The organism is Rhodococcus baikonurensis (genome assembly GCF_040489275.1).
Lineage (GTDB): Bacteria > Actinomycetota > Actinomycetes > Mycobacteriales > Mycobacteriaceae > Rhodococcus_F > Rhodococcus_F baikonurensis.
Genome location: NZ_JBEUOQ010000007.1, coordinates 230,687 through 340,632, shown reverse-complemented (window position 1 = coordinate 340,632; position 109,946 = coordinate 230,687). Strand labels below are relative to the sequence as shown.

Sequence of the window (109,946 nt, the reverse complement as noted above, 5' to 3'; positions counted from 1 at the left end):
AGGAGTCCTTGTAACAGCGATCGCAGCGGCAACCATCGTGTTCCGCAGGTGCTATCCGTTCTCGGCGCTGGCGGTGGCAGTACTCCTCGGCGTGTTGATGATTGCACTGTCAGCGCCGCCGAATGCCGGGACAGGTTCCGCAGCGATGGTGTGCCTCTATTACGTTGCCAGCACGAGTGACCGCCGGAGGACCTTTTTCGCAGCGGCGAGCACCGTCAGCTCGCTGATGCTCGTCACGATCTTCCTGGGAGTCGGGAACAATCTCCTGCAGGAGGCCCTGGGGCTGTTGGCTTGGTTGCTGATGGCGAGTTTTGCCGGCGCCGAGGTCCGTTCTCGCCGCGCCTATCTGGAGTCCGTCGAGGCGCGCGCCGTGCAAGCGGAAAGAATGCGCGAGGACGAGGCCCGACATCGTGTCGTGGAAGAAAGGATGCGGATTGCGCGGGACCTGCACGATGTTGTCGCGCACCACATTGCCTTGGTCAACCTGCAAGTCGGGGTCGCGTCGCACTTGATCGGGAAAGACCAGGAGAAGGCGACGACTGCACTACGCGGCGTGGAGGAAACGTCCAAGGCGGCACTCGATGAAATTCGGGCCACGGTTGGAGTTCTCCGTGATGCTCAGGACAGCGATCGCTCGATGAAGCCGGCCCCAGGGCTGTCGGATCTACCGGCGCTGGTGGATCAATTCGTCAGTGCAGGAATGGAAATCGACGTGCGCGCTGTGGGTTCGCTGCGCCCTCTCGGGCCTGCGGTAGACCTCACGGCGTACCGAATCATCCAGGAAGCACTCGTGAATGCGAGCAAGCACGCGCTGCCCGGTGCCGTCACCGTGACGTTGTCGTACGAAGCCGAGGTTCTGGTCCTGACGGTCGAAAACGCCGGAACGGCAGTGCCTTCGACTTCGCCACCCGGGTACGGACTGCTGGGAATGAAGGAGAGAGCGCAAGCGATGGGAGGCGAGGTTTCGGCAGGATTCCGCGCGGACGGGGGATTTCGTGTGGACGCCCAGCTACCGCTTGTCTCGGTGTCAAGCGGTTCGGAGCGTGAGGAGTCGTGAGTATTCGGGTGGTGGTGGCAGACGATCAGGCACTCTTCCGTCAAACGCTTGCGCTGCTGATCGGTTCGGAAGACGACATGGAGGTGGTCGCCGAGGCAGCAGACGGAGAGCAGGCATTCCAGGCGGCGCTCGCGCACCGACCCGACGTCGTACTGATGGACATTCGCATGCCGGGCACCAGCGGCGTCGAAGCAACGGCAATGATTGCCGATCATCCGGATCTCTCCGACGTACATGTGTTGATCCTGACGACCTTCGAAGTGGACGAGCATGTGGCACAGGCGATTCGGGCGGGAGCCAGCGGGTTCATCGGCAAAGGAATCCGGGCTGAAGACCTGCTCGATGCCGTGCGGACGGTCGCGAGTGGGAACTCCTTGTTGTCGCCGATTGCGACCAGTGCGTTGATTTCTCGATTCCTTTCCACCCCGTCGCGGGCCGACTCGACGTCTGGGATTTTCGGTCAATTGACCCCACGTGAACTCGAAGTGGTAACTCTCGTTGCCCTGGGGATGTCCAACGACGAAATCGCCGCGGAGTTGGTGATCAGCGCTGTCACCGCAAAAACGCACGTGAACCGGGCGATGACAAAACTGGATGTCCGTGACCGCGCGCAACTGGTGGTTCTGGCCTATCAATGCGGTTTGGTCGTTCCGGGACGTTCGGTGGATTGACTCGAGAAACTCTTGACTCGAACGGGTGTTCGAGTACCCTGTGTTTCAGGGGATCGGGGGGTTCAATGAGTGTTTTGTTGTCGGATGTGGTGTCTGGTTCTGCGGTGGGGTTGCGTGGACGTCTGTGGCGGTTGTCGGCTGCTGAGTTGCGGGCTGCTGCGATCGAGGCGAGTGGGGAGATTCTGCGTCTGGAAGCCGTGCGGGTGGCGGTGGTGGACGAGTTGTCGTTGCGTCCGGATGATCAGGTGATCGCGAGCCGCGGGGTGGGTGCGTGGTTGGCGTCGAACACGATGCTGCAGGTGCGGGACGGGAAGAAGATCGCCGCGTTGGGTGCGGCGCTGCGGCCGTTTCCGGCGGTGGCGGCAGGTTTCGATTGCGGGGATTGTTCGTTCGATCATGCCGTTCTGATCGTCTCGTTTTGTGAGTCGCCGCCGAAGGGGATGCCGGAGGAGGCGCTGCCTCGCTGTATCGATTTGTTGTTGGCTGCCGCGTCGGGAGTGGAGGCCACGACGACGAAGGTCCGATATGTGATCGCGACGTTGGAGCGCGTTTTCGAATCCGATGAGATTCCGCCCGCCGAAGACGTCGACCGCAACGAACTCCGCATCGCGTCGACGTTGAATGGTCGGGTGGTGGTGCGTGGGGATTTCGATGCCCTCACCGGCGAAATGTTGTTGTCGGCGTTGTCGAATTTGACGATGCCGACCCCGGCACCGGATGGGACGCCGGATGCTCGGTCGGCGGCGAAGCGGACCGCGGATGGGTTCACGGAACTGATCCGCCGGTATCTGGACTGCGCCAAGACCGGAATGGATGGTGGTCAGCGGCCGCACGTGAACGTTCACATCAGTGCCCGGGATCTCGCTGAGCACCGGGACTGCGCAGCGTCGGCTGCTGCTGCCGCTGATGCCGACGAAGGCTCGCTCGATCTGAATCTGTCGGATCTCGATGTGGGGCACATGCCCTGGCTCGGACCACTGTCGGTGTCGCAGACCGGGCTTCTCGGGTGTGATTGTTTCCTGTCCACCGTCTTGCTCGATGATCACGGCGCGCCGCTCGATGCGAAACCCGGAAAGCGGTTGGTCACCGCCGAACAGAGAGTGGCATTGATCGCCCGAGACAAAGGCTGCGCGTTCCTCGGCTGTACGTGTGTGCCGGCGTGGACGGATGCGCACCATATCCGGCACTGGGCCAACGGTGGCCCGACGGTGATGAACAACCTTGTCTTGCTGTGCCGTTCGCATCATCGGTTGATGCATCGCAAATCCGGGTTCGTCGGAAAGTGGGAGATCCGGATCGGCGTCGACAACAAGCCGTGGTTCATTCCGCCGCCGTCGATCGATCCGCAGCGGCACCCGCGGCCGGCGAACACCACCTTCACAACCTGAGGACGAACCTCAGGCACAACAGAACACGGCCAGGCTCCGCGTCCGACTTATCTGTTGGAGGCGGAGCCCAGGGAGCGTGCCTTCGTTGGGGATTGCTTTCAGTAGGGCTGTGCTTTCCGGGGTGCCGTGCTTTCAGAGGTGCCGTGCCTTCGGGGAGAGACAGTGCCGTTGTCCCACTCAGTGGGTCGTTATTTTCGTGCTCGCCGCGCCGATTGTGCCAGGTCATTTGGACGTCTGACCTGCAGTGCAAAATCTTTCGTTAGAACACGTTCCAATTTCGCGGATTTGTGGCTATGGTCACAGAGATAGATGCGGGTGTGCGAATGAAAGGGTGAAGTGACGTGAAGACCAAGGGTGCAATCCTGTGGGGCCTCAACGAAAAGTGGTCCGTCGAGGAGATCGAGATCGGCGAACCGGTAGCCGGCGAAGTTCAAATTCGCATGGAAGCGGCCGGAATGTGCCACTCCGATCACCACATCGTCACCGGCGCGACTCCGATGCCGTCGTTCCCCGTCATGGGCGGGCACGAGGGTTCGGGCGTCATCACCAAGCTCGGCCCGGAGGTCAAGGGCCTGGAGGTCGGCGACCACGTCGTTCTGTCCTTCATTCCGGCTTGTGGAACCTGTCCGGCGTGTTCGGCCGGACATCAGAATCTGTGTGACCTCGGGATGGGCCTCCTCAGCGGCCAGGCCATCAGCGACGGCACGTACCGGATCCAGGCTCGCGGCGAAAACGTGATCCCGATGTGCCTGCTAGGGACGTTCTCGCCCTACATGGTCGTGAACCAGTCGTCGGTGGTGAAGATCGACAAGGACATCCCGTTCGAGGTTGCCGCACTCGTCGGTTGCGGTGTTCCCACCGGTTGGGGATCGGCAACCCACATCGCCGATGTGAAGCCGGGCGAAGACGTGGTGATCATGGGTGTCGGCGGCGTCGGTATCAGTGCCCTGCAGGGTGCAGTTGCCTCGGGTGCTCGGTACATCTTTGCCATCGACCCGGTGCCGTGGAAGCGTGAGCAGGCTCTGAAGTTCGGTGCAACGCATGCTTTCGAAAGCGCCGCCGCGGCCATTCAGCCGATCATCGACGCTACGTATGGACGCATGGCGCAGAAGACGATCATCACCGTCGGCGAAATGAAGGGTGAGTACGTCGAAGAAGCGATGATTCTGACGGCCAAGGCTGGTCGTTGTGTTGTCACCGCAATGGGGCATCTGACGGACATGGATGTGAAGCTGAACCTGTTCCTGATGTCGATGCTTCAGAAGGATCTTCAGGGCAACATCTTCGGTGGTGGCAACGCTCGCCAGGACGTCCCGAACCTTCTCGCGATGTACAAGGCGGGCAAGCTGAACCTCGACGACATGGTCACTCGGACCTACACGCTCGAAGGCGTGAACGACGGCTACCAGGACATGTTGGATGGCAAGAACATCCGCGGCGTCATCCGCTACACCGAAGCTGACTGGTGATCGGAAGCTCGCAACTCTTGTGCCAGTAGTCTGATCGGGTGCCCAGTACTCACAGTCTCGACGTAATCCAGCAGTGGCCGGTCGACAACGCGGCAGCGGTCGTCCTCTCCGGGAAGAATCCGGTTGAGGGCGACCGCGTTCGTGGTTTCAGCGGCGACCAGTCGCACGTTTTCCCCCTGGCTTCGGTGACAAAACTGTTGTGCGCCTACGCGATTCTCGTGGCAGTGGAGGAAGGGGCGGTCGAGTTGGATGGGCCGGCCGGGCCCGAGGGGTCGACCGTTCGTCACCTCCTCGCGCATGCCTCGGGGTTGGCATTCGCCGAACGTGTCGTTCAGGCGCCAGTGGCGTCGAAGCGGATTTATTCGAGTGCGGGTTTCGAAGTTCTTGCCGAGTTGGTTTCCCGGGAGACCGAGATCGAGTTTGCCGATTATCTGGCCGAGGCGGTGTTCGCGCCGTTGGGGATGACCAGCGCGGCTCTTGTCGGTCCGGCCGGCCACGGTGCGCAGGCATCGGCAGACGACTTGGCCAAGTTCGCGGCCGAACTGCTCTCGCCGACGCTGATCTCGACGCAGACGTTCGCAGAGGCGACATCTGTTCAGTTCCCGGGGCTCAACGGAATTCTTCCGGGTTACGGATCTCAGCGCCCCAACGACTGGGGACTCGGATTCGAAATCCGCGCCGACAAGCGTCCGCACTGGACGGGGCTCGAGAACTCGGCTGCAACCTTCGGTCATTTCGGCCAGTCGGGGACGTTCCTGTGGGTCGATCCCACGATCCATACTGCGTGCGTCGTGCTGACCGATCGTGATTTCGGTGATTGGGCCAAGCCTTTGTGGACTGAATTGTCCGATGGTGTGATCGGCGAAGTTTCCCGATAGAGCACAAATTTCTCTCCTTCCACTGGCGCAACACGGGTAACACAAGGCACACTGTTCAATCGAGCGTGCTGCACGAACTCGACAGAGGTCGTTGGGGAAGACGTCCCTCGTCGAAGCAGGAGGCTCGAGTGCGCGAAATGAATCAATTCGCGGACGTGACGACTGGTGTGGTGTACATCCACTCGTCGCCCGCGGCGCTGTGCCCGCACGTGGATTGGGCTCTGTCCGCCACGTTGGACAGCCCTGCCAAGCTCAGATGGACCTCACAGCCCGCCTACGACGGGCTTCTCCGGGCGACGACGGACTGGACAGGTCCCGTCGGAACCTGTGCCCGCCTGGTCGATTCGCTACGCGCCTGGCCGATGTTGCGGTTCGAGGTCACCGAGGACCCGAGTCATGGCGTCGACGGCGAACGGTACAGCCATGTACCCGGTCTCGGCTTGTGGCGCGGATCCACCAGTGCGAACGGTGATGTCGTCGTCGGGGAGATGAAGCTACGGTCCATCATGAATTCCGGAGGAGACATCGCCGCGGAAATCGATCGGGCGATAGGCGCACCGTGGGACGAAGAACTCGAACCCTTCCGGAGTTCCGGCGAAGGTGCAGAAGTAACCTGGCTGCGGAGGCGTGTCAGCTGATCCAGGTCCATCCTGAACCCGGAGTGAACCTTTCGGCTTGAACGACACAGAGTTGAACGACACAGAGTTGAACGACCAAGACTTGAATGACAAAAGGTGGGCCCCGCCGTATCGGCGAGGCCCACCTTGCTGTCAAGGGTTGTCAGAGCGGAATGTTCTTGTGCCGCGCGCGGACAGATGGTGCAGATGCGAGCGCAGCGGTCACGATGCTGCGAGTCTTCGCCGGGTCGATTTCCTCGTCGACGACGCCGATTTCAACCGCGCGGTCGACGCCGCCCGCGATCGCCTCGTGTTCGGCGGCGAGACGGTCGTGCAATGCTTCACGCTCGTCGTCCGGTGCCGCAGCGAGAGCCCGCTTGTGCAGGATGCCGACCGCGGCCTTCGCGCCCATCACGGCTACTTCGGAGTTGGGCCAAGCGAATACGGCCGTGGCACCGAGTGCTCGCGAGTTCATTGCTATGTAGGCGCCGCCGTAGATCTTTCGAGTGACGACGGTGACGCGGGGGACGGTTGCCTCGGCGAAGGCGTGAAGCAACTTCGCTCCGCGCCGAACCACGCCTTCCCACTCCATCGACACGCCCGGCAGATACCCGGGAACATCGACGACGACCACGAGCGGCACGCCGAATGCGTTGCACAGTCGCACGAATCGAGCGGCCTTCTCGGCGCTTTCGGAGTTCAGGCACCCCCCGAGTCGCAGTGGGTTGTTCGCGATGACGCCAACGGTGCGTCCGGCCATCCGACCGAAACCGGTGACGATGCTCCGGGCGTAATTACCTTGCAGTTCTTCGAAACTCGACTCACCTTCGACGTTGTCGAGCATTTCGTGAACGATCGGACGAACGTCGTATGCACGTTTTGCGGACGCAGGCATCATGGCGCGCAGATCACTGTCGCCGAGTTCCGCTGCCCGCTGATCGAATTCGCCCTGCTCGCACATCATCGAGACCAGGCGGCGCGCGCGGTGCAATGCGTCGGCCTCGTCGTGTGCGGCGATGTGCGCGACACCCGACTTCTTGGTGTGTGTGTCCGGGCCGCCGAGTGACACCATGTCGACCTGTTCGCCGGTGACACTGCGAACTACGTCTGGGCCGGTGACGAACACTCGGCCTTCCGGCGCCATGATCACGACGTCGGTGAGGGCTGGACCGTACGCGGCTCCACCGGCGGCAAAGCCGAGCACGACCGAAATTTGAGGTATGAGACCCGACGCGCGGACCATGGCCTCGAAGACAAGTCCGACGGCGTGGAGCGCTTCGACGCCTTCAGCCAGACGCGCGCCACCGGAGTGCCAGAGGCCCACGATGGGGGACTCTTCCTCGATGGCGGTATCGATGGCTTTGACGAGGTGTTTGCAACCGTCGACGCCCATGGCGCCGCCCATGACGGTGGCGTCGGAGCAGTATGCGATGGTGCGCACGCCGTCGATGTTTCCGGACGCAGCGAGCACGCCGGACTTGTCGCGGGCGTGGAGCGGCACTGTCGTGCCGGGGTCGAACAGATTTTCCAGGCGCGCAAGAGGATCGCGCGGGTCTGTCGATGATTCGGACTTTGTCACGGGGGCCAGGATGGTCATCGCGTCCTCCTTCAGTACGAGCCTTGGGTGGAACGAAAGGTCGGTGTTGTCCGCGGGTGACGTTGTGTTGCAACGACACCCGCGGACAGGTGCAAACCGCGGTTCGGGCTAGGCCCGACCGAAGGCGAGCGCGACATTGTGCCCACCGAAACCGAACGAGTTGTTCAGTGCGAAATCGAAAGAGCCGGTTCGGGGTTCACCCTTGACGACATCGAGATCGATTTCTGGATCCTGGCTGTCAACGTTGAGCGTGGGCGGGATGATCCCGTCACGCACTGCCAGAACCGTCAGGACTGATTCGAGGGCGCCGACAGCGCCGATCGAGTGTCCCAGCGCGGATTTCGGGCCGTACACCGCAGCGTGGTTGCCAACCGCTGCGTTGATTGCCTTTGCCTCTGCGATGTCACCGATCGGCGTCGCAGTGGCGTGGGCGTTGATGTGCTTGATGTCGGACTTCGTCAGTCCGGCCATCTCGATTGCTCGGGTCATGGCTCGCGCCGCGCCCAGGCCTTCCGGATGCGGTGCCACGATGTGGTACCCGTCCGAAGTGATTCCGGAACCGAGCAGGCGGGCGTGAATCGTTGCCCCGCGTGCCTTTGCATGTTCCTCGGTTTCGAGGATCATCAGTGCGCCGGCTTCGCCGAAGACAAATCCGTCGCGGTCCTTGTCGAAAGGACGTGAAGCTGCGGCCGGATTGTCGTTGTTGGTGCTCATCGCACGCATCATGGCGAAGCTCGCGATCGGAACCGCGTCGATGAAGCTCTCGACTCCACCGGCCACAACCATGTCCGCGTCACCCATGACAAGCATGCGGTGAGCGTGAGCAATTGCCTCGGATCCCGACGAACATGCCGAAACCGGGGTGATGACGCCACCGCGGGCCCCGAGTTCGAGCCCGACCGTTGCGGCTGGTCCGTTGGGCATGACCATCTGCACCGAGAACGGGGACACCTTGCGGTATCCGCCGCCACGGAGCTTGTCGACGGCGTCGATGAGCGTGTCGCCGCCGCCGAGTCCGGTGCCGATGACAACCGCGAGGCGGTCCTGATCGACTTCGGGGCTGCCGGCGTTGCTCCAGACCGTGCGACTCAACGTGAGGGCAAGGCGTTCCACCCAGCTCATCCGTCGAATTTCGACGCGGGACAAGCCCTCGTCCGGTGAAACCTTCAGGTGCCCGCCGATGCGAATGGGAAGGTCGAACTCGTCGATGAACGGGTCATCGAGGATTCCGATGCCGCTTTCGCCGGCGAGTAGCGCCTTCCACGTGCCATCCACATCACCAGCCACCGAGGTCGACGTCGCGAGGCTCGTGACGACGATGTCGGGGAATTTCCCTTTGCGGGTAGAAGCGGAAGTCACGGTCGGCTCACTCTGCGTTCTTGGCTTCGGCGCCTTCGGCTTCGAGCTTCTGGATGTACGCGACGATGTCGCCGACGGTGCGCAGGCCTGCGAGATCCTCGTCGGGGACCTTCACGCCGTACTTGTCTTCGGTCTGAACAGCGATCTCGACCATGGACAGGGAGTCGATATCGAGGTCGTCCACGAAGGACTTGTCAACGGTGACCTCGGAAGGCTCGATACCGGTGACCTCCTCCACGATCTGGCCGAGTTCCGCGATGATTTCTTCCTGAGTGTGGGCCACTGGTGTGGCTCCCTTCTTGATCGATTGAGGTGGGGTGAAACGTCCGGCCGCCGTTCGGGCTGATCGGCCGGGTGGGCGCCCGAGCTAGGTCAGCTCGGACAGTGCGGAGATATCCTCCGGGTTCTTGAGGGCCACCGTCGGTGTGCCACGCATTTCGCGCTTGGCAATTCCGACGAGGGTTCCGGCCGGCGGGAGTTCCACGATCGCGCTGACTTCTGCTGTCCGCAACGACGCGGAGCAGAGGTCCCAACGAACGGGGCGGGTTACCTGCGCGGCAAGTTTGGTGAGGGCGTCGGCACCCGAGGAGACAGGTGCGCCGTCGGAGTTGGAAAGCAGCGTGCGCGTCGGATCGGACGGGGTGATCTTGGCGGCAGCAGCTGCGACGGCATCCTGGGCAGGTGCCATGAAGCGGGTGTGGAAAGCGCCGGCGACGGGCAGTGCGCGGACGCGGGCCTTCTCAGGTGCGTTTGCTGCGAGTTCTTCGAGCGCGGTGAGCAGTCCGGCAGCCACGATCTGGCCGGCCGCATTCCGGTTGGCCGGTTCCAATCCGAGTTCTTCGAGTCGTGCGAGCACTTCGGCTTCGTCGCCACCGAGAACGGCTGACATGCCGGTGGGCTCGAGCGCACAGGCCTTGGCCATCTCGGCGCCGCGGAGGGCGGCAAGCGCGACGGCGTCGTCGGCGGAAATGACACCGGCGACCGCAGCAGCGGCAAGTTCACCCACCGAATGGCCGGCAGCGATGACGTCGGCGCCGAGGAGCCCACGTGATTCGATTTCCTCATATGCCAGCAGAGCAGCGGCAACGACGAGGGGCTGGGTTACCGAGGTGTCGGTGATTTCTTCGGCGGTCGCGGTCGTGCCGAGTCGCACGAGGTCCAGGCCGGCTGCCTTCGACCACACTTCGAGGCGGTCTTGCGCTCCGGGCAGTGCCAGCCAGGGGCCGAGCATGCCGGGTGTCTGAGAGCCCTGTCCCGGGGCGAGCAACGAAATCACTTATTAAGAGAACACCGCCGCGAGTGACCTGCGAGATGTCGGTCGCGATGAACTCTGGCGAAGTGTTTTGTAGGGTTCCCACAAAATCCCACGTCGCGCTCGGCCATCGAAATTGGACGCTCCGGGGTTACAGGTTTGTTTGTCCGGATGTTAAAGATGTGACTGAAGTAACCGAATTGTTCGATTTGAGATCGATTTGTGTCAATCGGCCCACGGTAGCGGCGATTCGTAGTACGTACGCGTCGCGTGGATTCGTAGGATCCCGGCCGGTAACTTCGGCGATCCGCTTCAAGCGGTACCGAACGGTATTTGGATGAACAAACAGAAGGCGTGCACAAGTCTCAACCGCACCTCCACAGTCGAGATAGCTGTCTAAAGTATCGGTCAAGACTGTGCCGGATTCAGCTAAAGGTGCGACCAGGAACTCGCGGAGAGCCTTTACGGCAGCGGCGTCTCCCAGTAGTGCCCGTTCGGGGAGTAGTTCAGTCGCAAAAACCGGACGAGGTGCGCCGCGCCACCCGGCGACGGCCTTGATTCCCGCCAGAGCTTCGGATGCACTGAAGTGCGCGGCGCTCAACGAGGGCGTGGTCGGGCCGATCACCACCGGCTCGTCGGCGAAACTCATGAGCAGATCCTGAAGGAATTGGCTGCCCTCCGTCTTGCTGCTCAGCTCGCCGCTGACGATCATCACCAGTCGCGGACCCTGCACCACGGCAAGAACAGCGCGCCCGTGCGCGGCGGCGGTCGCGTGGACGGTGCCGGCAACCGAGACGCGCTCGTCCGGCGGGGGAGACCCGACGATGACGGTGGCCGGAGCCGTCGCATCCCAGTTCAACGTCGCGGCACGGGAAAGCATGTCCGATCCGGTGTCTCCCTGCACGACGGCGTCGACGACGAGCGCTTCCAGTCGCGTGTCCAGCGCGCCACGAGATTCGGCGGCGCTTGCGTACACCGTCGCCGCTGCGAAGCCGAGTTCACGCCCGTAGCGCAGGACGGCTTCTGTCAGCGCGATCAGCTGTTGATCGTTGCGGGCGAGAGCCGGTAGCCACTTCTCGAAGAACTCCATCGCCACCCGGACCATGTCGACGGTCTGGCGCAGCGTGAGCTGTCGAGCAAGATCCTGAGGGATGACCGGAAAAGACTCGTATCCGAAGCTGATCTCCGAGTCGAGTTGCCGCAGCCATTCCAGGAAATTCACTACCGACGTCTGCACCAGGAGTTGAACGTCGGCACGTTGCGAAGCGTCGAGACTGTCGAAGAACGGAAGCTGCTCCTCCATCACGGTCACGGCCTCGGTGGAGAGCCGACCGGAGAACTGTTTGACGCGGCGGAGCAAGGCCTCGGGAAGTGGATCGCGAACCTGACGACGGCGGGCGAGGACAGCCTGCAACCCGGACGACTGTGGTCGAGTGCGGCGTACGCCCTCTTCGGGTTTCTCGGGATCAGGTTCGGACATGAGAAAAACCTACGCCCATCGCCGCAGCGGATGTCGAGATGACACCCGCGGCGATGGGCGTAGGTCTGTTTTCGATCGCGCGGACCGGTGCGCTACGGCTTAAGCGCTACCGGTGTCCCCGGTCTGCTCGGGAGCGGCATTCACGTCGTCGATGCGGTATCGGCTCGCTGCTTCGACGGCCTTCGACCGCTCGATCGATCCTTCCTTCGCCAAACCGATGAGCACCGCGACGACGATGGACTCGGCATCGACGTTGAAGTAGCGACGCGCGGCAGTACGTGTGTCGGAGAACCCGAACCCGTCCGTGCCGAGCGTGGTGTAGTCGCCGGGAACCCACTGACGAATCTGATCCGAGACCGCCCGCATCCAGTCCGAAGCCGCGACGACAGGGCCCTGCGCCGAGGACAACGCCGTGGTGACGAAGGGAACGGGAGCATCCTCGGACGGATTGAGCAGCGCCTGACGTTCGCACTCGACGCCTTCGCGGCGCAGCTCACCCCAGGACGTGACCGACCAGACGTCGGCCGAGACGCCCCATTCGTCGGCGAGCAATTTCTGCGCCCGCAGCCCCTCGGGCATCGCGACACCGGAGACGAGGATCTGTGCCTTCGGGCCGGTTGCTTCAGACGTCTTGTAGAGGTAGATGCCCTTGAGCAATCCCTCCACGTCGAGACCTTCGGGCTCGGCCGGCTGAACGTACGGCTCGTTGTAGATGGTCAGGTAGTAGAAGATGTTCTCGCCACCGAAACCGTCGACGCCCTCGGTGCCACCGTACATGCGGCGCAAGCCGTCCTTGACGATGTGCGCCAACTCGTACGAGAACGCGGCGTCGTACGTGACAGCGGCCGGGTTGGTCGATGCCAGGAGCAGCGAGTGTCCGTCGGCGTGCTGGAGACCTTCGCCGGTCAGGGTGGTACGACCGGCAGTCGCGCCGAGAACGAATCCGCGAGCCATCTGGTCGGCGGCTGCCCACAGGCCGTCGCCGGTGCGCTGGAAACCGAACATCGAGTAGAAGATGTAGAGCGGAATCATCGGTTCACCGTGGGTGGCGTACGACGTGCCGACTGCGGTGAACGAAGCCGTCGAACCTGCCTCGTTGATGCCCTCGTGCAGGATCTGGCCGATCGGGCTCTCCTTGTAGGCGAGCATGAGTTCGGCGTCGACGGAGGTGTAGAGCTGTCCGTTGCGGTTGTAGATCTTCAGTGAGGGGAACCACGAGTCCATACCGAAGGTGCGAGCCTCGTCCGGGATGATCGGCACGATTCGCTTGCCGATCTCCTTGTCGCGCAACAGTTCCTTGAGGATGCGCACGATCGCCATGGTGGTGGCGACTTCCTGCTTGCCCGAACCCTTGCGGATGACGTCGTACGTCTTGTCCTCGGGGAGCTTGAGCGGAGCAGCGTCGGTGTTACGGGACGGCAGGAATCCGCCGAGTGCTTTACGCCGGTCGAGCATGTACTTGATCTCGGGAGCGTCCGCGCCCGGGTGGTAGTACGGAGGCAGGTACGGATCCTTCTCGAGCTCGGCGTCCGAGATCGGGATGTGCTGCATGTCGCGGAACGCCTTGAGATCGTCCAGCGTCAGCTTCTTCATCTGGTGTGTGGCGTTGCGGCCCTCGAAGTGCTTGCCGAGGGTGTAGCCCTTGATGGTGTGCGCGAGGATGACCGTCGGCTGGCCCTTGTGTGCCATGGCGGCTGCGTAGGCGGCGTGGACCTTGCGGTAGTCGTGGCCACCACGCTTGAGGTTCCAGATTTCCTGGTCGGTGAGGTCCTTGACCAGTTCCTTGGTGCGGGGGTCACGTCCGAAGAAGTGATCGCGTACGAACGCGCCGTCGTTGGCCTTGTACGTCTGGTAGTCACCGTCCGGCGTCACGTTCATCAGGTTGACCAGTGCGCCGTCGCGATCGGCGTGCAGCAGTGCATCCCACTCGCGACCCCAGACGACCTTGATGACGTTCCAGCCGGCACCGCGGAAGAACGATTCCAGTTCCTGGATGATCTTTCCGTTGCCGCGGACCGGGCCGTCGAGGCGTTGGAGGTTGCAGTTCACGACGAACGTGAGGTTGTCGAGGCCTTCGGTTGCCGCGACGTGAGCGAGGCCGCGTGATTCGGGCTCGTCCATTTCGCCGTCGCCGAGGAACGCCCACACATGCTGATCGGTGGTGTCCTTGATGCCGCGGTCGTTGAGGTAGTGGTTGAACCGGGCCTGGTAGATGGCGTTCATCGGGCCGAGGCCCATCGAAACCGTCGGGAATTCCCAGAAGTCGGGAAGCAGCCGTGGGTGCGGGTAGGACGGCAGTGCGCCGCCGAAGTCCGCGTGCGACTTCTCCTGGCGGAATCCGTCGAGCTGTTCCGCGGGGATGCGGCCCTCGAGGAAGGCGCGCGCGTAGATGCCGGGGGAGGCGTGACCCTGGATGAAGATGTGGTCGCCTCCGCCCGGATGGTCCTTGCCGCGGAAGAAGTGGTTGAAGCCGACCTCGTACAACGCTGCCGAGGATGCGTAGGTGGAGATGTGACCGCCGACGCCGACGCCCGGTCGCTGGGCGCGGTGGACCATGATCGCGGCGTTCCAACGGATCCAGGCGCGGTATCGGCGCTCGACCTCTTCGTCGCCGGGGAACCACGGCTCGTTTTCGGTCGGAATCGTGTTGACGTAGTCGGTCGAGGTGAGCGCGGGGAGAGCGACGTGCTTCTCACCGGCGCGTTCGAGCATGCGGAGCATGAGGTAGCGGGCACGCGTGGGTCCGGATCGATCCAGAAGTCCGTCGAATGATTCGAGCCATTCGGTGGTCTCGTCCGGATCGATGTCCGGCAGGTACGACGCAACACCTTCGCGAATGACGCGAACGCGACCGTCGGTTCCCCCCGGCGTGTTCGATGCGGGCGAACCCGACTCGCCGGCGGCGCCGGAATCGGCGTTCTGCCCGGACGCGGGACCCTGGATCAGGTCAGACAACGTGTGCTCCTCATTGGTTTGGGGACGCGTGGTGGGGCGTCCTTACATAGGTGATCGAGGCCTTGTTAGGTCCGACGCACTTCCATCGTGAATATGGCGCGTACCTCATCTTTCACCATCCCGGTCGGTCCGGCACACCTCGCCTCTGGTTACTCTCGGGTAGCGTTTTTCGGCGTGACGCAGGGGTGTGATGGTTCCCCGTAGTCACAGGCTTGGGGGATCGATCGGAACGTATGAAGGGGTGGGAAAAAATAAACAAAGAAATCAATTACGGCAGGGTCGGGGCGTGGGTTTCGATCGGATCGATCGCAGTGGGACTGTCAGTGATCGTGGGGTGCTCGGCGGCGGTGACCGGATCGGCGGTACCGAATGAAGCGCAAGTGGCTGCATACCGATCCGAGGTGAGTGTCTCGGTGGCCGCGGCGTCCTCGTCGAAAGCGGCGGCAGATGCGGCGGAGGCGGCTTTCGCGATCTGTGAGGAAGCGGTCTCTCGATCGAAGGACGACGTTGTCGCGTTCAATGCCTACGTCGACGCCGGAAATCACGGTGAGACGGATCTGAGGGCTGAAGCCGGCGCCGCTGCTTCGTCCGCACGCGATACCGCCTCGTGGTTCGACTCGGTCTCGAGTGAACTTCCGGCGCAACTTTCCGGACTGTTCGACGAATTGGCCGCGAACCTGCGTTCATCTGCCGTCGTCATCGAGAGTGATCATTCGGCGGATGAAATCAATTCGATCAGCGATACGAGCAATTCGATTCGCAAGTCGATCTTCGATGAATGTGGATCCCTGTGACCTGCGGTAATCCGCAGGCGTAAGGTTCGGCGTGTGTCAGAAGACGATCTTTGGTGAAAGTTTTCGGCGTGGTCGGCTTGCGCTAACGCCTCAGACCATGTTCGCTTTCCCTAATTGATCGTCAAACGGTAGGTGTGCGGGGTCGCCACACACCATCAACAAAAGGAGGACCCCACCGTGGTCGCCGCGGCGGATGCCCAGAACTACGCTCAGAAACTCGGGATTACCACTGACATGGTGGTGCAGGAACTGGGCTGGGATGAGGATACCGACGACGGCATTCGTGCCGCGGTTGAGGAAACCATCGGCGGGGAAATGCTCGACGAGGATTCCGACGAGGTCATCGACGTCGTGCTGCTGTGGTGGCGCGACGAGGACGGTGACCTGGTGGACGCCCTGATGGATGCCATCGGGCCCCTCGCCGACGAAGGCTTCGTGTGGGTTCTCACTCCCAAGACCGGTCTCGACGGACATGTCGAGCCCAGCGAGATCGCCGAATCGGCGCCGACTGCCGGCCTGACGCAGACATCGGCAGCCAACCTCGGTGACTGGTCGGGAAGTCGACTGGTTCAGCCGAAGGCTCGTCCAGCCAACAAGCGCTGACCCGGTCCTTTCCGCACTTTCCCAAGGAATCGCACATGCCTCTCGAAGTTGGTGCCCAGGCACCGGATTTCACCTTGAAGGATCAGAACAACCAGGAAGTTTCGCTCGCAGATTTCCGCGGTAAGAAGAATGTTCTGTTGGTCTTCTATCCGTTGGCCTTCACCGGGACTTGTCAGGGGGAACTCTGCAAGGTCCGTGACGAGCTTCCGAAGTTCGAGAACGACGACACTGCCATTCTCGCGATTTCTGTCGGTGCTTCGCCGACGCACAAAATCTGGTCGGCCGAGCAGGGGTACACATTTCCCTTGCTGTCGGACTTCTGGCCGCACGGTGAAGTCGCTCAGAAGTACGAGGTGTTCAACGACAAGTTGGGCTTCGCCAATCGTGGCACCTTCGTCATCGACAAAGACGGAATCATTCGTTTTGCCGAGATGAACGGCCCCGGAGAAGCTCGTGACCACGGACTTTGGGCAAACGCGCTTGCCGCGCTAGAGTCTTAGAGCACTCCCGGTGAGGGTCTCACCGGGAGTTCGGGCGTGTAGCTCAGTGGTAGAGCTCTGGTTTTACACACCAGCGGTCGGGGGTTCGAAACCCTCCGCGCCCACAAAAACCCCTCATCTGCGAGTGCAGGTGAGGGGCTTTTTTGTGCCGCAAATCAGCGTGGGCTCAGCGAGAGCGGACAGTTTTCGGACAGCCTACGAATTGATGACGGCCAGTCGAGCCCGGTCCAGTGCGCTCGCGACGGTGTCCAGATCGTCGTCAAACAGTTCTGCGTACACGTCCAAAGTGAGCGCCGCGGACTCGTGACCGAGCATCCTTTGCACAGCCTTCACGTTTGCGCCCGCTGAGATCGCCAGTGACGCCGCGGTGTGCCGAAGGTCGTGCGGAGTGATCGTCGGGAGCTCTGCAGCCTCTACGGCTCGGATGAACCACCCGCGTGGCGTCTTCGGCCTGCGCATGAAATCGCCGTCCGGTCCCGAGAAGACCAGCGCCTCGCGACCCTTCCCGACGCACTGCTTCGAGAGCTCGTCGACGAGGAATGCGGGGATGGGGATCGAGCGGGGCTTGTTCGACTTCGGCGTCCCCACGACGATCTCCGATCCAACCTCTACGGCGTTCCGGTTGACGCTCACGCGCCGGCGCAGAAGGTCGAGGTCGCCAACTTGCAGTCCGATAGCCTCACCCCATCGGAGGCCGCAGTACGCCAGGAACAGGACGAGGGTCGACCATTCCCCGGCACTATCGGCCAGTGAGGCGACTTGAGCGTGTGTCAGATAGATCTTCCGCTTCGCAACTTTCCGCGGGAGGTTGTCTACATCGCGAGCCTTGTTCGCGAGGATCTTCCGGTCTCGGACCGCCCGGTCGAGCAAACCGGACAGAACAGCGTGCGCACGGATCACCGTCGTCGCGCTCGCGGCCTTCTTGATGATCACTTCCGGATTGGCTGGGTCTCTCTGATCGGTGACTAGGTCCGTGATCCAGTCCTCAACCATCGTGACTTCGATGTCCGCAATTCGCACGGTTCCCCACTCGGGCTTTACGTGAACCCTCCACGCCGATTCGAGCGGCTTGTAGGCCGAGGCCTTCAGCTTCGCCTTCTTGGTGTCGAGCCACGGTTGCGCCAAAGATTCGATTGTCAGCTTCCCGTGCTTCGGGTCCACGAACTCGCCGTCGAGCTTCCTGACCTCGATGCGATTGGCGAAACTCTCGGCCGCAGGCTTGCTAGGAAAGCCTGCTTTGGATCCTTGGGAGCCGTCTGGCTTCATGTACCGAACCTTGTACCGCAGGCCCGACTTCGTGTCGTACGACTTGATGGTTGCCATCGACGACTCCTTTCAAGAAACGGACCAATAGCGGACCGATGTCGCCGTTGTGTGCGAACATATGTTCGAACTGTTCGAGGTTCGAATGGTAGGGAAGATCCAAAGGCGGAGTAAATGACAATTGAGGCGGAGCTGCACCGAGCAGTAGTTGTTGATCGATCCATCAGTCTCGAGCGCGTTGCGAGGCTGACAAAGCGATCGGCGCGACAGGTGCGGCAGCAGATCCTTGGAGAGCGTGAGTTCTCGGTGTCCGAGATCGTGGTGATCGCTCACGCTCTCCAGTTGGACTGGAAGCTATTGATCCAGTCTTGCAATAGCGCGACCTAGCAACTCAGGTATCTGCTCGCCGAAGACTTCACAGATCGCCCCCATTTGAGCCATGTCCGCGGGACGCTCACCATTCTCAAGGCGCTGGATAGTCTTTGAACTCAGGCCCGTCTTCGTGGCCAACGCTTCCCTGCTGAGGTTCATACGCGCGCGAGCTGCTCGAATCTCGTCGCCGATCATCCTGTTCAGCTGTTCTATATCCATAGGTCACATTAGACTACATTTAGGACCGAAAAGAAACTTCTTTGTCCCGTACGGACCAAGGCGCGTAATTCCATGCTTGACATGTGGTCCGTATGGTCCTTAATCTAGTCCACATGGTCCCAATCAACGAACTCACCGCAGCGGCCGTGCGAGACGCCAAAAAGGCAGCCGGCGCGACCATTGAATCTCTGTCAGACGCCACCGGCATCCCCACATCGACCCTGAAGCGTCGACTGAACGGGCAGGTCTCGTTTGGCCTCGATCAGATCGTACTGATCGCGATCGCACTCGACGTTCCTTTCGAACAACTCATCCCGACATCAGACGCCCTCACTCGGAGCGCGGCATGAACGCCGAGATTCCGCAGACCCCGAAGCAGATTGCGCACCTGCTCGGCTGGCAGGGGCCGGGCACGTACACCAGTCCGTCATACGACGCAGTCGTGATTGCTTGCCAGCGAGGCGAACTCAAGGCCAGGCAGACCGGAAGCCGCAAGAGTCGGTGGCTGATTCTTCCGTCCGACGCGATCGCTTGGCGATCTGGCGTCAACCCTCAAAGGCTCCGGCGCACCGCATGAAAAAGCCGCCATCTGCGCGAACAGATGACGGCCAATCGATCACCCTCACGAAAAGGAATCTGATGTCTGATACTACGACACACAGTCAAGCTCCGCACGATCCCGTCGAACCGAGTCGCATCGACAAGCGTGCTGACCAGGCAAACGTCATCGACGGAACTATCTACGTGACCCAGGCAATCCCCAACGAGGGCGCGTACATCACGATCGCTGGCCGTGGCGATGACATCAAGATCGTCGCATTCGATCTGGAAGACCTGAAGTTGATCACGGAAATCGCACAAGAGCTTGGAGTAACAGCATGAGCGCTCTCGCAACCATTCAAGCGATCGACACTGGCGTTGAGCGGATCCCGTTTCATGGGGAACTGATCGAAGCACATCGTGCCGACGACGACCTGTGGATCGTCTTCCGTCCGATCGTCGAACAACTCGGCATTGACTACTCAAGCCAGCTTCGGCGACTTCGATCGGCGGCATGGGCCAACTGTGGTCGTATCACCACGGTTGGCGCGGACGGAAAGTCTCGCGAGATGATCACCGTCAACCGACGCACACTCACGATGTGGCTGGCCACGATCCAAGAAAACAAGATCAACGAGGCCGCTCGCCCCTTACTGACCCTGTATCAGTCTGAGTCCGCCGACGTTCTCGATTCGTACTGGCACGACGGCGGCGCAATCAACCCGAGGGCGACCGTCGATCAGCTTGACATGATTGTCACCCGCGCTACTGCCCAGGCTCAGCTGATCGCATCTTTCAAGGGCATCATCGACGACAAGCACCTCGAAGCGAAGGCGCGCATCGTCCTCGCGCGCGGACTGGGTGAGACTCCCGAGCTCGACCCGGCAAGCATTCCTCTCTATGTCAGCGACTATCTCAAGTCGCGGGGTCTCGCGTCAGACATGATCTCGGCGAAAGCGTCTGGATTCGGCAAGAGACTGAAGGGCTTGTACGTGGCCGAGCACGGCGAGGCTCCGGGTCGTGCGTACCAGGAACTGCCCAATGGAACCGTGCGCGAGGTCTATGCCTACACGCAAGCTGATCGAGAACTCTTCGACCGCATCTGGATTGGTCACTACGAGGGCGTGACGAGGGCAGCGGCATGACCCTCACTTTCAAGGGCCTCCCGATCGAGACTCTCGATCGCGTGAAGCCTGCCCAGCAGTCCGATCGTGAGTATGGCGGATTCTTCCGCTTCGAGTACGTCGGCGGTGGAACAGATTCCGCTTATGGCGACGAGCTGCACATCGTCCCGATGTAGCCCAATGACTCCGGTGGCGTCACCACTGTAGGACCGTGCCGGTCCCGATGGCCGGCAACCCGACGCCACCGGCCCAGACTTCCCACACTCCCATTTCTCCTGCGAAGGACATTTTGCGATGACGCATACCCAAAACACCCCGCCAGACAACGCAACTGACTCGAAGATCGCCGACTTCTGGGAGCTTCGGCCGCAGCGTGTCGAGCCTCAGTACGTCGGCAAGCGTCGTGCCGAGCAGACGATCATCGAGGCCCCGGAGGTCGCGTGGTGGGTCTACCTGGTCTGCATTGTGGGTGCCGCCGCGTTCACGGTCGCGATGGTCTGGCTCTACTCGATCGCGCCCATCGGCGGTGTCCGATGAGCGACACCAGGTCCACTGTTGGCTCGATCGCCGAAGCAATCCGCGAAATCGCTAAGCGCGATGAGGAACTGACTCGCGAACTCGAACGACTTTCGAACTGGCACAGCTACGACGGGCCTGCTCTGCACGCTCGTGACGAGTTCCGGCGCATCACATTCGAGCGCCTACTCGCTCTGGCGTCGAGGGCGGTCGACGCATGAGCCCCTTTGACCCGCTGCAGGATCCCGTCACCCGAGACGATTGGTACGACACCGAACCGGGACTGTTCGACCTCGCCGATCACCACTACGACATCGCGAAAGATCAGGGCCACCAATGAACTCCTCACTCAACACCTGGCAGTGCGGAACCTGCTCGATGGTCCGCTCGTCAGTCTGCCGTCCCGCCGGCTGCTACGGCGACACCCTCGACCGCCGAGACCTCAACGAGCACGCCCGATCGCAGGCGGTGGAGGAATGAAACTCAACGAAGCCATCGTGTGCATCGGCAAGCCTGTGATCTACACGCACCCAGCAACTCTCGAAACCGAGCCCGGAATCATCCGCAGCGTCGACAGGGGCGGCCGACAGCTCGTGCACGTCCAGTACGGCGCCAACATCTGGGCCACTCACCCCGACAACCTCATGATCGATTGGAGCCGACGATGAACGTCACTGTCCTCACCAAACCTGATTGCGTCCAGTGCGATTTCACGAAGACGCATTTCGACAAGCATGGCATCGAATACGACGTCGTCGACATCACCGTCGATGCGGACGCCCGTCAGAAGGCGATCGATCTCGGATACTTCTCGGCGCCCGTCGTGATTGTCGAAGCTGATGGGGAGGTCGCGCACTGGTCCGGTTTCAAGCCGGATCGGATCAAGTCCCTCGGCGCGGAAGCGGGGGTGGCGCAGTGACCTCGCGGATCGTCACCGACAAGGCTGAGCCCGGATCGCCCGAGTGGCTGAAGCTGATCACCGCGTCGAAGATCCCGTCCATCCTCGGCATCTCACGATTCAAGTCCCAGTACACGCTCTGGCATGAGATGGCCGGCAACCTCGAACCCGAGCAGATCGGTAAGGCGCAGCAGGATGATTTCGACTACGGCCATGCAGCCGAGCTGGCGGCGGGGGAGTACTGGAAACTGCGTAACCCGGGCTGGCGGCTGTCTCCGGGCGAGGTGCAGTACACCGACATAGCCCTGCCTTTCGGCAACGCGGCAACGATCGATGCCCGCGCCTCGCGTGGAACTCACAGACGTGTGGTCGAGAAGAAGACTGCCCGCGACATCTACGAATACGGCGACGACGGAACAGGCATAGTGCCAATCGATTACGAGGCGCAGATCATCTTCCAGCAGATGGTTTCCGGGTGGCTCGATCCGGCGGATCTCGTTCTGTGGCCGCAGTACGGCAAGCCGAAGATATACCACATCGAGTACAAGGCTCACGTCGCTGCCGCGATCCTGGCAGCCGTCCAAAAGTGGAACGACAGCCTGGCCAACGGTGTGGCACCGGACCTCGACGACTCGATCAGCACCTACGAGACCGTGCGTCGACTGAATCCCAAGATCGATGGAACGACAGTTCAGCTCACCCCGAGCCTTGCCGCTGAGTTCCTCCAGGTGGATAGGGACTTCGAAGCATTGGAGGCCCGCCGAGTGGGACTCAAGTCGAAAGTGTTGAACGAGATGGGCCTCGCACAGCATGCCGAGGTGATTCGGCACATCGACGGCGCTGAGGTTCACGAACATATCGCGCGTCGACAACCCGCTCGGGGCGGCTCGATCGCGCTTTACGCAGACAAGAAAACAGACATCGCAGCAATCGAAAGGCTCTCCGCATGACTAATGAACTCGCAGTACGCGGCAACGCAACCGATCTCGTCATCGACCCCGCGCAGTCGTCGTTCACCGATGCACAGGTCGCGGCACTCCGGCAGCTAGGCATCGAGGATGCGCCGAAGGGTGACCTCGACCTGTTCTTCCACCAGGCGAAGCGCACCGGGCTCGATCCGTTCGCGAAGCAGATCTACATGCTCGGACGCCGAACGAAGATCAAGGTATGGAACGAGCGCGCGAAGCGCCAAGACGAAGAATGGGTCATGAAGTACACGATCCAGACGGGGATCGACGGCTACCGAGTGACCGGACATCGCCTGGCGCGCATCGCCGGTGACGACATCGCGGTCGAGGGTCCGTTCTGGCGCGGCGCCGACGGCGGATGGGATGACGTCTGGCTCGACCCGAATCGTCCACCGCTCGCCGCGAAGTACGTCGTCGTCAAGAACGGCGTCAAGTACGCATCCGTAGCGATGTACGGCGAGTACGTGCAGACGTACTCCAAAGACGGCCAGCAGCACCCGAACTCAATGTGGGCGAAGATGCCTGCCAACCAACTTGCCAAGTGTGCGGAGGCCGCAGCGTGGCGCAAGGCGTACCCGAACGACTTCTCAGGCATGGTGCTCGAGGATGCCGTCCAGATCATCGACGGAGAATCGACGTCCGTCACATCGGAGCGCGTGCCCACCACCAAGCGCGGCGGATCTGGGCTCGAGGAAGCTCTCGGTCTTGCGTCTGAGGTTGAACCGAGCCCGACTCCAGCCGACGAGCCTGCGCCGGCAGACGTTACCGATGCCGTCGAGATGGCCAGCAATGAGCAGCAGCTGACACTCGCGCGACTGCTCGACAAGGACGGATGCGACACGAAGGAAAAGAAGCTCGCCTGGCTCAAGAAGCAGTACGGCCGTGACTTCGAGAGCGCCGATGATCTCGCTGCCGATGAGGCGGTCGCACTGATCACATTCCTGGAATCCGAGCAGCCCGCCTGATCCCCAACCCCGCAACAGATCCGGGCCGCCGCCGAGGTGGTGGCGGCCCGGCTTATGCACAGGAGCTATTCACATGAGTGACGACATCGATTGGCGCGCACGTGCCAAGTGTCGCGATCACGATCCTGAGCTGTGGTTCCCGAACCAGGTCCACAACAAGAAGGCGCGTCGCGAAGCGAGCTTCCCCGCCCGCGCGATCTGCTTCGAATGCCCTGTCCGCGAGGAGTGCCTCGCGTGGGCCATCAAAACGGACGAGCGGTGGGCTATCGCGGGAGGCCGAGACTTCGGTGCCCACAGCAACAAGCATGCGGCCACGAAAGGCAGCTAGTGGGACTCCCATGGGCGCGGTCGGACACCAACCTTCCGACGCACGACAAGATCCTCGACCTCCTGAGCGAGAGCCCGAAAGGCAAGGGCGCAGCGTTCGTTTACGTCTGTTCCTACCTCTACTCGGCCGGAAACGGCACAGATGGGCTCATCAAAAAAGCGGCCCTTCCGTTCATTCACTGCACGCCAGGCGAAGCGAAACTGCTGGTCATTTGTGGGCTTTGGGAAGTGGTTCCCGGCGGGGGATTTCGGATCAAGAACTACGGCAACCGGAACGTCGTTGGGTTCGCTCAGCAGGCATTACACGACACACGAAGCGCAGCAGGCAAGAAGGGAGCGGAAGCAAAATGGGGAAACTGAAGGCACTTTTGCCATATGGCAAAACCGATGGCAAAACGATGGCAAAACTCGATTTGCCATTCCAGTTTGACAATGGCACTACCCTACGTACGAACGTACGGACTTACGTAGATAACTACTCAAGAGAAATCTCTTCTTCTTACGTAAGAGACGCGTGCGAGAAACGACCGAAATTTGCTCGGGGTGTGGGGGATTCGCCGGCGCTTCGCTTGCCGGCATCTGAGTTATCCACAGGGGTTTGCGTTCTCGGCGGTGCAGCATGACACGCGCCATGACGCCCAAGGAATGGTTCGATCGCGATACCGCCGAGCATGAGATGACGATCCTTCACGAGGATGGCGTGTACCGGCACGTCCGGTTCGCCCAGCCCGGAACCTCGATGATGCACTGGGATCTCGTCACCTGGCCGGGGCACCTGTGCATCGACGGTGACCTCGACTCGTTCACGTTCTCCCGTGAGCACGACATGTTCGGGTTCTTCGCGATGGACCGCGGACGGATCAACCCGCATTACTGGGCAGAGAAGATCACCAACCGCAGTGTCCAGACTCGCGTCTACGAGGCCGACAAGGCCAAGTCTCGGATCGTCGAAGCGTTCCTCGAGCAGCGGCACTGGATGTCCGACGCGGCCGCGCCTGCCTGGCGGTCACTGCGCGAGGAGGTGCTCGACGAGTTCACCCTCGGCGACGAATCCCTGACCCGCGACGCACTCGCTCGCTGGAGTTTCACCGACGTGGACTCCTCTGAGAGATGGGAGTTCTCGGACACGTGGGAGTGGGATCTCCGCGATTGGGACTTCCACTTCCTGATGGCCTGCTACGCGATCGCCTGGGGCATCCAGAAGTATCGGGCAGCGAAGGCGCAATCATGATCGCGCGCATCGATCTGCCGTACTCGAAGCCGCCGCTGTCGATGAATGATCGCCAGCATTGGGCCGTGAAGGCCCGAATCACGGCAGGGGTTAGGACGAGTACCGCACGGCTCGCAAAAGCCGCCAGCGTGCCCACAGGCCTAGCGCACGCAACCGTCACGCTCTGCTACCGACCGAAGGCAAACCGCAAACGAGACGCCGACAACCTCGTCCCCGTCCTCAAGGCCTGCTGCGACGGACTCGTCGACCACGGACTCACCGCCGACGACACACCAGACCTCATGACCAAAGCGATGCCCGTCATCCACCCAGCCGTCAAAGGCCGACCACCCGCACTCTGGCTCGAAATCGAATGGAGCACGAAATGATCGATCCCGTGAACCGCCCGGCGCACTACACCGAACATCCTTCGGGCGTGGAGTGCATTCAAATCACCGAGCACATGGGGTTCAACCTCGGCAACGCCGTCAAGTACATCTGGCGGGCAGACCTCAAGGGCTCGGCAATCCAGGACTTGGAGAAGGCGCGCTGGTACATCGATCGTGAGTTGGTGAAACGTGGTGTGGCAACCGAACCCGCAGCAGTCCGTGACGGCAGCGACCTCGTCGTCGTGCAGCGTTCGCACACCGCGAAGGCGGTTCAATCGTGGATGACTCTGGACCTGTGGACTGACCTCGGGAAGAACGACAAAGACTTCGACGCCGAATATGAGCGCCAAGGGTTCGGGGACTTGTGGGCCACCCTCCTTGGTGAGGTCCGGGCCCTAGTTCAAGCAACCACTCCCGCCCCTACCGAACCCGCCAAGGAGGAGACGAAGGCGGAGGGTGTGCCCGATTGGGTTCGCCAGGTATCTGAGATCCTCGACGAACACGCCCAAACGCGTTGCCCGTCCGAGATCGAGGGCTGGGGCTGCTCGCTGACGAACGGTCACGACGGCGATCACACCGCGCATGACCAAGACGGACCGGCCTACGTTTGGCCTGCCTCCTCGCCGGTTGTCCCTGCCCCCACCGAAACCGAAGCAGGTCACGCATGAGCCTGGATGTTGAGCACACGAAAGCGCGCCTGTCGGAGATTCGCAAGCAGATGGACCTCGTCCGATCATTCGGGATCAGCATCGGGCCCTCGACACCGTGGGAGCTGATAACCATCGCCGTTGGCCTGGTTGCGGCTGTCGAGCGAGTCCAAGCACTACACACGCCCGACGAGTTCGGGATGTGCGAAGGCTGCGGAGACAACGAACACGGATACGCCATCGTCCCTCACCCCTGCCCCACAATCCGAGAATTGGAAACACCATGAACGCCAACACAAGTACCGTCACCATCTACGGAGCGTCTGATGACCTCGTGGAATTCGAAGGTGCAATCAGCGAAGAGTTCAACACTTATGGCCCGTGGACGGGATTGCTCGTCGATCCGAAGCACGGCGATAGCCTGATCGTCCGCGCCGAATACTGCAAGGCTGGTAGCGATTCCGAATGGACACTCTCGGTCGAGAACACTGACCGCCCGTGCGAATGGCCCATCCGGTTCGGGAAGCGCCCTGATCGCGAGGAAGACCCCGCAATCCACATCACGGTGCCTGATGGAACGACTATCACCGAGGTGTCGTCGTGACCGCTACCGACGCAGGCAGGGTATCGATCGATTGCATTCTGATTCGCGAGGCTGAGCGTGAGACTGGCTTTCCCTGCGAAATCATCGATAGGGATTGGTGCATTGCAGCGCCGATCCTCACGCCCGCTTACGTCGGTCACGTCGTCGGACAGATAGCCGATGAGCTGGGCATTGAACTTCCCGAGGTGTCGTCGTGACCGCGCCTGATCCGGTAGCAATCGCACTCGCCCGTCAGATGCCCTGGACCGTAGCCGAACCCGAATCCATCTGGCTCGCATCAGGTCACATCAACCCGAAATCCTCTTTTGTGGACTGCCTGATCTACGCGCTACCTCACGAGGTCACTGACGGCGGTGTCCTGTTCGTCTACATCGGCGCGCTCAGTTCCAGTCGTGAGTACATCGAGCCGAGCATGATCACCAAGGCGCATGAACTGGTCTTGACCTACGCCGCCGATCCGCTCACTGCATACCTGGACCGCGATCAGGATGCCATCGACAGAGCGTTGAAGCAGTGGTGACCGCGCCTGATCCGGGGAAGTCCAGCATCGTCGAACCGACCCGCTTCGGCTTCAAATGGGGGCCACTCGAAGTGGAACGCACCTCAACATTCCACGGCTCACACGTCCTCACGATCGCACCCAATGGGAAACGAAAAAGCAAGCAGGCCATAACTGTGTACGTCTCGAAGGCGGGCCAGTCGGTGCGAGTTTTCAAGAACGGCAAGGAGATGAAGGTGAACGATGATGACTGACGCGTCTGATCCGGGGTTGACCGACCTCATCGCAGCGCACCGGGAAGGCGACTACGGACGGTTCGGCCGCCAAACCTGCGAATGCGGCTGGACTGGCGACAGTCATCCCGCGCACCTCGCGTTGGTGGTGGAGCAGCACACCAACGGGCGGATAGCGGAGTTGGCGACGAAGGTCAGGGAACTCGAAGCCGACATCACGCACCGCAAGGTCCGAAACACACTATCCCGCATGGGGCGTGACGACGATCCCGAAACGATCGCAGCATGGCGCGAAACTGTCATGGGCTGGATGGACCGCGCCGAGAACGCCGAGATCGAAGTCGAAGACCTAAAGTCCACGATCGCCAGGGTGATTACGGCACTTGAAGCGGCCGAGAAGTCCGTGCCTGACGACTGGGGCGTCACGTACATCTACACCTCACAACTCCGCGCAGCTTTGGAAGGGGAACAGCAATGAGCGCATGTGAGGAATGCTGGTCAGCCGCCTACATCAAGTCCCGGATGACTGGCCGATCCCAAGTTGATTGCTACGCCGAGGAACTGTTCGACCATCCCGAGCACGCTAAGCCTTCTGAGGAGTCGTTGTGAGTGAGATCCGATCACAGGCCACACCCGCGAGGGACGAACTGGCCGCGGTGCTGATGAAACTGTGGGGCTGGCTTGGCCCGGACGCAGCGAAAATGTTGGTGGAGCAGGTGGAGGCTGCTGGTTGGTCGAAGCCTCGCATGGTGAACAGCACAGTCGAGTTAATGGCACTGCCGTTAGGGAGCCTGATCCGGGCGTTACTCCATGGGAATCAAAGCCCCGGAACGGTGTTCGAACGGGTAGGGAAAGAGTGGCTCGAACTGGACCCATCCGACCGGGGCGACGGCGAACAAACCATCCCATCGGCGGCAATCTTTCGTGTCTACAAACACGGAGTCTTCGTCCTGTTCACCCCGGGCGGTGAGTGATGGCGCTGGAACGGAGCGCAATCGACTGGCAGCAGGCAATCAGCAGGGCGCTCGGATGCAGGCCCGGTGAGATGACGTATCAGTTGGAAGAGTGCGTCGAGAAGATCGAAGGATTGCGGATCGCAGCCACTCCGGATGGTGAAAACGTGAGCGGTTGGGTGAAGGCCGTGTTCCTCGAGCCCCACGGCCAGCGGTTCACTGTGGACCTGCCCCGCACTCCACCGACGCTCCTGGTGGGCAAGCGGACATATCGCCGCGTGGACGATCCCGACGACTGCCAGTTCCTCGGCTGCTACGTGCATGACAGTGAGGCGAAGTGATGAGCAAGTGGGTAGATATGGGCGCCGGCGTGCACTGCGCACCGTCTGGAGTTCTCTACATCGACGGGCGTCCGTACGAGATGGTCGGCGTACCGCGATTCACCTCCACGTCGGAGGGTGTCGATCAATTTGAGATGACCGTCGTGCCGAAGGAGTTCTCGGTCTCGTTCACGATCGAGCGACCGAGTGGGGTAGCGGAGTGGCCTGGCGGTAAACCGCCGGCGTGGCTGCAGACGGAGGCATACGAGCACGCGCACGCCTTCGCGAGTGAGTTGTCGGAGTCGAGTGGGATTCCAATGGAGGAGTGCGTGCAGGCGGTGCTGAATGTGATGTCGCCGAGGAAGCCGCAGTCGCCGAAGGTCAACCCTGCCGCGAAACCGAATGTGACCCCGCCGATGTGGGTTCGAGATCCAGCGAAAACACGAAGGACTGCGTACGGGCCGACAAGGAGGGTCAAGTGATGCATCTGCACAAGTGGGGCAAGTGGGAGAACGGGACGCTGATCGACGTCTACAACTACGAGGCCAATGGAAAGCCGGATGGGCAGAAGATGCAGCAGAAGAAGTGGTGCACCGTATGCGGCCGACTGAAGGTGCGAGTTGTGCGACTCTGGTGAAACATGTTGTGGCGCAATGCAACTAGGTGTGATATGTGGTAGAATCGCACCAGAGTTGCGGACTGTTGGGAAGGTGTGACCATGAGCGTTGGGACGACCGAAGCGGATCACTTCTACCTACTGAGAGTTGATCAGAAAGCTCTACTGGATCTGCTGAAGAAAATCCCTTCACTCGCGGAGGACCTCGCAGTCACGACCTATCGACAGGATCGGATCGGCAAGGGCGGCATGAAAATCGCATCGGGTACCGATGAGCAGCCCTTGCCGTTCAATCTCGGCGCAAGCAACGCGATCGACCTACTGTTCAACGAGCTGGCAGGTTGGGCTCGGCACGTCTGCGAATCACGCGGGATCTCATACATGCCGACTGGGTTCACGCACGACTTCGACTTTGTGGGCCCACTCCGCGAGAGCGAAAATCGCCTCCCGTCCGGCTATCAGGAATCGGTGCTCGGGTTGGCGCGGTGGCTGCGGCGAAACATTATCTCGCTCGCGATGACCGAAGGTGCCGACACCGCATACGTCGACATCAGCAAGGTGATGGATCGCTGCTGGGCGACAGTCGACATCCCGGCCGAAGATCCGGTGCCTGTCCACGAGAAGGATGAAGTGCTCGAGCGCGTACGAGCCCGGATGCTGCACCGCGCCGGCATCGTCCAGGTCGCCGAACTGTTGGCGCGGCAGTACCCGGAGTATCGCGGACTGACAGCCAATCGGGTTGACGCGCTTCGGAAGGGCGGGCATATCGTGGCCAAGTGGTGTGGAGTGCTGTCGAGAGCGGAAGTGTTCTTAATGGGTGAAGTGCTGGACAAACACATGGATGTGCCGGTTCGAGCCAGGAGGGTGGCGGCATGACGATCGTGGAGTTCCTTGAAGCGCGACTAACTGAAGACGAAGCAATAGCCAGGGCAACATATTTTGATGACGTGAACGGGTTCGGGTATGCGTGGCCGAACGCGAAAGGCGAGGTGAGATCTAATGAGTTAGTCCATTCCCGCCGTCATGACCCTGCCCGAGTCCTCCGCGAGGTAGCGGCAAAGCGGGCGATCATGGCAGAACATGGCATCGACCAAGATCCTTGCGACGCTCACGATGCGATGTATGAATCAGCCCCATGTGACGTGATCTTGAATCTTGCAGCCATCTACTTGGATCATCCGGACTACCAGGCGGAGTGGGCGATTCCTTAGCCGCACCTCGCGTGTTACGCTAGGCGCGTTGGCGCGAGTAGTGGATGGAAGTCCACCTCGCGCCTTTGTCGTCCAGGGGCGCGTCTGGATCGTCGCCGACAAAACGCCTTGCAGTCATTGCGACTCGGCACGGCGAGCTCAACGCGCACAATCTTCCATCCAGGTTCAGTCACCGCCCCGTCTGCGAATTGCGGGGATAGCGGAATCCAAGCGGCTCACTATGGCGGTGTTTTCGCCGAGCCTCTGCCTGGGTGGAATCAACTTGCTGCACACCGCGCCGGACCGTGAGACGACGGCGCTCCCTTTTGAGGATGGTGCAGCAACCCCGGACCGATGACGCTTGCCAGCGCACGTCCGGGGCTCAACTTCACAGGAGGTTGCCATGATTCGGCATGACACAAGGCCGGCGCTTGTGATCGCCGCCGTATTGACGCTCATCCCGCTGGCGATCCTGGTCGCCCACTGGCCGATCGAGGTAGCGCTGGTGGTGCTGCTTTTCGCTTACGTCTTGTGGATCACGTACGTGGTGAATCTCGCTGTACGTCTTGCAGATCGAGCATGGAATGGCAGGAAGTTCCGATGATCTTCGACCTGATTGAAGCGATCCGAATCCTGTGGGCACTCATTGAGTTCTGGGTGATCTGATGCCGAGCCTCGCGCTGATCAAGTGGACCCTGACCCGAATCTGCATGATGTGGAGGCCTTGGTGACTGAACGCGAAGACGGCAAAGAGGTCATCAAGGAAGTTCGGTTCAACAACGGACGGCCACCCGGCTACGTCGAGGACCCGAACAACCCCGGGGTGTGGACTTCACCGAAGCATGCCGACTGGCTGCGTGAACAACTCACCGGTGCTATCGCCGATCAGACCGCCCTCGCCAAAGTGGACCCCGAAGTCAAGGCGCTCTCCGACGAACTGGCCGTCGTCCACCTGCCCGAGTACGACCTCGGTGCAGCGAAGAAGGCAGAGCCGACACGGTTCGAGATCAAGCAGCCCACACGTCTTGCGGCATACCTACATTCGCGAGGATGGCGACACCACCCTGAATGCGAGGAAGTCCGCTGGGTTCCCACACCCGACGGCCAAGCCCACGACCTCGGCATCCACATCACCAAGGCTGACGACGGAACCTGGCCCACGCCGAATCCCGAAGACTTCTACGACGCCGAGAAGATCGACCTGTCGCAGACGCCCGGTGGTGAGTGGGTGGCCGCGCATCCATGTGGCGCCAATGCCAAGCATCCATCGAAGGCCAAGGCACACGCCGATGTGGTGAGGCAGCTGCTCGTCAAGATCGAGGAGGCCAACGATGCCGAGTCTTAAAGACCAGCCCTTCGACGTTGACGTACTCATCGGACGAGCTACTCGCATGGGCAACTCCGACGCGGTCGACCGGTTGAACGAGCAGCGAGCCCGAGTGAAGGCGCAGATCGAAGCGAGAGGCTGATGGCAACAGCCAAGTCGACAACTGAACGCGGACTTGGTTGGTCACATCAGAAGCAACGTGAACGACTCATTCGATCGCATGTCGATGGGTCGGCGTGCTGGTGGTGTGGCGTGCCGATGTACCGAGATGCGGCGAGGAATCGCGATGGCGAATCACTGCATGCCGATCACTCGCGAGCGAGGGCTCATGGCGGAACCAAGGCGGATCGCCTTCTTCATGGCACCTGCAACAGGGAGCGGGGAGAGGGGTCGCGAGACCATCTCAGACCTGCACTGACGGGGGTCCCCGTCGCCGAGGCGAAGGTCGACCTGGAAGCGCTCGGACATCGGGCGATGGCTTGGCCCTGATTCGAGGCAGGAACTGAATGCCTCAAACAATAAGTGCCCCAGAAGGATTGCATTCCCTCTGGGGCATTGCCGACTGTGAAGGAGTCGACATGACAACGATAGTAGCCGGTGTTCAGGTCTGCGCATCATGCGCAAATGTGAAGCCAGCCTCCGAGTTCTACTACAACAGGCACCGAGGTACCCGCTTCAAGCGGTGCAAGCAATGCGAACGAGAGCGTTCGCTTGCCCGGTATCGGTCGAATCTTCCCGTCACAGCGCAGGGCAGGCAGCCAGCAAGGCTCGTTGTTCCCGATGTGACATCAGCCAACACGACTGAACGGGGACTTGGATGGATGCATCAACAGCAGCGTCGTCGACTGCTTGATCGACATGTCGATGGCTCGACCTGCTTTTGGTGCGGCAATGCCATGTATCTCGATGCGTCGCTGAATTGGGACCATAACGGGCTCGAAGCGGATCACAGCCTTCCCCGCTCGCACGGAGGAATGCTCGCGGATCGACTGCTTCACAAGCGCTGCAATCGCGAACGGGGCGACGGCGAAAGGGATGAGGTTCGGCCCGCCGTCACTGGCGCGCATTCACCCTCTCCGGTCGCTGGACTGCCCGCATGGATCGAAGTCTGACCTCGGCGAACCCCGCCCCCGAAATTATTCAGGGGGTGGGGGTCTCCTGACTGGCCTCGGTAGTCTGGAACTTTTTTTACAGGGGTCCGAAACGCTGCGTGCAAATTGGGGGTGGCGGGGTGGATCAGGCCGATGAATTGTGCGACGCCGGCCGCCGACTTTTCGATTCCCTCTATGACGAGCTGGATCCGTACTCGTTGACGGTGATGATCCTCGAAGCGGCGCGAATCAAAGATCGCCTCGACCTTCTTCATCGACTCAATTCTGGCGATGAGGATCTGTGGTTCCGTTTGGCGCCGACGCGCGGCGATGGCGATGTGCTCGAAGTCAAGATCGACTCCGGATTGCAGGAGGCGCGCCAGTTGGCCGCCGTTCTGCGGCAGATGCTCGTCGAGATCGGCCGACAGAAGGGCACGAAGACGGAGGCTGACAATTATGACGGCCTCGCTGATCTGTGAGGACTTTCCGACTCTGACGGGGCGGCAGGAGCCGCACCATCTGTCACTCTTCACCGGCGACATCAGTCACGGCGAGAAGGCGATCGAGCTGTCGCGCCGCGCCGGAGCGAAGTCGATGCCATGGCAGAAAATGTCGCAGCATGCGATCTTGTCGACGACACCTGAGGGTCGGTGGACGCACCCGGATTGCTGCCTGATCGTTCCCCGTCAGAACGGCAAGTCCGAGATCCTGATTCAGCGCTGCATCTACGGCCTGTTCAAGCTTAGTGAGACGATCATCTACACGGCGCAGCGCTGGAAGACGGCGCGCGATGCGTGGAAACGCATGATGCAGATCGTCAAATCACGAGCCTGGCTACGCAATCGCGTTGTCCGCTCGACCTGCTCACAGGGTGAGGGTGTCATCGAGCTGGCGACGGGCGAGTCGATCTCATTCGGCACGCGATCGAATGACACTGGCCGAGGGTTGACCAAGGTCGACCTGATCATCTACGACGAGGCGTACAACCTCACTGACGGCGAGCTGTCGGCGATGTCGTTCGTGCAGATGGCGGCCGAGAATCCGCAGACCATCTACGCGTCGTCGGCGGTCAACAAGGATGAGCATCCGAATGGCGCTGTGCTGGCGTCGGTTCGGAAGCGTGGCCTCGCACATGACGACGGTCTGTACTTCATGGAGTACATGGCGCCCGAGGATATGGACCGCGAGGACGAGGCGACCTGGCAGTACTGCAATCCGTCGTATGGAGTGATCCAAACCGCCGAGAAGATCCTCAAGATCATGAAGACGCTCGCGACGGAGGCGGGCCGCAAGGGTTTCGACGTCGAGGCGCTCGGCCGAGGTGACTGGCCGGTTGATGTCGAATTCGAAACTTGGTCGGTCATCTCCGAACAGGAGTGGTTCGCGATGGGCGATGCAGCTCCGGACCTGATCGGTCCTATCGGACTGGGAATGGATCGCTCACTCGATCGTCAGTGGTGGTCGATCGCCGCGGCGCAACGCACGACGGACGGCCGAATTCACGTTGAAGTCGGCTACTTCCGCTCGGGATCGAACGCGGAAGTCGTCGATTTCCTGCTCGACGTCATCACGGCCTGGGATCCCTGCGCGTTGGTGACGGATGGCAAGTCGCCGGCCGCGGTACTCGAGCCATTGCTGCTCGATGCCGAGGTTGAACTGATCAAGACGACGGCGAATCAGATGGTTACCGCCTGCGGTGGCTTCTACGACGATTCGGTCTCCGCGGTTCTCAGCCATACGGAACAACCTGTAATGACGAACGCGCTCGAGAATGCCGTCAAACGCACTCTTCCCCGCGGCGATTGGGCGTGGAATACGCAGGCGGACGCCGTCATTGCCCCGCTGGTCGCCGCAACCCTAGCGCGCTGGGCATTGCTCACGTTCGGATCGCGAGTTTCGACGCAAAAGGCTGTCGACCCGGCGTTCGAAGAGCCTGTCGACGCCAACTCGTTCGACGAATTCGATGCGCTTTCAGCCGCATTCTAAGGAGGTGACTCATGGCTCGAACCAAGACTGACGATCCTTCTGTCGAAGTCGGCTACGTCAATGGACGCGGAACCGATTGGCAGCATTGGGATGAAGACGAGAAGGTCCCCGAGCTGCAGTGGCCCGAATCGGTTCACGTCTACTCGCGGATGCTGAAGGAAGACGGCCGTGTCGCCTCGGTGATACAGGCAATCGGACTGCCGATCCGGCGAACCGCCTGGCGTATTGACCAGAACGGCGCGAGAGACGAGGTTACGGCCTTCGTTGCTCAGAACCTTGGACTGCCGATCGCTGGACAAGAGCCGACACCGAGGCCTCGCTCCAAGGGTAGGTTCTCGTGGAATCAACATCTGCAGACCGCACTGTTGATGTTGCCCTACGGCCACTCGTTCTTCGAGCAGGTCTATCGCATCGACGAGAACGATGTGACTTGGCTTCACAAGTTGGCACCTCGTCCACAGAAGACGATTTCGAAGATCAACGTCGCTCTCGATGGCGGACTCGAATCGATCAGGCAGAACCCGCCGGCACTTCTCACCGCCGCATCGTTTCTCCCTGACGGATTCGACATCAAGGTGTCGAGACTCGTTGCATACATTCGAGATCCCGAGCCGGGGGACTGGACCGGGTCATCGCTTCTGCGGCCTGCGTACAAGCATTGGATTCTCAAGGACGAGTTCATGCGCATCCAGGCTGCAACAGCTCGGCGAAATGGCATGGGACTTCCGGTTGGCACCGCGGCGAGTGAAGATCCGGACGAGGTCAAGAAGATGCAGAAGCTTGCATCGTCGGTCCGTGGTGGCATGAACTCCGGCGTGGGGTTGGCGCCCGGTCAAACCCTCGACTTGAAGGGTGTCGAAGGCAATCTTCCCGACATGCAGGCAGCAATCACCTATCACGACAAGGCGATTGCCCTTGCTGGCCTCGCGCACTTCCTCAACCTCGACAAGGGTGGCTCTTACTCGCTCGCGTCGGTGCTCAACGACACTTTCGTGCAGTCTGTGCAGACGTTCGCGGAATCGATCGCAGACACCGCGAATGCTCATATCGTCGAGGACTTGGTCGACATCAACTTCGGCGAATCCGAACCAGCGCCACGAATCGTGTTCGACGAGATCGGATCCCGTCAGGATGCGACGGCCGCCGCGCTGACCATGCTTCGACAGGCAGGCCTGCTTGACGACGACGACGAAGTCAAGATCGCTGTTCGCCAGAAGCTCGGCATACCAGCCAAGCGTGAAGAGGAAACGGACACCGAGGAGGTTCCCGTTGACTGATGTCACGGCACCCGAGCGGCCAATCCTTGTGACAATTCCGAATGTCGAACTGATCAAGGCCGGGTCGTGGGAAATCTCGACGGGAACATGGAATCCGACCACCGAGGACCTCTATGCCGCTGTCGCGGCGCTGAGTTCGCCCGCCATACGGCGACCGACACTCAAGCTCGGGCATACGGATCCTCGCTTCGACGGTGAGCCAACGATCGGTTACATCGACAATCTGCGCGTAGAAGACAACGGAACCACGCTCGTCGGCGACTACTGCGGCATGCCTGGGTGGCTCGGCGACATCATGGCGTCGGCATACCCCGACCGGTCGATCGAAGGGCGTCACAACTTCACCGACCAGACCGGTCGAACTCACCCATTCGTTCTCGAAGCGGTTGCGTTACTGGGCGTCACGGCGCCTGGGGTCGGGACGCTCGGGAGCATCATCGACGTCGCCAAGCTGTACGGAGTGGCGGCGACTTCCAGCGGAAAGGAGTCATTCACGATGCCAGTATCCAAGGACGGATCACCGCACGCTTCCGCTGTTGTGGTCGCGGCTTCGGTGACCGTTGCAGACCTTCAGAGTTCTTTCTACAACGGTCCCGCCGCAGACAGTTGGTGGTGGATCGAAGACATCTTCTTGGAGCCCCCAGAAGTGGTGGCAATCAACGACGAGGACGGCACCCTGCATCGGGTGCCGTTTGCCGTTGAAGGCGAAGAAGTCACATGGGGCGAGTCCCAAGAGGTCAAACGCGAGTACGTCGCCGCATCCTCGGGACTTCGTAAACCGCTGGCCCACTGGGACAGCAAGGAAACTTCTCGGGCCGCCGCGCCCGGGACCAGCGTGTCCGACACCTCGGGCACGGAAACATCCGAGACAGAAGGAGGCTCGACTGTGGCATTCACGGATGAGCAGATCAAGGAACTCCGCGAGGCCCTCGACCTCCCGGAAACGGCAACAGATCAGGAGCTTTTCGACGCGCTCCTCGAAAAGGCCACCGCACCGGACACCTCCGACCCCGAAACGGACCCCGCCACCGACACCGGTGTTGCGGCATCCATCTCGAAGTTGACCGAGGTCGCCAAAGCCAATGGACTCGTGCTCGTCGAGGCCAGCGGATACGAGCAGACCCGCACCATGGCCGCGCGCGGCGCACAGGCACTCGATCGCCAGGAATCCGCCGACCGCGAGAAGTTGGTCTCCGAAGCCATTCATGCCGGCAAGATTCCGACCGCTCGAAAGAGTCACTGGCTCAAAGCTCTCGAAGCGGATCCCGAAGGCGTAGCCGCCTCGCTCGCAGCGCTCGAGCCCGGATTGATCCCAGTCTCCGAGGTTGGCCACGGAGTCAATGCCTCTGCTGAGACAGCCGAACTCGGCTGGTTCGGCGCAACCACCAAGAACGGAGCCTGATCATGACGAACGACAACATCGGCGTCTACGAGCCCGGTCGGAACCTCTCCGGTCGCGCGAGCGCTGCCATAACCGGCAAGCGTTTCCTCAAGATTTCCGGCAACCGAAACGGAGGCAACATCGCAGTTGCCCACGCCGACGCTGCCGGCCGAATCGCTGGTGTCGCGCAGTACGACGCAGCCTCCGGCGATCTCGTCGGTATCGCCCGCGGAAATTCGCGTGTCACGTTCGTGACTGCCGGCGGGGCAATTGCAGCTTTCGATGAGGTCGAGGTCGGCGCAGCCGGTGTCGCCATCAAGAAGGCATCGGGTGTGGCCGTTGGCTACGCCGTCACCGCAGCAACGTCCGGCGGCGACGCCGAGATCAGCCTCTACTGAAAGGGAATGCATAATGCCTTCTCCCTCTCCCGTGGCGTACCCCCTCGGCGCGCCCACCCTCATCGGGAATCAGCTCACCGTCGACACGGCGCTCAAGCAGCCGCAGCGCATCACCAAGCGCATCGCCGACCTGACGCTGCAGAAGTTCATCGTCGACAAGATCTTCGCCTCCTCGGGCGTATCGGTCGCGTCAGGCGCGGTCATCTACGACCAGGTCACCAAGAACGAGCTTTACCTCTCCCGTGACGTCGAAGAGCGCGCGCCCGGTAACGAGTACCCGCTCGTTGGGTCCGAGCGGCTAGAGCCCAAGGTCGCAAAGGCCGAGGACTGGGGTGGAAAGTTCTTCATCACCGACCAGGCGAAGTCGCGCAACAACGTCGTGCACTTCGACAACCAGGTCACCCAACTCGCCAACACGATCGTGCGCAAGGTCAACCAGCGCGCAGTCGCAGTTCTCGAGGCGGCTATTGCGTCCCTCGGCGGCGCCGGCGTCGTGCCCGGTCATGATTGGTCGGACGTGACACTGACCGGAACGACTCCGACCCCGAACAACGCGCGGCCGGCGGCGGACTTCGCCAAGGTGCAGCTCGCGGCGGACGTCGAAGAGTTGGGCGTCATCTACGACCTGTGGATCGTCAATCCACAGGAGAAGCACAACCTTTCGATTGCCTACGGCCCGGACTACATCGAAGTCCTCAAGTCTGCTGGCGTCGAGGTCTTCGACTCGAACCGAGTCGCGGCAGGCACTGCATACGCGGTGGCCCGCAACAGCGTGGGCTTCCTCGACTACGAGGAAGGTCTGACGACCGAGTCTTGGCGCGAGGAAGAGACCCGCCGGAACTGGGTCCAGTCCTACGTTCAGCCGATCTTCGGAGTTACGAACCCGTACTCCATCAAGAAGGTCACAGGATTGGCGGGCTGACATGGCTGAGAAAACGATTCGCGTTGCGGTATGGGAGTACCTCAATGCAGAAGGAAAGCGACGGCTTGCCTACTTCGGTGACACCGTCGAGATTCCGGAGTCGGAGATCGCCAAGGGCGAACTCGTCGATGCTTTCGGCATCGACTCGGTCGAGCCTGACGACGATCTGGAGGCGGAACCCGAACCCGCGACCACCCCGGTCGAGGTTGAGCCGCCTGTCCCGGCTCCGCCCACCGCTGGCGACCGGCCGAAGAATGCAGCGCCGAAGCCGATTTGGGAGGCCTACGCGCTCAAGCGCGGAATTACGAATGCGGCCGAACTCAACAAGGACGAACTCGTCGCGGCGGTCAACGCACTCGACGCGAAGTGAGATGAGGGGGCGTCATGCAGCAAGCGTTCGCGACCTACACGGACATTGAGAATGCGTGGCGCCCCCTGTCGGCGACCGAGAAGGATTGGGCGGGACAACTGCTCGATGCCGCGGCGAGATGGATCTACCGGAACACCACGATCACAGACCCGCAAGACGACGACGGCAAGCTCGTCTCGATCGCCGTCGTCAAGGGCGCGCTCATTGCCGGTGAACACGCGGGGCACTTGTCGTATTCGAAGACACTCGGACCTCGCACACGTTCAGGAACCCTCACAAACCCTGATGCGGCGCTGGTCTGGGCCGACTGGATGAAGGAGCAACTCGGCATCCCGATCCACCCCGAGCCGAGCTACTACTTCGGGGACGGTGATTTCCGTGAGCGATGGTGAAACCGTCGTCGTTCGCCCCGGCACGCGCCGCGATGGAAACAACGATCCAGTTCTCGCCACCGGCGCGGTGTTGACCATCGAGGATTGCGTCATCGAGCCACTCGGCAGTGAAGAATCTGCCGATTACGGGCGAGATGGAACGATCACCCGGGTCAGGGTCTACACGCCCGGCCCGGTCGCTCGGCCAATTCTGGAAACGGACATCGTCGAATTGCGCGGCAAGCGTTGGGAGATCGAAGGGTTTCCCGACGACTGGTATGACGAGGACCCCGAGCTTTCGGGGCCAGTCTTCACGGCATCGAGGAGGCTCGGATGAGTGACCCTCAACTGAAATGGGACTACAAGGGCGCCGGTGAGGTGCTGAAGAGCCCTGCCCTTGCTGTCGAGATCAACAAGATCGCGCAGCAGGTCGCAAGCAAATATGGGGACGGTGCAACGGTCAAGCCGTACACCATCGACCGCGCTGCGGCGCACGTGATCGTTCCGATCCAGGACCAAGCACTCAAGGGTGCGCTGCTCGCCGCGGCATCATCGGTCGGCCTCGAAGTGAGGCCGCGATGACCGGGCCTGTGCGTGTACCGCAAGACTCGGCGGCTCCGATCCGCGATCACCTCCGAAGCTTTCTCAGCAGTCGCGGCGAGTCGGCGACAACCGACCTTGCGATTCCATCGAGTTGGTCACCCGTCACCGACGCTCCGTTCGTTCACGTGCTGAATCTGCCCGGCCCCCTGGTGTGGCCGGTGTTCACTCAGCCGCCTGTGCATGTCGCGGTGTACGCCAACGGACGCACGGAAGCTCGTCGGATTGCCGCCTTGTGTCAAGGGCGCTTGCTGATGGTTCCCACGCCCGGCGTTGCACAGGTACGAGCTGCGACGTCGATCGTCGATGACCGAGATCCGAAAACCGGCGCGATCGTCGCAGGGTTCGACGTCAGCACCAAGGTTCGAACCGCTCTCATCTGAGCGGCCACACATTCCACCACCCTCCGGGTGGCGAACTCGCACGTTCACATTCACCACCAACCCGAGAGGGGCTATTTGTCATGGCAAGAAATCCCGACAACGTAAACATCTGGCAGGACGCACGAGTGTGGACTGCCCCCGGCAGTGCGGCACGGCCGACCCTGCCGACCGACGCGGACACCGCAGTCCTCGAGACTGCATGGTTCGAGTTCGGAATCCTCGACGGCGACGCCGGATTCGGCGAAGAGCGATCGATGGACGAGACCGAGCACTTCGGCTGGGGGATCGGGCTGATCAAGATCGGCACGAAGAACTTCGCACTGAAGCGCACCCTGTCCGCGCTCGAGGACAACGAGATCACTCGCTCCGTACTGTGGCCGGGCTCGACAGCATCGAAGCTCGTCATGCCGAAGCCTGTGTCCCTGTGGCTCGGCTTCGACACCGTGAGCGACACCGGAAAGGTAGAGCGCCTGTGGACGACTCGACCCTCGCGGCTCACGGTCCCGAACAACAACCGCAACGAGTCCGACATCACCAAGCTCGAGATCACGGCGAACGTGTTCGCTAACGGTCTCGGTGAGGTCTTCGATCGCCAGGTCTCCGAATGAGCGGGACCGTGAAGGTGAAGTTCATCAAGGACCGTGGCCGCCGCAAGGAAGGTGATGTCGTCAGCTACGACGACGTTTCCGCGGCGCACATCGTCGAAGAGGGCGCGGCGGCGTATGTCGACGACTCGCCCGTCGAGGCTCCAGTTCCGGTGGTGACCACCGAGGTGACAACCGTCGCTGCAGCGCCGCCGAAAGTTACTCGCCCGCCCAAGTCGGACGAGTCCTGATCGTCAGTGGCGCGGACTTCCGTGCGGGTTCGTCCGCGCCACTGATTCCCACTCCCGCAACCCGCACAAAAGTTGTGGAATCCGGACCAAAGTTGAGGAACCCGCATGTCCAAACTTCCGACCGAGGATGAAATCCGACACTTCGCCGAGGAGATCGGCGCTGTCGATGAGAACGGTCGATACACCGAGCCTCGCGCCAAGCTCGCAGCCGGCGCGCAGCGCCATGCCGAGGAAATCGCCCAACTGGCCGAACAACAGCCGAACGGCACGACCGCCCAGCAGCTCCATCGCCTGGCGGAAGAACTGAATCCATTGTTCGCCCGCGAAGTCGCACTGGATCTCCTCGTCGCCATTGCACCTGCCCTTGTCAAAAGGCAAGGGCTCCAGTTGAACCCGAAAGGAACCCGCACCCATGAGTAAGCGAAACGATCGACACTACGACGAAGACGGCATCGACGGCGAGGTCATCGACGGATCTTGGGGTAAGGATCTCGACCGCCGCGCCGAGCGTGAGCCCGACTACGACGATGGCTACGAAGACGAAGATGTCGACCCTGACATCAACGAGCCGCAGCCCGCCGCCCGCCGCCGACCGGCGAATCGTCGCGAGCGGCGCTCTGCTGGACGAATCCCACGCAATGCCCCCCGCCCACAAGATCGCAAGGCGCCGAAGAGGTCGGCAGCTCAGCGCGAGGCCGAGGCTGACGAGTTCCTGCGCATCGACTTCCATGGCGAGACCTTCGATGTCATCGCCGACCAGGAAGAGTGGCCGATCCTCGCGGCGCAGGCGTTCTCGAAGCGTCAGTCGATCGATGCAATCGAGCATCTCCTCGGCCCGCGCCAGTGGGCGCTCTTCGTGACTCGCTTCCCGAAGACGCGACAGTTCAATGAGTTCGCCGAACTGGTTGCGGAAGAGTTCGGGTTCGGCACCTCGGGGGAATAGCGGTCCTCCTCGGCTTACTCCGAGATCACGAGGACCTCGTCGAAGCGGACTTGCGCCGCATCTTCGGGGTCCGTTACTCGGACCGATGGAGGTTCGCAGAGGACGGCACTCGCCGACTGACTCTGCGCGAGATCGCGGTGTATCTCCGAGATCTTCCCGGCGACTCGTCGATCGTCAAGAAATTCAACAACGGCCGTCCGCGCTGGGATGACGACACTTATCTGCTCTCGGACCTGATTCACGTCATGTCCGGAAAGCCTCACCCCGCGCGCCCGAAGCCGCCGAAGAACGCACCCGATCGTCGAGAGACGCCGCGGCGCGCAGCAATTCGGCGCAAACGCATCGCCGACCGCAATCGGCGTCTTCGCGAAATGGCGACGGCCACGGAGACAACTTCATAGAAGAGAGGGGCGTCAAGAGTGTCCACGATCGGTTACGCGACCCTGCAGATCATTCCCTCGATCGAAGGTCTGGCCAATGCTGTTTCGACGCAGGTCGGCGCCCCTCTCGTTTCCGCTGGCAAGAAGGCCGGCGCCGACATGGGCAAGGCTGTCGGCGACGGTCTCGCCAGTGCGAAAGCGGCTGTCGAGAGCGCATCTCAGAAGCTCGCGGACGCGCGCCGCAAGGAAATGGACGCGGCAGACAAGGTCGGTGTCGCAGAAGCGAAGCTGCAAACTCTGCGAGACAAGGGCGTCACCGATGCCGGTCGTCTTGCCGCAGCAGAAGCGGCCGTCGCGAAAGCGAAGCGAGACAGCGAAGCTGCAACGGGCAAGGCTGCCACTGCCGCAACGCAACTGACCCGCGCCGAGGAAGCGGCAACAACCGCGTCCATAAATCTCAGCACCGAATCAGCCAGGGCCGCCGACAATGTCGAGGAGGTCGGAAAGAAATCGCTGATCTCTGGCGACAACCTCGTCAAATTCGGCGCCATGGCCGCCGCTGGGGTTGCGGCAGCGGGCGCGGCGCTGTTCAAGGTCGGTAGCGATTTTGCCGAGATGTCGAACAGTATCCGCATCGGTACCGGAGCCTCGGGAGAGGCGCTCGGAGGGCTTGTCGACGTTGCTAAGAACCTTGGCAAGCAGGTCCCCGCGTCATTCTCCGACATCGGCACCACGGTCGCCGATCTCAATACGCGACTCGGATTAACTGGAGCCCCGCTCCAGACCTTGGCTGCACAGTTCCTCGAGCTCGGAAATATGGGCATCGACGCCGACGTCAACAACGTGTCGGCGGCGTTCCAGGCGTGGGGAGTCACCGGCGAGGGCACATCCAAAGCGCTCGACGAGCTGTTTCAGGTATCCCAGGCCACCGGCGTTTCGGTTGATGCACTCGCGGTCTCGGCCACCAAAGGCGGCCCGGCACTGCGACAATTCGGTTTCGGTGTGGGCGACTCGGCAGCGCTTGTCGGCACCCTGGACAAGGCTGGACTCGACGCCGATAAGACTCTCGGCTCAATGTCGAAAGCGCTCGTCAAGTTCGCCGACGATGGCAAGAAGCCGCAAGAGGCTCTGTACGGCACTGTCGTGGAGATTGAAAAATTCCTCGAATCAGGCAACGAGGTCGGTGCGCTCGACCTGGCCGGCAGCTTGTTCGGCACCAAAGGTGCACCACAGTTTCTGGACGCCGTCCGCAATGGAACCCTGTCCGTCGACGATTTCGTGTCGGCAACGGGGGCTACGTCGGACACGATACTTGGGCTAGCGGACGAGACGCGGACTTTCTCCGATCAATGGGTCATGTTCAAGAACGAGGCGCTCCTCGCCATCGAGCCGCTGGCGACTCGCGTCTTCGGCGTAATAACTGAGGGGATGGGCTGGTTTAAGGACAACGCCGTCCCTGCCATCTCAGAGTTCGGTGACACAGTCTCCCGAATCTTCCAAAGTGATACCGTCACTGGATTTCTCGACACCGTGGTGCCTAAGGTCCAGTCGTTTGCTACTACGGCACAGGATTTGGCCACCACGGCATTGCCTGTATTACGTGATGTCCTGATTACGGTCAAGGACGTCTTCGTGGATGTGGCGACCGCAGTCGGCAACGTGGTCGGCTGGTTCTCCGACCACGAGGTGGCCGCGGGAGTTCTCGCTAGCGTCATAACTATCGGACTGCTACCCGCCCTTACTTCGATGACAGTTGGATTTGTGACCTCGACAGGGTCCGCTGTCGCCAGTGGCGTCACGATCACCGGAGTGTGGATCTCAACGCAGGCAAGTGCGGTCACTTCGGCGGCGACTCAGGTTGCCGCGCAGTACCGAACAGTTGCTGGCTGGGTAGCAACGGCAGCCTCTGCTCTGACGAGTGGTGCGATCATCGTGGGGCAGTATGTTGCCGCCGGTGCGTCTGCAACTCTTCAGGCGGGAATCTCTGCCGCGGCATGGGTTGCCTCGTCAGCTCGAACCGTTGGCGCCTTGGCCGCACAGGGTGCAGCGTTCATTGCGCAGAAGATCGCGATGGGCGCCGGCGCAATTGCAACAGGCATCATGACTGCCGCACAGTGGGCACTCAATGCAGCGATGTCAGCGAACCCGATCGGCCTGATCGTCGTCGCCCTCGGAGCACTGGTCGCGGCCGTCGTTGTCGCGTACCAGAATTCGGAAACATTCCGAAATATCGTTCAGGCAGCGTGGCAGGGAATCCAGGACGTCATCTCGTTCGCCTGGAACAACGTCGTTCAACCCGTCCTCGGATTCTTCGCAGATCGGATTCGTGAAGTCGGAACGGTGGTGACGTTCTTCTACGACAACGTCGTCAAGCCGTACTTCGAACTCGTTGGAACTGTAATTTCAACAGTCGTTGACGGTGCGAAATCTGCGTTCGGGTCGTTCACTGATGCACTCGGCAAGGTGGGGAATTTCTTCACCAGCACTGTTGACGGGATCGACAGCAAGTGGTCGAGTTTGCGAGGCCTACTGGCAAAGCCGATCAACTTCATGATCAATACGGTCTGGAATGACGGAATCCTCAAGGCCTGGAACATGGCGTCGGGTCTGATCGGCATGGAGCCGACAGGAAGACTGCCATCGATTCCTGAGCATGCCACCGGTGGTCGAATCTCCGGGCCTGGCACCGGCACATCCGACGACGTCTTGATGTGGGGATCGAACAACGAGCACATGCTCACCGCACGCGAGGTGCAACTCGCCGGCGGCCACAACGCTGTCTATGCGATTCGCGACATGATCATGCGCGGCGTCCCGTTCTCGTGGGATGGCGGGCAGATTATTCGAGACCTTGGCCGGGACAATGTCAACGCTTACGGTGCGCAGGTCGCGTCCAAGGGCGTCGGCAATGTCGACCCGCAAGGGATGTTCGACTGGATACTTCCGAAGTACAAGGACGGCGGCGAGATCCGCCCGGCCTGGGAGTCACAGCTCGAAAACGGTCACCGTGCAGCGAAGATGCGCAACGGCAATCCGTACACGTGGGGCTTCGAGGATTGCTCGGGCTATATGTCCGCGATTGCCGACGCAATCATCAATGGCGGCGACGGCAAGTGGTCATGGGCAACAGGGTCCTTCCCTGGCGGCCAGCCATGGGTACCCGGCCTTGGTCAGGGCTTCTCAGTAGGTGTTCATGACAATCCGGGTGGACCGGGTGGTGGACACACTGCCGGAACACTGACCGGCGTCGGACCGTACTCGACGACCAATGTCGAATCTGGTGGCGGACATGGGTATGTCGCCTATGGCGGACCAGCTGCTGGTGCCGACAGTGGTCAATTCGTCGGAGTCAACCCGGGGCAGTACCACCTTGCTATCGGTGCGGACGGCGCCTTTGAGTCAGGCGGCGGAGGGGGTGGACCGAGTCCGCAGCAGAAGCAGGATTTCCTGCAGCGCAAGATTGCGGAGATTTTCGACAAGGGCCTCAATCCGATCAAGGATTCGATCGCTGGTGCGATTGGTTCGCCGCCTCCTGAAGTTCTCGGCATTCCGCCGAAGTTCCTGGATAAGGGACGGGACATGGTCTCGGGCTACCTGGCGGAAAAGGTGCTCGGCCTCGGCGAACTGCTGTCGAGCGCATGGGACAAGGCGAAGGATCTCGGCAGCAAGCTGACGTTCGGGCTTTTCGACCAGGGCGGCCTAGCAAGTGGCACCGGCTTCATGCCGAAGAATGTGATCGCTCCCGAGCGGGTACTGTCGCCGGCCGAAACGAAGGCGTGGGAACTGCTAGTTCCGCATCTCGTTTCGCTGGCACCGGCGCTCGAACACTTCGAGAGCGTTGTCACCTCGCCAGCGTTCACCAGTGCGGCGAACTTGGTTCAGGACGGGCAGTTCACTCCCGCACTGCGAGATTCGTTTGGCGTCGAAGAGGACTCACCGATCGTCAACGCCGTCCTCGGTGTCCGAGATCAACTCAAGGGCATTGTGCCGGACTTGTTCAGTGCAACCTCTCCGGTCGCCGGTGATACGACAACTGCGGCGGACACATTCGGGGCAGCAGAACCCAGTGCTGCAGCCGAACCTGCCGAGCCGGTAGGTGGGGCGGGTGTCGCGTCATCCTACGGCGAAGGCGCAGAGGGCAATCCCGAGACTGACAAGTGGGCTGAGTGGGCGCAGAACGCTGGCAAGCAGTGGGAGGACTACTTCAAGGACAACTGGAAGGAAATGCTCAACACCGCTGTCGGCGTAGGCCTCGGCGGCCGCGGGGGTGGCGGCGACACGTTCAACATCAACGGCAGCAATGACACCGAGATCGCGCGCGTGATCCAGCGCAATCAACGTCGGAAGTCATTGGCGCAGCAACGGTCAGGAGGTTTCGGACGTGGCTAGCATTCTCGAATCCGAGGCCACCAAGTTGGTGTACATCGGTCCACCGAAAGCGGATGGCTCGCCAGGTAAATGCTGGCACCTGGCGGGCCCGAACGCGGGCGACGAAGGCGTGACTCTCGAGAAGGGCATGAAGGGTCACGTCTTCGCGTCACTCGGCCTGCTCACTTCCGAAGGGGCCAAACAGGACGGGGCGACGTTCCTGAGGTCAGTGCGAGGCAAGCGTGAATTCGACATGCCGATCTTGATCGAAGGGCGGAACTTCCGCGAGTTCTTCTCACGGCACGACGAGTGGTGGCGTGATGTCGAGGCCGATCGCCCCGGGCATCTCGGATTCTTCACCCGCTACAACGGGTGGAGCTTCTCCCAGGTGCAGCTCGACTCGGGCCCGGAGCCACTGGGCGATGTCGACCCGGCGGGCGATTGCAGTGAGACGTACCTGATGGGCGTCACTGCCATGGATCCGGCGTATCGATCGTTCGACGAGCAGGTCACCTGGAAGAACGACCTCGGGTCCGGCACAGGCAAGGTGAACGTGCGTAATGCGGCAGGCATGGTTCAGTGGCCGACCTACACGATGAACGGCCCTGGGCGCTGGTGGATTCAGGATCCCATCGACGATCCCGATGCCGTTCGGATGGTCGCCACACCAATGCTCGAAGCGGGGGAGACCCTGCGAATCGACACCGGTAAGCGCCGTCCTACGGCTCGCGTCTATTCCGCGACAGCAGGTTTCAACGGACGCAATGTGTGGGGTCAACTCAAAGGCCGCCGCTGGCTGTATCCGATCCCGCCCTGGACGAGTAAGGAGATCATCGTGCGCGTCGAAGGTGGCACCACTGCATCGAGTTTCATCGCCACTGGCACGCCTCGTGGCGCGAGGCCTTACTGATGACGGCGCCTGTATGGGATCCATATGTTGAGTCACGCCGGATGGACCAGGCGTACATCGACGAGCAGCAGAAGTGGCGCGCGCCGGAAGCGTATGTGCGCATCTGGTCGAAGACCATGGTCGAGGAGGGCGTCGAGGGCTCGTACCTGAGCCTGCAGCATGGCAAGAAGCGCAACAAGGTTGGCGCACTGGCGATGACATTGCCGCACGACACTCAATTCCGTGACCTGCTTCTGAACAATCCTGATGGCGAAGACGCCATGATTCCGATTACCTCGGACACCACCGGCGCGCGATGGTCCGGCAAGGTCGACCGCGTGGCGCTACTGCGCGACAAGGATGGCACCGAGACGATCGAAGTGTCGGCGCTGTGCGACTGGAACCACATCGCGACGACCTGCCTGTGGGCTTCACCCGGCGGCTCGTTGTATGCGCAGCTTCCGCGTCACGATTTCAAGATCGGCCCGACTGCAACCGTCGTCACGTCATACCTGTCGACGAACATCGTGTACCGGCAGCAGAACGGGGCAGTCTTCCCCATCGCGGTAGTACCGGTGAATGCGGCAACCGACACGACGAAATGGTGCGGTGGCGCAGCGAGATTCGACATGGCCTCACCATTCATCGATCGATGGCTCGACGACGCAAACCTGGTACTCACTGCCGAGATGTTCCTGCCCGAAGAGGACGAACAGCCGGCACCCGAGTACTTCTGGCTCGAGGTTCCGACCATCGTCATCCGCATCAAGGACAAGTCAGGCGTCACAGGCCCCACGGGCACGGCACTCGACGGCCTGATCTCCTGGGTCGAGGACTTGCTCGAGGACGGCACCACGCCGGTGCGGTACCCGAACTTCGGCGCCGAGTTCGACTACGAGGACGACAAGGCGTACGGCAAGACCGGCATCCTCGGCACACACAAGGCGTTGCCGTGGGTGTGGTACTTCCAGGACGAGTTCGACGGCATCGGGGAATCGGAGATCGCAGTCCACAAACCGATGGCCTCTGACATCTATGTCGGCGGCCGATCTCCGTCGTACGTGAACGCTGCCATCGAAATCGCCATCAAGCAGATGCTCTCATTTCTCGGAATGTTGATCGGACTGCCAGGCCTCGATGCGTTGTATCGCGGTCAACTCGACGACGTCTTCTTCGCCTTCGATGTGGGCATTGACCGCGGGCGAGTGCAACGCTCGGGTCCATACCGATGGAGAGATCACTTCGTCACTGGCTCCGAAAAAGCGTTCACTATCGATGGACAGATGGCGAAACTCCAAGGCCTGCACGACACTCGCGGCTACACAAGCCACAAGGTCACCGTGCATGACAACGCGCCGTACATCTACGGCTTGCATATGGAGAACGGCGATCAGATCGGTTTCCAACTCGGTGACCTGATCTTCACCGACTACATCACCGAGGACTTGTTCACCGACAACCGCACCGTCGCAGGCACGTGGACGCTGACGATCGGCGATGGCGCCGCCGACGAGGATCCGACCGTCATGGGTTGGAACCGTCTCGGGCAGCTCGCGAACGTGATCTCGGTTCTCTCGAAGGACGTGGGCATGGAAGCCGACTTCTTCGGACTCTTCTGACCGAACCCGCACAACGCCGACAAGGAGGCCCTGTGTCTGACGTGACATTTTCGGCGAAGGTAACTATCTCGCGAGAGGTGGATCCGTACGGACTTCCTGTCACGACCGCCGACGTCGAGGTTGACGAATACGCCGCGGCACTACCTCTTCCGGCCGGGCGTGAAGGTCCACAGGGGACGCGCGGTCGGCCGAAGCCGACGTGGCGCAAGCGTGGATCCGTGACGAATGCTTCGGCTCTGACGCTGCTCGATCCGGCTGACCGTGAATATGGGCATTGGTGGCACAACCTCGCTACGAATGGCATGGAAACGTGGACCGACATCGGCTGGGTTTCTTCGCCGGGAGCTGTCGGCCCCGAGGGGCCGCGACCAGGCCCGTATTCCTTGTCTGCCACCGGTACGACGTCGGAACCAGCACTCACGGTGGCAGGTGCGCAGATCGTCGACGGGTCCGGACCTCAGCAATTGAAGGTCACCGTGCCGGCAGGCGCAAAGGGAGGCAAGGGCCCGATTGGTACGGCCGGCCACATCGTCGAATCTGCCGACTACGACGACACCCTGGGACCTTCCAACGGTTCGCTTTTCGGATGGAATCGCGGAACCAAGAAGTTTCGACCATTGCCCTTTCCGAACGGGTTCGGGCCCTGGCAGAGCGCAGATGCTGACTTCCGCGATGACGAGGCAGGCATTGTCGACGACGTTCGGACCATGGGGTCGTTGACCATTCCGCCTCAGCCGTTCGCGTGGCGGCCCTACGTGTACGGGATGTGCCGCGCCGCGGCGGGCGGCACCCGAGGTCAGTCCTTTGTTCACGCGCATGTGCGCATGAACACCACCGACGGGGTGGTGGTGGCCTATGGCATCAACCCCTGGTGGGACGCAATCGCGGGCACGATCGGAGGCGAGGTCTTCATCCGACCTTCTCTCTCGCGCAACGCTTCGACTGGACTCACCGCAAGCGTTGTCCCCGCCGGCGTTCCGGTGACTCTGCTGCTGACGATGGAGCGACAGTCCATGGCGAACGCTTGGAAATGGTGGAAGTCGCCCGGATATCTCTCCTGCTACGCACTACCAGTGATTTGAGGATATGAAATGGCCACGGTCGGTGAATACATCGCAACAGTCGTCATGCGCGGCGTCGACGACGGTGTCGGACTCGAGAACACCGTCAATAGTTTTCAGGTCACACCCCGCGAAGGGCTGCTCGAGCTCCGTGCCGGGAATCCGGGCGGGCCGGGTCCAGAGGGACCGGCTGCGTACCCGTGGAAGTGGCGCGGTGACATTGTCGACCGGACTGCGCTCGATGCCCTTCGCCCCACTTTGGGGATTGCGCATCGCGGCTTCGCGTACCGCCTCGTCTCCGAAAACTCGGTGATGTACTGGGATGGAGAATCCTTCTACCCCTTCGTGAATGCGTTCGGCGCCGAAGGCCCTGCAGGGCAACCGACAGCGCTGAGCATCGGAACTGTGACCACGTTGGCGCAGGGAGCATCCGCGACGGCCACAGTGACAGGTGCGCCGCCGAATCAGGTCCTCAATCTCGGAATTCCTCGAGGTGGGCCAGGACTTCAGGGCGACCCGGGCGGGCCGGGACCGATCCGAACCGCTCCTGACTACGACGACAGTGTTGCGCCGGTGCAGGATTCGGTTCCGTCATGGAACTCGGCGACTTCCAAATGGAGGCCCATCGCATATCCGGCGTGGCGTGGGCCTTGGGTCGTCGGCGAATCCGCTTTCGGTACCGCGTCCAACATCTCGGGCACGACCGCCACGGTCGCATCGATCTCGATTCCGGCGCAACCCTTCGCGTGGCGCCCGTTCGTACAAGGCGGCGTGTGGTCGATGCCGAACGGCGCAGATGGAACCCAACGCATCGATGCCGAGGTACGCCTCGGTTCAGCGACAGGGCAGATCGTCGCGATCGGGCCGGGTGTGGCATTGAAGTCCTACACAGGCTGCAGCTTCCGACCGCACTTTCGTTCCGGCACTTTGGATCCAAGCTCCACTGTCGGCGTTGTCGCCGCGGGGGCAACTACAACTCTTCATGTCGTCCTCACCCGCCAGGGCAGTTCGTCGACATGGTCGTACCTCAACAGTGGAGCCGAATTGAGCGTATGGGCTCAACCGTTCTACGCACCGTAAGGAGATTGAAAATGACATGGACAGGAGATCCCGTCTGGCTCGCAGATGTCTTGCGCGCCGAGGGGCTCAACGTCATCGAAACGCCCGGCTGGAAAGAGCGCGGTCACGGCGACTTCCGTGATATTCGCGGCGTGATCTGCCACCACACCGCAGGCGGCGGCAGCAACGACTGGCGCATCGTCCTCAACGGCCGTCCAGATCTGGAAGGACCGCTCGCGCAACTCGTTCTGGAGAAGGACGGCACCTTCCGCGTGATCGCAGTCGGCGTGTGCTGGCATGCAGGTCGCGGCTCCTGGCCGGGCTGGCCGACCAATGACGCCAACTGGCACACCATCGGCATCGAAGCAGTCTCGCGCGGGACCGCCCCCTGGGACTGGACCCCGGCACAGCTCGACGCCTACAAACGCGGCTGCGCCGCGATCATGCGCAAACTCGGACGGAGGGCCGACTGATGGGTGATGTTGTCGGACACAAGGAATACAGCAGCGAAGGAAAGATCGACCCCGCGGGAATCGACATGCCTTCCTTCCGGCGGGAAGTACAGAAGATCATCGACACCCCGCCCGGCTCGAAAACGAATCCCACCCCCACCCCTGGAGGAATCCCCGTGTCTGATCAGCAGATCGCCGAAATCCACAATCAGATCGGCGTCAGTCACCCAGTGCGCCAGGTCTTTCAGAAACTGTTCTACAACACCAAGGACGGCAAGATGTGGACGCGAGCCGGACTCGCGGACATCTTCAACGAGGTCGTCTGGGACGGCTTTATCAACCCTGTCGACATCATCGACGGCAAGGATGATCCCGACGAAAAGCCGGACTCGGCCAACAAGGCCCGCCGCGGCTCGCTCATGTCGTACGTCCTGGGCGCCTACCGTGACGCTGCGATTGCGCGCCGCAACACCGAAGACATCCTCAAGCTCCTGAAGGCAGGTAAATGATCATGGCTGAATCAGCACCCACTATTACGGTCGGCGTCGAACTCAACGGCGCGTACACCGTTGACACGAAGTCGTTCTGGCTCGACCTTCTCGACCGAACCATCAAGACATTCATCCAGACGCTGCTGATCTTCCTCGGCGCTGGCGCTACCATCGCGTCCGTCTCCTGGACGACCGCACTGTCCTCGGCCGCGCTCGCAGCACTCGTCTCGTTCCTGATCGCACTGTCGACATCGACGGCGCTCACATCCGGGAACTTCCTCATCGACACCGCAGACCGCGTGGGACGCACGTTTGTCAGTGCACTCGTCGGCGCAATCCCCGCGACCGGAACGCTCTCGGACATCAACTGGCGCGACGCGCTGACGCTGGCTGCTACCGCTGCATTGATCTCCGTACTGACCTCGCTGGCATCGACCAACTTCGGACCAACCAAGGGGCTGCCATCGCTCGCGCCAGTCAAGCCAGCGGTCGATGCCGTCATCAATGGAGACGTCGAGGAGGTCGAGGATACGGAAATCGACGCTGACCCAGTCCTGGCCAAAATTTCCCCGGCCGGCGAGCACCGTCGCCCTGACGGGAACTGATCATGCTCGGTGCGCGGTTGACTGCCGCGACAGCCGGGATCATGCAGGTGACAGTCGGATTGCTCTACATCGGCCCCGAAGAGTTGGTGCGTAGACCGCTGCTCCCGGGGCAGGTCTCCGCAGTGGTCTACATCGAGGGAATCGGCCCAGTCTGGACAGTCTCGTTCGTCCTTGCCGGACTGTTCCTGATCTGGGCCGCCGTTCATAGGAGGGGATTCGTTCCCGGCTACATCGCCGCGGCCGGAGTTTGGGGGCTCTACGGGGGAGCTGTGCTTATTTCGGCACTACTGACCGAGCCTCCAGTCCCCGTCCTCACTGGCACCATCGCCTCGTTCATCGCGCTGTTGAAGCTGACTATCGCGCGCGACTGTTCCGAACGGGGGCTCAGATGAACCCTGACCTTATTGCAGCGATCGGTGGCGTCATCACCGCGTCCGGGCTCGTTCTCACGGGAATCCTTGGCACAAGGTCGAAGGTCAAACTCGACGACATTGATCGCCTGAACGACGAATTGGACGAGGCCAGAGCAGATCTCGCCACGGAACGGCAAGAGCGAGCTGCGGACAGGTTGTCGGAGCAGGCCCGGCATAACACCGAGATTGCGCACCTCGAAGGGCGTGTGGCAACTCTCACCGGGCAGCTCGACGCACGCGACCGGACCATCAACAAGATCGATCGTCTCGTCCTGGTGATGCGCACGCACATTGCGCGGCTGAATCGCAAGATCGTCGACCTCGGTCACGAGCCGCCCCCACGCCCTCCGGAGATGGACGAATGACAACAGATCGAGGTGAGCACTGATGGCGACACTGCAGCCTGCGAAGTACGGCAAGGTGGTTGGGCGACTGCTGGCTGTCGTGGCGGACGGGCCCGACGAAGACGAGTACCCAATTTCGGGAGGGTTCCCGGATGCCGTGCCCGTTCAAGGCTCGGTGACGTTCACTCCGCGAGCGACGCAAATTCTTGTGCCACTCGCAATCCCGGCACCGGTGACAGCATTCCCTCATCCGATCACTGTCCAATTGGATCAGAACGGATTCCTGACTCACAACGGCAAGAAGGGCGTCTTCCTTCTGTGTCCTTCTGCCGCAACGAATCCACCGTCGTTCACCTACTCGGTGAGTTACAACCTGACGCTTGATGGTGCTGTCGTGAGTTCGACGAAGTTCGATCTCGAGCTGGTCGAATACGTTCCCGGTCCGGACCCTGCAGATCCGGACGAGGGTTCCACGGCAGTCGATCTCACGCTCGTGACTCCGGTCTATCCCACGCCAGGGGTTCCGGTGGTGCGGGGACCGAAGGGTGACAGTTGGCTCGACGTGCGATTGTCGAATGACGGGCTGGCGCTGGTCTTCCAACTGCAGACTGAGACTGCGATCGTCGATGACGTCGTTACTATTCCGGCATTGGCTGATCTCGCTGTAGCGGTTGGCGCCTCGGAAGATGCGCGCGATGCGGCCGAGGGATTCGCGGGTAATGCTGCGGGCCATGCTTCCGACGCAGAGGACTTCAAGGACGCGGCAGGCACTTCCGCCGGCGCGGCAGGCACTTCCGCCGCAGCCGCTCATGGTTCCGAGGTTGCTGCGCTCGGACATGAGGAGCAGGCGGAGTACTGGGCAGGCCAGGCAGAAGAGGCGGTGTCGTCGGGAGTACCTGACGCAGGACCTTCGACGAAGGGCAAACTGAAACTGGCAGGGGACCTCGGTGGTACAGCAGACCTCCCGACCGTCCCAGGGTTGGCGGACAAGGCGCCGACTGTCCATTCGCATGTGATCTCAGACGTCACGGGACTCAACGCAGCACTCACCGGCAAGTCCCCGACAGGGCACGCGCACGTCGCGACCGATATCTCGGACGCGACGACAGTCGGTAAGGCCATTCTGAAGGCGGCAGACGCGGCCGCTGCGCGAACTGCTATAGGCGCCGGCACCTCAAATCTGGCGATCGGCACGACGGGTTCGACGGCCGCAGCGGGGAATGATGCGCGCCTGGCGGACACTCGCACGCCGACTGCGGGGACTTCGCCGTACGACACGACCCTGCCCGGTGCTGGCGAGACGTCGACTCGCGCAGTCGGCTACAACGATTGTGCGCTCGGCATCAAACTGCAGCGGGCAGTCACGTTTACTTCCGCTACGTTCCGATGCCTCACTGCCGACACGTCCGGAAATCTCGTCGTCGAGCTCCGAAAGAACGGGGCGTCGGTGTCCGGAACATCGACAACGATTGCCGCCGCCAATCAGGTGGCAGGTGCCACTAGTACGGGCACTTGGACTTTCGCCGCTGGCGATGTCTTGACGGTCTACGTCTCATCGATCGGTGCGACACCGGGCAAAGGTCTCGTCGTCGACCTTAAGGGGCTGGCCTGATGCCACACATATTTGTCCGCGGTGGATCTTCCATGGCGATGCCGGATTGGGTCCGCTACTACCCAAATATCACGACGTCACTGTCGGTCGCTCCACCGTCCGGGGGTTGGTCTGCGATGACAATCGCGGCGATCTACAACTCGGGACACACTGACCGGCAGATCATTGGCTCAGAAAACTGGATCTTGCTCGAACAGAAGGGGTTCAACATACCCCGGGCGGCAGCCGGCAACGGTTCGAGCTTCTTTCCGTGGTTTCTCGAGAAGGACGGCGTCAACCAAGCGCGAAACCAGTTGATCGTTTCGCGAACCCTTGCTGGCGCTTGGGCGAGCTTGAATGGCGTCACCGCCAGCGTTTCTGGACGAACCGAGAGTCCGGTGACTGCGAATGTCACAGTCCGGTCGGACATCGCGCAGTTGAAAGCGGTCGCCGTTTGGAATCGAGCGCTCACACCAGACGAACAGACCGCCGCTCTCGCGTGGCTCAACGCGCAGGCACCGGCCTGACTCGGCGCAAAAATGCCCCCCACCTTGCGAGGTGGGGGGCATTTTTTGGTTTCTACCGAATGCGCCGATGGCCAAGCGGAACACCAAACGGTGGATACAACAGATGATCGATGACTGCACGCCGGAGCAAGAGTGCTCCAGTAAGTAACGAGACCGAATATATTGCAAACTTCTTCAAGGATCCTCCACTCCCAACGTCCCGACAATCACAGATTGCCGCAGCGGGTTGAAAGATTACTACACCTGTGCTGTGAGATTACTGTGAGTCGGACATCTGAATCAGTTCAGATGAAAATAGAACGTATTACACGTTCTAAGGAGCAGAGTGTCGAGTTGCCCAAACTTCGCAGGAAAAGTGCTGAACCAGCGACGCGGAGGTCATCGAGGTCTCGCCCCCTAGACGAACAACGTCCTCTCACGAATGCTGCCTTGCACCTTGCCTGCAAAGAAGCCCGCATGTGTCACCCATTTGCCACGTGGCATCTTGGTGACTGATTGCGGCAAGGCTGGATTCAGAAGGGTCAGCCCCGCGATCTCAGTAAGGAGCGCACGGCCGGAAGGCTTCTTGAACCCGTGACCCTTGTACTTCTTGTGCAGCATCGCCGAAGCGCTGCCGTACATACGCATCTGCTTCCACACGCTGGCGATCTCCGACCTGAGCCGATACGCCACGACAGCCTTGGGCTCGTGCGCAAAAGTCATTCCCGCCATCTGTGCTCGCCAACAGAAGTCGATGTCGTCGCCAGCTGCGGTCATGGACTCGTCGCATCCGCCGATCGATTGGTACTGGGTCTTCCATGCCCCGAAGTTCGCCCCGAATGCGTATGGCAGGAACGAGCCGTATGTATGCGGAGTTTCGCTGGGGACAAACTCTCTCCAACTGTTGACTCGGGGAGAGTTAATCGACGCTGTCTCCAGCCCTCCGCCGACGACATCAGCGGTTTTCGCGGCCGTCGCCATGTGCTGTAGCCACTCCGGATGGACGCGGTCGTCAGCATCGCAGAAGGCGACGAATTCGCCTGCTGCATGATCGACCCCGACGTTGCGCGCATGCGAGACGCCACGCACCGACGACGAGTCGACCCATCGCAAGCGAAGCGCCTCAACGAGAGGGTGACTCTCGATGTAGCTGCGTAGGCCGTCCGTCGAGCCGTTGTCGCTGACAATGACCTCGAACGCGCCGTCATATTTCTGTGCGTCGAGGGCCGTGAGTTGCTCGCCGATGAGATCGACGGCATTGAAGGTGGGAATGACGACGGAGAGGAGGCTGATCGTCCGTGAAGGGTGGGCGCTCATGCCTCTATCAAACCAGACCGACCGTTCGCGCCGTACAACCCAGGTGTCCACCGATGCTGAGCGTGACCGCAGCTCGGTGGGCGGCGCGCTCGAACTGTCGGGGACGGGCGCGCGGTCTTGGTGGTCCGCCGACGGTAGCTGTGAACATCCAGTCGGCGGACCATGCGTGTCGGGACCGATGAAAGTTCGACACGCAGATCAGTGGTCCGCCGGGCATCAGGTGGGGTTCGTTCCGGCGGACCAAACCGGAGGTGCCCCGGCCGTTCGATTTGCAAACATGGGCGGTCCGCCCGTTCGCTAGTCAGCAACGAACGGGCGGACCAGATTGGTTGCCTCACTCGACCTGCGCGTGACCACATTGTGGGTGAGGCGTGCATCGACGTTGGAGGCCAGATGCCGTTCTGACCTTACCGAAGGAGGGGCGAGCCCGCTGATCATCGAGGAGGTGCCCACCGAGCATTTCTTGTGCCGTACTCGGTGGGCGCGCGTGTCGTACCGCTCCCCAGTCTCGACACGCAGTTTTCGGTAGCCCGCCCGATCGCTCGTCAGTAACAACCAGGCGGGCCGTGTGCGCCCAAATCCGACTAAAGAAAAGGCGCACAGTCCATAGGTGGCCCGCTCGAGCTAAATCGGGGGGGACTCGTCGAGCGGGCCTGGTGCGCGTCGCGGGGGGTGCAACGCGCACCCGGGCGATGCTACTTCGCGTCGCGAACGAATGCATATTGGCGGGGCCCGGCTGGTCTTCCCTTACCCTCCGGACCCCGCGGAGCCGAGGCTACCACTGGTCGAACAGGTGTGCGAATCTTTAGGTATGCCGTCAACCGAACGATCTCCGAAGCAGTGCCCACGCGGGCACCCATTGGCGGCCAACACGTGCCTCGTCGGATGGGAGGTCTGCGGTTGCCAGACGGCACACAACGGCGGTCATCGAACGCACTACTGCCGCCGCTGCGGCGAGACGATCCGGACCCCTGAGTGTGTTGGCGCGGAGCCGCAGAGGTCCCGATGGACTAGGGCACGAGGAGCATAAGTCAATTTCCTAGAGCTGATTCTGAAGAGTCAACTCTGAGCGGCTGACAACTGATTGTGTGTCCGAAGCTTCATGTCGCCGCCAGATGGGGCGGCCAGAATGGACAGAATGTGGACAGTGAGGGCATCGAAAGGGTTCGAATGGCATCGAATCTCATGGAATAACGATGCTGGTCATGGCTGTTTATTGACAGCTGAGCAGCATGTATGCTGCCGCTAGAATAGGGTTCGAAACCCTCCGCGCCCACCGAAGTATTCGAACCCCGATCTGCATGTCGATGCAGATCGGGGTTTTTTCGTTTTCGACAACGAATTGTCCGCAATACGCCATTCTGGACGCATGTCCAGTTCTGTGATCGAAGTAGCTGTCGACCCGACGCGCGTGCATCCCACCCGTCCGCACATACACATCGCCGAGATGCCCAGTCTCAGTGTTGTGTTGTTCGCGGGGCAGACGATCCGGGTTCGTTCCCAAAGCGACGCGCTGGCGACCGGGATTGCCCGTGTCTGGGAAATCAACCGAATGCACCGCTTGATCTATCTGACGATCGACTGGGACCGGTAGTGCTCAGCTCGGGCAGACACGTGACGGTTGGCCAGAGAACGAGCGTCGCTGCTACAACTACGCTCGTGCAGATTTCGGTTCGTTCGTCCCAATCTCGATTCAATGCGCGAGCCGCCGGGCTTCTCCTCGGCTACGTTGCGGATCGGGCATTCGCCGATCCGGGGCAGTTCCATCCCGTTGCCGGCTTCGGAACCGCAGCTATCGCGCTGCAGAAGATGTCCTACCGAGACTCACGCACGGCTGGAACACTTCATGTCGCCGTGCTCGTGGCCGGCGCCGCTGGGCTTGGCTTCGCAGCCGAAGCAGCCTCGCGCCGGGCCGGTTGGGTGGCCGTCACCGGTACGACGGCGATAGCCACCTGGGCCGTGCTCGGCGGGACGTCGCTTGCACGCACCGGCATCGACATGGCCGCTCGATTGGAGGCGTCACAGGTCGACGGCGACCTGACGAAAGCGCGTGAGCTTCTTCCTTCACTGTGTGGACGTGATCCGTCGGTGTTGGGCGAAGAGGGCCTCACTCGAGCTGCGCTGGAGTCGGTCGCCGAGAACACCTCCGACGCCAGTGTCGGCGCAGTGTTCTGGGGCGCGGTTGCGGGTGTGCCGGGTCTGTTCGCCTACCGCGCGGTCAACACACTCGACGCGATGATCGGCTATCGCTCCGAGAAATACCTCAGATTCGGGTGGGCTGCGGCGAGGTTCGACGACCTGGTCAATATCGTCCCGGCTCGGCTGACCGGCGCGCTGACGGCTGCGTGTGCACCGGTGGTGGGCGGCTCGGTGCGCGAGTCGCTGACAGCGTGGAAACGCGACGCAGCGGCTCATCCAAGCCCCAATGCGGGCGTCGCGGAAGCGTCGGCAGCAGGGGCATTGGGCATTTCGTTGGGCGGCCGGACCGAGTACGCACACGGGGTGGAGATGCGCCCCGTCCTCGGCAGCGGGCCCGTGCCGACGCCGAACGATCTGCGCCGCGCGTCGAGGCTCTCGTCGGCGGTGCAGATCAGTGCGGCAGTGGTGTCGGCGGGTATTTCAGCGGGTATTGCCGTATCGATCGGCAAGTTTGGCTTCCTGCGCCGTCAGGGGCACTGATTCCGGTTCCGGCTTCTTGCGACGGCTGAAGGTACGAGCCGGTTCGGCGGGGGGTGCGGTCGCTGCCGCATCTGGAGTCTTCTCGGTCGCGGCGTCGTCCGCTGCGAAGCCGTCGACAGCTGCTTGAGCCGCCTTTTCCTTGCGACGTTCGCGCCACTCCGCGCGGATGAAGTAGGCCAGTCCGAGCGGCGCCATGATGCCGAACGCCAGCCACTGGAACCCGTACGAGAGGTACGGGCCCGCGTCGAGTTGGGGGAGCGGAATCGTGCCGAGACCGCCGGGCTGGTCGGGTTCGAGCTGGATGTACGCGTCGATCAGGTCCGTTCCGATGAACTCGCCGATCGGTCGTGCGTCGATGGAGTAGACCTGTTTGGCGCCGTCCTCGAACATCGGAACTCGGCCGGGCGCAGTGCCTTCCGACAGGCGCACGCGTCCGTTGAGGGTGACCGGCTCGGTCGGCGGAGCAGCGATGGGCGGTGCCTCGGCGCCGTTGATCGGCCGAACGTATCCGCGATTGACGAGGATCGTGCGGCCGTCGTCCAGAAGGAAAGGCGTCAGGATCTCGTACGACGGTGCGCCCTCGATGGACTGCAGTCGTACGAGGATGTCGGCGTCGGGCAGATAGGTGCCTGCCGCGGTGATGTTTCGCCATTCGTCGTCCGGTGCGATCGTCGAATCGGCGATGACGTCACTGATCGGCACGGTCTCCGCGTTGATCGAGTTCGAGATCAGATCATTGCGATGCTCGGTCTTCGTGTTCTTGCCGAGTTGCCACGGAGCGAGCACGGTGAAGCACAGGTAGGCGAAGAGCCCGACCACAGCTGCCAGTACCAACCAACCGGGCCGCAACAGGAATTTCAGTCTTCGCACACGTCCACGGTATCCGTTGCCCGAACGGGAGTGAATTTTGCTCCGGGTTCAGGCTCGCTCGCGGATCCAGTCGAGTATGTCGGGAATGGCCGCTTCGATCTGGTCTCGAACCAGTTCGAAGTCCTCCTGATCCCCGTAGTACGGGTCCGGAACCGATTCTCCGTCCGCCTCGGGGTCGAACGATCGCAGTAGGCGCCGGCGCTCGGTGGGCACGCCGAGATGAGCAAGCTCACGTTCGTGCCCCGTGTCGAGGGCGACGACAAGGTCGGCCGCGAGATGATCTGCGTTGACCTGCGCGGCGCTGTGGCCCGTCGGATATCCGGCCGCTCGGAGCACGACGTTGGTCCGCTCGTCGGCGTCACTGCCGGTGTGAAAGCCCTCGGTACCGGCGCTGCTGACACGGACCCGGTCGGCGAGGCCTTCGCGGCCCAGATGCGCGAGCAAGATCTTTTCGGCCATCGGTGACCGGCAGATATTGCCGGTGCACACAAACGTCACATGGAGTGGTTCAGTCACGTGGAGTGGTTCAGTGGCGGCCATCGAGAAGTCCTCCCAGTTCGGATGCCGACGATACGGAGCGAAACGCTTGCCGCGCTTCCTCGGCGGAACCGTAGCCCCATTCGACGACGACGGTGGGGATGCCGTACTTCGCGGCGCCGAGGACGTCGTGATCACGATCGCCGATCATCAACACGTCGGGGGTTCCGCCGTCGGCAGCGAGGACGGGTGTGATCCCGAGTGAGGTCAGCGAGTGTGCGATCACATCGGGTTTCGCCCGTCGAGCTCCGTCGTCACTTGCGCCGCCGATGAACTCGAAGTGCTCGGCCAGACCGAAATGCTCGAGGATACGAATTGCGAACCGCTCCGACTTCGAAGTCGCGACGGCCAGTCGGGTGCCGCTCGCGCGAGCCTTACCCAGGACGACGTCCATGCCCTCGTACACCGAGTTCTCCTGCCACCCGGTCGCGTCATAGCGCTCGATGTACGCGGCGATCGCCCGGTCCACGTCCGCCGGGGCCATACCGAGTGACCTGAAGGTGTCGACCATCGGTGGGCCGATCACCGATGCCAACATCGCTTCCGTCGGCTCCGGATGGCCGACAGTTGCCAACGCATGTCGGAAGCCGCCGTGGATGCCGGGAGCGGAATCGGTGATGGTTCCGTCCAGATCGAACAGAACTACCGGAAAACGGTCGAGGGGTGGTGTCGTCACGGCACTCATTGTCCCGGACGGCAGGGGTGATGTCCGCGCACGGTGCTCGACCGTAGGCTGACCGGGTGAGTACCGGAACGGTTGACCTGGAGAGCTTGAGACATCACGGCGATGTCGAAGCGGAGCCCGGGTTACTCGATTTTGCCGTCAACGTCCAAGGCTCCGGCCCACCGAAGTGGTTGCGGGATCGGCTGGCCACAGGGCTGTCGACGCTCGGTTCGTACCCGTCGGCTGCAGCGGAACTGAAAGCCCGCGAAACGGTCGCGCAGCGGCACGGGCGCCGGCCCGAAGAGGTGCTGTTGCTCTCGGGCGGTGCCGAGGGATTCGCGATGCTGCCGCGCCTGGGCTCTCGTTCGGCAGCGCTGATCCATCCGTCGTTCACCGAGCCGGAACTGGCGCTGCGAGAGGCCGGTGTACCGGTGACGCAGGTGATTCTGGAGCCGCCTTTCGAGCTTCGGACCGCACAGATACCCGAATCCGCGGACCTTGTCGTTCTCGGCAATCCGACCAACCCGACGTCCGTGCTTCACCCCAAGGCCGATGTGTTGGCATTGCGTCGGCCGGGCCGGATCCTGGTGGTGGACGAGGCCTTCGGCGATGCGGTGCCCGGCGAAACGGAGAGCGTCGCCGGTGTCGAGTCGGCGGATGTACTGGTGCTTCGGAGCCTGACCAAGACGTGGGCGCTCGCCGGATTGCGGTGTGGGTACGCGATCGGGTCTCCCGATCTTCTGGCTCGGTTCACCCACGGCCGAGCCCACTGGCCATTGGGCAGTCTGCAGATCGAGGCCATCACGGCATGCTGCGAACCGTTCGCGGTCGAGCAGTCGAGGGTCAAAGCCGAAGCGATTGCCGTGGACCGCCGAGACATGTCCCGGCGGCTGACCGAGATCGGGATTGCCGTGCACGAACCCGCTGCGGGGCCGTTCGTGCTCATCGACGTCCGTGACGGCGCCACGATGCGGGAGCACCTGCGTGCCCGCGGTATCGCCGTCCGCCGGTGCGACACCTTTCCCGGACTCGGCCCGGATCAGTTGCGTGTGGCCGTCCGTCCAGCCGAGCAGGTTTCGGTACTGATCGAAGCGATGAAGGAGATCTTGTGAGCGGCCCAACTCTTGCGGACGTCATAGCCGTGCTGGAATCCGCTTATCCGCCGGCCCTGGCGGAATCGTGGGATTCGGTCGGTCTGGTCTGCGGCGATCCGGCCGACGCGGTGACGCGAGTGGTTTTCGCTGTGGATCCGACCGAGGCAGTGGTCGACGACGCCATCGCCTCCGGTGCCGATCTTCTGGTCGTTCACCATCCACTTCTGCTGCGTGGGGTGGACACCGTCGGCGCTCACACGCCCAAGGGTGCGTTGGTCCACAAACTCATCAAAGCCGGGTGTGCGCTGTTTTCGGCGCACACCAATGCGGACTCCGCCGACCCCGGAGTGTCCGACGCGTTGGCGCAGGCTCTGGGCCTGACCGTGCTGCGTCCGATCGAACCCAAGCCGACGCAGCCGCTCGACAAGTGGGTCGTCATGGTTCCGGTGGAGAATGCATCGGCCGTGCAGGATGCACTTTTCGACGCAGGGGCTGGGCGGATCGGTGACTACAGCCAATGCAGCTGGACCGTCACCGGAACGGGTCAGTTCCTGCCCGCCGACGGAGCTAATCCGACGATCGGGACCGTCGGCGCTGTGGAGCAGGTTCGCGAGGATCGTGTGGAAGTGATTGCCCCGCGGGGAAAGCGAAGTGAGGTGCTGGGCGTATTGCGGGCGGCTCACCCGTACGAGGAACCGGCCTTCGATGTCTTCGAACTCGCAGCGTTCCCCAGTTCACTCGGACTGGGGCGGTTGGGTGAGCTCGACCACCCCGAAACCTTGCGGGAGTTCACGGCGCGAGTAGCGCGCTCACTGCCCTCGACCGAGTGGGGTGTTCGCGCGGCCGGAGATCCAGACGCAACCGTTCGTACCGTGGCGGTTTGCGGCGGTTCCGGCGACTCGTATCTCGACGTGGTGGCGGGACTGGGCGCCGACGTCTACGTCACTGCGGACCTGCGGCATCATCCTGCGGACGAGCACCTACGTGCCGGTGGCCCGGCTCTGGTCGACGTCGCCCATTGGGCGAGTGAATACCCGTGGTGTGCACAGGCGAAATCGGTGCTCGACGCCGCGTTTGCCGACAATCCGGGGTGGGAAAGCCGGGTTTCGACAATTCGCACCGATCCGTGGTGTTTGAGTGCGCATTAGTGCAGCGCTCTGCAAGGTACGGTTGCACGAACAATTCAAGAGCAGTTCTTCGAGAGCCGTCCTTCGCGAGCACTGCCGACATCGGACTTACAGCAGGAGTTATACAGCGTGAACGTCGAACCACAGGTGCAATCCAAGCTTCTCGACCTCGCCGGGGTGGATGCTGAGCTCACTCGGATCACCCACCGACGCGGAGCGCTTCCCGAGCAACAGGAAGTCGAACGTCTCGAGGCCGAGCGAATCAGCCGTAAAGATGCGTCCGTAGCCGTCGAAATTCAGATCGACGACATTGATCGCGACATTCGCAAGCTCGAAGGCGAGGTCGACGCTGTTCGTCAGCGTGAGGATCGTGACCGCACGCTGTTGCAGAGTGGGTCGGTCGGGGCGAAGCAGCTCACCGAACTCGAACACGAACTCGGCAGCCTGGTCAGGCGGCAGGGGCTCCTCGAGGACGAGTTGCTCGAAGTGATGGAGCAGCGTGAGGCATTGCAGGCCGATCACGATCACGCCGGTGCCCAGCTGTCCCAGGCCGAAGAAGAGCTGATCGACGCCAAGCGTCGCCGTGACGACGCCGTCGCCGATCTGGACAAGGCGCAAGAGCGTTGCGCCGCCGATCGCGAACGACTCGTCGGTGAATTCCCCGCCGATTTCCTTGCTGTCTACGAGAAGCAGCGCACCCTGGGCGGACCGGGCGCGGCGCTTCTGCAGGCACGCCGATGTGGCGCTTGCCGGATCGAGATCGACCGCGGCGAGATCTCCCGAATCGCCGCGACACCGGCCGACGTCGTCGTTCGTTGCCCAGAGTGCAATGCAATCATGGTGCGTACCAAGGAGTCCGGTCTGTGAGTCCCACGCAGGTCATCGTCGAGGCCGACGGTGGATCGCGCGGCAACCCCGGCCCGGCCGGCTACGGTGCCGTGGTCTTCGACTCCAACCGCTCGGTGTTGGCCGAACGCAAGGAAAGCATCGGAATCGCGACCAACAACGTCGCCGAGTACCGCGGACTGATCGCAGGGTTGACTGCCGCCGGTGAACTCGGAGCGTCGACGGTCGACGTCCGCATGGACTCCAAGCTGGTCGTCGAGCAGATGTCCGGGCGATGGAAGGTCAAGCACCCGGACATGATTCCGCTGCAGCGACGCGCTGCCGAGTTGGCGACGCAGTTCTCGGGAGTGACCTACACGTGGATTCCGCGCGGCGAGAATTCTCATGCCGATCGTCTTGCCAACGAGGCGATGGACGCGGCTGCCGGTATCGAAACCGGTCCAGTCGCACCTTCGGCCCCCGCACCTGTTGCACCCGCCGCGCCGTCCGAAGAGACATCGGAGCCTCAGATCGCCGGCTCTCCCGGATGGATCGCCACCACCGGCAAGCCGACACGAATGTTGTTGCTACGTCACGGACAGACAGCGATGTCGGTCGATCGCCGCTACTCCGGGCGCGGCAATCCGGAGCTCACGGAACTGGGCCGCGCGCAGGCTGCCGGCGCGGCCGGACGCTTCGGGAACCGCGGCGGTATCGACGCCATCGTCTGCTCGCCCCTCGGCAGAACCCGGGAGACGGCAGAGGCATCGGCGCGCGTGCTCGGTCTTCCCGTCGTCGAGCACAAGGGTTTGATCGAAACCGATTTCGGCGACTGGGACGGACTCACGTTCCGCGAGGCAGCCGAGCGCGACCCGGACCTGCATCGCGAATGGCTCTCGGACACTTCGGTGCGTCCACCCGGCGGCGAGAGTTTCGACGAGGTGCGAGAACGAGTCGTCGCCGCGCGCGACGACCTGATCTCGACCTACGGCGGCGCGACGCTGTTGGTCGTCTCTCACGTCACCCCGATCAAGACTTTGGTGCAGTTGGCGCTCGATGCCGGGCCGTCGTTGCTGTACCGCTTGCATCTGGACCTGGCGTCGCTGAGCATCACCGAGTTCTACCCCGACGGGGGAGCCTCGGTCCGGTTGGTCAACGACACGTCACACCTTCGCTGAAAGAGCCCTGACGGCTGATCAGCCTCTGATCAGATCACCAGCCACAGGGCACTCACGGCGGCGAGCAGCGTCAGTGGCGTCGTGATGATCCCGAGCAGAGTGAATGTCGCCAGCGTGGGCGGTGCGCCCGCGCTGGTGGCAACTCGTCGCCAGAGCATGGTCGCGAGAGAGCCCACGTAGGTGAGGTTGGGGCCGAGGTTGACGCCGATCAACATCGCGAGCACCAGAGCTGGAGGTGCCGCCGTTCCGAGTGCCGCGATCATCAGCAAGGTTGCCGGCAGGTTGTTGACGAGATTGGACGCAACCGCCGCTACCGCGGCGACAAAGAGCAGTGATCCGTAGCTGGTGTCGCCTGGCAGGATCTGCGCAATCCATTCGCCCACCGGCCCGTTCGCGACGCCGGCGACGATGATCCCGAGAACCAGGACGAACGCGCAGAACCAGAGGTCGGCAGCGTAGATCATCTTGGCGGCGGTCGTACGGTGCCGAGCCAGAGCGATCGCTCCCAGGACACTCGCACCCACCACGGCGATCCAGGCGGGTTCGATCCCGAAGAAACCCGAAACCGCGAAACCGAGCAGCGTCAGTCCGATCACCGTCAGCGGCAGAATCGGCGCAGGCGCAGATCTGGCTGCCGCAGGCGGATCTGCGCTGTCGTCCCGCACGAGTTCCGAGCGGAAGAACAGTCGAAAGATCAGATATTCGACAGCGATCGTCACGATCCACGGCAACGCCATCAATGCCGTGAAGTGCAAGAACGTCAAACCTGTTGCAGCAAAAGCGATGAGGTTGGTCAGGTTCGACACCGGCAGGAGCGTCGACGCCGAGTTCGACAGGTGCGCACTGGCATAGGAATGGGGCCGCGGACTTGCTCCGATGGATCGTGCGGCCGCGATCACTGCGGGCGTCAGCAGCACGACGGTGGCGTCGAGGCTCAGCACCGCCGTGGTCAGGGCAGCGGCGCCGAATACGTACATCAGCAACCGGTGCGGATCGGCAAGGGATTTTTGCTGCAGGATCTGGCTGACCCAGCGAAAGACGCCGAGAGCGTCCGCGGCATGAGCGAGAACCAGCACGGCAACCAGGAAGACGACGGTGGGTGCCATGCTCGTCAGTTCTTCGCGGGCTTCGTCGAGAGTGACGACGCCGGTCAGGAGAACGACGACGGCTGCCGGCCCGGCGATGACGATCTCGGGGAGCTCGCGTGGACGCACTATCGCAAAGACGAGGACGAGGGCGACGAGCAGGATCGGTAGAAGAGTCACGCGTTGGTGCTCCGTGTCGGGGCGAGCGTCATTTGAGCAGTTTGTAGAGCGTGTTCAGATTTCGGGTTGTGGTGAAGGCCTTGAAGTTCGGTTTTCCGGTGTTCCTGCCGAACGCGCTCTTGACGGTCTGCCCCTTCTCGACCTCCCAGTACAGGACTCCGTCGCCGGCCACCACGCGTTCGACCGAGGCATCGAGTTGCGCTGCCGCAGCGCTCAATTCCTCGAGGATTTCAGGCTCGGAGGCAACCATCGCGTAAGCATGCCAACCCTCGCGTTCGCGCTCGAACGGGTAGTTGTCCACGATCGCTTGCAGTGTCGGAATGTCGAGGACGAATACCCAAGCCTCGTAGCCGAACTCGCGGGCAAGGGCGGATTCGATCTGTTTCTTCAACGACGGGATGTCGGTGCTCGGACTGTCGAACAGAACGTTGCCGGAGGCCAGGACGGTTTTCACGCCTTCGAATCCGAGGTCACCGAAGACTCTCGCCAGGTCCGCCATCTTGATGTTGATGCCGCCCACGTTGATACCGCGTAGCAGGGCCACGTACCGAGTCATAAGGTGACCATAGTGCCGACCACCGACAGGCGCCCGGTAGCATACGGGGGCGGACGAGTTGGCCGGGCGGCCGCGGCTTCTGGAACCAGCGTGTACCACGCACAGGCCTGGGGCCGAGGAAAGTCCGGACTCCACAGAGCAGGGCGGTTGTTAACGGCAACCCGAGGCAACTCGCGGGACAGTGCCACAGAAAACAGACCGCCTGCCTTTCGAGGCAGGTAAGGGTGAAACGGTGCGGTAAGAGCGCACCAGCACCTCGGGTGACCGGGGTGGCTAGGTAAACCCCGCCCGGAGCAAGGTTGAAGGTCGCATCGCCCGCGGTGCGGCTGCGCAGGTGTTCGAGGGCTGCTCGCCCGAGCCTGCGGGTGAACCGCTCGAGGCACCCGGCGACGGTGTGCCCAGATGGATGGTCGCCACTCGGCACTTCGGTGTCGCAGGACAGGATCCGGCTTACACGCCGACTCGTCCGCCCGCGATCTGCAAGAGAGCAAAAAGGAAGACCCCCACCGGATCGGTGGGGGTCTTCCTTTTTTGGTCGAAAGCTGTCAGACAGGCTTGATGACCAGCAGCGTAGCCCAGTACGTTGCCGCGTCATGGCCCATGAGCGGGAGGAGGTAATCGTAAAGAATTGCGGACATGCGCACTCCATTTTCTGTTCGTAGCTTGTGTTGGGCATTCAAGCAGAACTCACCGTTCGAATGTCCGGTTCTCACCTGCCAGGCCAAGTAGAAAGAATATCAGTCTCACAGCGATCTACAAGCTTCTATCTCACTCTGATGTCACACTGTGGATATGACTGATGAAGATCGACTCTGGTACTTCGACGTGTCCGACGGTTCCGTCACGCAGGGAAAGGGTGCGTCCTCGCTGACGAGGATGGGGCCGTACCCTGATCGGGACTCTGCCGAGCATGCATTGAAGATCGCGGCCGAACGCAACAAAGCCGCCGATCGGGCAGACGAAGACTGGAACAACTGAGGCTGGAACAACTGGGACCGGTACAGCTGCTGGACCGGCCCGAACCGATCATGGAGGACGCGTGCCCGCAGGTCGAATGATGGTGCAGGGAATCGACTTCGGAGTGGTTCGGGCGGAATTCGATTTGCCAGGAGCATTCTCGGCCGCGGCGCAGGCCGAGGCCGAGAATGCCGTGGATCGTTTCGGTGCCGGGCGTGTCGACGAAACGGGTATCGCCTTCGTGACCATCGACCCTCCCGGATCGATGGACCTCGACCAGGCAGTGCACATCGAGAAGACGTCGACCGGGTACGTCGTGCACTACGCGATCGCCGACGTCGCGGCGGTGGTGTCGCCAGGTGGTGCGCTCGACATCGAAACCCGCAAACGTGGCCAAACCTTCTATCTCCCGGACGGTTCCGTTCCGCTGCATCCTCGGGCGTTGTCGGAGGGATCGGCGAGCCTGCTGCCGGACGTGGTTCGCCCCGCCGCGCTGTGGTGTATCGAGTTGGATGCCCAAGCCGAGCCCACGTCGTGGCAGGTGAGGCGAGCTCTGGTGAAATCTGTGGCGCGTCTGGATTATTCGACCGTGCAGCGCGACGCGGACGCGGGCACCTTGCATCCGTCGATCGCCGCACTACCGGAGTTCGGACGATTGCGCAGTGCCTCGGCGGTTGCCAGGGGTGCCATCGAGCTGAAACTGCCCGAGCAGTCAGTGGTTCGGGAGCAGCCGGAGGACGAGTCCTCGGTTCGCTGGCGGATCGAGTTGGAGCCACGCACCGAAGCGGACGACTGGAACGCAGAAGTGTCGCTACTGACCGGGATGTGTGCCGGCCGCATGATGATCGACGCAGGTATCGGGTTGCTTCGCACGCTGCCGCCCGCCGAGGAGTCCGCGGTTCGGACCTTGCGGAGAACTGCAGTGGCGCTGGGTATCACGTGGCCGGAGGGGGAAAGCGTCGGGCAGATTCTTGCCGGCCTCGACTCGGGCGAGCCGTCGACGATGGCGCTGATGTCGGTTGCGCCGTCGTTGCTGCGCGGCGCAGACTACGCGGCCTTCGACGGCCGATTACCGGAGTTGACGGTGCATGCGGGGATCGGAGCGCCCTACGCTCACGTCACGGCTCCGCTACGCCGCCTGTCCGATCGTTTCAGCACCGAGGTGTGTCTGGCGATCACAGCTGGTACGGCGGTACCGGAATGGGTGCGCACCGCCCTTCCCGAGTTGCCCGACATCATGAGTGGGTCCGACTCACTGGCGAACAAGGTCGACCGCGCGTGCATCGATCTGACCGAGTCCACGCTGCTCGACGGCCGGGTCGGCGAGGTCTTCGACGCGGTGGTGATGCGCGCCAAGGACGGAAAGCGCTCGGCGGAAGTGTTTGTCCCGTCGGTCGCCGTGATTGCGAAATGCGTCGGAACGCCCGACGACGGTGAGCGCGCAAAGGTGCGACTCACCGCCGTCGACACCGTCAAACGGACGGTGGAATTCACGTTCCCGGCGTAGGGAGCTACCGGTACGAATCGGTGGCTTCCACCAAGTGATGTGCGATGCCGGGCTCCATCGCGGAGTGTCCGGCGTCGTCGACGATCACGAGCTTGGATTCGGGCCACGCCTTGTGCAGTGCCCAGGCACTGGTGGCGGGGCAGACGACGTCGTAGCGGCCCTGGACGATCGTCCCCGGAATGCCGTGCAGTGCGGAGCTTTTGCGTAGGAGCTGACCCTCGTCGAAGAATCCGCCGTTGACGAAGTAGTGATTCTCGATGCGAGCGAAGGCCAAGGCGAACCTGGTCTCGGAGTTCTGTTCGATCTTGTCCGCCTGTGGATACAGGTAACTCGTCGATCCTTCCCAGGCAGACCAGGCGATCGCTGCCCGGGCTGCGACGTCGGGGTCTTCGGAATGGAGCAATTGGTGATAGACCGCGACGAGGTCTTCACCGCGCTGCGCCTCGGGCACCGGTTCGAGGAACTTGTCCCAGCGCTCCGGAAAGATGTTTCCGGCGCCGCCGTTGTAGTACCAGTCGATCTCGCTGCGACGCAGGAGGAAGATCCCGCGCAGGACCAGTTCCGTGACGCGCGTGGGAAACGTTTCGGCGTAGGCGATGGACAGCGTGGAACCCCAGGACCCGCCGAAGACCATCCACTTGTCGATCGACAGATGTTCACGCAGGGCTTCGATGTCGGCCAGCAGCTTGTCGGTCGTGTTCACCGACAGGTCGGCGCCGTCGGCAACGTGCGGGGTGGATCGCCCGCAGCCGCGCTGGTCGAGGAGAACAATTCGGTATGCGGCCGGATCGAAGAACTGGCGCACCGCCGGTTGTGCACCGCCACCGGGGCCACCGTGCAGGAACACCACTGGCTTGCCGTCCGGATTGCCGCTGACTTCCCAGTACATGCTCTGGCCGTCACCGACATCGAGGAAGCCGGTGACAAAGGGCTCGATCGGGGGATACAGACTCCGAAGAGCCGACGGCTGCCCTGAAGTGGCTGACGTGTCGGTCATCAGAAGCCCACCAGTCCGGAGGCGAGATCGGGGATCTCGAGTGCGGAAATCGCGCCGCTCCGGACATCGGGGCACGCGGCCGAGGTTGCCGCGTCGATGCTTTCGCGGTTCTGGGCGAGATCGAGCAGGTTGATGCCGTTCTGCGTCGCCCACGTGATGACGATCGTGTTCAGTCCACCCTTGCCGAGCGTCGGGGTGACGGTCCGCCAGTTCTGCAGCTGCCCTTCCATATCCGAGCACAACTGCTGGACCTGAGCGTCGGTGAACGTCGAACCGGACGCGGAGCTTGTTGCCGGCGCCGTCGTGGTGGAACTCGCGGGCGTAGTGCTGCTGGGCGCGGGAGAGTTGGTGGACCCTCCCGCGCATCCGCTCAGCACCGTGACGAGAGCTGCCGCACCGACTACAGCTGCGGCAGTAGAACTTCGACGGTTACCGATCATTGAACGCACCCCTGGCTGGTTGAGAGACAGGCGGCGTTCGCCGGTCTCGGATCAGAAACTGTGTTCTGCGGCCGGGAAAGCGCCAGTGCGAACTTCTGATGCATAGGCTGCGGCTGCGGAACGCAGTTCGTCACCGACGTTACCGAAACGCTTGACGAACTTGGCTGTCTTACCACTCGTGTAACCCGCCATGTCCTGCCAGACGAGTACCTGCGCGTCGCATTCGGAACCGGCCCCGATGCCGACGGTGGGGATGGTGAGTTTGCGGCTGACCTGGCCCGCGATCTCGGCCGGAACCATTTCCATGACGACGGAGAACGCCCCGGCTTCCTGGACTGCAATGGCGTCCGCCACAAGCTGCTCGGCCGCGTCGCCGCGACCCTGGACGCGGAAACCGCCGAGCGAGTTCACGCTCTGCGGGGTGAATCCGACGTGAGCCATGACGGGGATGCCGGCCGAGGTGATTGCCGCGATCTGCTTGCTCATCCGCTCACCGCCCTCGAGCTTGACGGCGTGCGCGAGGCCTTCCTTCATGAACCGTGTGGCAGTCGCCAGGGCCTGCTCGGCGGAACCCTCGTAGGTGCCGAAGGGGAGATCGGCGACGACGAGCGCGTGCGGTGCGCCGCGAACGACGCCGCGCACGAGCGGGAGCAGTTCGTCGACGGTGATCGGCACGGTGGTGTCGTAGCCGTAGACGACGTTGGCGGCCGAGTCGCCGACGAGCAGCACCGGGATGCCTGCGTCTTCGAAGATGCGTGCCGTGGAGTAGTCGTAAGCGGTGAGCATCGACCAGCGTTCGCCGTTCTGCTTCATCTCGGCGAGGTGGTGAATGCGCGTCTTGCGCTTCGGTGCATCGGTAGAGCCTGCAGTGGGTACAGAGCCTGCAGTGGGTACAGAACCGTAGAGAGGTGTTTCGGACATCGTTGTCCCTTTCTGGCCTCGAGGCCCTGAGCGTTGATCGCCTTCGGGTCCCCGGGTGTGGGTGATGACGTGTTCAGTCTGCCACCGGACATCGCCGACACGAATAGTTGACGGGGTGCAATGGGTCACATCACCGCGCGCGTATCAGGTAGGTGCCGAGATGAGGCGAACCGCTGGCTATCGCGGTTTCCTGGCACCATCGATGGCATGTCGAAGTTCGTTCGCCTCTCCGGTGCCCTCGCCGGAAGCGCAGCAGTGCTCGTGTTGGTTGTCGGTTGCACCAGTTCGGAAGGCACTCCCGAATCGGTGGAACCCGCTGGTTCCGCCGCGTCCGCGGTGCCGTCCGGCCTGGAGAAATTCTACGAGCAGACGCTCGACTGGGGTTCGTGCGACCAATTCGTCGAAGAAGGAACTGCGCCGCTGGGGCGAGGGGTCGACTGCGCAGAGGTGAGCGTTCCCGTCGACTACGCGAATCCGAGCGGCGACACCGCGAAGGTGGTGATCTCGCGTTCGAAGGCCACCGGTGACCGCATCGGCTCGCTGTTGCTGAACCCCGGCGGGCCGGGTGGGTCCGGGCTGTCGATGGCCACGTCGGGTTCGGGCACCGAACTGCAGGAGCGTTTCGACATGATCGGCTTCGATCCGCGGGGGATCGGAGCGTCGACGCCGCAGGTTCGGTGTTTGACGCCGGAGGAGACCGACGCGGAGCGTGCGGAGGTCAACGTCGACATGACACCGGAGGGCATCGCCCTCGCCGAGGCGGACAGCAAGGACTACGCCGCCAAGTGCGCTGAGCGGACCGGTACGGAGTTCCTCGCGCATGTCGGTACCTACGAGGTGGTGCGAGACATGGACGTCATTCGGGGCGTTCTCGGCGATCCGAAGATGAACTACCTCGGGTTCTCGTACGGGACCCGGCTCGGATCCACTTACGCGGAAACCTTTCCGCAGAACGTCCGAGCGATGGTCCTCGACGGCGCGCTCGACCCCGAACAGGATCCGGTCGACGAAGTGGTCCTGCAAGGTCAGGGTTTCCAAGGCGCGTTCGACGCCTTTGTCGCCGACTGTGTCTCGCGAACGGACTGCCCGCTCGGTGACGATCCGGCGCAGGCGCAAGCGCGCTTTCAGGCACTCGTCGATCCGTTGATCGAGAAGCCGGCACAGACCACCGATCCGCGCGGACTGAGTTATTCCGACGCGATCACGGGCGTCCAGCAGGCTCTGTATTCGCCACAGTTGTGGACGCCGCTGCGTGGGGGTCTGTCGAGTCTGGCCGACGGACGCGGCGACTCGCTGCTCAATCTCGCCGACATGTACGAAGGCCGTGAGGACGACGGCAGCTACTCCAACATCAACGACGCGTTCAACGCCATTCGCTGCGTGGACGATCCGGCAACCACCGACCGCGCCGAGGCCGGCGAGTCCGATACCCGGTACCGCGAAGCGGCCCCGTTCCTCGACGACGGCCGAGGGACCGGTCAAGCGCCGCTCGACCTGTGCGCGTTCTGGCCCGTTCCGGCAACCGGCAGCCCCCACGCGCTCGACCCCCAGGCGCTCGCCGATGCCGGACTGCCTCAGCTGGTCGTCGTGTCCACGACGCAGGATCCGGCTACGCCGTATCAGGCCGGAGTGGATCTCGCGAAGCAGTTGGGCGCTGCCCTGATCACCTTCGACGGAACCCAGCACACGGTCGTTCTGGACGGAAACTCCTGCGTCGACGATGCCGTCGTCGACTACTTCGTGTACTTGAAGGCGCCGGAAGAGGGCCTGACATGTTAGTCGGCGCGGCGCCGTACGCTGCGCCTATTCGATGGTGACCAATCACTCTGTTAACCGGGACCACTGATGTAACACAGATTTAACGTGGCTTGCTTAGTCTCGCGTGCATGGATCGCCAAAAAGAATTCGTGCTTCGTACCCTGGAAGAGCGCGACATTCGGTTTGTCCGCTTGTGGTTCACCGACGTTCTCGGGTACCTCAAATCGGTGGCGATCGCCCCCGCCGAACTCGAAGGCGCCTTCGAGGAGGGAATCGGATTCGACGGTTCCGCCATCGAGGGATTCTCACGAGTCTCCGAAGCCGACACCGTCGCTCGGCCCGACGCCTCGACATTCCAGATCCTGCCGTGGGCCCACAAGGACGGTGCGCAGCATTCCGCGCGCATGTTCTGTGACATCACGATGCCCGACGGTTCGCCGTCGTGGGCCGATCCGCGCCACGTCCTGCGTCGCCAGTTGAGCAAGGCCAGCGACTTGGGCTTCAGCTGCTACGTCCACCCGGAAATCGAGTTCTTCCTTCTGGAGAACGGTCCGATCGACGGCACTCCGCCGATCCCGGCCGACTCGGGCGGATACTTCGACCAGGCAGTGCACGATTCGGCTCCGAACTTCCGCCGCCACGCCATCGACGCACTCGAGTCGATGGGCATCTCGGTCGAGTTCAGTCACCACGAGGCCGCGCCGGGTCAGCAGGAGATCGATCTGCGCTACGCCGACGCACTCTCGATGGCCGACAACGTCATGACGTTCCGGTACGTCGTGAAGGAGGTCGCGATCGGTGAAGGCGTCCGGGCGAGCTTCATGCCCAAGCCGTTCAGTGATCAGGCCGGCTCCGCGATGCACACCCACATGAGCCTGTTCGAGGGCGACACCAACGCCTTCCACAATCCGGACGATCCGATGCAGCTCTCCGAGACCGGCAAAGCGTTCATCGCCGGCATCCTCGAGCACGCCAACGAGATCAGTGCGGTCACGAACCAGTGGGTCAACTCGTACAAGCGACTCGTCCATGGGGGAGAGGCACCCACAGCTGCGTCGTGGGGCCCGTCCAACCGATCGGCTCTCATCCGCGTTCCGATGTACACGCCCAACAAGGCGTCGTCACGTCGCGTCGAGATCCGAAGCCCAGACTCGGCTTGCAACCCGTACCTGACTTTCGCGGTCCTGCTTGCTGCCGGTCTTCGAGGCATCGAGAAGGGCTACACCTTGCCGCCCGAGGCAGAAGACGACGTGTGGTCGTTGACCTCCGCCGAGCGTCGCGCCATGGGCTACAAGGAACTGCCGAGCAACTTGGACAGCGCTCTGCGCGAGATGGAGAAGTCGGAGCTGGTGGCCGAAGCACTCGGCGAACACGTCTTCGATTTCTTCCTGCGCAACAAGCGTCGTGAGTGGGAGGAATACCGCAGCCACGTGACGCCGTTCGAGCTCAAGACCTACCTCGGTCTGTGACGGTGAAACCGCCCGCTGCGAGATCAGCAGTCCCAGGACCGGGTCGACTCGGGCTGGTCGAGCCCACCGCTGCCGACGAGTTGCGTCAGCTCGGTTGGGTCGACGCCGAGAGTATCGAACTCTTGTGGTCGCTTTCGCGTGCCGCGAATGCCGACCTCGCTCTGCGCACCCTTGTCCGGATCAAGGACGGGCTCGACGACGGGTGGCGCGAGCTCGATCAGGCATTGCGCAAGGACAAAAGCTTGCGGGGCCGGTTGTTCGCACTGGTGGGTGCGTCTTCGGCCTTCGGCGATCATCTGGCCGCGGATCCGATCGGCTGGAAACTGCTCGACGGCACCTCTCTGCCGACCAAGGACGAGGCCACCGCTGCTTTGCTCGAAGCCGTGGGCGCCACCCTCGACGAGGGCGCTACCGAAGGCTCACTGACCTACCGCGCCACCCTGACCGGGCCGGAAGCTGTTGTTGCTCTGCGTAAGAGCTACAAGGACCAGTTGATGCTGCTGGCTGCGGCTGATCTTGCGGCGACCGTCGAGAACGAGCCCGTAGTGCCGTATCAGACTGTGGGTCACCAGCTTTCCGATCTCGCGGACGCTGCCCTGACCGCCGCACTGGCGGTGGCTATCGCAACGGTGTGCCCCGAGGGCAGCTGTCCGATCCGGCTCGCCGTGATCGCCATGGGCAAATGTGGTGCGCGCGAGCTGAACTACGTCTCCGACGTCGACGTCGTGTTCGTCGCCGAACCTGCCGATGCGACGGCCAGCCGCGTCGCCGGTGAGATGATGCGCATCGGTACTTCCGCTTTCTTCGAGGTCGACGCTGCGCTGCGTCCCGAAGGCAAGCGCGGAGAGTTGGTTCGCTCCCTCGAATCCCACATCACGTACTACAAGCGCTGGGCCAAGACCTGGGAGTTCCAGGCACTGCTCAAGGCTCGTCCGATGACCGGCGACATGGAGCTCGGTCGCCAGTACTCCGAGGCGATGAGCCCGATGGTGTGGATCGCCTCCGAGCGCGAGGACTTCGTTCCCGAAGTTCAGGCCATGCGTCGACGCGTCGAGGAAATGGTTCCGCCCGAACTGCGTGAGCGTGAACTCAAACTCGGCCGCGGAAGTTTGCGCGACGTCGAATTCGCCGTCCAGCTCCTGCAATTGGTGCACGGCCGGGCCGACCGTTCGTTGCACGTCCAGAGTACGGTCGATGCACTGACCGCATTGGCGGCGGGTGGATACGTCGGCCGCGACGACGCCGCCAACCTGACCGCGTCGTACGAATTCCTGCGCCTTCTCGAGCACCGTCTGCAGTTGCAGAAGCTCAAGCGCACGCACACCCTGCCGCCGCCGGACGACGAGGAAGCGCTGCGTTGGCTGGCCCGCGCCGCGCACATGCGGCCCGACGGGCGTCTGGATTCCCTCGGAGTCCTGCGCGCCGAGATCAAGCGGAATTCACATCGTATTCGCCGCCTGCACGCCAAACTGTTCTACCGCCCGCTTCTCGAATCGGTGGCGCGGATGGACAAGGAAGCACTGGTCCTGGGACCCGAAGCGGCGGTTCGGCAGTTGGCAGCTCTGGGTTACACGGCACCCGAGCATGCACTCGGACATCTGACAGCACTGACGAGTGGCGCTTCACGTAAGGGTCGGATTCAAGCGCTTCTACTGCCGACTCTGCTCGAATCACTCGCTGACACACCGGATCCCGATGCAGGTCTGCTTGCATACCGTAGGCTCTCGGACGCGCTCGTCGACCAGACCTGGTTCCTGCGCCTGCTCCGCGACGAGGCTGCAGTCGCCGAGCGTCTGATGACCGTACTGGGCTCGTCGGCGTATCTACCTGATCTGCTCATCAAGGCACCCGACGTGATCCGTTTGTTCGCGGATTCACCGAGTGGTCCGCGCCTGGTCGAGCCGAAGCCCGAAGACGTCGCTCGCGGAATCCTCACCGCCTCCGGCCGACACAGTGATCCCAATCGTGCTGTGGCCGCGGCCCGCTCGCTGCGGCGACACGAACTTGCACGCATCGCTTCGGCCGACATCCTCGGCATGCTCGATGTGCCCGCCGTCTGCAAGGCGCTGTCCTCGGTGTGGGCTGCGGTGCTCAACGCGTCGCTCTCCGCGGTGATCAAGGCCAGCGTCACCGAACTCGGAACCGAGGCGCCGGCCAGCTTCTCCGTCATCGGCATGGGTCGACTCGGCGGCGGCGAACTCGGCTATGGATCTGATGCCGACGTGCTGTTCGTGTGCGAACCCCGTGAGGGCGTCGACGAGACCGTTGCGGTCAAGTGGGCCAACAGCATTGCCGACAAGGTGCGCAAGCTTCTCGGTGCTCCGAGTACTGATCCGCCGCTCGAAGTCGACACCGGACTGCGCCCGGAAGGTCGTAACGGACCGATGGTGCGCACTCTCGAGTCCTACGACGCGTACTACGCGAAGTGGGCTCAGGCGTGGGAGATCCAAGCGCTCCTACGTGCGCATCCGGTTGCCGGTGACCCTGAACTGGGACTGCGGTTCCTGCACATGATCGACAAGACCCGCTACCCCGAAGGCGGCGTCAGTGACGCGGCGGTGCGCGAGATCCGGCGCATCAAGGCGCGCGTCGATTCCGAAAGGCTCCCGCGCGGAGCCGATCCGGCCACGCACACCAAACTGGGTCGCGGCGGCCTGGCTGACATCGAGTGGACTGTGCAACTGCTGCAGCTGCGCCACGCCGACAAGATCGAGTCGTTGCACAACACGTCGACGCTGGAAACTCTCGACGCTATCGGGGCCGCGGAACTGCTCAGCGAAGGTGACGTCGAACTGCTGCGTGACGCCTGGATCACCGCGACGAAGGCACGCAACTGCCTCGTTCTGGTGCGGGGCAAGCCGACAGACCAGCTTCCCGGCCCTGGCCGTGTCCTCGCGGCGGTGGCGCAGGTCGCCGGATACGGCGACGACGCAGGGGAGTTCCTCGACAACTACCTGCGCATCACACGACGGGCAAAGGCTGTGGTGGAGAGGGTGTTCGGCGGCGAGTAGTGCCGTCGGTCAGTCCTGTCGAACCGGCGCGTTCGCGGCGAACTTGCGGACTTCGGCGTCCTGCCAGACGTGGGCGGGCACTCCGCCGCCGAGTAGTTCGCGCGCGAGCGACGGTTGCCCGCCGATCGGTACGTCGCTGCCGGCGATGATCATGTTGCCGTAGCGGCGGCCCTTGAGCATTGCGGGATCGGCGATGATCGCCATGTGTTCGAATTGGGCGCCGATGGTCGCGGCCTCACTGCGTGCGCCCTGGAGATCCGGGGTGTCGCCGCAGTTGACGATGTAGATGCCGCCCGGTGCGAGTACGCGTCGTACGTGGGTGGTGAATTGCGCCGTCGTCAGTGGTGTCGGAGTTGTGCTGCCGGCGAAGACATCCCGAATCACGATGTCCCGGGTGGACTCGGTGAGAGTTTCGGTGACGGCGCGGGCCTCGCCGACGCGGATGCGCAGCAGTGGTGCGCGCGGAAGGTCGAACCAATCGCGCACGAGTTCGGCCAGGGCGCCGTCGATTTCGACAACCACCTGACGCGCGTCGGGGTAGGTGGCGGCGAAGTACCTGGCCATGGAGCAGGCTCCGCCGCCGAGGTGCAGAACCCGAAGGCGCTCGGCCTTGTCACGTTCGGAATCGACCAGATGCGCGATCCACCGCATGTACTCGAAATCGAGCACCGTCGGATCTGCGACGTTCACGTGGGAACTGGGCACTCCGTTGATCTGGATGATCCAGCTGTCGTCGGAGTATTGATCGCGGACTAGTTCGCACGTCCCGGTATCGATGGGGAAAGTGCCGGCGACCGGGCCGGACTCGCCTCGCTCGGGAGTACTGCTGCGAGTTCTGGTCTTGCGAGTTCCCTTGGCCACTGTGTCCATATTAGCCGTGTGCCTTTCCGGTAGAGGCGGCTACCAAAAAGGCGCGCGGACCGGCGGTATTCTCGGGCTACTTCAGGCACACTCATACTTGGAGTGTGATCGGCGACACAAATGCCGGCGCGTTCTTTCGTCGTCCGTGCATCACGAAGATTTTCGAGGAGTGCAGGTGAAGGTCAAGGCAGCGGTAGTCAAGGCGCCAGGTCAGGCGTGGGAGATCGAAGAGGTCGAGCTGGGGGACCCGGTCTCGGGTGAGGTGCAGGTCCGACTCGCCGCATCGGGACTGTGCCATTCGGACGAACATTTGCGTACGGGTGCCAGCCCGCTGCCCTTCTTCCCGGCCCTCGGCGGGCACGAAGGTGCCGGAGTGGTGACGAAGGTCGGCCCGGGCGTCACGAGCGTCGAAGAAGGCGACCACGTGGTTCTCGCCTTCATCCCCGCGTGCGGACGTTGTCCGTCCTGTGCGAAAGGTCTGCAGAACATCTGCGACGAGGGAGCCGGCCTGCTGACCGGGCAGGCGATCTCCGACAAGACCTATCGCGTAACGCTCAACGACGAACCGGTCATCCAGATGTGCCTGCTCGGAACCTTTTCGCCGTACGTGACCGTCAACGAGGCGTCCGTGATCAAGATCGAGAAGGACATCCCGCTCGACAAGGCGGCCTTGCTCGGCTGCGGTGTTGCCACCGGTTGGGGATCGGCCACCGCGATCGGCGGAGCCAAGGTCGGTGACACGGTTGTGGTCGTCGGCGTCGGCGGCGTCGGAATCAACTCGGTGCAGGGCGCGGCGTCCGCTGGAGCGCGCTTTGTGATCGCGATCGATCCCGTCGAATTCAAGCGCGACAAGGCAAAGGAATTCGGCGCCACACACACGTTTGCCTCACTCGAGGAAGCGTTACCGGTGATCGGTGAGATCACCTGGGGCAAGATGGCCGACGTCACCGTGATCACCGTGGGAGAAATCCACGGCGACATCATTCAGCCCGCGCTCAGTGCGACGGGTAAGGGTGGTCAGGTTGTGGTCGTCGGAATGGGGCATTACGCGGATTCGCAGGTGACGCTCAGCCTCTTCGAGCTGACCCTTCTGCAGAAGCGTTTGCAGGGAGCCATCTTCGGCGGGGTAGGACCACGGTCTCAGATTCCCAAGTTGCTCGATCACTACCGAAGCGGCGCACTCAAACTCGACGAGTTGGTGACCAAGACCTACAAGCTCGAGGAGATCAACGAGGGCTACGCAGACATGCTCGAGGGAAAGAACCTGCGCGGCATGATCGTCTACACGGAGGACGATTACTGATCGTTCCCTCTGGCATAAGGGTCCGGCCCGGCACCACGCTTCGTGGTGCCGGGCCGCAGTCTTCTGCCTCCGCAGATTTCTGTCGATCGATGAGTCGACTGCCCCCGTAGTGGGCACTCGCAGAGTGCGGGTACCGGGCACCGTGTCCGGACCTCACTCCACGACTCGACAGAGAAGAGCAGAACATGCCCTACATCACCACCTCCGACGGAACCGAGATCTACTACACCGAGCACGGCACCGGCCGGCCGATCGTCCTGAGCCACGGGTGGCCGCTGAGTTCCGACGCGTGGCAGGTCGAGATGAAGCTGTTCGCCGACGCCGGATACCGGACTGTCGCGCACGATCGTCGAGGACACGGTCGCTCGTCGAAGACGTACACCGGCAACGACATGGATACATATGCCAAGGACCTGGCTGAGCTGATCGACACACTCGACCTGAAAGACCTGATCCTGGTGGGCCATTCGACCGGCGGCGGGGAAGTGGTCCGTTATGCGGCGCAGCACGGCAAAGGGCGCGTGGCCAAGGTGATCACCGCCGGCGCCGTTCCGCCGATCATGGTCAAGTCGGACGGCAACCCCGAAGGCACACCGATCGAGGTGTTCGACGGCATTCGCGAGGGAGTTCTGCGAGACCGATCGCAGTTCTACAAGGATCTCAGCGAGAGCTTCTACGGTGCGAACCGCGAAGGGGCCGACGTCTCGCAAGGCGCGAAGGACGACTTCTGGAGGCAGGGGATGTTGGTCAACCTCGCCGCGGCCTACGACTGCGTCAAGGCATTCTCCGAGACAGACCAGACTTCCGATCTCGAAGCCATCGACGTTCCGTTCCTCATCGCTCAGGGAGACGACGATCAGATCGTGCCGATCGGCGCGGCGGCGGAGAAGGCGATCAAGTTGGTGAAGAAGGGCACGCTCAAGGTGTATCCCGGCGCACCGCACGGCATCTACGGCTCATATCAAGAGACACTCGACCAGGACATTCTCGCGTTCATCGAGGACTGACGTCAGCGAGGCGGAAGGACCAGAGTCGAAAAGGATCCAAGGCCATGTCTACACACGTTGCGTCGTTGCGCGATGGTCCCAGCGTTTTCGAAAACGAACTCGGATCGATCTCGCAGCTCGACTCGAGTTCGTTGCCCATCCTGTCCGGTCTGTCGATCAAACGAATTGTTCTCGGCCCCGGCGCGATCCGCGAACCACAATGGAACGTCAACGCGAACCAGATCGCTTACGTCACCCGCGGAACCGTGCTCGTCTCGTTGCTGGGCAATGCCGACGAGTTCGCCAGTTTCGTGGTGCTAACGGGGCAGATGTATCACGTCGAATCCGGCGCGATTTATCACATCGAGAATGTCGGAGAGGGGGAAGCGGAGATCATTGCTGCCTTGCGAACTTCTCTCCCGCAGCACTTTTCATTGCAGAGCAGCGTAAGCGCAATGTCGAACGCGGTGCTCGGCAATACCTACGACCTCGCCGCGTCGGCCTTTGACGTCTTCGGTAGGGCCGATGCGTCCCAGATAGTGCGGCGGGACGGCGCCGCCGTCGTTCCCGACACCGCCGGCTTTCCCAACGCGCATCTCTTCGACCTCGAAGGCCAGATCGCCCCTCTCGCTTATCCGTACGGACAGGCGAAGGTGGCGCGCAAGCAGTATTGGGCGGCGCTGGAGGATCTTTCGATGTACTCGTTGACTATTCGCGAGAGTGGGATGCGTGAGCCACACTGGCATCCCGTCACTGCTGAAATGGGATACGTGCATCGTGGTCACGGGCGGATGACGGTTCTCGATCCGGACGGGTCGCTCGACACCTATCTACTCGAGCCGGGTCAGGTGTATTTCGTTCCGCGTGCCTATCCCCATCACATCGAGGTTCTAGGTGACGAGGACATCAACTTCCTCATCTTCTTCGACCAGCCGACGCCGGGCGACATAGGCTACCGTGCAACGGCTTCCGCGTTCTCGCGCGGCGTTCTCTCGGCCTCGTTCGGTGTTCCGGAACGCGATCTGCCGGAATTTCCTTTCACGCCGGTCGATCCGCTCATTGTCTCGCGCAACAATCCGATCGACCGCCAGCACTGACCGGCAAGGACGCCCATCATGACCGACTCGCTGATCGTGACCGATCACGGTACGACGCTCGACTTCACGTACGAGGATGCTCTGCGCTATCACGGGCCGCAGGCGCCGGGAGGGGTGGCGCATGCCTACAAAGTCCTCGAGCGCGCACTCGGTGTGCTCGGCGGGGAAGGCTCTGTCGAGCGTCGCGAGTTGGTCGTCACCACTGCACACGGCGGACCAGGAGTGCGCGACGCGTTCGAGTTGGTCACGCGCGCGGTGACCGAAGGGCGGTACACCGTCGACAGTTCCCTGGCCCGGCCTGAACGAGGAAATACGCTCGCACTGTACGTCTTTCGGGTCGGCTATCGCGGCGCGAGCGCCACGCTGACTGTTCGGGAGGGATTTGTCGTCGACGAGTTGATCACTCTCTCCCGCAAGACTGACCGGACAGCCGAAGACGAAGCGCGGCTGACAGTGCTCAAACAGGAGATGGCGGACCGAGTGATGTCGAGCCCGGCCGAGAGCGTGTACGACGTCGAGATCGGCCCGCTCCCCGCCTGACTGACGGCGGCGTAAGCGGCGGTGTGCATCTCTCGGCTGTCTGAAGTCAGCGGCTGGCGAACATCCTTATCCGCTGGTCGCGGCTGCGTTCGAGATGGTTGCGCATGTGGCCACGTGCGGACGATTCGTCCCTGGCGCGGATGGCGTTCAAGATCTCGTGATGTTCCGAATTGAGTAGGTCCGGTTCGCCGTAGTTCGACGGCGGGCCGCTGTCGTAGATTCGCAATTGGGTGGTGAGGCGGATCAGCAGTGAGGTGATGGTGGAATTGTGGGCGGCTTGCCACAGGGCCTCGTGAAACTTGAAGTTCCCGGAACGAACTTCGGTTCCTTCTGTTGCAGTGCAGCAGAACTCGTGCAATCCGTCCAGTCGGGCAAGGTCGAGATCGCTGTGGCGGAGTGCGGCAGCGCCGGCAGCTTCCGATTCGAGGGCTACCCGCGCTGCGTAGATTTCGATGACGTCCTCGGGAGTGCCGGAGCGGACGCGAAACCCGCGGGCGGCTCGCTCGAGTAGACCGTCGTGCGCGAGCCAGTTGAGTGCTTCCCGGATCGGGGTACGCGATGCGCCGTACGATTCGCACAATTGAGTCTCGTGCAGCGGAGCGCCCTGGGGAAACTTGCCGGCCAGGATGTCGGCCCGCAGGCGCAGGTACTGCCGCGAAGTCTGATCGGACCGGCCCAGCGCAGCCTCCGGCACCAGCAGATCGGTGGTGCTCGTATCGGCGTCGAGTTCCATGTGTCCCCATTCCTGTGCGTTCAAGTAGAACGCGTTCGATTATGCCATCGACTACGAGTGAGTACTTGCGTATACGCTAGTACTCATTTAGGTTCGTGGTTGTTCGTTTCCGAGGGAGAGGGTCCGAAGTGGCTGGAGAGACCGCGTCGCCGCTGGTGAGTGCCGCTGAACTCGACGCGATGCTGCGTGAGGGAGGCGTCGCTGTGCTCGACGCGACGGTTCATTTTCCTCCCGCGCGATTCGACGGTGACTACCGCCCGGAATCCGGGTACGACGGCTGGGTCTCCTCGCACATCCCGGGTTCTCGGCACATCGACCTCATGGACGTCTTCTCCGAAAGGGAAGCGGCGCTGCATTTCACACACCCGTCAACGGAGCAGTTGGTTTCCGATCTCCAATCCAGTGGTATCGAGCCTGGCGCGACAATCGTGATCTACGACCAGGGTTCGACCACCTGGGCGTCACGGCTCTGGTGGGTGTTTCGCAATGCCGGCATCGAAGCGAGAGTCCTCGACGGTGGCCTCGTCGAATGGACTCGACGCGGCTTCGCTCTCGCGAGCGGCGACGACGTAACCCACACGTCGGCTTCGGCGCGTTGGAGCGTGACGGACCTCGGCCTATGGGTCGATCTACCGCGCGTTGCCTCACTGTCCTCGGGAGAAGTAGCCGGGACGCTGGTGTGCGCTCTCTCGTCTGAGCAGTACGAGGGAACGGAGAAGACGCGATATTCGCGACGCGGGCATATCCCGTCGAGTGTGAATCTGTCCGCGAAGAGTCTTCTCGACGCCGACGCCAGGATGCTTCCGGTGGACGATCTTCTGTCGAGATCTGCCGACGTTGTGCCTGCAGTCGCCGAACCTGTCGTGATCTATTGCGGCGGTGGCGTTTCGGCGTGCTTGACGGCGCTTGCGCTGATCCGAAGCGGCTACGGGGACGTCAAAGTGTACGACGGTTCGTTGGAGGAATGGACTGCAGTTCCGGCATTGCCGATGGTTGTCGGCGGTGAGTCCGAAGGTGCGATTCAGGACGATCGATGTCAGCGATCCTGAATCGTCGCAGTCCCGATAACACCATCCGCTTTGAAGGAAATCTTATGTCTGACACTGTCTCTGTCGAAACCGTCGCCTCTGCGATCGACGCACTCCGCGACCAGGTGCCGCTCGTCCAGTCGCTGACCAACATCGTTTCGGCGAATTTCTTGACCAATGTTCTGCTCGCTGCCGGCGCAAGCAACGCTCACATCGACAATGTTCACGAGGCGGGTGGGTTCGCTGCCATCGCCGGGGGAGTACTCGTCAACCTCGGAACGCCGGACGACGGAACGGCCGAAGCCTTCCTGGTAGCCGCTGAAGCGGCCCGAACTGCCGGTACGCCATGGGTTTTGGATCCGGTCGGTGTAGGCGGACTGCCCTGGAGGAGCGGTATCGCTGTGGACTTGCTGCGCTTTCACCCCAGCGCGATCCGAGGGAACGCGTCGGAGATCATCGCGCTGGCGGGACTCGGCGGTGACACCCGTGGCGTCGACAGTGCGTCCGACTCCGCCGACGCAGTGCCCGCCGCTCTGGCACTCCTGAAGCATGCGGACGCGGTGTCGGCATCAGGCCCGGTCGACTACATCGTGGCCCGCGATAGTGGCGGCGACGTTCGGGGTGTCCGAGTTTCCGGTGGCAGCGCACTGTTGCCGCGCGTGACCAGTACCGGTTGCTCTCTGGGCGGCCTTGTTGCGGCCTACCTCGCCGTGACGCCGACCGCGCTGGACGGATTGGTTGCCGCGCACACGCATGTTGCCGTGGCGTCGGAGATCGCCGAGGAAAATGCCTCGGGCCCCGGTTCTTTCGCGGTCGCGTACCTCGACGCGCTCTACAACGTGAATGCAGACACCATCCGCTCGCGTGCCCGAATCGAATCGTTCGACCTGCCGGCTGGAGTGCAGAACTGATGGGCGTCAAGACATTCTGGTATCTCACCCAGGCCGACGGGGACTACCCGTGGAGCCCCGGCGGACTGTTCCCCGTGGACGGGGCCAGGCAGATCGAGCTCGCGAAGACGATCGACGACGGCGGATTCGAAGGTGCTCTTGTTGCCACCTGGCCGAACGATCCGTTCATCTCGGCGACCTGGGCTGCAGCGCACACTACGCGCATGAAGTTCCTCGTCGCCGTCTACGCGAACATGACGCCGGCGAGACTGCTGGCAGAGAAGGCGTTGACCTTCGACGCCTTCAGTGGTGGCCGACTGTTGATCAACTCGGTCAACGGACGCGAGAACATCCTGACCAAGTACGACATGAACGTGCCTCACGACGAGCGTTACGAGTTGGGGGAGCAGTACTGGGCAGACTTCCGCCGCATCTACTCCGAAGGGACCGAGTCGAACTTTCCCAACACACCACTGCGTATCGATGCGCCCACGGGGCATCAGGTTCCGCTGTGGGGCACCGGTGATTCGCCTGCAGGCCTGGCGAATTCAGGCAAGGTTCTCGATACCTACTTGGCGATGCTGCGGGAGACGTCGTTCATCGAAGACAAATTCTCTGCCGCACGGGCGGCAGCGGAGGCAGCCGGACGTGAGTTCACCGATTTCGGTGCGCTGACCGGTGTGATCGTTCGCCCCACCAAAGCGCAGGCGCACGACCGTTTCCGTTCGTTGTTCGAGAAGACGGGCGTCGAGCAGATCGCTCATGTCCTGGACAATGCAGTGCGTCGTCGTACTCAGGGGAAGCAGGACCTCAAAACTTTCACCGCCCGCGACGCACAGCGGCAGGGTTGGGCGGACAAGATTGCCTCCGGCCGACTTCCTGAACCAGAGGAGTTGTACGTCGGTGACGGGTTGTACGCGGGTATCACAGCGTGGTCACCCCTCGACATCTTCGGCACCGGGTCATCGGCGGTGTACTACGTCGGCGATCCGGATTCGATCACGGACTCGGTGCGCACGCTTCGCAGCCGAACCGGTTTGACTGCACTGATCCTGGCAGGTTGGCCTCTGATCGAGGAAGCTAAGTGGGTTGCGGAGCATCTTGTTCCGCGATTCGACGAACTCAGCTGACTTCGCGCCGCAAGACAGTGGCGCCGAGGCCTAAAGTGTCGCGGAGAAATGCTGCAGCAGTGCCGATTTCATCGGCAGTGCAGTCGAGAAGGATCTTGACTTCCACGTCCTTCTTGTCGATGTCGGCAATAACGGCCATGGCAACAACGCCGTTGCCGACGGCAGAGCCTCGGAACAGATCGATCCCGTCGCCGTCCGCGCTGACGGTCCCGTCGAGATAGCCGTAATCGAGCGGGTAAATCGCAGCGGGGTAACGCGGGTGTGCCGACCCTCGGGGGCGATCGATCACGACAGTTGACGTGGCAGCCAGGTGATCGAGGGCGGAGAACAGGTCTTCGCTCATCGTTATCGGTGCTCGCGCAGTAGCTGAGTCGGTGTCAGGCCTGTCAGCGCTCGCGTATCGCGCGCGAGGTGGGCTTGGTCGGCGTAGCCGGCGCGACCCGCCAGCGACGACAGCGTGAGATCAGCATCGCGGCTGAGGGTCAACAGGTCCTGGATACGTTGCACTTTCTGAATCATTTTGGGGGACAGCCCGATCGACGACGTGATCGAGCGTCGAAAATGACGTTCGGAAACACCGAGGTCTGCGGAGATCTCTCGTATCGGAGTCGAAGGGGAGGAGATGAGCGCGGAGTAACCACGCTCGATTCCGTGGTCGGGTTCCAGTCCCCGCCACAGCTCGCCCAGTAGGCGAGCGTCGACTGCTTCGTGACGGAGTGCGTCGGCAAGCACCCGCGCCTGTCTGGAAGTGAGGATGTCGTCGAAGGCGATCTTCGAATCCTGCACCGCGTCGGCCGCTGCGCCGAGCAGGCTCCGCAGAGCCGGTGGATTGATCCGGATGCCCCACATGGTTGTCCCGGCGGCGACCGAAACCAGATCGGCACTGGTGGCAGGTCCGACGAGCCACGACTTTCCGGTGCTGTCGACGATGAAGTCTGCGCAGAGATCGGGAAGAATTCGTTTTGCTTCCGTTGGCGTATGGGCTTCGGTAGTGCTTTTCCACGTGCAACTGAAGAGGCCGGCCGAATCGGTGATCCGAGTTTCGACATAGGTGTGGCCGTTTTGTTCAAGACTCGACGCCATCGTCCGACTACCGTCGAGAGCGAGGGTGTCAGTGCCGGTCATCAGATCATCGTCACACACTCGCCGATCACTTCTCGACCCGAAACAGGAGAAATACCGTGTCCGTCTCTCCGAGACTCGATCTCGTCGGAATCGTCACCAACGATCTCGCTCGTTCCCTCGCGTTCTACCGAACGCTCGGGCTCGACATTCCGGAAACACCCGCTGACGCTCCGCATGTGGAGTTCACTTTCGACGGTGGCCTTCGGCTGGCCTGGGACGCGCTGTCCACCATTGCGAGCTTCGATCCTGACTTCGCGGTCGGGGAAGGTCGACACCCCGTGGCTTTGGCCTTCGATTTCGGGACACCCGCGGCCGTCGACGAGGCGTATCAGCGCATCACAGCCGACTTCCCCGGGCACAAGGCACCCTTCGACGCGGTGTGGGGCCAGCGTTACGCCGTTCTTCTCGATCCCGACGGCAACACCGTGGATCTCTTTGCCTCGCTCTGATTTCGAACGACACAGGCCCCGAACGAAATTCGGTCGGGGCCTGTGATTGTCGGTGATCGAGTCGTTGTCAGTTCACCAAGCGTCGAGGGTGTCGAGGATCTGGCCTCGCGCATTCCACAGTTCCGCGCCCCAGTACGGCCACGAGTGAGTGCCGTTGGCCGGGAAGCTGTACGTCGCCGGAATGCCCAGGGAGTTCATGCGCAACTGAAATGCGCGTGAGTTCATCAGGGCAAGGGCTTCGAGGCCGATGGCGCTACCGGTATTCACGAAGTCGACGGGTCGACGCGGTTGATCGAACTGTCCGGGTAGGCCGCTCGCGGCGGAAATGTACAGGGAGAGCCCGGCCAGTTCGGGTGCAAACACGAAGGGGTCGTTGCGGAGCCAAGCGGGGTTCCATGGCGGTCCCCACATGGCATCGACATTGAAGGACCCGGCGCTGACCATGGCCACGCGGATCGCTTCACGCATGCCTGGAGCTGAGATGTTGAGGTACCCCGAGAGCGATCCGGCGAACTTGAACTGATCGCGGTGATAGGCGGCGAGCGTCAGGGCCGCGCTGCCACCCATGGACAATCCGAGCACACCGTTGTTGGTTCGGGAGACGCCACGCGATTCCAGATAGGCGGGAAGTTCCTGGGTGAGGAAGGTTTCCCATTTGTACGTGACCGGCTGGCGATTCAAATTGCTGTTCGCATACCAGTCCGAGTAGAAGCTGGACTGCCCGCCGACCGGCATGACCAGGGTGACGTTGTCGCCGCGGTACTGCTCGAGAGCGTTGGTCTCGAAACTCCATGCGTTTCGGTCGTCGCGTGCTCGTAGACCATCGAGAAGATAGAGCGCCGCGTTGCCGCCGCGCGAAGCCCACTGGATCTGGACCTTGATCGGACCCATCGAGGAGTCGACGAACACATCCTCGTAGCCACCGGCCGGGGCGGTACGCGCGGGCGCTGCGGTCGCTACTGATCCGCTGATGAGGCCTGCGGTCAGGGGGAGTGCGAGTGCTGTCGCGGCGAGGCCGAGGATCCGACGCTTGATTCGTTTCGAAATCTGCTTCTTCGAAGAATCTCGATTGTTTGCAAGGCCTGTGTGTATCTCGTGCATGAATCACTCCCGCCCCAAAGGTGCTTGCACACCGAAATCCGACCGAGCCCCCCGAGGCGCGGAATTCCTTAAGACACTAAGTGGTCTGTATTGACCTCGACGGCACCGTTACCGGTTCGTTATCAAACTGGTCCGATTTACGAAGTGCCGTCAGGCGTCGTCAACCGGAGGCTGCGCCTCGATTTTCCAACCTCCACGAATCAAGTGTTCACGTACCCGTGCGACGTCTGCTTCGTGCGGAATATCGTCGGTGACTTTGGTGATGAGGACGCCGATGTCGATCGGATCGACGGGGACCGGAAACTCGGCGACGAGATCGTCGGCAAGAACGGCGATCTCGTCGTCGGACAGTTGTCGCCGGAGCAAAGCCATCAAAGGGACGTAGTCCTGCTCCGGCACACCGTTCGGATACCCGGCACGCAGCCAGCCGAGTATCGAAGCCAGAAGTGGTGGAAGACTCAACGAATCGAGCTTCAGTCGTTGTCGAGATCAGCGAGGGGCCACCCGGCGGCGGCCAGGACGGAGGCAACGCGCGCAATATCGTCGTCCGAGGGAGTCTGGCTCGTCAGATCGGCGATCTGAGCGCTGATCTCGTCGCTCGAGATCACCTGGTCGCTGTTGGCATCGCTCAGTTCTGCGAGCGCAGCGCCGATGGCAATGTCTCGAATTTGCGCGTCCGAGAGCTTGCGTCGAAGCAATGCGACCAGCGGAATGCGATCCTTGGGCGGTATGCCTTCGGGGTAGCCGGCGCGAAGCCATTCCAGAATGGATTGAGGAAGGGATGGAGTCGGTGCAGTCACGGTGATGTCTTTCCGCTCGTGAGGGCGCACGGGATCAGAAGATCTCGATGCCGAATGTGTGGCTGAGGAAGCCCTGCATGATGAAGAGGATTCCGGTGACGATCGCGATGAGCACTACTGCGAAGCACACCACTGCGCCTGCCACGGCCAAGGGGCTGCGAGCCGCGACGGCAGTGCTCCCGCCGCCACTGCCACGTTGCCCGGCGTCGAGGGACTTCAGGCCGATTGCGAAGATCGCGGGAAGTCCGGCGCCCAGCAGGAGGCCGACCAGTACGACCTGCCAGAGCGAGTCGACGGTGTTTTTCAAGATATCCATGTCGATTCCCTCTTTCAGGCTTTGACGTCGGTGGTGACGCGGGCGTCCGGACCGGGGACCTCTGCAGGCACCAGGCCGCCGTCCCACTCGGCGTTGACGTTGCTCGGATCGATGGGCTCCTTGCGGGAGCGCAGGTACATCCAACCGGCCAAGGCGATGAGCACAGCGAAGACGACCAGGACACCGGGCAGGCCGCCGACGATGTTGGCCAGGCCCCAGCACAGAGCGCCGACGATCGCAGCGGACGGGAGAGTGATCAACCAGGCGACCGCCATACGTCCGGCGACGCCCCAACGAACCTCGGCGCCCTTGCGTCCCAGACCGGTTCCCATGATGGAACCCGTCGCCACGTGGGTGGTCGAGAGGGGAAGGCCGAGGTGGCTGGAGGTGAGAATGATTGCAGCAGAAGATGCTTCGGCCGCCATACCCTGGGGTGCGGCGATCTCGACAAGACCCTTGCCGAGCGTGCGGATGACTCGCCACCCGCCGAGGTAGGTTCCGGCAGCGATCGCGAGTGCGCACGTGAGCTTGACCCAGAACGGCATGTCCGCGTCGGCGGAGATGGTTCCGTGGGCGACCAGGGCGAGGAAGATGACGCCCATGGTCTTCTGAGCGTCGTTGGTGCCGTGGGCGAGGGAAACGAGTGAAGCCGAACCGATCTGGCCGAGTCGGAAACCCTTGTCCTTGGTTTCCTCACCGACGTTGGAGGTGATGCGGTAGATGAGCCAGGTGCCGGCCGCTGCAACCAAGCCGGCTACGACGGGGGCGAGAACTGCGGGGATGACAACCTTGCTGAGGACGCCGCTCCAGGCGACACCGCTCATTCCGAGGGACGCGATGGCGGCGCCGATCAATCCGCCGAACAGCGCATGTGAGGAACTCGAGGGGATGCCGAGCAACCACGTTGCCAGGTTCCAGATGATGCCGCCGACAAGGCCGGCGAAGACGATGGTGAGCAGCGCTTGGCCACCCACATTTCCGAGGTTCACCACGCCCTTGGCCACGGTGGCAGCAACCTCTACCGAGAGGAAAGCTCCGACCAGGTTCAAGGAAGCAGACAGAGCGACTGCCACTTTGGGCTTGAGGGCGCCGGTTGCAATCGACGTGGCCATAGCGTTGCCAGTGTCATGAAAACCGTTGGTGAAGTCGAACCCCAGAGCGGTTACGACGACGACGAGGAGAACGATGAGTTCCGCATTCACGAGAAGTCATGTTCCAACACCGGCGGGCCACAAATCGACCTGAGGCGGGGTCGTTCCGAGACATTTCCACCATTCGGCACCTGTTGTTCATCTTCGTCCGGATAATTGTCCGTTTTGAAACGCCTGGGGCAGAGAAAGTTCATTCGCGTGCATGGTCGTCGAGTGTGTGGAGGCATACGCTCGTCTCATGTCCCTGGGCGAAGAGAAGACGATCTCGGTCACCACCTTCCGTAGGAGTGGTGACGGCGTGGCCACTCCGACGTGGGTCGTACCGCTCTCCGGCGGACGTATCGGCTTCTGGACATCCTCGAAATCGGGCAAGGCCAAGCGGCTGCGGAACAACCCACGCGTCACCGTCGTGCCGTGCAACAACCGCGGAAAGGTGACCGACGGTACGTCGCCGGTCGCCGGGACCGCTCAGTTGGTGAGCAGTGGAGCTGAATTCGACGAGATTCGCAGCAAAGTGAAAGCGAAATACGGTGTGATGATGCCTATTTCGAAGTTCTTCAACACTCTCGGCCACATCGGCAAGGGGCCGTTCCCGTACGGCGATACCGGCGTGATCATTTCCGTCGACGCGTAGTCGGTATTGCGCGTCGGAGTAGCCTGAAGGTATGGAACCCACGACCGGGCGCCTCTGCCTGACGGTTCCACGAATCTTCCGTTAAGGAGCGTCGTCATGGCGCACATCAGCACTCTCGACTATGCAACGGAAGCGCCGCAGCGCCATGTCGGGCAACCTTTCCCGTCGCCGACGCGGACTCCGCGATTCCTGCTTCGCGGTCAAGGTGCCGTCAAGGCATCGGTGGACGGCGCGTGGTTCCCGTGGACCACGAACGTCACGGCGGAGCTTCACGATCTGATATCCGCACTTTCGCTGAGGTTGGGGCCGATCGCGCGGGTTGCGTTCGACTGGAACACGATCAGCAGCGCCCAGCGACGTATCGACGAGGTCGACGGACTGGAAGTGCGGGGTCCGTACCCTGGCCAGCCTCACGATTTGATGTATCTCGACGACATCCACGGCCGTCAACTCGTTCTCATGATGATTCCGCCGTACACGGATCCGGACCGTGCGTACGAGATCATGCGGCGGTTGGTGGATCCTGGCCGCAGCGAAATCTATCGGGTGCAGTGAGATCTTTCTGACGGGTGGGATCGAATCTTTCGATTCCTGAACATGCGTCCAGTTTGTCTGGTTTGATGGTTCTCGTAACCACGATCTCAGGCGCATTCCTTCCGGTCAGCGCTTGGGCGCGGCAGCTTGACTCCCTGCCGTGTCGTCGATCCGGCATGCCCACCACCCTCCCACTGTGCGTGAGCGCCGGATCGAAGGAAGCCCCACCCTCCCCACGGGGGTGGGGCTTCTACTTTGTTCGGACTGACCGGCGTTCGCATCGCCGAATCTGCCGGGTTGTTCGGCCGTTCGGGACGCCTTGCTCCGTAGCATCGCCACTGTGAAGATTTCCCTACTCGGTGCGGCGGGGCTTCAGGACTGCGCCGACAGTGGAATGGACTGTATGGACGGATTTGGGGCGTTCGTTCTTCTGTACGTCGGCGGATTCATTCTCGCCTTGACATGGATTTCCCTGTGCCTTGTCGGAACAGCCGATGTGGTTTCCGTGTCCCGTCGAATCGGTGTGTGGCGCGCTGTCGTCTTCTCTGTCGGGATTTGGCTTGTGCCCATCGCCGGGTTGGGTGCGTGGCTTGTTTTCCGACGCTCTCGTTAATTCTCGAAAGTGGAGCCGGGAGACAGCCGCGTTTGCGGAGCCCGGTAACTTGTTGTATCAGTAGCGATTTGGAATCTGGCGAGAGGCTCTTGTCGATGCTGCAGGCGACAACGTCTATCCAGGCCATGCTGGAACTGGTTGGGCCTGGGCCAACTGGCAGTGGGTGGTCGGGGCCGCGCGCTGTCGGCTGCGTTGTCCGCGGCGAGCGAGGTCTTGATCGGTATCTCCGCCGACACTCCCGGCAAGTCGAAGTCGCCGACGAGAAGCAACTCGCCCGCACGATCGCCCGCTACGGCCGTGTGGGCTTGCATCGGCGAACTCAGTTACATGGAACTCGACAAACGAGGCGCCGAGCGGCTTTTCGAGGTGTTGCCCGAACGGGAGGAAAGAACGCCGTCGCTATCGCCTCCAACGAATTGTTTTCCGGCTGGACGACAATGTTCACCGACCCACGACTTTGCGCCGCCATCGTGGATCGGCTCACCTTCGGCGACAACATCATCGAAATCGGCACCGACTCTTACCGGCTCGCCCATACCCGAGCTCAGCAATCCGCTTTGCACACACGAGGTGGGTCCGGATCAAGCTCCTTACTGGACCTGAATGAGACCGACATTTTCACCGAGACCGCACCCAGCCTTGAAACTATGTGGCATCCTGCCGTTCCAGCCAGTTCAAGATCGCTTGGTTGGTTTCATCGGGTCTTTCTTGCTGGATCCAATGACCGCAGTCGAGATTGACTACTTCCACATTGGGCACGAACTCTGTCAGGTTCTCAGCCCTCGCGATCGCGTCACGGTCGCCGTAGATCATGAGTGCGGGCTGTTGGATAATCGGGTCCACCTCCGCCAGCAAATGCCAGTTGCGGTCAAGGTTCCTGTACCAGTTCACGCTGCCCGTGAATCCTGTCGATTCGAAGGCGGAGACGAAAACGGCCAATTCGCTATCGCTCATCAGAGGCTCACCGAGTGGCGTCTCTGCTCTGGCGAGATCGATCAGCGCCATACCCGGCTGAGGCTCCCTGGGGGGTTCGTTCTTCCGGTACAGGTTGCGAAGGAACCGGAAGGTGTTGTCTTCGAACACGGCGTCCGCGACGCCCGGCTGTCGATTGAAGTGGACGAAGTAGAAGTCACCGCCAAGCACGGCTTCCATGAACTCGATCCAGGGCTGCACTCCGCGATCCTGGTAGGGCAGGCTCAGGTTGATCACTTTGTTTACCCGGTCCGGGTGCAACAGGGTCAGGCCCCACACGACAAAGGCGCCCCAATCGTGACCGACAAAGGTGGCATCGTCGTAGCCGTAGTGATCGAGAAGTGCGATGAGATCACCCGCCAAATGTTCAATGTCATAGTCCGTCACTTCGGTCGGACGTGATGAATTGCCGTAGCCGCGCTGGTTCGGGACGATGACGTGATAGCCCGCCTCGACAAGGGCGGGCACCTGGTATCGCCAAGAATAGGCGTGCTCTGGCCATCCGTGACACAGCACGAGAGGTCTCCCGGCATTGTGTCGCCCTGCTTCGAAGACTTCGAGTTCCACGCCGTTGACTGGGATAAGGACGGGCCTGGGGAAGTCGGATGAATTCACGGATGCTCCTTCGAGTTGAGTACCGATCTCGTGTCTGAATCGACCGGTTGCTCCGACGATAGGGAGCATCGTGGACACATAAAGTCCTAGATCGCTGGCAATCTGAAGAAATGCGGAACGATCCCACAGGCCGAGCACTGCAACTGCTCTCGCTCCTTCAGACCCATCGCTTCTGGCACTGTGCCGAACTTGCCGCACGACTCGATGTCACGCAGCGGACGGTGCGCCGCGACATCGATCGCCTACGCGACCTTGGCTATCCGGTTGATTCCACGTCCGGAAAATACGGGGGCTACCGACTTGCAACGGGGGCGCACGTGCCACCCTTGATCCTCGACGATGACGAGTCCGTGGCGGTAGCCGTCGGACTGCGCTACGCCGCCGAGGCCGCCATCGGAGGAATCGAAGAAACGTCGCTACGCGCGCTGACGAAGATCGAAACACTCCTGCCCCATCGACTACGCCGACGTGTGTCGGCACTGCATTCGAGCGTCAGTTCCATGCGGCGGGTCGACGACGACATCGTCGACCCCGAAGCACTCAGTGTGCTCGCTGCGGCATGTCGTGACCACGAGCACGTTCGTTTCGACTACCGGCGAGGTGATGGCGAGAGCAGCAGACGGCTCGTCGAGCCGCACCGCCTTGTCACGGCGGGACGTCGTTGGTATCTCGTAGCATGGGACCACCATCGTGCGGATTGGCGAACATTTCGACTGGACCGGCTCTCGGAGCCTTGGCTGGCAGGCAGTCATTTCACGCCACGCGAGATCCCGGGCGGTGACGCGGCAGGCTTCGTCGCAAGATCAGTCGGCTCGCCGCCCCGTCGCCACGATGCAAAACTCGCCATCGAAGCCACGTTCGCCGACCTCGAAGGCGTACTCAGATGGATTGACCACACACCGATCGAGGTGGCAGCGGACCGCTGCCTTGTCCAGATCCGCAGCGAAGATCTCGGCAGGCTCGCCATGACTGTTGCGCGCATTGCGCTCACCGCCCCAGTGGTCGTCATCGAACCAACCGAGCTCGCCGACACCGTCAGTCGGCTCGCCCTCCATCTCAGGGTCTCGCCACCATGACAGTCAGAAGAGGATTGCGCGACAAGACCATTCATGTCCAGGTTGCCGCGGGGTGTGTTCCCTGCGCCGGCCCCTCGTCTATCGAGGCACGTATCCGTTTCCCTCTGAGCTTGGAGAGTAAGTGACCAATTCGAAATCATCGCCACCGGCTTCCGTCCACCCCCGACGTGGAAGTTCGACTACCCGATCATCCACGCCGAGACTCGGGAACAGTGGCGAACGTGGCTGACGGACAATCACACGTCAGGCCGCGGTGTGTGGTTGTGCTCCTGGCGCACCACCACCAGCCGACCACGCTGCCCCTACCCTCAGGCCGTTGAGGAAGCCATCTGCTTTGGTTGGATCGATTCCACCAACACCGTCTTCGACGAAGAGCGCAATTTGCAACTGTTCACGCCGCGTAGACGCAAGAGTTCCTGGACTCGGCTCAACCGCGAACGCGCAGCTGATATGGAGGCGCGTGGCCTTATGACCGCTGCTGGTCGCGGTGCCATTGCTGCCGCGAAATCCACTGGTTGGTGGACGATTCTCGACCAAGTCGAAGACCTCGAGGAACCATCTGACTTGCAGGCGGCGCTGGACCGGGACCCGCAAAGTCGAAGCAACTGGGACAGTTTTCCGCCCAGCGCCCGCAAACAGATGCTGTGGTGGATCGTCTGTGCCGCTCGAGACGAAACACGGGCAGTTCGAATCGCCCATATCGTCAACAAAGCGGCCATCGGGCAACGTGCCCGCGGCTGATCCGCGATTCGACCGCGTCCGGTATGGAGGCCGGTCATTGCAACATCATCGAACCTGGCACGGACTCCTCCCGCCTCGCTCAAACCCGAGCTCATCAATCTTCCTGATCCGTGCATCACGACGGGTCCGGATCAAGCCGCCATGCTGGACCTGAATCGGATTGACATTTCAACGAGGTCAGCTTCCACGATTTGCGGCACTTTCTCGCCCTCGCTGCTCATCGCGTCGGGAGCTGATATCAAGACAGTTCAGCATCGGATGCGGCCGAGTGCGAAGACGACACGACACCTACGGGAACATGTGTGGCGGACACATTCGATCGGACCGGAACAAGTGCACCCGCCCCGCAGGCGCGGGACGGGTGCACTTGGTACTCGCAGGTCTGACTTACGTCAGGATGCGGATCACACGTCGTAGTAGAGCTCGAACTCGTACGGGTGCGGACGCAGGTTGACCGGAGCGATTTCCTGCTCACGCTTGAGCGAGATCCAGGTCTCGATCAGGTCGGTGGTGAAGACGCCACCCTCGGTCAGGTACTCGTGATCGGCTTCGAGGCGGTTGATGACCGTCTCGAGGCTGGTCGGAGCCTGCGGGATGTTGCGAGCCTCCTCCGGGGGAAGCTCGTAGAGGTCCTTGTCGACCGGCGCCATCGGCTCGATCTTGTTCTTGATGCCGTCCAGGCCGGCCATCATCTGTGCAGCGAAGTTGAGGTACGGGTTACCCGAGGAGTCGGGTGCGCGGAACTCGAGACGCTTTGCCTTCGGGTTGTTGCCCGTGATCGGGATACGGACAGCTGCCGAGCGGTTGCGCTGGCTGTACACCAGGTTGATGGGGGCTTCGTAGCCCGGCACCAGACGGTGGTACGAGTTGATCGTCGGGTTGGTGAAGGCCAACAGCGACGGAGCGTGGTGCAGGATGCCGCCGATGTAGTGGCGAGCCATGTCCGAGAGGCCTGCGTAGCCCGACTCATCGTGGAAGAGGGGCTTGCCGTCCTTCCACAGGGATTGGTGGACGTGCATGCCCGAGCCGTTGTCACCGAAGAGCGGCTTCGGCATGAAGGTCGCGGACTTGCCGTGCTGCCAGCAGGTGTTCTTGACGATGTACTTGAACAGCTGCAGGTCGTCAGCAGCTGCGAGCAGCGTGTTGAACTTGTAGTTGATCTCCTGCTGTCCGCCGGTGCCGACCTCGTGGTGGCCGCGCTCGAGCTCGAAGCCCGCGTTGGTCAGGTTGGTGGAGATCTCGTCGCGCAGGTCCACGTAGTGGTCGTACGGAGCGACGGGGAAGTAGCCGCCCTTGGCGCGAACCTTGTAGCCGAGGTTCGGGGAGCCGTCGGCGTTGGTCTCTGCGCCGGTGTTCCAGGAACCGGAGATGGAATCCAGCTCGTAGAATGCGGAGTTCATGCCGGAGTCGTAGCGAACCGAGTCGAAGATGTAGAACTCGGCCTCGGCGCCGAAGAATGCGGTGTCCGCGATGCCGGTGCTGACCAAGTACTCCTCGGCCTTGCGGGCAACGTTGCGCGGGTCGCGGCTGTAGGACTCACGGGTGAACGGGTCGTGCACGAAGAAGTTGATGTTGAGGGTCTTCGCCTTGCGGAAGGGGTCGATCTGCGCCGTGGTGACGTCGGGAAGCAACATCATGTCGGACTCGTGGATCGACTGGAATCCGCGGACCGAAGATCCGTCGAACGCGAGGCCGTCCTCGAACACGTCCTGGTTGAAAGCAGACGCCGGGATCGAGAAGTGCTGCTGGACGCCGGGCAGGTCGCTGAACCGAATGTCGACGTACTCGATGTTCTCGTCCGCGATGTACTTGATGACCTCTTCGGCCGTGGTGAACGCCACGCTTGTGCTCCTTAAGTCGCTTCAGCCAAGTGATGTCGGTTGAATCCGTCGAGGCAGACGGTAGGGAGCTGGTGTTGCCCGCTCGTCAACCCTTTGTTTCGGCAGTGTTACGCGTCGCAGCATCCTGGGGATTTCCGAAGTCCATGTGACCGGCCACACAGTTAAAACCCGGCAAATCTGGACTACGGTGCTGCGACGCCTATCCTGGACAGCATGGCACGTATCACCGGAACTTGGCTCTCTGGGCCACAAGCAGCTTTGCCGAAGAGCGCGGACGGCCGTGAGCAGTCGTACCGCGGCGAGCTCCTCGGTTTCCCTCAGGAGGGTCCGGGTTCGCTGGTCGGTTCGGGCCGTCGTATCGCGGCACTGTTGGTGGATTGGGTGATGGCCGTGGGAGTGGCCTCGCTCATCACCGGTGACTTCTTCGACGGCATGACCTCGACGGTCACGCTGATGGTGTGGTTCGCCGTCGGTGTCGTCACCGTGGCGCTGTTCAACTTCACCCCGGGGCAGTTCGTCCTCGGACTTCAGGTCGCGCGAATCGAAGGCCCGATCCGAGTGGGCTTCCTGCGCGCGTTGGGACGTCAGGCGCTGCTGGTGTTCGTCATTCCCGCGACCATCACCGACATCGACGGTCGCGGTATGCAGGACCGCGCGACCGGCACTTTGCTCGTGAAGTCGCGCTGACACAAACTTCTCGAACAAAGAAAGACCCGGGTCCGTATGGGCCCGGGTCTTTCGTTTTGCTGTGGGGGAGTGTCAGCGACGACGAATGGTTCGCTGCATTCCCTTCATCTTCGCGCCTCCGGGCATCGGGCCCTTGGGAAGCGCTGCTCCGCCGCCGCGTGCGCTCAGCGCAGCGAGGCGACCTTCGATGTTGTCCATACGCTTTGTGTCGATGTTGCGAGGCAGCTTGTTCAGGTAACGCTGAAGCTGCGAGAGCGGAACTTGGCCCTCGTCGTTGCCGATGATGATGTCGTAGATCGGGGTGTCGCCGATGAGGCGAGCGGTCTTCTTCTTCTCCTGAGCGAGGAGGCCCTTGACGCGTTGCGGCGAACCCTCGGCGACGAGGATGACACCCGGCCGTCCGACGACGCGGTGAACGGCGTCGAGTTGGGTGGTGCCGGCGACGGCGTTCGTGACGCGCCACGCGCCCTGCATGTTGTCGAGGGCCCACGCAGCGGCACCGGCCTGACCTTCAGCTTTCTTGTACACCGATTTCTGGACGCGGCGACCGAAGATGATGAAAGCACCGAGGAGACCGAGAACGATGCCGATCGGCAGCAGGAACCACTGAAGGCCCCAGATGAGACCGACCAGGAAGAAGACCAGAGCCGCACCGACGAGGGTGCCGATCATCAGCGGCAGGAGGAGCTTGTCGTCCTTGCGCTGCATCTGGAATGCCTGCCAGAGCTGAGTTCTACGTTCCTTGGAAGCCTGCTTGCGGGCAGCCTTCGCTGCAGCCTTTGCCTCTTTGGTGGGTTTGCCCTTACCGGATTTGCTGCCGTTCGCCATGTACCCAGGATACGTCCATTGCTGTGCGCCTTTACTAACCGCCCGCGGTTAATAAAGGCGCACAGCAAAAAGTGGATCAGCGATTCAGGCGCGCCATGAGCGAGCTGGCTTCCTGGGAGGCGTCTCCGCCCTCGGTGAGATGACGCTGCGCTTCGGGAAGTTCACGGCCGTGATGTGCCATGGCCTGCGCATACAGGCGCCCGGCGCGGTACGACGAGCGAACCAACGGGCCGGCCATGACGCCCGCGAAGCCCATCTCTTCTGCAGCCTTGGAGTGTGCGACGAACTCCTCGGGCTTGACCCACCGCTCGACGGGGTGGTGCCGGGGCGAGGGGCGCAGGTACTGGGTGATGGTGAGGATGTCGCAACCGGCGGCGTGGAGATCTGCCATCGCCTCGGTGACCTCTTCCGGGGTTTCGCCCATACCGAGGATCAGGTTGGACTTGGTGACCAGTCCGTAGTCGCGTGCTGCGGTGATGACGTCGAGGCTGCGCTGGTACCGGAAGGCCGGACGGATCCGCTTGAAGATGCGGGGGACGGTCTCGAGGTTGTGTGCGAGGACCTCGGGGCGTGAGGCGAAGACCTCGTCGAGCAGTTCGGGCTTGCCGTTGAAGTCCGGAACCAGGTTCTCGACGCCGGTGCCCGGGTTGAGTTCGTGAATCTTGCGGACGGTCTCGGCGTAGAGCCAGGCGCCGCCGTCGGGGAGGTCGTCGCGGGCGACGCCGGTGATCGTGGAGTACCGAAGTCCCATGGCCTGAACGCTTTCGGCGACGCGACGGGGCTCGTCGCGGTCGAGGGCTTCGGGCTTGCCGGTGTCGATCTGGCAGAAGTCGCAGCGGCGTGTGCACTGCTCGCCGCCGATCAGGAAGGTGGCTTCGCGGTCTTCCCAGCATTCGTAGATGTTGGGGCAGCCTGCTTCCTCGCAGACGGTGTGCAAACCTTCACGCTTGACCAGGCCCTTGAGCTCCGTGTACTCGGGGCCCATCTTTGCGCGGGTCTTGATCCAGTTGGGTTTGCGTTCGATGGGCGTCTCCGCGTTTCGGATCTCGAGACGGAGCAGCTTACGTCCTTCTGGGGCGATAGTCACGACAGTGATCCTACGCCCGGTGATTACTGCAACGGGGTTCGGGCGAGCCCGTCAGCTGTACTGAACGGTAGTAAAAGTCGGAGTAGGCGAGGCGCTTTCGAAGGTGACGCGCTCGACGTTCCGTTCGGTGACGGGCATGGTTCCGTCGAGAGCAGCGATCACTGCCTCGGTCACAGCGGGAGTGACTTCGTCCACGGTGACGTCGCGACCGAGTTCCTGCGACAGCGTTGTCACCCCGGCGTCACGGATGCCGCAGGGAATGATGTTGTCGAATCCGGTCAGGATCGAGTTGCAGTTCAGGGCGAAGCCGTGCAGTGCCACGCCCCGTTGGACGCGCACGCCGATGGCAGACACCTTGCGCTCGGGCTTCCTTTGTCCGTTCGCAGTGTCGGCAGGCAGCCAGACGCCGGAGCGGCCGTCGATGCGCCCGCAGTTCAGGCCGAGGTCCGTGCACACCGTGATCAGTGCTTCTTCGATGCGTCGGACATATCGCACCACGTCGATGGGCTCGGCCAGTTTCACGATCGGATAGCCGACCAGCTGGCCGGGGCCGTGCCAGGTGATCTTCCCACCGCGGTCGACGTCGATGACAGGTGTGCCGTCGACGGGACGATCTTCGGGTTCCGTGCGTCGACCTGCCGTGTACACCGGCGGGTGTTCGAGGAGCAGTAGCGTGTCCGGTCCGATGTCGTCTGCCCGCGCTGCCGCGAGCTCACGCTGGCGGTCCCACGCGGCGTTGTAGTCGATCAAACCGAGTTGCTCGACGGCGATCGGCAGTTTCGAGAACCGGGCGGAAACGGCAGCGCTGCTCATGGACGTAGAGATTACGCCCGACTTCGGAATCATCCGAGTGCGGCCGCCAGCGCTTCGCCGATCGTGTTGTGGCGGAAGGAGAATCCCGCCTTTTCCAAAGCCGCGGGAATGGCTCGCTGGCCACCGAGGATGCCGCTCTTGGCGAATTCTCCGATCAACGCTTCGAGAGCGAACCCGGGAACGATCCAGGGAGCCGGTCGGTGGACCGCACGGGACATGGCGTCATTGAACTGGGCGTTGGTGACTGGGGCCGGACCAGTCAGGTTGACGGGACCGGAAAGTTCGGAATTCGTGAGCGCGAACTTGATCGCGTCGCACTCGTCCTCGAGTGAGATCCACGGAAAGTACTGGCGACCGTTGCCCAGTCGTCCGCCGAGACCGAACGAATAGATGCGTCGAAGCCGACCGAGCATGCCGCCGTGGGGTGAAATCACGACGCCCGAGCGCAGATTGACCACGCGGGCTCCCGCCTTGCGCGCGGGCTCGGTGGCAAGTTCCCAATCGCGACACGTCGTGGCGAGGAAGTCGGTACCTGCCGGCGAATCCTCGTCGACGATCTTGTCGCCGGTGTCGCCGTAATAGCCGACGGCGCTTGCGTTGGCGAGTACAGGAACCTTCTGACTTGCGACAGCTTCGGCCAGGACATCGGTCGCGACGATGCGGCTGTCACGAATCGCTTGCTTGTAGGAACCCGACCACCGTTTGTCGCCGATGCCGACGCCGCAGAGGTTCACGACGGCGTCAGCGCCTTGCAAGACGGAGAGGTCCAGACGATCGTGGTCCGGGTCCCAACGCGATTCGTCGGGGCCGGCGGTCGACCGTCGCACCAGACGTACGACGTCGTGGTTGTCGGAGCGCAACGATGACACCAAGGCCGTTCCGATCAAACCGGACGAGCCGGCGATGACTACTCGCATTCGGAAAGCCTCCTTCGATTCAGCCTGCTTCGATATCCGAACGTATATATCCGACCGTACTGAAAAAGCCGGGGCGCCACCTCCTGATGGAGATGACGCCCCGGCCGGCCGAGCAGATGCTTACAAGCCCAGATCAGCTTCGAACGAGGCTTCTTCCAACCGCTGCTTCACAGTGGTGAGGAATCGGCCCGCGTCGGCACCGTCGACGAGACGGTGATCGTAGGTGAGCGGCAAGTAGATCATCGAGCGAACGCCGATGGACTCGTTGCCGTTCTCGTCGGTGACCACCATCGGACGCTTGACAATAGCGCCGGTTCCGAGCATGGCCGCCTGCGGCGGTACCAGGATCGGGGTGTCGAACAGCGCGCCCTGGCTGCCGATGTTGGTGATGGTGAACGTTCCACCCGAGAGCTCGTCCGGCTTCAGGCCACCCGAGCGTGCACGCTTCGCGATGTCGGCGATGGCGCGGGCCAAGCCGGCAAGGCCGAGATCGCCGGCGTTGTGGATGACGGGGGAGAGCAAGCCCTGATCGGTGTCCACTGCGATGCCGAGGTGCTCAGCGTCGTAGTAGGTGATCTGCTTGGCAGCCTCGTCGTAGCTGGCGTTGATGTTCGGGTGCGACTTCAGCGCCTCGACGACTGCCTTGGCGAAGAACGGAAGGAACGTCAGGTTGACGCCTTCGCGCTCGATGAAGCCGGCCTTGGCGCGGGCCCGCAGGGCGACGATCTTGGTGACGTCCACCTCGAAGGTCTGCGTGAGCTGAGCGGTGTTCTGCAGCGACTCACGTGTCTTGGTGGCCGTGATCTGCCGAATGCGGTTGGCCTTCTGCGTGGTTCCGCGCAGGTGTGCCAGTTCCGGTCGGACGCCTGCGGCTGCGGTGGCGGCCGGTGCGGCCGCAGGTGCTGCAGCAGCAGGAGCAGCGGCGGCGGGAGCCTTCTTGGCCTCGGCAGCGGCGAGCACGTCCTGCTTGCGGATGCGGCCGCCGACGCCGGTGCCGGTGACGGTCGCGAGGTCGACGCCGTTATCCGTCGCGAGCTTGCGCACGAGCGGGGTGACGTACGGGCTGCTGTCGCCGGAAGCTGCGGGGGCAGCCGCCGGTGCGGGAGCTGCAGCAGGCTTCGGAGCGGGCGCAGCCGGTGCGGCAGCAGGCTTCGGAGCGGGCGCAGCCGGTGCGGCAGCAGGCTTGGGCGCTTCGGCCTTGGGTGCTTCAGCCTTGGGCGCCGGCGGTGCGGCCGGTGCTGCGGGAGCAGCCTTGGGTGCCGGAGCCGCGGCGGGTGCGCCGGATCCGACGACGGCCAGCTGGCCACCGATTTCGACGGTGTCGTCTTCCTGCGCATTGATCTCGAGCAGGATTCCGGCGACGGGAGACGGGATCTCGGTGTCGACCTTGTCGGTCGAGACTTCGAGCAGCGCCTCGTCGACGGCAACTTCGTCGCCGACGGCCTTGAGCCAGCGGGTGACGGTGCCTTCGGTGACGGACTCGCCGAGGGCGGGCATCGTCACGGCGGTGCCTTCAGCGGAACCACCGGAAGCAGCGGGTGCCTCGGCAGCGGGAGCTTCTTCGGCGGGTGCCTCGGCAGCCGGGGCTTCCTCGGCGGGAGCTTCTTCTGCGGCGGGAGCGGGTGCTTCTGCCTCGGGTGCTGCGGCTTCGCCGGCTTCACCGATCTGGGCGAGCTCGCCACCGATTTCCACGGTGTCGTCTTCCTGCGCGACGATCTTGGTCAGGACGCCGGCGACGGGAGACGGAATCTCGGTGTCGACCTTGTCCGTGGAGACTTCGAGCAAGGGTTCGTCGACTTCGACCGTGTCTCCTTCCTGCTTGAGCCACCGTGTGACAGTTCCCTCGGTGACGCTCTCACCTAGGGCTGGCATCTGGACGGAGAAGGCCATGTCTTTTGACTCCTCGACAGTTGTGTTCGGGTTGTTGAATTTTGTCGACTTGTGGTCGTAATGCATTGTGCTCGAGTGGCGCGCGACGTGCGGCTACTTGTAGCTATTTTGCCGATGTCGACGCGCGGGCGCGGCGTCACCGTCGTTCATCTTTCCATTGATACGCCGGGCGTGTCCGATGAGGGGGATGCCGTCCGTTTCGGGTGTGTCGGCTACTGGCGAGTAGGTATGCGTCGGGGGTCCGACTGTAACGTCGTAAGCGGACCAAACGGTATGTCGTGCGCAGGCACAACGGACATCGCCTGGCAAACTTGACATATCGCCGGGGTGCATCCGCGGCGTCGGTACCGAGGAGGGTACGACCGTGGGACTGTTCGATCGTTTCAAGCGTCCGCCGAGTGCGGCTCAGGCCGCAGCGCAGAGTGATGCGGATCATCTGGCGAATTGGGCGCACTCGCACGAAGGCGTAGAGGCGTACGTGGAACCGCAGACGACGGTGACCGAGGTGACCGTCGTGCTCGTAGCGAAGGACGGGGAGTGGACTCGTCGCCGAGTCGGCGGCGAGCGCGGTGCCCGCAAATTGGGACAGGACTTGAAGATCCCGGTCTACGACGTCCGCAAAACGGGATATCCGCAGCGTATGCGCGATCACGACGAGCGTAAGCGCATCGAGCGCAAGCGTGCTCGCGAGCAGGAATTGCGCGACGGCGCGTGAACTGCTGTGCGCCTTTATTAACCGCGGGGGGTTGATAAAGGCGCACAGCAGGTGGTCAGCCGTTGACCGCGATGTCCTCCAGGACCGAGATCATCGTGCGAACGGGAACGCCGGTGCCGCCCTTGCCGGTGTAACCCCACGGCCCTGACGTGTTGTACGCCGGACCTGCGACGTCGATGTGCGCCCACTGGACACCCTCGGGAACGAATTCCTTGAGGTAGTGAGCTGCGACCAGCATGCCGCCCCAGCGGTGCGGGGTGACGTTGGCCATGTCGGCGACCTTGGAGTCGAGATCTCCGCGCAGTTCTTCGGGCAGGGGCATGGCCCAGCCGTTCTCGCCGACGCTCTGCGAGATGGAGGCGACACGGTCACGGAACTCGTCCGTGCCCATGACGCCGGGGGTGCGGTTGCCGAGCGCGACCATCTGCGCACCGGTCAGGGTGGCGGTGTCGATCATGTAGTCGGGGTTGTCCTCACCCGCGCGAACCATCGCGTCGGCAAGAATCAAACGGCCCTCGGCGTCGGTGTTGACGACCTCGATGGTGATTCCGCCGTACTGGGTCAACACGTCGCCGGGACGCTGCGCGGTCGCGGACGGCATGTTCTCGGCCATCGGAACGTATGCGACGACGTTGACGGGCAGTCCGAGCTTTGCGGCAAGCACGACGGTGGAGATGACGGCTGCGGCGCCGCCCATGTCCGAAGTCATGTTCTCCATACCGGCGGCAGGCTTGATGGAGATTCCGCCGGTGTCGAAGGTGATGCCCTTACCCACCAGCGCGACCTTGCGGGCGCCACGCTTCTTCGACGCGTATTCGAGGCGGACGAGACGAGGCTGGCGTGACGAGCCCTTGCCGACGCCGATGATTCCGCCGTAGCCACCCTTCTCGAGTGCTTTCTCGTCGAGAACCTGGACGGTGAGCCCGGCCTCGACGCCCAGTGCCTTCGCGCGCGCGGCGAACTCGGCGGGGTAGAGGTGGCTCGGAGGAGTGTTGACGAACTCGCGTGCGGTGGCGACGGCTTCGGCGATGGCAGCCGACCGTGCCAGCGTTGCCTTGGTCTCCTTCGTGCGCGGCGATGGCACCAGAAGTTCGACGCGAGCGAGTGGCTGCGAATCAGGGCCGGGAGCCGTCATCGAGGACTTGAATTCGGTGAAGCTGTACGCGCCCAACGCAAATCCCTCGGCAGCGGCACCGAGGTCGAGGATCGAGAGCGTGGTTGCGACGGTGTCGATGCCGGACAGCGAGCGAGCTGCAGCGCCGGCGGACTTGCGGATCTGTTCACTGCCGAGCCTGTCGGCGGAGCCGAGTCCGACGGCGAGGACGCTGGTGACCGACAGCGCGCTCGGTGCCGGGACGCGAGTGAGCTGCTCGGGCTTGCCGGTGGCGCCGACGGCGATGAGGCTGTCGAGGATCTCGGCAAGCACGTCCTCGTCGACGATGCCTTCGCTGAGTGCGATTTCGGGGCCGTCCGGACCCGACGTCAGGCCGACGACCAATATCTCTGCGCGCTTGGCGACTGTGCCGGCGAGAACGAGGTCGGGTCCCAACGATCGGGCTGTGCGAGTGCTCAAGGTGTCTCCTGTGAGGTGAGTGTGCGATGCGTCCGGTTCTGGCGGATGCCTGAGTCGATGTTAGGCCCTTTGCAGTTTGCGGACGGGCGATCGTCTCGGCCGGGTGAGCTCTCGCTGCGGACATGTTTCGATCGGCGAAGTCCGATAGGTTGTGGGCCATGACCGACGAACAACTGTTGCAGGGCCCGATCCACCCCGTCCACGTCGAACTCGGTGCGACGTTCGCGCCGTTCGGGGGGTGGCAGATGCCGGTTTCCTACGCCGGCGTCGTGGCCGAACACACCTCTGTGCGTGAGAATGTCGGACTCTTCGACGTCAGTCACCTCGGCAAGGCCGTCGTGCGTGGCGCGGGCGCCGCAGAATTCGTGAACTCCGCACTGACCAACGATCTGAACAAGATCGGGCCGGGCAAGGCTCAGTACACGTTGTGCTGCAACGAGTCCGGTGGCGTCATCGACGACCTCATCGCGTACTACGTCAGCGACGACGAGATCTTCCTCGTCCCGAATGCTGCCAATACCGCGGACGTCGTTGCGGCGCTGGTCGCTGTGGCACCGGACGGAATCACCGTCGAGGATCAGCATCGTGCCTACGGTGTGCTGGCTGTTCAGGGTCCGAAATCGGTGGCTGTTCTGACGGCGCTGGGACTTCCCACCGAGATCGAGTACATGGCGTACGAAGATGCGGAATGGAACGGCGTGCCCGTGCGTGTGTGCCGCAGCGGTTACACCGGTGAGGTCGGCTACGAACTCCTGCCGCGGTGGGAGGACAGCGAGCCGTTGTTCCGCGCGCTTCTCGAGGCAGTGCGCGCCGAGGGTGGGCAGGCCGCCGGACTTGGCGCCCGTGACACTCTTCGTACCGAGATGGGTTATCCGCTGCACGGGCATGAGCTTTCGCTCGAGATTTCTCCGCTCGAAGCGCGCTGCGGATGGGCGATCGGTTGGAAGAAGCCGACATTCTGGGGCAAAGAGACCTTGACCGACGAGAAGGCCGCCGGCCCGGCTCGCAAACTCTGGGGGATCAAGGCTCTCGATCGCGGTGTGCTGCGGGCCGGCCTCGGTGTTCTGCGTGACGGCGAGGCAATCGGCGAGACCACCTCGGGGACGTTTTCACCGTCCCTCAAAGTGGGAATTGCGTTGGCGCTCCTGGATTCCGGAGCCAATGTCGCGGCCGGTGACGAGATCGAAGTCGACGTCCGTGGTCGCGCTCTTCGGTGCGTCGTGGTCTCTCCTCCGTTCGTGGAGACCAACACCAAGTAGAGAGCTTTTTCACGTTCGATAGGATTGCGCCCATGACAGGTGCCGCCGATTTCGTTCGTGTTCAGAGCTCGTCCCCGAAGTCCGACGCCGAGCGCCGTGACATTTTGGCGGCGCCCGGCTTCGGGCGGCACTTCACCGACCACATGGTCTCGATCGACTACACCGCGGGCAAGGGCTGGCACGACGCCCAGGTGTTGCCGTACGGAAACATCGAGCTCGATCCGGCCGCAATGGTTTTGCACTACGGACAGGCCATCTTCGAGGGCCTCAAGGCATACCGCCAGCCGGGTGGCGAGATCAGCTCGTTCCGCGTCGAGGCCAACGCCGAGCGTTT

The 109,946-nt window shown here is 62.4% G+C and carries 133 protein-coding genes, 1 tRNA gene and 1 other RNA gene (2 of these 135 running past the window's edge); 100 read left to right on the top strand and 35 right to left on the bottom strand.

Going from position 1 to position 109,946, the window contains the following annotated elements:
* From ABWI03_RS19000 to ABWI03_RS18975, 6 genes are all read left to right on the top strand, one after another.
* Positions 1-1,057, top strand: the 3' portion of a protein-coding gene (locus ABWI03_RS19000) for a sensor histidine kinase (RefSeq protein WP_298781022.1). Its footprint begins 146 nt before the window's first position; the window shows 1,057 of its 1,203 coding nt (coding positions 147-1,203); the start codon falls outside the window, past its left edge; it ends in the stop codon at positions 1,055-1,057.
* Positions 1,054-1,728, top strand: coding sequence for a response regulator transcription factor (locus ABWI03_RS18995; protein WP_095969798.1), 675 nt, complete (start codon positions 1,054-1,056; stop codon positions 1,726-1,728). The genes ABWI03_RS19000 and ABWI03_RS18995 overlap by 4 nt, the downstream gene beginning before the upstream one ends.
* Before the next feature lie 65 nt (positions 1,729-1,793).
* A complete protein-coding gene (locus tag ABWI03_RS18990; RefSeq protein ID WP_298781019.1) occupies positions 1,794-3,116 on the top strand; it encodes an HNH endonuclease signature motif containing protein in 1,323 nt (440 codons plus the stop codon).
* A 341-nt stretch (positions 3,117-3,457) separates the two neighbouring features.
* Positions 3,458-4,585 (top strand): NDMA-dependent alcohol dehydrogenase, encoded by a 1,128-nt coding sequence (locus tag ABWI03_RS18985; RefSeq protein ID WP_019748970.1) that lies wholly within the window; start codon positions 3,458-3,460, stop codon positions 4,583-4,585.
* A 38-nt stretch (positions 4,586-4,623) separates the two neighbouring features.
* Entirely contained in the window at positions 4,624-5,463 is an 840-nt protein-coding gene (locus tag ABWI03_RS18980; RefSeq protein ID WP_298773381.1) for a serine hydrolase domain-containing protein, read from the top strand.
* A gap of 128 nt (positions 5,464-5,591) precedes the next feature.
* The gene (locus ABWI03_RS18975; protein ID WP_003941617.1) at positions 5,592-6,101 is read left to right on the top strand and encodes a DUF3145 domain-containing protein; all 510 of its coding nucleotides are present in this window, start codon (positions 5,592-5,594) and stop codon (positions 6,099-6,101) included.
* A gap of 142 nt (positions 6,102-6,243) precedes the next feature.
* On the opposite strand, the gene ABWI03_RS18970 is transcribed toward ABWI03_RS18975, so the two are convergent.
* The 6 genes from ABWI03_RS18970 to aceE form a co-directional block, all read right to left on the bottom strand.
* Positions 6,244-7,677: an acyl-CoA carboxylase subunit beta gene (locus tag ABWI03_RS18970; RefSeq protein WP_003941597.1), complete on the bottom strand. Its 1,434-nt coding sequence runs from the start codon at positions 7,675-7,677 to the stop codon at positions 6,244-6,246.
* A 108-nt stretch (positions 7,678-7,785) separates the two neighbouring features.
* Positions 7,786-9,036: a KasA/KasB family beta-ketoacyl-ACP synthase gene (locus ABWI03_RS18965; protein ID WP_003941591.1), complete on the bottom strand. Its 1,251-nt coding sequence runs from the start codon at positions 9,034-9,036 to the stop codon at positions 7,786-7,788.
* Between the two features lie 7 nt (positions 9,037-9,043).
* The gene (gene acpM, locus ABWI03_RS18960) at positions 9,044-9,319 is read right to left on the bottom strand and encodes a meromycolate extension acyl carrier protein AcpM (protein WP_003941649.1); all 276 of its coding nucleotides are present in this window, start codon (positions 9,317-9,319) and stop codon (positions 9,044-9,046) included.
* An 84-nt stretch (positions 9,320-9,403) separates the two neighbouring features.
* Positions 9,404-10,312 (bottom strand): ACP S-malonyltransferase, encoded by a 909-nt coding sequence (locus ABWI03_RS18955; protein WP_298773380.1) that lies wholly within the window; start codon positions 10,310-10,312, stop codon positions 9,404-9,406.
* A 127-nt stretch (positions 10,313-10,439) separates the two neighbouring features.
* Positions 10,440-11,768, bottom strand: a complete 1,329-nt coding sequence (locus ABWI03_RS18950) for a PucR family transcriptional regulator (RefSeq protein ID WP_298773379.1) — start codon at positions 11,766-11,768, stop codon at positions 10,440-10,442.
* 99 nt (positions 11,769-11,867) lie between these two features.
* A complete protein-coding gene (aceE, locus tag ABWI03_RS18945; protein WP_095969802.1) occupies positions 11,868-14,723 on the bottom strand; it encodes a pyruvate dehydrogenase (acetyl-transferring), homodimeric type in 2,856 nt (951 codons plus the stop codon).
* 380 nt (positions 14,724-15,103) lie between these two features.
* Here aceE and ABWI03_RS18940 point away from each other — a divergent pair, with 380 nt between their 5' ends.
* The 4 genes from ABWI03_RS18940 (at position 15,104) to ABWI03_RS18925 (ending at position 16,724) form a co-directional block, all read left to right on the top strand.
* Entirely contained in the window at positions 15,104-15,517 is a 414-nt protein-coding gene (locus ABWI03_RS18940) for an Rv2240c family protein (protein ID WP_298773378.1), read from the top strand.
* A gap of 177 nt (positions 15,518-15,694) precedes the next feature.
* Complete coding sequence (locus tag ABWI03_RS18935; RefSeq protein WP_003941575.1) at positions 15,695-16,120, top strand: DUF3052 domain-containing protein; 426 nt, start codon at positions 15,695-15,697, stop codon at positions 16,118-16,120.
* Between the two features lie 35 nt (positions 16,121-16,155).
* The gene (locus tag ABWI03_RS18930; protein WP_003941619.1) at positions 16,156-16,620 is read left to right on the top strand and encodes a peroxiredoxin; all 465 of its coding nucleotides are present in this window, start codon (positions 16,156-16,158) and stop codon (positions 16,618-16,620) included.
* Between the two features lie 32 nt (positions 16,621-16,652).
* A tRNA-Val gene (locus ABWI03_RS18925) sits at positions 16,653-16,724 on the top strand.
* A 91-nt stretch (positions 16,725-16,815) separates the two neighbouring features.
* On the opposite strand, the gene ABWI03_RS18920 is transcribed toward ABWI03_RS18925, so the two are convergent.
* Positions 16,816-17,943 carry a tyrosine-type recombinase/integrase gene (locus ABWI03_RS18920; RefSeq protein WP_351644541.1) on the bottom strand — a complete coding sequence of 376 codons (1,128 nt, stop codon included), beginning with the start codon at positions 17,941-17,943 and terminating at the stop codon, positions 16,816-16,818.
* A 294-nt stretch (positions 17,944-18,237) separates the two neighbouring features.
* Positions 18,238-18,450, bottom strand: coding sequence for a helix-turn-helix domain-containing protein (locus tag ABWI03_RS18915; protein ID WP_353802425.1), 213 nt, complete (start codon positions 18,448-18,450; stop codon positions 18,238-18,240).
* Between the two features lie 137 nt (positions 18,451-18,587).
* Between ABWI03_RS18915 and ABWI03_RS18910 the strand changes: the two genes are divergently transcribed.
* The 33 genes from ABWI03_RS18910 to ABWI03_RS18750 all read left to right on the top strand — a co-directional run bounded on the left by ABWI03_RS18910 (position 18,588) and on the right by ABWI03_RS18750 (position 31,942).
* Positions 18,588-18,824, top strand: coding sequence for a helix-turn-helix domain-containing protein (locus tag ABWI03_RS18910; RefSeq protein WP_204855952.1), 237 nt, complete (start codon positions 18,588-18,590; stop codon positions 18,822-18,824).
* Entirely contained in the window at positions 18,821-19,051 is a 231-nt protein-coding gene (locus ABWI03_RS18905; protein ID WP_353798785.1) for a hypothetical protein, read from the top strand. The genes ABWI03_RS18910 and ABWI03_RS18905 overlap by 4 nt, the downstream gene beginning before the upstream one ends.
* Before the next feature lie 62 nt (positions 19,052-19,113).
* On the top strand, positions 19,114-19,356 hold the full coding sequence (locus tag ABWI03_RS18900; protein WP_353798786.1) for a hypothetical protein: 243 nt from the start codon (positions 19,114-19,116) through the stop codon (positions 19,354-19,356).
* Positions 19,353-20,159, top strand: a complete 807-nt coding sequence (locus ABWI03_RS18895; protein ID WP_353798787.1) for a phage antirepressor N-terminal domain-containing protein — start codon at positions 19,353-19,355, stop codon at positions 20,157-20,159. The genes ABWI03_RS18900 and ABWI03_RS18895 overlap by 4 nt, the downstream gene beginning before the upstream one ends.
* Positions 20,156-20,314: a hypothetical protein gene (locus ABWI03_RS18890; protein ID WP_351644531.1), complete on the top strand. Its 159-nt coding sequence runs from the start codon at positions 20,156-20,158 to the stop codon at positions 20,312-20,314. The genes ABWI03_RS18895 and ABWI03_RS18890 overlap by 4 nt, the downstream gene beginning before the upstream one ends.
* 118 nt (positions 20,315-20,432) lie before the next feature.
* Positions 20,433-20,675, top strand: coding sequence for a hypothetical protein (locus ABWI03_RS18885; protein WP_353798788.1), 243 nt, complete (start codon positions 20,433-20,435; stop codon positions 20,673-20,675).
* On the top strand, positions 20,672-20,875 hold the full coding sequence (locus ABWI03_RS18880; protein ID WP_350491710.1) for a hypothetical protein: 204 nt from the start codon (positions 20,672-20,674) through the stop codon (positions 20,873-20,875). The genes ABWI03_RS18885 and ABWI03_RS18880 overlap by 4 nt, the downstream gene beginning before the upstream one ends.
* Positions 20,872-20,994, top strand: a complete 123-nt coding sequence (locus ABWI03_RS18875; RefSeq protein WP_353798789.1) for a hypothetical protein — start codon at positions 20,872-20,874, stop codon at positions 20,992-20,994. The genes ABWI03_RS18880 and ABWI03_RS18875 overlap by 4 nt, the downstream gene beginning before the upstream one ends.
* Positions 20,991-21,134, top strand: coding sequence for a hypothetical protein (locus tag ABWI03_RS18870; RefSeq protein ID WP_350491709.1), 144 nt, complete (start codon positions 20,991-20,993; stop codon positions 21,132-21,134). The genes ABWI03_RS18875 and ABWI03_RS18870 overlap by 4 nt, the downstream gene beginning before the upstream one ends.
* Positions 21,131-21,322 (top strand): hypothetical protein, encoded by a 192-nt coding sequence (locus tag ABWI03_RS18865; protein ID WP_353798790.1) that lies wholly within the window; start codon positions 21,131-21,133, stop codon positions 21,320-21,322. Before ABWI03_RS18870 ends, ABWI03_RS18865 begins: the two co-directional genes overlap by 4 nt.
* Positions 21,319-21,573, top strand: coding sequence for a glutaredoxin domain-containing protein (locus tag ABWI03_RS18860; protein ID WP_353798791.1), 255 nt, complete (start codon positions 21,319-21,321; stop codon positions 21,571-21,573). The genes ABWI03_RS18865 and ABWI03_RS18860 overlap by 4 nt, the downstream gene beginning before the upstream one ends.
* A complete protein-coding gene (locus ABWI03_RS18855; protein WP_353798792.1) occupies positions 21,570-22,502 on the top strand; it encodes a YqaJ viral recombinase family protein in 933 nt (310 codons plus the stop codon). Before ABWI03_RS18860 ends, ABWI03_RS18855 begins: the two co-directional genes overlap by 4 nt.
* Positions 22,499-23,485: a recombinase RecT gene (locus tag ABWI03_RS18850; protein WP_351646214.1), complete on the top strand. Its 987-nt coding sequence runs from the start codon at positions 22,499-22,501 to the stop codon at positions 23,483-23,485. Before ABWI03_RS18855 ends, ABWI03_RS18850 begins: the two co-directional genes overlap by 4 nt.
* Positions 23,486-23,558: 73 nt before the next feature.
* Positions 23,559-23,813 (top strand): WhiB family transcriptional regulator, encoded by a 255-nt coding sequence (locus tag ABWI03_RS18845; RefSeq protein ID WP_095971184.1) that lies wholly within the window; start codon positions 23,559-23,561, stop codon positions 23,811-23,813.
* A complete protein-coding gene (locus ABWI03_RS18840; RefSeq protein WP_317826254.1) occupies positions 23,813-24,172 on the top strand; it encodes a hypothetical protein in 360 nt (119 codons plus the stop codon). Before ABWI03_RS18845 ends, ABWI03_RS18840 begins: the two co-directional genes overlap by 1 nt.
* 259 nt (positions 24,173-24,431) lie before the next feature.
* Positions 24,432-25,043 carry a hypothetical protein gene (locus ABWI03_RS18835; RefSeq protein WP_353798793.1) on the top strand — a complete coding sequence of 204 codons (612 nt, stop codon included), beginning with the start codon at positions 24,432-24,434 and terminating at the stop codon, positions 25,041-25,043.
* Positions 25,040-25,411 carry a RusA family crossover junction endodeoxyribonuclease gene (locus tag ABWI03_RS18830; protein ID WP_353798794.1) on the top strand — a complete coding sequence of 124 codons (372 nt, stop codon included), beginning with the start codon at positions 25,040-25,042 and terminating at the stop codon, positions 25,409-25,411. The genes ABWI03_RS18835 and ABWI03_RS18830 overlap by 4 nt, the downstream gene beginning before the upstream one ends.
* A complete protein-coding gene (locus ABWI03_RS18825; RefSeq protein WP_353798795.1) occupies positions 25,408-26,079 on the top strand; it encodes a DUF3310 domain-containing protein in 672 nt (223 codons plus the stop codon). Before ABWI03_RS18830 ends, ABWI03_RS18825 begins: the two co-directional genes overlap by 4 nt.
* Positions 26,076-26,345, top strand: a complete 270-nt coding sequence (locus ABWI03_RS18820) for a hypothetical protein (RefSeq protein ID WP_353798796.1) — start codon at positions 26,076-26,078, stop codon at positions 26,343-26,345. Before ABWI03_RS18825 ends, ABWI03_RS18820 begins: the two co-directional genes overlap by 4 nt.
* Entirely contained in the window at positions 26,342-26,662 is a 321-nt protein-coding gene (locus ABWI03_RS18815) for a hypothetical protein (protein ID WP_353798797.1), read from the top strand. The genes ABWI03_RS18820 and ABWI03_RS18815 overlap by 4 nt, the downstream gene beginning before the upstream one ends.
* Positions 26,659-26,859, top strand: coding sequence for a hypothetical protein (locus tag ABWI03_RS18810; RefSeq protein ID WP_353798798.1), 201 nt, complete (start codon positions 26,659-26,661; stop codon positions 26,857-26,859). Before ABWI03_RS18815 ends, ABWI03_RS18810 begins: the two co-directional genes overlap by 4 nt.
* Positions 26,856-27,182: a hypothetical protein gene (locus ABWI03_RS18805; protein ID WP_353798799.1), complete on the top strand. Its 327-nt coding sequence runs from the start codon at positions 26,856-26,858 to the stop codon at positions 27,180-27,182. Before ABWI03_RS18810 ends, ABWI03_RS18805 begins: the two co-directional genes overlap by 4 nt.
* Positions 27,176-27,415: a hypothetical protein gene (locus ABWI03_RS18800; RefSeq protein WP_353802308.1), complete on the top strand. Its 240-nt coding sequence runs from the start codon at positions 27,176-27,178 to the stop codon at positions 27,413-27,415. The genes ABWI03_RS18805 and ABWI03_RS18800 overlap by 7 nt, the downstream gene beginning before the upstream one ends.
* On the top strand, positions 27,408-27,872 hold the full coding sequence (locus ABWI03_RS18795) for a hypothetical protein (protein WP_353798801.1): 465 nt from the start codon (positions 27,408-27,410) through the stop codon (positions 27,870-27,872). Before ABWI03_RS18800 ends, ABWI03_RS18795 begins: the two co-directional genes overlap by 8 nt.
* A 127-nt stretch (positions 27,873-27,999) precedes the next feature.
* A complete protein-coding gene (locus tag ABWI03_RS18790; RefSeq protein WP_353798802.1) occupies positions 28,000-28,368 on the top strand; it encodes a hypothetical protein in 369 nt (122 codons plus the stop codon).
* Entirely contained in the window at positions 28,368-28,688 is a 321-nt protein-coding gene (locus ABWI03_RS18785; protein ID WP_351646866.1) for a hypothetical protein, read from the top strand. The genes ABWI03_RS18790 and ABWI03_RS18785 overlap by 1 nt, the downstream gene beginning before the upstream one ends.
* Positions 28,688-29,149 carry a hypothetical protein gene (locus ABWI03_RS18780; protein WP_351646864.1) on the top strand — a complete coding sequence of 154 codons (462 nt, stop codon included), beginning with the start codon at positions 28,688-28,690 and terminating at the stop codon, positions 29,147-29,149. Before ABWI03_RS18785 ends, ABWI03_RS18780 begins: the two co-directional genes overlap by 1 nt.
* Positions 29,149-29,304 carry a hypothetical protein gene (locus ABWI03_RS18775; protein WP_351646862.1) on the top strand — a complete coding sequence of 52 codons (156 nt, stop codon included), beginning with the start codon at positions 29,149-29,151 and terminating at the stop codon, positions 29,302-29,304. The genes ABWI03_RS18780 and ABWI03_RS18775 overlap by 1 nt, the downstream gene beginning before the upstream one ends.
* A gap of 81 nt (positions 29,305-29,385) precedes the next feature.
* Complete coding sequence (locus tag ABWI03_RS18770; protein ID WP_353798803.1) at positions 29,386-30,159, top strand: hypothetical protein; 774 nt, start codon at positions 29,386-29,388, stop codon at positions 30,157-30,159.
* Positions 30,156-30,494: a DUF6221 family protein gene (locus tag ABWI03_RS18765; RefSeq protein ID WP_353798804.1), complete on the top strand. Its 339-nt coding sequence runs from the start codon at positions 30,156-30,158 to the stop codon at positions 30,492-30,494. Before ABWI03_RS18770 ends, ABWI03_RS18765 begins: the two co-directional genes overlap by 4 nt.
* Before the next feature lie 382 nt (positions 30,495-30,876).
* Positions 30,877-31,077, top strand: coding sequence for a hypothetical protein (locus ABWI03_RS18760; protein ID WP_353798805.1), 201 nt, complete (start codon positions 30,877-30,879; stop codon positions 31,075-31,077).
* A 123-nt stretch (positions 31,078-31,200) separates the two neighbouring features.
* Entirely contained in the window at positions 31,201-31,818 is a 618-nt protein-coding gene (locus ABWI03_RS18755; RefSeq protein WP_353798806.1) for a hypothetical protein, read from the top strand.
* The gene (locus tag ABWI03_RS18750) at positions 31,805-31,942 is read left to right on the top strand and encodes a hypothetical protein (RefSeq protein ID WP_353798807.1); all 138 of its coding nucleotides are present in this window, start codon (positions 31,805-31,807) and stop codon (positions 31,940-31,942) included. Before ABWI03_RS18755 ends, ABWI03_RS18750 begins: the two co-directional genes overlap by 14 nt.
* Before the next feature lie 646 nt (positions 31,943-32,588).
* Here the strand turns inward: ABWI03_RS18750 and ABWI03_RS18745 are convergent.
* Positions 32,589-32,867 carry a hypothetical protein gene (locus ABWI03_RS18745; protein ID WP_351645887.1) on the bottom strand — a complete coding sequence of 93 codons (279 nt, stop codon included), beginning with the start codon at positions 32,865-32,867 and terminating at the stop codon, positions 32,589-32,591.
* 164 nt (positions 32,868-33,031) lie between these two features.
* Here ABWI03_RS18745 and ABWI03_RS18740 point away from each other — a divergent pair, with 164 nt between their 5' ends.
* The 28 genes from ABWI03_RS18740 (at position 33,032) to ABWI03_RS18605 (ending at position 56,156) form a co-directional block, all read left to right on the top strand.
* Positions 33,032-33,370, top strand: a complete 339-nt coding sequence (locus tag ABWI03_RS18740; protein WP_228232127.1) for a hypothetical protein — start codon at positions 33,032-33,034, stop codon at positions 33,368-33,370.
* Positions 33,348-34,877 (top strand): terminase large subunit domain-containing protein, encoded by a 1,530-nt coding sequence (locus ABWI03_RS18735; RefSeq protein WP_353798808.1) that lies wholly within the window; start codon positions 33,348-33,350, stop codon positions 34,875-34,877. Before ABWI03_RS18740 ends, ABWI03_RS18735 begins: the two co-directional genes overlap by 23 nt.
* A gap of 11 nt (positions 34,878-34,888) precedes the next feature.
* Positions 34,889-36,154, top strand: coding sequence for a phage portal protein family protein (locus ABWI03_RS18730; RefSeq protein ID WP_353798809.1), 1,266 nt, complete (start codon positions 34,889-34,891; stop codon positions 36,152-36,154).
* On the top strand, positions 36,147-37,556 hold the full coding sequence (locus ABWI03_RS18725) for a phage protease (protein WP_353798810.1): 1,410 nt from the start codon (positions 36,147-36,149) through the stop codon (positions 37,554-37,556). Before ABWI03_RS18730 ends, ABWI03_RS18725 begins: the two co-directional genes overlap by 8 nt.
* A gap of 2 nt (positions 37,557-37,558) precedes the next feature.
* On the top strand, positions 37,559-37,933 hold the full coding sequence (locus ABWI03_RS18720; protein ID WP_353798811.1) for a DUF2190 family protein: 375 nt from the start codon (positions 37,559-37,561) through the stop codon (positions 37,931-37,933).
* A 13-nt stretch (positions 37,934-37,946) separates the two neighbouring features.
* Positions 37,947-38,855, top strand: a complete 909-nt coding sequence (locus ABWI03_RS18715; RefSeq protein ID WP_228232117.1) for a major capsid protein — start codon at positions 37,947-37,949, stop codon at positions 38,853-38,855.
* A 1-nt stretch (position 38,856) separates the two neighbouring features.
* Complete coding sequence (locus ABWI03_RS18710; RefSeq protein ID WP_353798812.1) at positions 38,857-39,225, top strand: hypothetical protein; 369 nt, start codon at positions 38,857-38,859, stop codon at positions 39,223-39,225.
* 14 nt (positions 39,226-39,239) lie between these two features.
* The gene (locus ABWI03_RS18705) at positions 39,240-39,617 is read left to right on the top strand and encodes a hypothetical protein (RefSeq protein ID WP_351647602.1); all 378 of its coding nucleotides are present in this window, start codon (positions 39,240-39,242) and stop codon (positions 39,615-39,617) included.
* Positions 39,604-39,933, top strand: coding sequence for a hypothetical protein (locus ABWI03_RS18700; protein ID WP_228232216.1), 330 nt, complete (start codon positions 39,604-39,606; stop codon positions 39,931-39,933). Before ABWI03_RS18705 ends, ABWI03_RS18700 begins: the two co-directional genes overlap by 14 nt.
* Positions 39,930-40,178 carry a hypothetical protein gene (locus ABWI03_RS18695; protein WP_351647598.1) on the top strand — a complete coding sequence of 83 codons (249 nt, stop codon included), beginning with the start codon at positions 39,930-39,932 and terminating at the stop codon, positions 40,176-40,178. Before ABWI03_RS18700 ends, ABWI03_RS18695 begins: the two co-directional genes overlap by 4 nt.
* Positions 40,175-40,579 (top strand): hypothetical protein, encoded by a 405-nt coding sequence (locus ABWI03_RS18690; protein WP_353798813.1) that lies wholly within the window; start codon positions 40,175-40,177, stop codon positions 40,577-40,579. The genes ABWI03_RS18695 and ABWI03_RS18690 overlap by 4 nt, the downstream gene beginning before the upstream one ends.
* 80 nt (positions 40,580-40,659) lie before the next feature.
* The gene (locus tag ABWI03_RS18685) at positions 40,660-41,187 is read left to right on the top strand and encodes a hypothetical protein (RefSeq protein ID WP_353798814.1); all 528 of its coding nucleotides are present in this window, start codon (positions 40,660-40,662) and stop codon (positions 41,185-41,187) included.
* A complete protein-coding gene (locus tag ABWI03_RS18680; RefSeq protein ID WP_353798815.1) occupies positions 41,184-41,414 on the top strand; it encodes a hypothetical protein in 231 nt (76 codons plus the stop codon). The genes ABWI03_RS18685 and ABWI03_RS18680 overlap by 4 nt, the downstream gene beginning before the upstream one ends.
* 105 nt (positions 41,415-41,519) lie before the next feature.
* Entirely contained in the window at positions 41,520-41,834 is a 315-nt protein-coding gene (locus tag ABWI03_RS18675; RefSeq protein WP_353798816.1) for a hypothetical protein, read from the top strand.
* A complete protein-coding gene (locus tag ABWI03_RS18670; protein WP_353798817.1) occupies positions 41,827-42,357 on the top strand; it encodes a hypothetical protein in 531 nt (176 codons plus the stop codon). The genes ABWI03_RS18675 and ABWI03_RS18670 overlap by 8 nt, the downstream gene beginning before the upstream one ends.
* 50 nt (positions 42,358-42,407) lie before the next feature.
* Positions 42,408-42,758 carry a hypothetical protein gene (locus tag ABWI03_RS18665; protein WP_353798818.1) on the top strand — a complete coding sequence of 117 codons (351 nt, stop codon included), beginning with the start codon at positions 42,408-42,410 and terminating at the stop codon, positions 42,756-42,758.
* An 18-nt stretch (positions 42,759-42,776) separates the two neighbouring features.
* A complete protein-coding gene (locus ABWI03_RS18660; protein WP_353798819.1) occupies positions 42,777-47,126 on the top strand; it encodes a phage tail tape measure protein in 4,350 nt (1,449 codons plus the stop codon).
* A complete protein-coding gene (locus ABWI03_RS18655; protein WP_353798820.1) occupies positions 47,119-48,015 on the top strand; it encodes a phage tail protein in 897 nt (298 codons plus the stop codon). The genes ABWI03_RS18660 and ABWI03_RS18655 overlap by 8 nt, the downstream gene beginning before the upstream one ends.
* A complete protein-coding gene (locus ABWI03_RS18650; RefSeq protein WP_353798821.1) occupies positions 48,015-49,613 on the top strand; it encodes a Gp37-like protein in 1,599 nt (532 codons plus the stop codon). Before ABWI03_RS18655 ends, ABWI03_RS18650 begins: the two co-directional genes overlap by 1 nt.
* 32 nt (positions 49,614-49,645) lie before the next feature.
* A complete protein-coding gene (locus tag ABWI03_RS18645) occupies positions 49,646-50,695 on the top strand; it encodes a hypothetical protein (protein ID WP_351645826.1) in 1,050 nt (349 codons plus the stop codon).
* A 9-nt stretch (positions 50,696-50,704) separates the two neighbouring features.
* Positions 50,705-51,754, top strand: a complete 1,050-nt coding sequence (locus ABWI03_RS18640) for a hypothetical protein (protein ID WP_353798822.1) — start codon at positions 50,705-50,707, stop codon at positions 51,752-51,754.
* A gap of 11 nt (positions 51,755-51,765) precedes the next feature.
* Positions 51,766-52,206, top strand: coding sequence for a peptidoglycan recognition protein family protein (locus ABWI03_RS18635; protein ID WP_353798823.1), 441 nt, complete (start codon positions 51,766-51,768; stop codon positions 52,204-52,206).
* Positions 52,206-52,694 (top strand): hypothetical protein, encoded by a 489-nt coding sequence (locus tag ABWI03_RS18630; RefSeq protein ID WP_353798824.1) that lies wholly within the window; start codon positions 52,206-52,208, stop codon positions 52,692-52,694. The genes ABWI03_RS18635 and ABWI03_RS18630 overlap by 1 nt, the downstream gene beginning before the upstream one ends.
* 2 nt (positions 52,695-52,696) lie before the next feature.
* Positions 52,697-53,281, top strand: a complete 585-nt coding sequence (locus ABWI03_RS18625) for a holin (RefSeq protein WP_353798825.1) — start codon at positions 52,697-52,699, stop codon at positions 53,279-53,281.
* Positions 53,282-53,283: 2 nt separating this feature from the next.
* Positions 53,284-53,673: a hypothetical protein gene (locus ABWI03_RS18620; RefSeq protein WP_353798826.1), complete on the top strand. Its 390-nt coding sequence runs from the start codon at positions 53,284-53,286 to the stop codon at positions 53,671-53,673.
* Positions 53,670-54,059: a hypothetical protein gene (locus tag ABWI03_RS18615; protein ID WP_353798827.1), complete on the top strand. Its 390-nt coding sequence runs from the start codon at positions 53,670-53,672 to the stop codon at positions 54,057-54,059. Before ABWI03_RS18620 ends, ABWI03_RS18615 begins: the two co-directional genes overlap by 4 nt.
* A 22-nt stretch (positions 54,060-54,081) precedes the next feature.
* Positions 54,082-55,650 carry a hypothetical protein gene (locus tag ABWI03_RS18610; RefSeq protein WP_353798828.1) on the top strand — a complete coding sequence of 523 codons (1,569 nt, stop codon included), beginning with the start codon at positions 54,082-54,084 and terminating at the stop codon, positions 55,648-55,650.
* On the top strand, positions 55,650-56,156 hold the full coding sequence (locus tag ABWI03_RS18605; protein WP_353798829.1) for a hypothetical protein: 507 nt from the start codon (positions 55,650-55,652) through the stop codon (positions 56,154-56,156). Before ABWI03_RS18610 ends, ABWI03_RS18605 begins: the two co-directional genes overlap by 1 nt.
* 396 nt (positions 56,157-56,552) lie before the next feature.
* Here ABWI03_RS18605 and ABWI03_RS18600 read toward each other — a convergent pair whose 3' ends face one another.
* Positions 56,553-57,452 (bottom strand): glycosyltransferase family 2 protein, encoded by a 900-nt coding sequence (locus ABWI03_RS18600; RefSeq protein ID WP_353798830.1) that lies wholly within the window; start codon positions 57,450-57,452, stop codon positions 56,553-56,555.
* Positions 57,453-58,821: 1,369 nt separating this feature from the next.
* Here ABWI03_RS18600 and ABWI03_RS18595 point away from each other — a divergent pair.
* Entirely contained in the window at positions 58,822-59,046 is a 225-nt protein-coding gene (locus ABWI03_RS18595) for a hypothetical protein (RefSeq protein ID WP_235169670.1), read from the top strand.
* A gap of 65 nt (positions 59,047-59,111) precedes the next feature.
* The gene (locus ABWI03_RS18590; RefSeq protein WP_298773377.1) at positions 59,112-60,131 is read left to right on the top strand and encodes a cobalamin biosynthesis protein; all 1,020 of its coding nucleotides are present in this window, start codon (positions 59,112-59,114) and stop codon (positions 60,129-60,131) included.
* Here ABWI03_RS18590 and ABWI03_RS18585 read toward each other — a convergent pair.
* From ABWI03_RS18585 to ABWI03_RS18575, 3 genes are read right to left on the bottom strand one after another with little or no spacing between them, the layout of a single operon-like run.
* On the bottom strand, positions 60,072-61,001 hold the full coding sequence (locus tag ABWI03_RS18585) for an SURF1 family cytochrome oxidase biogenesis protein (RefSeq protein ID WP_298773375.1): 930 nt from the start codon (positions 60,999-61,001) through the stop codon (positions 60,072-60,074). The genes ABWI03_RS18590 and ABWI03_RS18585 overlap by 60 nt on opposite strands.
* Positions 61,002-61,049: 48 nt before the next feature.
* Positions 61,050-61,541 (bottom strand): low molecular weight protein-tyrosine-phosphatase, encoded by a 492-nt coding sequence (locus ABWI03_RS18580; RefSeq protein WP_298773373.1) that lies wholly within the window; start codon positions 61,539-61,541, stop codon positions 61,050-61,052.
* Positions 61,528-62,223 (bottom strand): HAD hydrolase-like protein, encoded by a 696-nt coding sequence (locus ABWI03_RS18575; protein WP_298773371.1) that lies wholly within the window; start codon positions 62,221-62,223, stop codon positions 61,528-61,530. Before ABWI03_RS18575 ends, ABWI03_RS18580 begins: the two co-directional genes overlap by 14 nt.
* Before the next feature lie 56 nt (positions 62,224-62,279).
* Between ABWI03_RS18575 and cobC the strand changes: the two genes are divergently transcribed.
* From cobC to ABWI03_RS18555, 4 genes are all read left to right on the top strand, one after another.
* Positions 62,280-63,314 carry an Rv2231c family histidinol phosphate aminotransferase CobC gene (gene cobC, locus ABWI03_RS18570; protein WP_298773369.1) on the top strand — a complete coding sequence of 345 codons (1,035 nt, stop codon included), beginning with the start codon at positions 62,280-62,282 and terminating at the stop codon, positions 63,312-63,314.
* A complete protein-coding gene (locus ABWI03_RS18565) occupies positions 63,311-64,444 on the top strand; it encodes a Nif3-like dinuclear metal center hexameric protein (RefSeq protein ID WP_235169667.1) in 1,134 nt (377 codons plus the stop codon). The genes cobC and ABWI03_RS18565 overlap by 4 nt, the downstream gene beginning before the upstream one ends.
* A gap of 108 nt (positions 64,445-64,552) precedes the next feature.
* Positions 64,553-65,290: a zinc ribbon domain-containing protein gene (locus ABWI03_RS18560; protein WP_019748955.1), complete on the top strand. Its 738-nt coding sequence runs from the start codon at positions 64,553-64,555 to the stop codon at positions 65,288-65,290.
* A complete protein-coding gene (locus ABWI03_RS18555; protein WP_298773366.1) occupies positions 65,287-66,426 on the top strand; it encodes a bifunctional RNase H/acid phosphatase in 1,140 nt (379 codons plus the stop codon). The genes ABWI03_RS18560 and ABWI03_RS18555 overlap by 4 nt, the downstream gene beginning before the upstream one ends.
* 29 nt (positions 66,427-66,455) lie before the next feature.
* Here ABWI03_RS18555 and ABWI03_RS18550 read toward each other — a convergent pair whose 3' ends face one another.
* Both ABWI03_RS18550 and ABWI03_RS18545 read right to left on the bottom strand, forming a co-directional pair.
* Positions 66,456-67,691, bottom strand: coding sequence for an SLC13 family permease (locus tag ABWI03_RS18550; protein ID WP_095969810.1), 1,236 nt, complete (start codon positions 67,689-67,691; stop codon positions 66,456-66,458).
* A 28-nt stretch (positions 67,692-67,719) separates the two neighbouring features.
* On the bottom strand, positions 67,720-68,247 hold the full coding sequence (locus ABWI03_RS18545) for a DUF1697 domain-containing protein (protein WP_298773363.1): 528 nt from the start codon (positions 68,245-68,247) through the stop codon (positions 67,720-67,722).
* Positions 68,248-68,301: 54 nt separating this feature from the next.
* On the opposite strand from ABWI03_RS18545, the gene rnpB reads away from it, so the two are divergent.
* From rnpB to ABWI03_RS18530, 3 genes are all read left to right on the top strand, one after another.
* Positions 68,302-68,716: RNase P RNA component class A (rnpB, locus tag ABWI03_RS18540), an RNA gene on the top strand.
* Between the two features lie 323 nt (positions 68,717-69,039).
* Entirely contained in the window at positions 69,040-69,225 is a 186-nt protein-coding gene (locus ABWI03_RS18535) for a hypothetical protein (protein WP_007735457.1), read from the top strand.
* A 76-nt stretch (positions 69,226-69,301) separates the two neighbouring features.
* Complete coding sequence (locus ABWI03_RS18530; RefSeq protein ID WP_298773384.1) at positions 69,302-70,711, top strand: RNB domain-containing ribonuclease; 1,410 nt, start codon at positions 69,302-69,304, stop codon at positions 70,709-70,711.
* Positions 70,712-70,715: 4 nt separating this feature from the next.
* Here ABWI03_RS18530 and pip read toward each other — a convergent pair whose 3' ends face one another.
* The 3 genes from pip to panB are packed head-to-tail and all read right to left on the bottom strand — an operon-like array spanning position 70,716 to position 73,069.
* Positions 70,716-71,708, bottom strand: coding sequence for a prolyl aminopeptidase (gene pip / locus ABWI03_RS18525; RefSeq protein ID WP_075833467.1), 993 nt, complete (start codon positions 71,706-71,708; stop codon positions 70,716-70,718).
* Entirely contained in the window at positions 71,708-72,148 is a 441-nt protein-coding gene (locus ABWI03_RS18520) for a hypothetical protein (RefSeq protein WP_172436525.1), read from the bottom strand. Before ABWI03_RS18520 ends, pip begins: the two co-directional genes overlap by 1 nt.
* 51 nt (positions 72,149-72,199) lie before the next feature.
* Complete coding sequence (gene panB / locus ABWI03_RS18515; protein ID WP_166810542.1) at positions 72,200-73,069, bottom strand: 3-methyl-2-oxobutanoate hydroxymethyltransferase; 870 nt, start codon at positions 73,067-73,069, stop codon at positions 72,200-72,202.
* A gap of 207 nt (positions 73,070-73,276) precedes the next feature.
* On the opposite strand from panB, the gene ABWI03_RS18510 reads away from it, so the two are divergent.
* The 3 genes from ABWI03_RS18510 to ABWI03_RS18500 all read left to right on the top strand — a co-directional run bounded on the left by ABWI03_RS18510 (position 73,277) and on the right by ABWI03_RS18500 (position 79,307).
* A complete protein-coding gene (locus tag ABWI03_RS18510) occupies positions 73,277-74,848 on the top strand; it encodes an alpha/beta hydrolase (protein WP_298773359.1) in 1,572 nt (523 codons plus the stop codon).
* Between the two features lie 107 nt (positions 74,849-74,955).
* Entirely contained in the window at positions 74,956-76,296 is a 1,341-nt protein-coding gene (locus tag ABWI03_RS18505) for a glutamine synthetase family protein (protein WP_003941637.1), read from the top strand.
* Positions 76,293-79,307 (top strand): bifunctional [glutamine synthetase] adenylyltransferase/[glutamine synthetase]-adenylyl-L-tyrosine phosphorylase, encoded by a 3,015-nt coding sequence (locus tag ABWI03_RS18500; RefSeq protein ID WP_298773357.1) that lies wholly within the window; start codon positions 76,293-76,295, stop codon positions 79,305-79,307. Before ABWI03_RS18505 ends, ABWI03_RS18500 begins: the two co-directional genes overlap by 4 nt.
* 9 nt (positions 79,308-79,316) lie before the next feature.
* Here the strand turns inward: ABWI03_RS18500 and ABWI03_RS18495 are convergent, their stop codons facing one another.
* A complete protein-coding gene (locus ABWI03_RS18495; protein ID WP_166810539.1) occupies positions 79,317-80,177 on the bottom strand; it encodes a spermidine synthase in 861 nt (286 codons plus the stop codon).
* A gap of 166 nt (positions 80,178-80,343) precedes the next feature.
* Between ABWI03_RS18495 and ABWI03_RS18490 the strand changes: the two genes are divergently transcribed.
* The 4 genes from ABWI03_RS18490 (at position 80,344) to ABWI03_RS18475 (ending at position 84,094) form a co-directional block, all read left to right on the top strand.
* Positions 80,344-81,471, top strand: coding sequence for an NDMA-dependent alcohol dehydrogenase (locus ABWI03_RS18490; protein WP_095969992.1), 1,128 nt, complete (start codon positions 80,344-80,346; stop codon positions 81,469-81,471).
* A 185-nt stretch (positions 81,472-81,656) separates the two neighbouring features.
* Positions 81,657-82,478, top strand: a complete 822-nt coding sequence (locus ABWI03_RS18485) for an alpha/beta fold hydrolase (protein ID WP_095969819.1) — start codon at positions 81,657-81,659, stop codon at positions 82,476-82,478.
* Positions 82,479-82,522: 44 nt separating this feature from the next.
* Positions 82,523-83,554, top strand: a complete 1,032-nt coding sequence (locus ABWI03_RS18480; protein ID WP_235169663.1) for a cupin domain-containing protein — start codon at positions 82,523-82,525, stop codon at positions 83,552-83,554.
* Positions 83,555-83,572: 18 nt separating this feature from the next.
* Positions 83,573-84,094: a hypothetical protein gene (locus ABWI03_RS18475; RefSeq protein WP_235169662.1), complete on the top strand. Its 522-nt coding sequence runs from the start codon at positions 83,573-83,575 to the stop codon at positions 84,092-84,094.
* A gap of 46 nt (positions 84,095-84,140) precedes the next feature.
* Here the strand turns inward: ABWI03_RS18475 and ABWI03_RS18470 are convergent, their stop codons facing one another.
* Positions 84,141-84,827 (bottom strand): GntR family transcriptional regulator, encoded by a 687-nt coding sequence (locus tag ABWI03_RS18470; RefSeq protein WP_095969820.1) that lies wholly within the window; start codon positions 84,825-84,827, stop codon positions 84,141-84,143.
* A gap of 128 nt (positions 84,828-84,955) precedes the next feature.
* Here ABWI03_RS18470 and ABWI03_RS18465 point away from each other — a divergent pair, with 128 nt between their 5' ends.
* The 3 genes from ABWI03_RS18465 to ABWI03_RS18455 are packed head-to-tail and all read left to right on the top strand — an operon-like array spanning position 84,956 to position 87,875.
* Positions 84,956-85,876 carry a sulfurtransferase gene (locus ABWI03_RS18465; protein WP_296555560.1) on the top strand — a complete coding sequence of 307 codons (921 nt, stop codon included), beginning with the start codon at positions 84,956-84,958 and terminating at the stop codon, positions 85,874-85,876.
* Between the two features lie 44 nt (positions 85,877-85,920).
* Entirely contained in the window at positions 85,921-86,766 is an 846-nt protein-coding gene (gene thiM / locus ABWI03_RS18460) for a hydroxyethylthiazole kinase (protein ID WP_298773353.1), read from the top strand.
* Positions 86,766-87,875 carry an LLM class flavin-dependent oxidoreductase gene (locus tag ABWI03_RS18455; protein WP_124569303.1) on the top strand — a complete coding sequence of 370 codons (1,110 nt, stop codon included), beginning with the start codon at positions 86,766-86,768 and terminating at the stop codon, positions 87,873-87,875. The genes thiM and ABWI03_RS18455 overlap by 1 nt, the downstream gene beginning before the upstream one ends.
* On the opposite strand, the gene ABWI03_RS18450 is transcribed toward ABWI03_RS18455, so the two are convergent.
* Together ABWI03_RS18450 and ABWI03_RS18445 are read right to left on the bottom strand one after the other, a co-directional pair.
* Complete coding sequence (locus tag ABWI03_RS18450; RefSeq protein ID WP_214887851.1) at positions 87,868-88,218, bottom strand: inorganic pyrophosphatase; 351 nt, start codon at positions 88,216-88,218, stop codon at positions 87,868-87,870. The two genes, ABWI03_RS18455 and ABWI03_RS18450, sit on opposite strands and share 8 nt — an antisense overlap.
* A gap of 2 nt (positions 88,219-88,220) precedes the next feature.
* Positions 88,221-89,000 (bottom strand): helix-turn-helix domain-containing protein, encoded by a 780-nt coding sequence (locus tag ABWI03_RS18445; protein WP_298773351.1) that lies wholly within the window; start codon positions 88,998-89,000, stop codon positions 88,221-88,223.
* A 56-nt stretch (positions 89,001-89,056) separates the two neighbouring features.
* On the opposite strand from ABWI03_RS18445, the gene ABWI03_RS18440 reads away from it, so the two are divergent.
* The gene (locus ABWI03_RS18440) at positions 89,057-89,449 is read left to right on the top strand and encodes a VOC family protein (RefSeq protein WP_124569305.1); all 393 of its coding nucleotides are present in this window, start codon (positions 89,057-89,059) and stop codon (positions 89,447-89,449) included.
* 72 nt (positions 89,450-89,521) lie between these two features.
* On the opposite strand, the gene ABWI03_RS18435 is transcribed toward ABWI03_RS18440, so the two are convergent.
* The 5 genes from ABWI03_RS18435 to ABWI03_RS18415 form a co-directional block, all read right to left on the bottom strand.
* Complete coding sequence (locus ABWI03_RS18435) at positions 89,522-90,550, bottom strand: alpha/beta hydrolase (protein WP_296555553.1); 1,029 nt, start codon at positions 90,548-90,550, stop codon at positions 89,522-89,524.
* A gap of 150 nt (positions 90,551-90,700) precedes the next feature.
* A complete protein-coding gene (locus ABWI03_RS18430; RefSeq protein WP_095969827.1) occupies positions 90,701-91,012 on the bottom strand; it encodes a DUF3349 domain-containing protein in 312 nt (103 codons plus the stop codon).
* An 11-nt stretch (positions 91,013-91,023) separates the two neighbouring features.
* Positions 91,024-91,350, bottom strand: a complete 327-nt coding sequence (locus tag ABWI03_RS18425) for a DUF3349 domain-containing protein (RefSeq protein WP_234036639.1) — start codon at positions 91,348-91,350, stop codon at positions 91,024-91,026.
* 34 nt (positions 91,351-91,384) lie between these two features.
* Complete coding sequence (locus tag ABWI03_RS18420; RefSeq protein WP_003941641.1) at positions 91,385-91,666, bottom strand: hypothetical protein; 282 nt, start codon at positions 91,664-91,666, stop codon at positions 91,385-91,387.
* 14 nt (positions 91,667-91,680) lie between these two features.
* A complete protein-coding gene (locus ABWI03_RS18415; protein WP_003941590.1) occupies positions 91,681-92,868 on the bottom strand; it encodes an inorganic phosphate transporter in 1,188 nt (395 codons plus the stop codon).
* A gap of 187 nt (positions 92,869-93,055) precedes the next feature.
* On the opposite strand from ABWI03_RS18415, the gene ABWI03_RS18410 reads away from it, so the two are divergent.
* The 3 genes from ABWI03_RS18410 to ABWI03_RS18400 all read left to right on the top strand — a co-directional run bounded on the left by ABWI03_RS18410 (position 93,056) and on the right by ABWI03_RS18400 (position 95,338).
* Complete coding sequence (locus tag ABWI03_RS18410; protein WP_298773347.1) at positions 93,056-93,451, top strand: PPOX class F420-dependent oxidoreductase; 396 nt, start codon at positions 93,056-93,058, stop codon at positions 93,449-93,451.
* A gap of 96 nt (positions 93,452-93,547) precedes the next feature.
* The gene (locus ABWI03_RS18405; RefSeq protein WP_124569307.1) at positions 93,548-94,006 is read left to right on the top strand and encodes a DUF5994 family protein; all 459 of its coding nucleotides are present in this window, start codon (positions 93,548-93,550) and stop codon (positions 94,004-94,006) included.
* Positions 94,007-94,447: 441 nt separating this feature from the next.
* Positions 94,448-95,338, top strand: coding sequence for an ATP-binding protein (locus ABWI03_RS18400; RefSeq protein ID WP_353802307.1), 891 nt, complete (start codon positions 94,448-94,450; stop codon positions 95,336-95,338).
* Here the strand turns inward: ABWI03_RS18400 and ABWI03_RS18395 are convergent.
* Positions 95,244-96,185: an alpha/beta fold hydrolase gene (locus ABWI03_RS18395; protein ID WP_298773346.1), complete on the bottom strand. Its 942-nt coding sequence runs from the start codon at positions 96,183-96,185 to the stop codon at positions 95,244-95,246. The genes ABWI03_RS18400 and ABWI03_RS18395 overlap by 95 nt on opposite strands.
* 110 nt (positions 96,186-96,295) lie before the next feature.
* On the opposite strand from ABWI03_RS18395, the gene ABWI03_RS18390 reads away from it, so the two are divergent.
* Both ABWI03_RS18390 and ABWI03_RS18385 read left to right on the top strand, forming a co-directional pair.
* The gene (locus ABWI03_RS18390; RefSeq protein ID WP_296555548.1) at positions 96,296-97,261 is read left to right on the top strand and encodes a helix-turn-helix transcriptional regulator; all 966 of its coding nucleotides are present in this window, start codon (positions 96,296-96,298) and stop codon (positions 97,259-97,261) included.
* 135 nt (positions 97,262-97,396) lie between these two features.
* Positions 97,397-98,002: a YdeI/OmpD-associated family protein gene (locus ABWI03_RS18385; protein WP_492226381.1), complete on the top strand. Its 606-nt coding sequence runs from the start codon at positions 97,397-97,399 to the stop codon at positions 98,000-98,002.
* Between the two features lie 404 nt (positions 98,003-98,406).
* Here ABWI03_RS18385 and glnA read toward each other — a convergent pair whose 3' ends face one another.
* The gene (gene glnA, locus ABWI03_RS18380; RefSeq protein WP_003941609.1) at positions 98,407-99,843 is read right to left on the bottom strand and encodes a type I glutamate--ammonia ligase; all 1,437 of its coding nucleotides are present in this window, start codon (positions 99,841-99,843) and stop codon (positions 98,407-98,409) included.
* Between the two features lie 213 nt (positions 99,844-100,056).
* On the opposite strand from glnA, the gene ABWI03_RS18375 reads away from it, so the two are divergent.
* Entirely contained in the window at positions 100,057-100,530 is a 474-nt protein-coding gene (locus ABWI03_RS18375; RefSeq protein ID WP_124569331.1) for an RDD family protein, read from the top strand.
* Positions 100,531-100,602: 72 nt separating this feature from the next.
* Here ABWI03_RS18375 and ABWI03_RS18370 read toward each other — a convergent pair whose 3' ends face one another.
* The 5 genes from ABWI03_RS18370 to sucB all read right to left on the bottom strand — a co-directional run bounded on the left by ABWI03_RS18370 (position 100,603) and on the right by sucB (position 106,065).
* Positions 100,603-101,358 carry a DUF4191 domain-containing protein gene (locus ABWI03_RS18370; protein ID WP_003941625.1) on the bottom strand — a complete coding sequence of 252 codons (756 nt, stop codon included), beginning with the start codon at positions 101,356-101,358 and terminating at the stop codon, positions 100,603-100,605.
* A gap of 76 nt (positions 101,359-101,434) precedes the next feature.
* Positions 101,435-102,445 carry a lipoyl synthase gene (lipA, locus tag ABWI03_RS18365; protein ID WP_003941610.1) on the bottom strand — a complete coding sequence of 337 codons (1,011 nt, stop codon included), beginning with the start codon at positions 102,443-102,445 and terminating at the stop codon, positions 101,435-101,437.
* Between the two features lie 51 nt (positions 102,446-102,496).
* Positions 102,497-103,258 (bottom strand): lipoyl(octanoyl) transferase LipB, encoded by a 762-nt coding sequence (gene lipB / locus ABWI03_RS18360; RefSeq protein WP_298773338.1) that lies wholly within the window; start codon positions 103,256-103,258, stop codon positions 102,497-102,499.
* 29 nt (positions 103,259-103,287) lie between these two features.
* A complete protein-coding gene (locus tag ABWI03_RS18355; RefSeq protein WP_124569333.1) occupies positions 103,288-104,175 on the bottom strand; it encodes a TIGR01777 family oxidoreductase in 888 nt (295 codons plus the stop codon).
* Positions 104,176-104,295: 120 nt separating this feature from the next.
* The gene (gene sucB, locus ABWI03_RS18350) at positions 104,296-106,065 is read right to left on the bottom strand and encodes a 2-oxoglutarate dehydrogenase, E2 component, dihydrolipoamide succinyltransferase (RefSeq protein WP_298773334.1); all 1,770 of its coding nucleotides are present in this window, start codon (positions 106,063-106,065) and stop codon (positions 104,296-104,298) included.
* 364 nt (positions 106,066-106,429) lie between these two features.
* On the opposite strand from sucB, the gene ABWI03_RS18345 reads away from it, so the two are divergent.
* Complete coding sequence (locus tag ABWI03_RS18345; RefSeq protein WP_003941713.1) at positions 106,430-106,780, top strand: hypothetical protein; 351 nt, start codon at positions 106,430-106,432, stop codon at positions 106,778-106,780.
* 55 nt (positions 106,781-106,835) lie between these two features.
* On the opposite strand, the gene ABWI03_RS18340 is transcribed toward ABWI03_RS18345, so the two are convergent.
* On the bottom strand, positions 106,836-108,353 hold the full coding sequence (locus tag ABWI03_RS18340; protein WP_095969848.1) for a leucyl aminopeptidase: 1,518 nt from the start codon (positions 108,351-108,353) through the stop codon (positions 106,836-106,838).
* Positions 108,354-108,511: 158 nt separating this feature from the next.
* Between ABWI03_RS18340 and gcvT the strand changes: the two genes are divergently transcribed.
* Both gcvT and ABWI03_RS18330 read left to right on the top strand, forming a co-directional pair.
* Positions 108,512-109,612 (top strand): glycine cleavage system aminomethyltransferase GcvT, encoded by a 1,101-nt coding sequence (gcvT, locus tag ABWI03_RS18335; protein WP_095969849.1) that lies wholly within the window; start codon positions 108,512-108,514, stop codon positions 109,610-109,612.
* 32 nt (positions 109,613-109,644) lie between these two features.
* On the top strand, positions 109,645-109,946 hold the 5' end (the start) of the coding sequence (locus tag ABWI03_RS18330) for a branched-chain amino acid aminotransferase (protein WP_298773328.1). It continues 802 nt past the right edge of the window; 302 of the gene's 1,104 nt are visible here — the first part of the coding sequence; it begins with the start codon at positions 109,645-109,647; its stop codon lies off the right edge, out of view.

Excerpts from the sequence above, each read along its gene's own strand:
- ABWI03_RS18990 (WP_298781019.1), top strand. The coding sequence starts at position 1,794 with ATGAGTGTTTTGTTGTCGGATGTGGTGTCTGGTTCTGCGGTGGGGTTG.
- ABWI03_RS18970 (WP_003941597.1), bottom strand. The coding sequence starts at position 7,677 with ATGACCATCCTGGCCCCCGTGACAAAGTCCGAATCATCGACAGACCCG.
- ABWI03_RS18950 (WP_298773379.1), bottom strand. The coding sequence starts at position 11,768 with ATGTCCGAACCTGATCCCGAGAAACCCGAAGAGGGCGTACGCCGCACT.
- ABWI03_RS18930 (WP_003941619.1), top strand. The coding sequence starts at position 16,156 with ATGCCTCTCGAAGTTGGTGCCCAGGCACCGGATTTCACCTTGAAGGAT.
- ABWI03_RS18920 (WP_351644541.1), bottom strand. The coding sequence starts at position 17,943 with ATGGCAACCATCAAGTCGTACGACACGAAGTCGGGCCTGCGGTACAAG.
- ABWI03_RS18915 (WP_353802425.1), bottom strand. The coding sequence starts at position 18,450 with ATGATCGGCGACGAGATTCGAGCAGCTCGCGCGCGTATGAACCTCAGC.
- ABWI03_RS18910 (WP_204855952.1), top strand. The coding sequence starts at position 18,588 with ATGGTCCCAATCAACGAACTCACCGCAGCGGCCGTGCGAGACGCCAAA.
- ABWI03_RS18905 (WP_353798785.1), top strand. The coding sequence starts at position 18,821 with ATGAACGCCGAGATTCCGCAGACCCCGAAGCAGATTGCGCACCTGCTC.
- ABWI03_RS18900 (WP_353798786.1), top strand. The coding sequence starts at position 19,114 with ATGTCTGATACTACGACACACAGTCAAGCTCCGCACGATCCCGTCGAA.
- ABWI03_RS18895 (WP_353798787.1), top strand. The coding sequence starts at position 19,353 with ATGAGCGCTCTCGCAACCATTCAAGCGATCGACACTGGCGTTGAGCGG.
- ABWI03_RS18890 (WP_351644531.1), top strand. The coding sequence starts at position 20,156 with ATGACCCTCACTTTCAAGGGCCTCCCGATCGAGACTCTCGATCGCGTG.
- ABWI03_RS18885 (WP_353798788.1), top strand. The coding sequence starts at position 20,433 with ATGACGCATACCCAAAACACCCCGCCAGACAACGCAACTGACTCGAAG.
- ABWI03_RS18880 (WP_350491710.1), top strand. The coding sequence starts at position 20,672 with ATGAGCGACACCAGGTCCACTGTTGGCTCGATCGCCGAAGCAATCCGC.
- ABWI03_RS18875 (WP_353798789.1), top strand. The coding sequence starts at position 20,872 with ATGAGCCCCTTTGACCCGCTGCAGGATCCCGTCACCCGAGACGATTGG.
- ABWI03_RS18870 (WP_350491709.1), top strand. The coding sequence starts at position 20,991 with ATGAACTCCTCACTCAACACCTGGCAGTGCGGAACCTGCTCGATGGTC.
- ABWI03_RS18865 (WP_353798790.1), top strand. The coding sequence starts at position 21,131 with ATGAAACTCAACGAAGCCATCGTGTGCATCGGCAAGCCTGTGATCTAC.
- ABWI03_RS18860 (WP_353798791.1), top strand. The coding sequence starts at position 21,319 with ATGAACGTCACTGTCCTCACCAAACCTGATTGCGTCCAGTGCGATTTC.
- ABWI03_RS18850 (WP_351646214.1), top strand. The coding sequence starts at position 22,499 with ATGACTAATGAACTCGCAGTACGCGGCAACGCAACCGATCTCGTCATC.
- ABWI03_RS18845 (WP_095971184.1), top strand. The coding sequence starts at position 23,559 with ATGAGTGACGACATCGATTGGCGCGCACGTGCCAAGTGTCGCGATCAC.
- ABWI03_RS18835 (WP_353798793.1), top strand. The coding sequence starts at position 24,432 with ATGACACGCGCCATGACGCCCAAGGAATGGTTCGATCGCGATACCGCC.
- ABWI03_RS18830 (WP_353798794.1), top strand. The coding sequence starts at position 25,040 with ATGATCGCGCGCATCGATCTGCCGTACTCGAAGCCGCCGCTGTCGATG.
- ABWI03_RS18825 (WP_353798795.1), top strand. The coding sequence starts at position 25,408 with ATGATCGATCCCGTGAACCGCCCGGCGCACTACACCGAACATCCTTCG.
- ABWI03_RS18820 (WP_353798796.1), top strand. The coding sequence starts at position 26,076 with ATGAGCCTGGATGTTGAGCACACGAAAGCGCGCCTGTCGGAGATTCGC.
- ABWI03_RS18815 (WP_353798797.1), top strand. The coding sequence starts at position 26,342 with ATGAACGCCAACACAAGTACCGTCACCATCTACGGAGCGTCTGATGAC.
- ABWI03_RS18795 (WP_353798801.1), top strand. The coding sequence starts at position 27,408 with ATGACTGACGCGTCTGATCCGGGGTTGACCGACCTCATCGCAGCGCAC.
- ABWI03_RS18785 (WP_351646866.1), top strand. The coding sequence starts at position 28,368 with ATGGCGCTGGAACGGAGCGCAATCGACTGGCAGCAGGCAATCAGCAGG.
- ABWI03_RS18780 (WP_351646864.1), top strand. The coding sequence starts at position 28,688 with ATGAGCAAGTGGGTAGATATGGGCGCCGGCGTGCACTGCGCACCGTCT.
- ABWI03_RS18775 (WP_351646862.1), top strand. The coding sequence starts at position 29,149 with ATGCATCTGCACAAGTGGGGCAAGTGGGAGAACGGGACGCTGATCGAC.
- ABWI03_RS18770 (WP_353798803.1), top strand. The coding sequence starts at position 29,386 with ATGAGCGTTGGGACGACCGAAGCGGATCACTTCTACCTACTGAGAGTT.
- ABWI03_RS18765 (WP_353798804.1), top strand. The coding sequence starts at position 30,156 with ATGACGATCGTGGAGTTCCTTGAAGCGCGACTAACTGAAGACGAAGCA.
- ABWI03_RS18760 (WP_353798805.1), top strand. The coding sequence starts at position 30,877 with ATGATTCGGCATGACACAAGGCCGGCGCTTGTGATCGCCGCCGTATTG.
- ABWI03_RS18750 (WP_353798807.1), top strand. The coding sequence starts at position 31,805 with ATGCCGAGTCTTAAAGACCAGCCCTTCGACGTTGACGTACTCATCGGA.
- ABWI03_RS18745 (WP_351645887.1), bottom strand. The coding sequence starts at position 32,867 with ATGCGCGCCAGTGACGGCGGGCCGAACCTCATCCCTTTCGCCGTCGCC.
- ABWI03_RS18735 (WP_353798808.1), top strand. The coding sequence starts at position 33,348 with ATGACGGCCTCGCTGATCTGTGAGGACTTTCCGACTCTGACGGGGCGG.
- ABWI03_RS18730 (WP_353798809.1), top strand. The coding sequence starts at position 34,889 with ATGGCTCGAACCAAGACTGACGATCCTTCTGTCGAAGTCGGCTACGTC.
- ABWI03_RS18720 (WP_353798811.1), top strand. The coding sequence starts at position 37,559 with ATGACGAACGACAACATCGGCGTCTACGAGCCCGGTCGGAACCTCTCC.
- ABWI03_RS18715 (WP_228232117.1), top strand. The coding sequence starts at position 37,947 with ATGCCTTCTCCCTCTCCCGTGGCGTACCCCCTCGGCGCGCCCACCCTC.
- ABWI03_RS18710 (WP_353798812.1), top strand. The coding sequence starts at position 38,857 with ATGGCTGAGAAAACGATTCGCGTTGCGGTATGGGAGTACCTCAATGCA.
- ABWI03_RS18705 (WP_351647602.1), top strand. The coding sequence starts at position 39,240 with ATGCAGCAAGCGTTCGCGACCTACACGGACATTGAGAATGCGTGGCGC.
- ABWI03_RS18695 (WP_351647598.1), top strand. The coding sequence starts at position 39,930 with ATGAGTGACCCTCAACTGAAATGGGACTACAAGGGCGCCGGTGAGGTG.
- ABWI03_RS18690 (WP_353798813.1), top strand. The coding sequence starts at position 40,175 with ATGACCGGGCCTGTGCGTGTACCGCAAGACTCGGCGGCTCCGATCCGC.
- ABWI03_RS18685 (WP_353798814.1), top strand. The coding sequence starts at position 40,660 with ATGGCAAGAAATCCCGACAACGTAAACATCTGGCAGGACGCACGAGTG.
- ABWI03_RS18680 (WP_353798815.1), top strand. The coding sequence starts at position 41,184 with ATGAGCGGGACCGTGAAGGTGAAGTTCATCAAGGACCGTGGCCGCCGC.
- ABWI03_RS18675 (WP_353798816.1), top strand. The coding sequence starts at position 41,520 with ATGTCCAAACTTCCGACCGAGGATGAAATCCGACACTTCGCCGAGGAG.
- ABWI03_RS18670 (WP_353798817.1), top strand. The coding sequence starts at position 41,827 with ATGAGTAAGCGAAACGATCGACACTACGACGAAGACGGCATCGACGGC.
- ABWI03_RS18650 (WP_353798821.1), top strand. The coding sequence starts at position 48,015 with ATGACGGCGCCTGTATGGGATCCATATGTTGAGTCACGCCGGATGGAC.
- ABWI03_RS18640 (WP_353798822.1), top strand. The coding sequence starts at position 50,705 with ATGGCCACGGTCGGTGAATACATCGCAACAGTCGTCATGCGCGGCGTC.
- ABWI03_RS18635 (WP_353798823.1), top strand. The coding sequence starts at position 51,766 with ATGACATGGACAGGAGATCCCGTCTGGCTCGCAGATGTCTTGCGCGCC.
- ABWI03_RS18630 (WP_353798824.1), top strand. The coding sequence starts at position 52,206 with ATGGGTGATGTTGTCGGACACAAGGAATACAGCAGCGAAGGAAAGATC.
- ABWI03_RS18625 (WP_353798825.1), top strand. The coding sequence starts at position 52,697 with ATGGCTGAATCAGCACCCACTATTACGGTCGGCGTCGAACTCAACGGC.
- ABWI03_RS18620 (WP_353798826.1), top strand. The coding sequence starts at position 53,284 with ATGCTCGGTGCGCGGTTGACTGCCGCGACAGCCGGGATCATGCAGGTG.
- ABWI03_RS18615 (WP_353798827.1), top strand. The coding sequence starts at position 53,670 with ATGAACCCTGACCTTATTGCAGCGATCGGTGGCGTCATCACCGCGTCC.
- ABWI03_RS18610 (WP_353798828.1), top strand. The coding sequence starts at position 54,082 with ATGGCGACACTGCAGCCTGCGAAGTACGGCAAGGTGGTTGGGCGACTG.
- ABWI03_RS18605 (WP_353798829.1), top strand. The coding sequence starts at position 55,650 with ATGCCACACATATTTGTCCGCGGTGGATCTTCCATGGCGATGCCGGAT.
- ABWI03_RS18600 (WP_353798830.1), bottom strand. The coding sequence starts at position 57,452 with ATGAGCGCCCACCCTTCACGGACGATCAGCCTCCTCTCCGTCGTCATT.
- ABWI03_RS18595 (WP_235169670.1), top strand. The coding sequence starts at position 58,822 with ATGTCCAGTTCTGTGATCGAAGTAGCTGTCGACCCGACGCGCGTGCAT.
- ABWI03_RS18580 (WP_298773373.1), bottom strand. The coding sequence starts at position 61,541 with ATGGCCGCCACTGAACCACTCCACGTGACTGAACCACTCCATGTGACG.
- ABWI03_RS18575 (WP_298773371.1), bottom strand. The coding sequence starts at position 62,223 with ATGAGTGCCGTGACGACACCACCCCTCGACCGTTTTCCGGTAGTTCTG.
- ABWI03_RS18545 (WP_298773363.1), bottom strand. The coding sequence starts at position 68,247 with ATGACTCGGTACGTGGCCCTGCTACGCGGTATCAACGTGGGCGGCATC.
- ABWI03_RS18535 (WP_007735457.1), top strand. The coding sequence starts at position 69,040 with ATGACTGATGAAGATCGACTCTGGTACTTCGACGTGTCCGACGGTTCC.
- ABWI03_RS18530 (WP_298773384.1), top strand. The coding sequence starts at position 69,302 with ATGATGGTGCAGGGAATCGACTTCGGAGTGGTTCGGGCGGAATTCGAT.
- pip (WP_075833467.1), bottom strand. The coding sequence starts at position 71,708 with ATGACCGACACGTCAGCCACTTCAGGGCAGCCGTCGGCTCTTCGGAGT.
- ABWI03_RS18520 (WP_172436525.1), bottom strand. The coding sequence starts at position 72,148 with ATGATCGGTAACCGTCGAAGTTCTACTGCCGCAGCTGTAGTCGGTGCG.
- panB (WP_166810542.1), bottom strand. The coding sequence starts at position 73,069 with ATGTCCGAAACACCTCTCTACGGTTCTGTACCCACTGCAGGCTCTGTA.
- ABWI03_RS18510 (WP_298773359.1), top strand. The coding sequence starts at position 73,277 with ATGTCGAAGTTCGTTCGCCTCTCCGGTGCCCTCGCCGGAAGCGCAGCA.
- ABWI03_RS18505 (WP_003941637.1), top strand. The coding sequence starts at position 74,956 with ATGGATCGCCAAAAAGAATTCGTGCTTCGTACCCTGGAAGAGCGCGAC.
- ABWI03_RS18495 (WP_166810539.1), bottom strand. The coding sequence starts at position 80,177 with ATGGACACAGTGGCCAAGGGAACTCGCAAGACCAGAACTCGCAGCAGT.
- ABWI03_RS18485 (WP_095969819.1), top strand. The coding sequence starts at position 81,657 with ATGCCCTACATCACCACCTCCGACGGAACCGAGATCTACTACACCGAG.
- ABWI03_RS18480 (WP_235169663.1), top strand. The coding sequence starts at position 82,523 with ATGTCTACACACGTTGCGTCGTTGCGCGATGGTCCCAGCGTTTTCGAA.
- ABWI03_RS18475 (WP_235169662.1), top strand. The coding sequence starts at position 83,573 with ATGACCGACTCGCTGATCGTGACCGATCACGGTACGACGCTCGACTTC.
- ABWI03_RS18470 (WP_095969820.1), bottom strand. The coding sequence starts at position 84,827 with ATGGAACTCGACGCCGATACGAGCACCACCGATCTGCTGGTGCCGGAG.
- thiM (WP_298773353.1), top strand. The coding sequence starts at position 85,921 with ATGTCTGACACTGTCTCTGTCGAAACCGTCGCCTCTGCGATCGACGCA.
- ABWI03_RS18455 (WP_124569303.1), top strand. The coding sequence starts at position 86,766 with ATGGGCGTCAAGACATTCTGGTATCTCACCCAGGCCGACGGGGACTAC.
- ABWI03_RS18450 (WP_214887851.1), bottom strand. The coding sequence starts at position 88,218 with ATGAGCGAAGACCTGTTCTCCGCCCTCGATCACCTGGCTGCCACGTCA.
- ABWI03_RS18445 (WP_298773351.1), bottom strand. The coding sequence starts at position 89,000 with ATGACCGGCACTGACACCCTCGCTCTCGACGGTAGTCGGACGATGGCG.
- ABWI03_RS18435 (WP_296555553.1), bottom strand. The coding sequence starts at position 90,550 with ATGCACGAGATACACACAGGCCTTGCAAACAATCGAGATTCTTCGAAG.
- ABWI03_RS18420 (WP_003941641.1), bottom strand. The coding sequence starts at position 91,666 with ATGGATATCTTGAAAAACACCGTCGACTCGCTCTGGCAGGTCGTACTG.
- ABWI03_RS18410 (WP_298773347.1), top strand. The coding sequence starts at position 93,056 with ATGTCCCTGGGCGAAGAGAAGACGATCTCGGTCACCACCTTCCGTAGG.
- ABWI03_RS18405 (WP_124569307.1), top strand. The coding sequence starts at position 93,548 with ATGGCGCACATCAGCACTCTCGACTATGCAACGGAAGCGCCGCAGCGC.
- ABWI03_RS18400 (WP_353802307.1), top strand. The coding sequence starts at position 94,448 with ATGGATTTCCCTGTGCCTTGTCGGAACAGCCGATGTGGTTTCCGTGTC.
- ABWI03_RS18390 (WP_296555548.1), top strand. The coding sequence starts at position 96,296 with ATGCGGAACGATCCCACAGGCCGAGCACTGCAACTGCTCTCGCTCCTT.
- ABWI03_RS18375 (WP_124569331.1), top strand. The coding sequence starts at position 100,057 with ATGGCACGTATCACCGGAACTTGGCTCTCTGGGCCACAAGCAGCTTTG.
- ABWI03_RS18370 (WP_003941625.1), bottom strand. The coding sequence starts at position 101,358 with ATGGCGAACGGCAGCAAATCCGGTAAGGGCAAACCCACCAAAGAGGCA.
- lipB (WP_298773338.1), bottom strand. The coding sequence starts at position 103,258 with ATGAGCAGCGCTGCCGTTTCCGCCCGGTTCTCGAAACTGCCGATCGCC.
- ABWI03_RS18355 (WP_124569333.1), bottom strand. The coding sequence starts at position 104,175 with ATGCGAGTAGTCATCGCCGGCTCGTCCGGTTTGATCGGAACGGCCTTG.
- sucB (WP_298773334.1), bottom strand. The coding sequence starts at position 106,065 with ATGGCCTTCTCCGTCCAGATGCCAGCCCTAGGTGAGAGCGTCACCGAG.
- gcvT (WP_095969849.1), top strand. The coding sequence starts at position 108,512 with ATGACCGACGAACAACTGTTGCAGGGCCCGATCCACCCCGTCCACGTC.